Annotated in this window: 89 protein-coding genes and 6 pseudogenes (1 of these 95 only partly in view); 49 read left to right on the top strand and 46 right to left on the bottom strand. The window is 58.1% G+C overall.

Annotated elements, in window-relative coordinates; genetic code table 11:
• Positions 1–155: 155 nt before the first annotated feature.
• Positions 156–1658 carry a ComEC/Rec2 family competence protein gene (locus tag EEQ99_RS28885; protein ID WP_205930900.1) on the top strand — a complete coding sequence of 501 codons (1503 nt, stop codon included), beginning with the start codon at positions 156–158 and terminating at the stop codon, positions 1656–1658.
• Positions 1659–1851: 193 nt separating this feature from the next.
• On the opposite strand, the gene EEQ99_RS28880 is transcribed toward EEQ99_RS28885, so the two are convergent.
• Positions 1852–2184: a hypothetical protein gene (locus tag EEQ99_RS28880; RefSeq protein WP_127431510.1), complete on the bottom strand. Its 333-nt coding sequence runs from the start codon at positions 2182–2184 to the stop codon at positions 1852–1854.
• A 270-nt stretch (positions 2185–2454) separates the two neighbouring features.
• Between EEQ99_RS28880 and EEQ99_RS28875 the strand changes: the two genes are divergently transcribed.
• The 3 genes from EEQ99_RS28875 to EEQ99_RS28865 are packed head-to-tail and all read left to right on the top strand — an operon-like array spanning position 2455 to position 6859.
• A complete protein-coding gene (locus tag EEQ99_RS28875; RefSeq protein WP_127431509.1) occupies positions 2455–3048 on the top strand; it encodes a DUF6088 family protein in 594 nt (197 codons plus the stop codon).
• On the top strand, positions 3041–4054 hold the full coding sequence (locus EEQ99_RS28870; protein ID WP_127431508.1) for a nucleotidyl transferase AbiEii/AbiGii toxin family protein: 1014 nt from the start codon (positions 3041–3043) through the stop codon (positions 4052–4054). Before EEQ99_RS28875 ends, EEQ99_RS28870 begins: the two co-directional genes overlap by 8 nt.
• 60 nt (positions 4055–4114) lie before the next feature.
• The gene (locus EEQ99_RS28865; protein WP_127431507.1) at positions 4115–6859 is read left to right on the top strand and encodes a UvrD-helicase domain-containing protein; all 2745 of its coding nucleotides are present in this window, start codon (positions 4115–4117) and stop codon (positions 6857–6859) included.
• A 295-nt stretch (positions 6860–7154) separates the two neighbouring features.
• Here the strand turns inward: EEQ99_RS28865 and EEQ99_RS28860 are convergent.
• Positions 7155–7480: pseudogene (locus tag EEQ99_RS28860) on the bottom strand (cytochrome P450); the annotation flags it as partial.
• A 249-nt stretch (positions 7481–7729) separates the two neighbouring features.
• Here EEQ99_RS28860 and EEQ99_RS35625 point away from each other — a divergent pair.
• From EEQ99_RS35625 to EEQ99_RS28830, 6 genes are all read left to right on the top strand, one after another.
• Positions 7730–7858, top strand: coding sequence for a YHYH domain-containing protein (locus EEQ99_RS35625; protein ID WP_127431506.1), 129 nt, complete (start codon positions 7730–7732; stop codon positions 7856–7858).
• A complete protein-coding gene (locus EEQ99_RS28850; RefSeq protein ID WP_244604864.1) occupies positions 7849–8124 on the top strand; it encodes a DUF5334 family protein in 276 nt (91 codons plus the stop codon). Before EEQ99_RS35625 ends, EEQ99_RS28850 begins: the two co-directional genes overlap by 10 nt.
• 199 nt (positions 8125–8323) lie before the next feature.
• Complete coding sequence (locus EEQ99_RS28845; protein ID WP_127431505.1) at positions 8324–9949, top strand: DUF4435 domain-containing protein; 1626 nt, start codon at positions 8324–8326, stop codon at positions 9947–9949.
• A 790-nt stretch (positions 9950–10739) separates the two neighbouring features.
• A complete protein-coding gene (locus tag EEQ99_RS34785) occupies positions 10740–10904 on the top strand; it encodes a hypothetical protein (protein ID WP_164735981.1) in 165 nt (54 codons plus the stop codon).
• A gap of 47 nt (positions 10905–10951) precedes the next feature.
• Positions 10952–12844 carry a DNA/RNA non-specific endonuclease gene (locus EEQ99_RS28835; RefSeq protein ID WP_127431504.1) on the top strand — a complete coding sequence of 631 codons (1893 nt, stop codon included), beginning with the start codon at positions 10952–10954 and terminating at the stop codon, positions 12842–12844.
• A 229-nt stretch (positions 12845–13073) separates the two neighbouring features.
• Positions 13074–15269: a patatin-like phospholipase family protein gene (locus EEQ99_RS28830; RefSeq protein WP_164735980.1), complete on the top strand. Its 2196-nt coding sequence runs from the start codon at positions 13074–13076 to the stop codon at positions 15267–15269.
• Positions 15270–16002: 733 nt separating this feature from the next.
• On the opposite strand, the gene EEQ99_RS28825 is transcribed toward EEQ99_RS28830, so the two are convergent.
• The 5 genes from EEQ99_RS28825 to EEQ99_RS28805 all read right to left on the bottom strand — a co-directional run bounded on the left by EEQ99_RS28825 (position 16003) and on the right by EEQ99_RS28805 (position 25157).
• Positions 16003–18060 carry a coiled-coil domain-containing protein gene (locus tag EEQ99_RS28825; RefSeq protein ID WP_127431502.1) on the bottom strand — a complete coding sequence of 686 codons (2058 nt, stop codon included), beginning with the start codon at positions 18058–18060 and terminating at the stop codon, positions 16003–16005.
• Positions 18061–18133: 73 nt separating this feature from the next.
• Positions 18134–19135 (bottom strand): Tle-like phospholipase domain-containing protein, encoded by a 1002-nt coding sequence (locus tag EEQ99_RS28820; protein ID WP_127431501.1) that lies wholly within the window; start codon positions 19133–19135, stop codon positions 18134–18136.
• A gap of 167 nt (positions 19136–19302) precedes the next feature.
• Positions 19303–20862: a DUF2272 domain-containing protein gene (locus EEQ99_RS28815; protein ID WP_127431500.1), complete on the bottom strand. Its 1560-nt coding sequence runs from the start codon at positions 20860–20862 to the stop codon at positions 19303–19305.
• A gap of 112 nt (positions 20863–20974) precedes the next feature.
• Positions 20975–21892 (bottom strand): DUF3616 domain-containing protein, encoded by a 918-nt coding sequence (locus EEQ99_RS28810; RefSeq protein ID WP_127431499.1) that lies wholly within the window; start codon positions 21890–21892, stop codon positions 20975–20977.
• A gap of 409 nt (positions 21893–22301) precedes the next feature.
• A complete protein-coding gene (locus EEQ99_RS28805; protein ID WP_127431498.1) occupies positions 22302–25157 on the bottom strand; it encodes a WD40 domain-containing protein in 2856 nt (951 codons plus the stop codon).
• A 1586-nt stretch (positions 25158–26743) separates the two neighbouring features.
• Between EEQ99_RS28805 and EEQ99_RS28800 the strand changes: the two are divergent.
• The 3 genes and pseudogenes from EEQ99_RS28800 to EEQ99_RS28790 all read left to right on the top strand — a co-directional run.
• Positions 26744–27190: pseudogene (locus EEQ99_RS28800) on the top strand (IS6 family transposase); the annotation flags it as partial.
• A gap of 93 nt (positions 27191–27283) precedes the next feature.
• Complete coding sequence (locus tag EEQ99_RS28795; protein ID WP_127431497.1) at positions 27284–27499, top strand: hypothetical protein; 216 nt, start codon at positions 27284–27286, stop codon at positions 27497–27499.
• Positions 27500–27571: 72 nt separating this feature from the next.
• Positions 27572–28087, top strand: a pseudogene (locus tag EEQ99_RS28790) (transposase); the annotation flags it as partial.
• A 593-nt stretch (positions 28088–28680) separates the two neighbouring features.
• On the opposite strand, the gene EEQ99_RS28785 reads toward EEQ99_RS28790, so the two are convergent.
• The 6 genes from EEQ99_RS28785 to EEQ99_RS28760 form a co-directional block, all read right to left on the bottom strand.
• Positions 28681–29955, bottom strand: a complete 1275-nt coding sequence (locus tag EEQ99_RS28785) for a hypothetical protein (protein ID WP_127431496.1) — start codon at positions 29953–29955, stop codon at positions 28681–28683.
• Between the two features lie 97 nt (positions 29956–30052).
• Positions 30053–31201 carry an ATP-binding domain-containing protein gene (locus tag EEQ99_RS28780; RefSeq protein WP_127431495.1) on the bottom strand — a complete coding sequence of 383 codons (1149 nt, stop codon included), beginning with the start codon at positions 31199–31201 and terminating at the stop codon, positions 30053–30055.
• Complete coding sequence (locus EEQ99_RS28775) at positions 31198–32613, bottom strand: protein kinase domain-containing protein (protein ID WP_127431494.1); 1416 nt, start codon at positions 32611–32613, stop codon at positions 31198–31200. The genes EEQ99_RS28780 and EEQ99_RS28775 overlap by 4 nt, the downstream gene beginning before the upstream one ends.
• Positions 32614–33013: 400 nt before the next feature.
• Positions 33014–34789 carry a UvrD-helicase domain-containing protein gene (locus tag EEQ99_RS28770; protein WP_244604863.1) on the bottom strand — a complete coding sequence of 592 codons (1776 nt, stop codon included), beginning with the start codon at positions 34787–34789 and terminating at the stop codon, positions 33014–33016.
• On the bottom strand, positions 34774–36579 hold the full coding sequence (locus EEQ99_RS28765) for an ATP-dependent nuclease (protein ID WP_127431493.1): 1806 nt from the start codon (positions 36577–36579) through the stop codon (positions 34774–34776). The genes EEQ99_RS28770 and EEQ99_RS28765 overlap by 16 nt, the downstream gene beginning before the upstream one ends.
• A gap of 318 nt (positions 36580–36897) precedes the next feature.
• Positions 36898–38256 carry an anti-phage deoxyguanosine triphosphatase gene (locus tag EEQ99_RS28760; RefSeq protein ID WP_127431492.1) on the bottom strand — a complete coding sequence of 453 codons (1359 nt, stop codon included), beginning with the start codon at positions 38254–38256 and terminating at the stop codon, positions 36898–36900.
• A 227-nt stretch (positions 38257–38483) separates the two neighbouring features.
• Here EEQ99_RS28760 and EEQ99_RS28755 point away from each other — a divergent pair, with 227 nt between their 5' ends.
• Together EEQ99_RS28755 and EEQ99_RS28750 are read left to right on the top strand one after the other, a co-directional pair.
• The gene (locus EEQ99_RS28755; RefSeq protein WP_112849394.1) at positions 38484–39092 is read left to right on the top strand and encodes a hypothetical protein; all 609 of its coding nucleotides are present in this window, start codon (positions 38484–38486) and stop codon (positions 39090–39092) included.
• A 26-nt stretch (positions 39093–39118) separates the two neighbouring features.
• The gene (locus tag EEQ99_RS28750) at positions 39119–40222 is read left to right on the top strand and encodes an XRE family transcriptional regulator (RefSeq protein WP_244604861.1); all 1104 of its coding nucleotides are present in this window, start codon (positions 39119–39121) and stop codon (positions 40220–40222) included.
• 43 nt (positions 40223–40265) lie between these two features.
• Here EEQ99_RS28750 and EEQ99_RS28745 read toward each other — a convergent pair whose 3' ends face one another.
• Positions 40266–41396 (bottom strand): RHE_PE00001 family protein, encoded by a 1131-nt coding sequence (locus EEQ99_RS28745; RefSeq protein ID WP_164735979.1) that lies wholly within the window; start codon positions 41394–41396, stop codon positions 40266–40268.
• Positions 41397–41584: 188 nt separating this feature from the next.
• On the opposite strand from EEQ99_RS28745, the gene EEQ99_RS28740 reads away from it, so the two are divergent.
• Together EEQ99_RS28740 and EEQ99_RS35245 are read left to right on the top strand one after the other, a co-directional pair.
• Positions 41585–42736 (top strand): site-specific integrase, encoded by a 1152-nt coding sequence (locus EEQ99_RS28740; RefSeq protein ID WP_127431490.1) that lies wholly within the window; start codon positions 41585–41587, stop codon positions 42734–42736.
• Positions 42737–42780: 44 nt separating this feature from the next.
• Positions 42781–43743 (top strand): DUF6602 domain-containing protein, encoded by a 963-nt coding sequence (locus EEQ99_RS35245; RefSeq protein ID WP_244604860.1) that lies wholly within the window; start codon positions 42781–42783, stop codon positions 43741–43743.
• A gap of 180 nt (positions 43744–43923) precedes the next feature.
• On the opposite strand, the gene EEQ99_RS28730 is transcribed toward EEQ99_RS35245, so the two are convergent.
• From EEQ99_RS28730 to repA, 6 genes are all read right to left on the bottom strand, one after another.
• On the bottom strand, positions 43924–44139 hold the full coding sequence (locus tag EEQ99_RS28730; RefSeq protein ID WP_127431489.1) for a hypothetical protein: 216 nt from the start codon (positions 44137–44139) through the stop codon (positions 43924–43926).
• Complete coding sequence (locus tag EEQ99_RS28725; protein WP_127431488.1) at positions 44136–44744, bottom strand: hypothetical protein; 609 nt, start codon at positions 44742–44744, stop codon at positions 44136–44138. Before EEQ99_RS28725 ends, EEQ99_RS28730 begins: the two co-directional genes overlap by 4 nt.
• A gap of 178 nt (positions 44745–44922) precedes the next feature.
• Complete coding sequence (locus EEQ99_RS28720) at positions 44923–46251, bottom strand: hypothetical protein (protein WP_244604859.1); 1329 nt, start codon at positions 46249–46251, stop codon at positions 44923–44925.
• 113 nt (positions 46252–46364) lie between these two features.
• A complete protein-coding gene (repC, locus tag EEQ99_RS28715) occupies positions 46365–47609 on the bottom strand; it encodes a plasmid replication protein RepC (RefSeq protein ID WP_127431487.1) in 1245 nt (414 codons plus the stop codon).
• Positions 47610–47765: 156 nt separating this feature from the next.
• Positions 47766–48761, bottom strand: a complete 996-nt coding sequence (gene repB / locus EEQ99_RS28710) for a plasmid partitioning protein RepB (protein ID WP_127431486.1) — start codon at positions 48759–48761, stop codon at positions 47766–47768.
• An 84-nt stretch (positions 48762–48845) separates the two neighbouring features.
• Positions 48846–50036, bottom strand: coding sequence for a plasmid partitioning protein RepA (repA, locus tag EEQ99_RS28705; RefSeq protein WP_087002812.1), 1191 nt, complete (start codon positions 50034–50036; stop codon positions 48846–48848).
• 389 nt (positions 50037–50425) lie between these two features.
• Between repA and traI the strand changes: the two genes are divergently transcribed.
• From traI to EEQ99_RS28640, 13 genes are all read left to right on the top strand, one after another.
• Entirely contained in the window at positions 50426–51064 is a 639-nt protein-coding gene (gene traI, locus EEQ99_RS28700) for an acyl-homoserine-lactone synthase (RefSeq protein ID WP_127431485.1), read from the top strand.
• Positions 51061–52038 carry a P-type conjugative transfer ATPase TrbB gene (gene trbB / locus EEQ99_RS28695; protein WP_127431484.1) on the top strand — a complete coding sequence of 326 codons (978 nt, stop codon included), beginning with the start codon at positions 51061–51063 and terminating at the stop codon, positions 52036–52038. The genes traI and trbB overlap by 4 nt, the downstream gene beginning before the upstream one ends.
• Positions 52028–52411 (top strand): TrbC/VirB2 family protein, encoded by a 384-nt coding sequence (locus EEQ99_RS28690; RefSeq protein ID WP_127431483.1) that lies wholly within the window; start codon positions 52028–52030, stop codon positions 52409–52411. The genes trbB and EEQ99_RS28690 overlap by 11 nt, the downstream gene beginning before the upstream one ends.
• On the top strand, positions 52404–52703 hold the full coding sequence (locus tag EEQ99_RS28685; RefSeq protein ID WP_127431482.1) for a conjugal transfer protein TrbD: 300 nt from the start codon (positions 52404–52406) through the stop codon (positions 52701–52703). Before EEQ99_RS28690 ends, EEQ99_RS28685 begins: the two co-directional genes overlap by 8 nt.
• A gap of 10 nt (positions 52704–52713) precedes the next feature.
• Entirely contained in the window at positions 52714–55164 is a 2451-nt protein-coding gene (locus EEQ99_RS28680; protein ID WP_127431481.1) for a conjugal transfer protein TrbE, read from the top strand.
• The gene (trbJ, locus tag EEQ99_RS28675; RefSeq protein ID WP_087002824.1) at positions 55142–55939 is read left to right on the top strand and encodes a P-type conjugative transfer protein TrbJ; all 798 of its coding nucleotides are present in this window, start codon (positions 55142–55144) and stop codon (positions 55937–55939) included. The genes EEQ99_RS28680 and trbJ overlap by 23 nt, the downstream gene beginning before the upstream one ends.
• Entirely contained in the window at positions 55936–56136 is a 201-nt protein-coding gene (gene trbK, locus EEQ99_RS28670) for an entry exclusion protein TrbK (RefSeq protein WP_087002826.1), read from the top strand. Before trbJ ends, trbK begins: the two co-directional genes overlap by 4 nt.
• The gene (gene trbL, locus EEQ99_RS28665) at positions 56130–57311 is read left to right on the top strand and encodes a P-type conjugative transfer protein TrbL (RefSeq protein ID WP_127431480.1); all 1182 of its coding nucleotides are present in this window, start codon (positions 56130–56132) and stop codon (positions 57309–57311) included. The genes trbK and trbL overlap by 7 nt, the downstream gene beginning before the upstream one ends.
• Before the next feature lie 20 nt (positions 57312–57331).
• A complete protein-coding gene (locus EEQ99_RS28660; protein ID WP_034523051.1) occupies positions 57332–57994 on the top strand; it encodes a conjugal transfer protein TrbF in 663 nt (220 codons plus the stop codon).
• A gap of 17 nt (positions 57995–58011) precedes the next feature.
• Entirely contained in the window at positions 58012–58824 is an 813-nt protein-coding gene (gene trbG / locus EEQ99_RS28655; RefSeq protein WP_127431479.1) for a P-type conjugative transfer protein TrbG, read from the top strand.
• Positions 58825–58827: 3 nt separating this feature from the next.
• A complete protein-coding gene (gene trbH, locus EEQ99_RS28650; protein WP_127431478.1) occupies positions 58828–59268 on the top strand; it encodes a conjugal transfer protein TrbH in 441 nt (146 codons plus the stop codon).
• An 11-nt stretch (positions 59269–59279) separates the two neighbouring features.
• On the top strand, positions 59280–60578 hold the full coding sequence (gene trbI, locus EEQ99_RS28645) for an IncP-type conjugal transfer protein TrbI (RefSeq protein WP_127431477.1): 1299 nt from the start codon (positions 59280–59282) through the stop codon (positions 60576–60578).
• 310 nt (positions 60579–60888) lie between these two features.
• Positions 60889–61593 carry an autoinducer binding domain-containing protein gene (locus tag EEQ99_RS28640; protein ID WP_127431476.1) on the top strand — a complete coding sequence of 235 codons (705 nt, stop codon included), beginning with the start codon at positions 60889–60891 and terminating at the stop codon, positions 61591–61593.
• A gap of 3 nt (positions 61594–61596) precedes the next feature.
• Here EEQ99_RS28640 and EEQ99_RS28635 read toward each other — a convergent pair whose 3' ends face one another.
• Positions 61597–61920 (bottom strand): transcriptional repressor TraM, encoded by a 324-nt coding sequence (locus EEQ99_RS28635; RefSeq protein ID WP_164735978.1) that lies wholly within the window; start codon positions 61918–61920, stop codon positions 61597–61599.
• Between the two features lie 222 nt (positions 61921–62142).
• Between EEQ99_RS28635 and EEQ99_RS28630 the strand changes: the two genes are divergently transcribed.
• The 3 genes from EEQ99_RS28630 (at position 62143) to EEQ99_RS28620 (ending at position 64210) form a co-directional block, all read left to right on the top strand.
• Entirely contained in the window at positions 62143–62385 is a 243-nt protein-coding gene (locus EEQ99_RS28630) for a helix-turn-helix domain-containing protein (protein ID WP_127431474.1), read from the top strand.
• 345 nt (positions 62386–62730) lie between these two features.
• Positions 62731–63348 (top strand): type IV toxin-antitoxin system AbiEi family antitoxin domain-containing protein, encoded by a 618-nt coding sequence (locus EEQ99_RS28625; RefSeq protein WP_127431473.1) that lies wholly within the window; start codon positions 62731–62733, stop codon positions 63346–63348.
• The gene (locus tag EEQ99_RS28620) at positions 63341–64210 is read left to right on the top strand and encodes a nucleotidyl transferase AbiEii/AbiGii toxin family protein (RefSeq protein ID WP_127431472.1); all 870 of its coding nucleotides are present in this window, start codon (positions 63341–63343) and stop codon (positions 64208–64210) included. Before EEQ99_RS28625 ends, EEQ99_RS28620 begins: the two co-directional genes overlap by 8 nt.
• A 227-nt stretch (positions 64211–64437) precedes the next feature.
• Here EEQ99_RS28620 and EEQ99_RS28615 read toward each other — a convergent pair whose 3' ends face one another.
• From EEQ99_RS28615 to traA, 4 genes are read right to left on the bottom strand one after another with little or no spacing between them, the layout of a single operon-like run.
• Positions 64438–65043, bottom strand: a complete 606-nt coding sequence (locus tag EEQ99_RS28615; protein ID WP_127431471.1) for a TraH family protein — start codon at positions 65041–65043, stop codon at positions 64438–64440.
• Positions 65044–65059: 16 nt separating this feature from the next.
• Positions 65060–66223 (bottom strand): conjugal transfer protein TraB, encoded by a 1164-nt coding sequence (locus EEQ99_RS28610; protein WP_127431470.1) that lies wholly within the window; start codon positions 66221–66223, stop codon positions 65060–65062.
• Positions 66213–66776: a conjugative transfer signal peptidase TraF gene (gene traF, locus EEQ99_RS28605; RefSeq protein WP_127431469.1), complete on the bottom strand. Its 564-nt coding sequence runs from the start codon at positions 66774–66776 to the stop codon at positions 66213–66215. Before traF ends, EEQ99_RS28610 begins: the two co-directional genes overlap by 11 nt.
• Entirely contained in the window at positions 66773–70099 is a 3327-nt protein-coding gene (gene traA / locus EEQ99_RS28600) for a Ti-type conjugative transfer relaxase TraA (RefSeq protein WP_127431468.1), read from the bottom strand. The genes traF and traA overlap by 4 nt, the downstream gene beginning before the upstream one ends.
• A gap of 254 nt (positions 70100–70353) precedes the next feature.
• Between traA and traC the strand changes: the two genes are divergently transcribed.
• From traC to EEQ99_RS28580, 4 genes are all read left to right on the top strand, one after another.
• The gene (gene traC / locus EEQ99_RS28595) at positions 70354–70650 is read left to right on the top strand and encodes a conjugal transfer protein TraC (protein ID WP_127431467.1); all 297 of its coding nucleotides are present in this window, start codon (positions 70354–70356) and stop codon (positions 70648–70650) included.
• A 4-nt stretch (positions 70651–70654) separates the two neighbouring features.
• Positions 70655–70870, top strand: coding sequence for a type IV conjugative transfer system coupling protein TraD (gene traD, locus EEQ99_RS28590; RefSeq protein WP_127431466.1), 216 nt, complete (start codon positions 70655–70657; stop codon positions 70868–70870).
• Entirely contained in the window at positions 70857–72788 is a 1932-nt protein-coding gene (gene traG, locus EEQ99_RS28585; protein ID WP_127431465.1) for a Ti-type conjugative transfer system protein TraG, read from the top strand. The genes traD and traG overlap by 14 nt, the downstream gene beginning before the upstream one ends.
• Before the next feature lie 438 nt (positions 72789–73226).
• Positions 73227–73676: a thermonuclease family protein gene (locus EEQ99_RS28580; protein WP_127431464.1), complete on the top strand. Its 450-nt coding sequence runs from the start codon at positions 73227–73229 to the stop codon at positions 73674–73676.
• Positions 73677–73913: 237 nt separating this feature from the next.
• Here the strand turns inward: EEQ99_RS28580 and EEQ99_RS28575 are convergent, their stop codons facing one another.
• Entirely contained in the window at positions 73914–74231 is a 318-nt protein-coding gene (locus EEQ99_RS28575; RefSeq protein ID WP_127431463.1) for a hypothetical protein, read from the bottom strand.
• Positions 74232–74673: 442 nt separating this feature from the next.
• Between EEQ99_RS28575 and EEQ99_RS28565 the strand changes: the two genes are divergently transcribed.
• On the top strand, positions 74674–74982 hold the full coding sequence (locus EEQ99_RS28565; RefSeq protein ID WP_127431462.1) for a WGR domain-containing protein: 309 nt from the start codon (positions 74674–74676) through the stop codon (positions 74980–74982).
• Between the two features lie 531 nt (positions 74983–75513).
• Here the strand turns inward: EEQ99_RS28565 and EEQ99_RS34885 are convergent.
• Both EEQ99_RS34885 and EEQ99_RS28555 read right to left on the bottom strand, forming a co-directional pair.
• Positions 75514–75675 carry a hypothetical protein gene (locus EEQ99_RS34885; protein ID WP_168259652.1) on the bottom strand — a complete coding sequence of 54 codons (162 nt, stop codon included), beginning with the start codon at positions 75673–75675 and terminating at the stop codon, positions 75514–75516.
• 290 nt (positions 75676–75965) lie between these two features.
• Entirely contained in the window at positions 75966–76277 is a 312-nt protein-coding gene (locus EEQ99_RS28555; RefSeq protein WP_127431460.1) for a DUF736 domain-containing protein, read from the bottom strand.
• 460 nt (positions 76278–76737) lie between these two features.
• Here EEQ99_RS28555 and EEQ99_RS34780 point away from each other — a divergent pair, with 460 nt between their 5' ends.
• A complete protein-coding gene (locus EEQ99_RS34780) occupies positions 76738–76914 on the top strand; it encodes a hypothetical protein (protein WP_164735976.1) in 177 nt (58 codons plus the stop codon).
• A gap of 6 nt (positions 76915–76920) precedes the next feature.
• On the opposite strand, the gene EEQ99_RS28545 is transcribed toward EEQ99_RS34780, so the two are convergent.
• The 13 genes and pseudogenes from EEQ99_RS28545 to EEQ99_RS28485 form a co-directional block, all read right to left on the bottom strand.
• Positions 76921–77847, bottom strand: coding sequence for an ArdC family protein (locus EEQ99_RS28545; RefSeq protein WP_127431521.1), 927 nt, complete (start codon positions 77845–77847; stop codon positions 76921–76923).
• Between the two features lie 301 nt (positions 77848–78148).
• Positions 78149–78733 (bottom strand): hypothetical protein, encoded by a 585-nt coding sequence (locus tag EEQ99_RS28540; protein ID WP_127431459.1) that lies wholly within the window; start codon positions 78731–78733, stop codon positions 78149–78151.
• Between the two features lie 389 nt (positions 78734–79122).
• Complete coding sequence (locus tag EEQ99_RS28535) at positions 79123–79452, bottom strand: hypothetical protein (RefSeq protein WP_127431458.1); 330 nt, start codon at positions 79450–79452, stop codon at positions 79123–79125.
• A pseudogene (locus EEQ99_RS28530) lies at positions 79449–80336 on the bottom strand (DUF7007 domain-containing protein). Before EEQ99_RS28530 ends, EEQ99_RS28535 begins: the two are co-directional and overlap by 4 nt.
• Before the next feature lie 15 nt (positions 80337–80351).
• A pseudogene (locus tag EEQ99_RS28525) lies at positions 80352–80675 on the bottom strand (hypothetical protein); the annotation flags it as partial.
• A 90-nt stretch (positions 80676–80765) separates the two neighbouring features.
• A complete protein-coding gene (locus EEQ99_RS28520; RefSeq protein WP_127431457.1) occupies positions 80766–82514 on the bottom strand; it encodes a ParB N-terminal domain-containing protein in 1749 nt (582 codons plus the stop codon).
• Positions 82515–83029: 515 nt separating this feature from the next.
• Positions 83030–88132 (bottom strand): DEAD/DEAH box helicase family protein, encoded by a 5103-nt coding sequence (locus EEQ99_RS28515; protein ID WP_127431456.1) that lies wholly within the window; start codon positions 88130–88132, stop codon positions 83030–83032.
• A 119-nt stretch (positions 88133–88251) separates the two neighbouring features.
• On the bottom strand, positions 88252–88653 hold the full coding sequence (locus EEQ99_RS28510) for a DUF3085 domain-containing protein (RefSeq protein ID WP_127431455.1): 402 nt from the start codon (positions 88651–88653) through the stop codon (positions 88252–88254).
• Between the two features lie 10 nt (positions 88654–88663).
• Complete coding sequence (locus EEQ99_RS28505) at positions 88664–89269, bottom strand: DUF1419 domain-containing protein (protein ID WP_127431454.1); 606 nt, start codon at positions 89267–89269, stop codon at positions 88664–88666.
• 64 nt (positions 89270–89333) lie between these two features.
• Positions 89334–90359, bottom strand: a complete 1026-nt coding sequence (locus EEQ99_RS28500; protein ID WP_127431453.1) for a DUF3991 and toprim domain-containing protein — start codon at positions 90357–90359, stop codon at positions 89334–89336.
• Positions 90360–91057: 698 nt separating this feature from the next.
• On the bottom strand, positions 91058–91258 hold the full coding sequence (locus EEQ99_RS28495) for a hypothetical protein (protein ID WP_127431452.1): 201 nt from the start codon (positions 91256–91258) through the stop codon (positions 91058–91060).
• Between the two features lie 616 nt (positions 91259–91874).
• A complete protein-coding gene (locus EEQ99_RS28490) occupies positions 91875–92639 on the bottom strand; it encodes a GntR family transcriptional regulator (RefSeq protein ID WP_127431451.1) in 765 nt (254 codons plus the stop codon).
• Positions 92636–93517 carry a glucosamine kinase nucleotide-binding domain-containing protein gene (locus EEQ99_RS28485; RefSeq protein ID WP_127431450.1) on the bottom strand — a complete coding sequence of 294 codons (882 nt, stop codon included), beginning with the start codon at positions 93515–93517 and terminating at the stop codon, positions 92636–92638. The genes EEQ99_RS28490 and EEQ99_RS28485 overlap by 4 nt, the downstream gene beginning before the upstream one ends.
• A gap of 514 nt (positions 93518–94031) precedes the next feature.
• On the opposite strand from EEQ99_RS28485, the gene EEQ99_RS28480 reads away from it, so the two are divergent.
• The 3 genes and pseudogenes from EEQ99_RS28480 to EEQ99_RS28470 all read left to right on the top strand — a co-directional run.
• Positions 94032–94754: a Crp/Fnr family transcriptional regulator gene (locus EEQ99_RS28480; protein ID WP_127431449.1), complete on the top strand. Its 723-nt coding sequence runs from the start codon at positions 94032–94034 to the stop codon at positions 94752–94754.
• A 143-nt stretch (positions 94755–94897) separates the two neighbouring features.
• Positions 94898–96109, top strand: coding sequence for an NADP-dependent isocitrate dehydrogenase (locus tag EEQ99_RS28475; RefSeq protein ID WP_127431448.1), 1212 nt, complete (start codon positions 94898–94900; stop codon positions 96107–96109).
• 61 nt (positions 96110–96170) lie between these two features.
• A pseudogene (locus EEQ99_RS28470) lies at positions 96171–96875 on the top strand (transposase); the annotation flags it as partial.
• A gap of 85 nt (positions 96876–96960) precedes the next feature.
• Here the strand turns inward: EEQ99_RS28470 and EEQ99_RS28465 are convergent.
• Genes EEQ99_RS28465 through EEQ99_RS28450 form a run of 4 tightly spaced genes read right to left on the bottom strand, consistent with a single transcriptional unit; the run spans position 96961 to position 101709 of the window.
• On the bottom strand, positions 96961–97926 hold the full coding sequence (locus EEQ99_RS28465) for a sugar phosphate isomerase/epimerase family protein (protein WP_127431447.1): 966 nt from the start codon (positions 97924–97926) through the stop codon (positions 96961–96963).
• 17 nt (positions 97927–97943) lie between these two features.
• Entirely contained in the window at positions 97944–99653 is a 1710-nt protein-coding gene (locus EEQ99_RS28460) for an ABC transporter permease (RefSeq protein ID WP_127431446.1), read from the bottom strand.
• Complete coding sequence (locus EEQ99_RS28455) at positions 99650–100654, bottom strand: ABC transporter ATP-binding protein (protein ID WP_127431445.1); 1005 nt, start codon at positions 100652–100654, stop codon at positions 99650–99652. Before EEQ99_RS28455 ends, EEQ99_RS28460 begins: the two co-directional genes overlap by 4 nt.
• 50 nt (positions 100655–100704) lie before the next feature.
• The gene (locus EEQ99_RS28450; RefSeq protein WP_127431444.1) at positions 100705–101709 is read right to left on the bottom strand and encodes an extracellular solute-binding protein; all 1005 of its coding nucleotides are present in this window, start codon (positions 101707–101709) and stop codon (positions 100705–100707) included.
• A gap of 107 nt (positions 101710–101816) precedes the next feature.
• Here EEQ99_RS28450 and EEQ99_RS28445 point away from each other — a divergent pair, with 107 nt between their 5' ends.
• Positions 101817–103007 carry an ROK family transcriptional regulator gene (locus EEQ99_RS28445; protein WP_244604858.1) on the top strand — a complete coding sequence of 397 codons (1191 nt, stop codon included), beginning with the start codon at positions 101817–101819 and terminating at the stop codon, positions 103005–103007.
• Between the two features lie 119 nt (positions 103008–103126).
• Here the strand turns inward: EEQ99_RS28445 and EEQ99_RS28440 are convergent, their stop codons facing one another.
• Complete coding sequence (locus EEQ99_RS28440) at positions 103127–104386, bottom strand: ROK family transcriptional regulator (protein ID WP_127431443.1); 1260 nt, start codon at positions 104384–104386, stop codon at positions 103127–103129.
• 287 nt (positions 104387–104673) lie between these two features.
• Here EEQ99_RS28440 and EEQ99_RS28435 point away from each other — a divergent pair, with 287 nt between their 5' ends.
• The 6 genes from EEQ99_RS28435 to EEQ99_RS28410 form a co-directional block, all read left to right on the top strand.
• Positions 104674–106128 (top strand): ABC transporter substrate-binding protein, encoded by a 1455-nt coding sequence (locus tag EEQ99_RS28435; RefSeq protein WP_127431442.1) that lies wholly within the window; start codon positions 104674–104676, stop codon positions 106126–106128.
• A 71-nt stretch (positions 106129–106199) separates the two neighbouring features.
• The gene (locus EEQ99_RS28430; protein WP_127431441.1) at positions 106200–107129 is read left to right on the top strand and encodes a carbohydrate ABC transporter permease; all 930 of its coding nucleotides are present in this window, start codon (positions 106200–106202) and stop codon (positions 107127–107129) included.
• A gap of 1 nt (position 107130) precedes the next feature.
• Complete coding sequence (locus EEQ99_RS28425; protein WP_027681768.1) at positions 107131–107964, top strand: carbohydrate ABC transporter permease; 834 nt, start codon at positions 107131–107133, stop codon at positions 107962–107964.
• Positions 107965–107991: 27 nt separating this feature from the next.
• Complete coding sequence (locus EEQ99_RS28420; protein ID WP_127431440.1) at positions 107992–109017, top strand: Gfo/Idh/MocA family protein; 1026 nt, start codon at positions 107992–107994, stop codon at positions 109015–109017.
• Between the two features lie 78 nt (positions 109018–109095).
• On the top strand, positions 109096–110262 hold the full coding sequence (locus EEQ99_RS28415; protein ID WP_127431439.1) for an ABC transporter ATP-binding protein: 1167 nt from the start codon (positions 109096–109098) through the stop codon (positions 110260–110262).
• 182 nt (positions 110263–110444) lie between these two features.
• A protein-coding gene (locus tag EEQ99_RS28410; protein ID WP_127431438.1) for a methyl-accepting chemotaxis protein crosses the window boundary here: on the top strand, positions 110445–111713 show its 5' portion. 663 nt of this gene lie beyond the right edge of the window; only the first 1269 of its 1932 coding nucleotides appear in the window; its start codon is at positions 110445–110447; its stop codon lies off the right edge, out of view.

Raw genomic sequence — 111713 nt, 5'->3', positions numbered from 1 at the left:
CCTGAACGCAACGCCACGCAAATGCCTCGGCTACAAAACGCCGGCAGAAGTCTTCCGCCAGAAACTCCTCGCGCAAATCAGGCGTACCGGTTAGCCTCTCAAAGCCCGCAGGTCGCGGTTCAGCATGAACTCACCCGACATTCCTGGGGGGAAATTTGGCATCCGTGAAGTCTCTATCGCAGGCTGAAGTCAGTGTCATAAAGGGTATGCTGAACCTCAGCCCCCGGCCAACTGATCAGAAAATCCTGGCCTATTTCACCCATCCGGATCGAGACCTCAATCACCGCCTAATCGGGCAGATTCGCAAAGGCCATTGGTTTAGCGCGATCAGACCCGCATCTGAGACAGCGGTGCACGCCTTTATGCTCGCGTGCCAATTTGGCGTTTATCCTGACGCAACACTGTTCGAGCCGCCTGCTGGTGGTCCCTCTCTTGGAGGGCATGGCCCACGATATCTCTTGCTCGATTGGTGGCCCGTAGGCCAGGGCCTTTTCTCCTCAGGTGCAATTTTGGCGGACAACGGCCCCCGCTTCAATTGGGTCTATGACTGCGGAACGACATCAAAGGACAGCCTCTTGGCGGATGCCATTGCGTCCTGCAATTTCAGGCGTTCTGCACTGGGTTTCAACCGGCTCGATCTGGCCGTCCTCTCCCATTTCGACCGCGATCATATCAGCGGCTTTTCGCGCCTCGTGCAGACATCTCGAATTCGGATGATCTTGCTCCCCTATCTCACGCCGCTCCAGCGCCTTGTCTTGGCGCTTCAGCAAGGCGTATCAGCCGACGACGCCGAGTTTGGCTTCTACATTGACCCGGTTGGCTATCTCAGAGCCTTGGACGGTGGCGATATAGGCGAAATCGTGTTTGTACTGGCCTCCGGACCGGATGACGAACTGCCACCTCCGCCTATCGAACCGGGTCCAGATCTTGAGGGACCGGAAGAGCCCCCTATCAAGTTCCCCGAGGACACGCCACCGGAAGGGTCACAGGATGAGCTATTCTGCGCGCAAGACAATGCGAATGTGCGCTATCTGAAGCGAGGCGGAACGATATCAGTACCGTTCGATTGGGAGTTTCTTCCCTATAACGACCCGTCAATGCTGCCAAAAGCCACGAAAAGGTTCCAGTTAGCAGCGTCGAAGTTGGTACAAGATATCCTGACCGTACCGACGACACGCAGCGCCACGCTCGACAAGCTAAAGAAGCTTTACGATGCCCACTTTGGGAAATCATCAAAGAACCGGAATATTATCTCGCTTTTCCTTTATTCCGGCCCCGTCAATCAATCTGCGGTCCTGCTTTGGCACTCCTCCAATCGTCCGCTCGGCTCCCTCGCCGGAAGCACGCGCTTCTCGCAGATGTATACGGGCGACGGAACCCTCGGCGCAGGGAAACAATTCGCCGATTTTGAGAAGCATTATCGACCCGGAAGCCGACTTGCACGTGCTGGCATCCTCCAGGTCATGCATCACGGGGCCGAGGGTAACTGGCACTCAGGTTTGGGATCGCTTCTAAAACCGGAAGCGAGCATTTTCTCATCTGACCCAGACCACAAAGGCTACGCGCATCCGCACGCAGCTGTCCTCCGTGACTTCTGGTCCTTTCATCCGGTGCAGGTCGACGGATCTCAAGGATTGCATTTATTGGGTGCGTTTTAAGACTATGGCCAAAACTCAGTCGCCTGAAGCTATCCTGGAAGCGGTGTGCGCAACACGAACAATTCCCTCGTCCTGACTAGCCACTCTCAGACTACCCGCTCGCTTCACAACAACGTGCTGCTTTCCTCCTCCGCGAGGACTTCTTTCTGACCCAAAGTTCGGCGGTTCGTCCCATCGGGTCATCGACGCCTCATTACTCCTTTTTGCCGTCCGTAGATGGTTCAGGACGGACAAGGTCGTTGACCCACTCGCCAATCAAGACCTTCGATTCCAGAAACATTCCGCTGAATAGGAAAAGGGATGAAAACGGAATTCCTTCGATGCGGAGAAGATGCGTTCGAAAGGTAGCGTCATGAACGCGGCCATTCTGGAGGCTGCCGTCAAACCTCTTTTTCCGGTCCTCGTCCTCATAAACATTAATGGCTAAATCCAGATGCTGCATCTTCACTTCGCCAAGGGGCGTAAACGCTGGATCACGAGAATGCACTAGTTTGGCCAGTTTCTCGAAGTATCCGTCAATATTCATGCTGGGCCACCGAAATTTATATCTCAAATGTCTGTACGCGCTGGATTGTTAGAGCGACACTGTATCGCGATCAACCCAGGAGTATTACTCTGTAAGACAAGCCCACCGCCGCGCAGGGGCCTATCGATGTCGGCCGACCAAAGGAAAGACCACGGCCTTGCGCTTGCCGATCCTTCGAGGTGAGCAATTAGACCTTCGTTGAAGAAAGGCACGGGCCACCACATTGCAAACTGTCAGAAAGCTGCATATATTTCTGACAGGAGAAATAATATGCAACGACTGACAAGTCAGATCATGGCCTATGCCGAACAGCTGCCCGAGGGAACAGCGCTGTCCGCAAAGGCCCTCCTGCATTTGGGAAACCGTGCCGCGGTAGACCAGGCACTGTCGCGCCTATATGAACGCGGCGAGCTCGTCCGGGCCGGTCGTGGGATCTATCTCAAGGCGATCAAGAGCCGTTTCGGGAGCCGACCGCCGACGGTCGAGCAAGCCGTCGAAGCCGTTGCACACCAGCGTGGCGAGGTCATCGTTTCGAATGGTGCTGCGGCTGCAAACTCGCTGGGGCTGTCCACTCAGGTACCGATCCGGTCCGTCTATTTCACATCCGGCCGCAGCCGAACCATTACTGTCGGTAGCCAGACGGTCGAGTTGAAGCACGTGCCGCGCTGGCAGCTCGCCTTGGCGAACAAGCCTGCCGGCCTGGCTGTGCGCGCGCTGGCATGGCTTGGTCCGGAAAAGGCAGAAGAGGCACTTCCGAGCATCAAGCGGAAGCTTTCCGCCGAGGCATTCGGCGAACTCGTTGCCGCCGCCCCTCAGTTTCCCAGCTGGCTTGCCCGCAGTGTAGGAAAGGCCGCCTATGGCTGAGCAGTTTTTGAAGCTGTCCCTGGACGATCGAAGAGACGTTCTTGCGATCGCCGCAGAGAAAGCCGGGCGCCCGATCCATCTCCTGGAAAAGGACACGTGGGTCGTCTGGGCTCTGCAGACCCTTTATGGAACGGCGCTCGGTGACCACCTCGTCTTCAAAGGCGGCACGTCCCTCTCTAAAGCCTACAACGCCATCCGTAGGTTTTCGGAAGATGTCGACCTGACCTACGATATCCGCGAACTCGCTCATGATCTCGTCGGCGAGAACGAGCAGGCGTTGCCGGAAACCAGAAGCGAGGAAAAGCGCTGGTCGAGCGAAGTCCGCAAGCGTTTGCCGACCTGGGTATCGGAGACCGTGAGCCCGCTCATTGTCGATGCGATCGACGCCCAGTCGCTTCCAGCCACCGTCCGTGTCGACGGCGACAAGCTCTTCATCGACTACGAAGCAGTTGCTGGAGGATCCGGCTATGTCGCGCCGAGCGTCATCTTGGAGCTCGGGGCTCGGTCGACCGGAGAACCGGCAAGCGTTCGTGACATTTCATGCGACGCTGCTGGCCTTGTCGATGGTATCCAGTTTCCCACCGCAAGGCCGCGGGTCATGCATGCCGAACGCACGTTCTGGGAAAAGGCGACGGCAATCCACGTTTTCTGTCTGCAGGAACGGCTCCGCGGAGAGCGATTTTCACGACACTGGCACGATATCGTTCGTCTCGACGAAATAGGCATCGCCGACAGCGCAATCGCTGATCGCGAGCTGGCCAAGTCGGTGGCGCAGCACAAATCGATGTTCTTCGCTGAGAAGGCGGCTGACAAAACGCCGATCGACTACGAAGCAGCAGTGGGCGCTGGGCTTCAGCTGACGCCCTCCGGCGCAGGGAGGGCAGAACTCGAACAGGACTACGCCCGAATGCTGGATGACGGCCTCCTTCTCGATCAGGCCGAGACCTTCGACGAACTCCTCGCTCGATGCGCAAAAATCCAAGACAAGGCCAATGCCAGCGGCTGAGAAAAGCGCCCATGATCGCGGGAACCCAACTGAAATGACAATTCGCGCGATGGCCGATCCGTGATTTTCAACCGCTACACCACTTATCGGCCCGGCCTTTTCGCCCGTCTGCTTCCCTCCGGCAGGTGGAAGCTCCGGCTACCGACGGCGACCACGGCGTCCGTCGAGCTCCACACCGGAACGCGGGCCAAGCTACGCTGTCTGGACATTACCGCCATCGGGATCAAAAAGGCCCTGCTTTGGCACACGGTCGAAATCCGCACATGCAGTCATGTCGAAACTCTGTCGTGCCTCGGCGAGGACGCCGCTACTCGGCTCGCGACGGACCTTCACAGGTTCATCAATCGCTACCTGCTCGAACTGATCCGGTCGGATCAAGAGGTTTTGAAAGAGGTCGATGCGAAACTCGAGCCATTGATCGAGGGGAAGCGGCAATACCTCGCACAGGCAGATCTGGCGCAAGCCATCGCGAGTGTTTCTGGTCCGGCCGCCGCAGCACTCTCCCATCCCTTGTTCGACGCCGACGGCTTAACCGCGGCCATGGAAGCCGATCTTCCACGGTCCCTGTTTTTCCTGACCGACCCCGACCGGCGCCATCAGTACAATAATGAATTTGTTGCGACCGAGCTCACCAGATACGCCCCCTTCTTTGACGATCTCGATGGCCGATCATTGTCCGACCAACAGAGGGAGTCCTGTATTCGCCTTGAGGACAGCAATCTCCTCATCGCGTCCGCAGGGTCAGGCAAGTCGGCGACGATGGTCGGCAAGGTCGCTTATGTGCTGGACAAGGGACTGTATCAACCGGAGGAAATCCTTGTCCTCGCCTATAATCGGGCCGCAGCTGAAGAGCTGAGGGAACGAATTGCGCAGCAGCTTGGCGTCCAGCCAGCGGATCTGCAGTGCAAGGTCACGACGTTCCACGCTCTCGGTCGGGGTATCATCGAACTGGTGGAGGCCAGGCCACCGCAATTGGCGAATTGGGTGGACCACCCTACTGGCGAAGCACGGGTCATCGCAAAGATCATCGAAGACTTGATGCAATCGGACGCGGGCTTTGCCAAGGTCTGGATTGACCTTCTCGTGCTATATCCGCAAGCCGATATTCCAGCGTCCGTTTTTGACAGCGATGCGGACTACAACCGCTACATCTCGGCGCGCCGGCGTGGTGGCGACGCGTCTATCGGCGCATTTGGCGGGATCTATGTCAGATCTTTGCAAGAGCAGACGATAGCGAACTGGCTGTGGCTCAACACGGTCGAGTTCCAATACGAGCGCCAAATCGACACGGAAGACGAAGACGGGACGATCAGATATGTGCATCCCGACTTCTATTATCCGGCAAGCAACACCATCCATGAACATCTTGCCATCGATAGCGCCGGATCCTCGCCATTTGCCAACTATGTGGAACATGCCGATAGCAAGCTGGCGGCCTACAACCGCGCAGAGCTTGACGTTTTCACGACGAAATCGGCCCAGGCAAACGACGGAACGCTTCTTCTTCAACTCGAGGCCGAGCTTGCAAAACGAGAAATTCAGTTCCATCAACGCAGCCTTGAGGAAATCCTGAAGGCGGTCGAACCGGTCGTTATCAAACACTTCCAGAAGCTGATCGCCATCTGCATCAAGCATATCCGTGCTGGCGATCTGACATTGGAAATGCTCTTGGTGCGCGCAAATTCCCTTCACGACAAGAAGCGTGCCAAGGCGTTCGCGCAGGCAATCTGGAAGATTACCGAGGCCTACTCGAAAAAACTAATTGATGACAAACGCATCGACTTTGATGCCATGATCGCCAACGCGACCCGTTTGGTGGAAGAGGCCCGCTATAAGAGCCCCTACTCCCTCATCCTCGTCGACGAATTCCAAGATATCTCAGATTCCCGCGCCAATCTGATTAAAGCACTGAAGCACCAGAAGCCATTCTCGAAGATCTTTGCGGTCGGAGACGACTGGCAATCGATTTATCGCTTTGCCGGCTCTGATATCAGCATATTCACGCAATTCGAGGAAAATTTCGGCGCAAGCTGGCAAGGCAGGCTCGAGACGACCTACCGATGCAATCAGGTGATCGCCGATGCTGCCGCAAACTTCATACAGCGAAACCCCGCTCAGCTGAGAAAGGCAGTTCGCTCGGCCAGACCGGCGATTGCGCGATCCATCAGAGCAATTCCGATAACGGGCGAGCAAGGCAAGCCCGACTTCGGTAAGGCCAGCCTGCGGCTCCTGGACCGGCTTGACCGGTTTCTCGGCGGGATCGCAAGCCAATGGCGCACGAGCAGCGCTGCCCGGCTGAAGGTCATGGTGCTTTGGCGGTATAACCTGCTTGATCCGTTTGCCGGCGGGCTCCCCCGGTTTGAAAACATCGAGGTATCGGGTTTGTCATTTCATCGCGCGAAGGGGCTGGAGGCGGATTACACAATCCTGCTAGATGTCAGCGAGGGTGAATATGGTGTTCCCAGCCGAATTGAAGATGACGAGCTTCTAAACCTCGTTATGCCGCAGCCAGAGACCTTCGAATACGCTGAGGAACGGCGTTTGTTTTACGTCGCCCTAACGCGGGCAAGCCGAGGTGTCTTCCTGCTGATGAACGATCGGCAGCCATCACGTTACATTCACGAGTTGGCAAACATCGCCGGTGGCAACTTCCGACTGGAGACAATTGACGGCGAGGCGCTGCCTCAATGTCCAACATGCCATGTCGGGCATGTCACCGAAAGAAAGAGCAAGACCGGAGACCGCTTTATGGGGTGCACGCAGTACCCAGATTGCAGTTACACAGCGCAACTTGGTGTGCGCTGAAGAACATCCGATCATCGTGGACAACCAAAAATGCTAGAACCGGCTCAAGAACTCCCACGGGTACCCTTGGAAACCGTGGACCCGATAGCGCGTAAGTGAATAGTCGTTGCGATTACGATGTCCCCGGGTAACGAGCGTTCGCCGTTTCGTCGCGGCGGTCGGCTGGGACTGGGATGACGGTCGACCGGAGTCGTTCCGGGCTCCGATGACCTCATAGTTGACTGAATTGTCCAGTGCGCGCCAGGCGGGCCGGCAAATTGCGGAAAAGATCACGGATCCCGGTGGTGTCCGCACATCACCAGAGCACCGGGAACTCCTCGAACCCGCCATTGATGATCTCCTTGCGCAACTTGGGTTCTTCCAGCGCCACGACCAGGCGCAGCGTGGGGAACCGCTGAAGATCGTACCGAACACCACCTTGACGGCGCGTCCGATGTGGAATTTCCGGGTCGTCGAAATGGCTTCGATCGAACAACTTCGCCGGTAGCCGATCAGCACCTTGCTCTCCGCGGGAATATGCACGCCCGCGATGGTCGCGGCCGCCCCTTGGATAGCGCACGATGCCATCCCAGCCCGCGCCCCGGCCAACGCCTTGTCCACCAGGGATGGATCGCCGACCAGGGTTCGGCTTAAGAGAGCGCGCGTATTCGTCCGGTCATCGCAGGCGCTCGGGCTGCTTCAGGTTCCGCAACCAGCAATCGGTTAATGATACTAGTGGATATACAACTAAAAGTGCAGAAAAGGTCCGACCCTACTCTCGACTAAGAGACGCATCAGCGGTTAAACATCCATCGGGTGGAAGCAAATTTCGCACGGCAACGCCGCTTTACTTCAGCGGAGTGAACACCTGTTGCCGTTCAGGGGGGTCTTATGAAATTAATCTATTCGCTCTTTCTTGCCTTTACGCTATCAGCAAGTTCGGCTACCGCACACGGCGGCGGAACTGACGGGAACGGGTGCCATACCAATCACAAGACCGGGGGCTACCATTGCCATTGAGAACTCTTGCACTGATTGGAATGTTTTTCGCCTCGAGCAATATTTGCCTTGGCTGGGATGGCGTCGATAACGAAACGGGGGCCTCAGTCGAGATCGGTAAAGGTAATCTTGTTAGATCCGGCCAGACTATTGAGATCTACGACCACGGGTCCGGTGAATACCGCGACGTTGACGTCCAAAGCATTCAACGTTCCGGTGGATCCGTTGAAGTGGAAGTCTACGACAGTGAGAGCGGCGAATATCGCACTCTCGAGATGGATGATTGAAGCCATGAGCAGGCGTCATGGTGGCGCCTGCTTCATATTGTTGCACAGCGTTGAATCAAGTTTTCAAAGGCGCGGTCAGAAATTGACGATCGGCTCCCAACCCCGGTGCAAAAATCGCGGAGATAGTTGCGCTACGTAGCTCCTGCACGCTTGCTTGCGGGGTATGGGTTGCTTGTCACACCGAAAACCAGAGTAATCCATGTCTATTGGTATCCTCACGCCGACTGGTGAATGCAGCATCGAGCCTGCTCCTGGAAGGCCTATCATCCTCCTCGGACCTAACGGTACTGGAAAGAGTCGCCTTGGCATCCACATCGATAATCTTGAGGAGACAGGAGCCTCTTATCGTATCGGGGCACAACGCTCACTTGAGCTCCCGGATGAAGTTTTTTCGGAGAGGTACGAACGAGCCATTGGCTTGCTTCGCCGTGACAGCCGGCGCGTCCAGGCCTCGCCGGGATCAATGGAGCATAATTACGATGAAGTACTTGTCGCCCTCTTTGCCGAACGCCTCCGGGCACTGGAACTTGCGCACGAAAAATCGAAGGGGCGGAAAAATTCCATTCGACCGGTTACCGTGATCGACAGACTTCAAGAGCTTTGGCATGAGTTGATCCCCAGCCAAAGCCTTCTGTTTTCGGAAGCCACCGTCCGGGCGGTCAGGCTCGATGGCGATGGCGAGTCATACGAAGCGTCCGCGATGAGCGATGGAGAGAGGCTTGTTCTCTATATTCTCGGTCAGGTCCTACTGATCGAGACCGATAGCCTTCTGATTGTTGACGAACCCGAACTGCACATGAACCGCTCGCTGCTTGTGCGGTTATGGGACCTTGTCGAGCGCGCCCGACCGGACTGCTCTTTTCTCTATGTGACACATGACATCGATTTCGCGGCGTCCCGTCGCAGCGCTCAACTATATGCCGTTCTAAACTATGTGCCGGCGACCTATAAGGAGGTGCTTGTTCGCACACGAACTCGGCTTGAGGAGGACACGCCGGCAATGTGGACGATCGAGCCCTTGCCCTCGGCGACTGAGCTCCCGCGCGATCTTCTTGTGCGGATGGTCGGAAGCCGCAAACCAATCCTGTTTGTTGAAGGGAAACAAGGCGGCCTGGACGAGACGATCTATAGGGCGATCTATGGCAATTTCACCGTCATCCCGTCCGGATCTTGCGGCCAGGTGATCCAGTTTGTCCGCAGCTTCCGCAAGCAGGAGGAGTTGCATTGGCTGCATTGTGCCGGTTTGGTGGATCGCGACAATCGCGATCCATCGGCGGACGGTGCTCTTGAGGAGGGGATTTTTACACTTCCCGTTCTCGAGGTCGAAAACTTGCTTCTCGCGCCCGAAGTTTTCTTTGCGTTGGCCGAGGAACTCAAGCTCGACAAACGTGAGGCGACGCGCCGCTTTGACACGCTGACGAGTGACGTCTTTGAAGCGGCAGGACGCGACGCGGACCGCGTTAGCCTGAGACACACCAGCAATGTTATCTGGCAATCCGGTAAATCAGTCGGCGCGAAAGCCAAGAACATCAATGAGTTGTCGCGCATTTACGCTGAGCTTACGGCTAAAACCGACCCCTCCTCGATCTATTCTGATTTTCACTCAAAATATCAGGGCGTCTTGGCAGCGCGGGACTTCGAGCAACTTCTCCTTCTATACGACAACAAGAACAAGCTTTTGGACATGCTCGGGAAAGCATTGGACCTGCAAGGCAGAAGCGCGCTCGAAAATCTCGTGTCTCGGCTTCTTGTATCGCCAACCGCGAGCCCACTGACTGGCGCTCTCGTGCAACGACTTCCGGTAATTGATACTGGTACGTACTGACTCGCAGGCAACTTCCGTGAACCCCTCGTACGCGGCTCCTGCTTGCTTCAGAAGCTCGGGGGCCATGACATCTCCATGCTACCCTCGACCTCCGATCGATCTTCGCCTCCGCCCATGCTAACGCCGAAACGCGCAAGAGGTGCGGCAGCGTCGCCGATCGGTTGGTTGCAAAAGCCCTATCCGGTTGACGCTTTGATCGATCTGGGGTGGCATCTGGCTTCATCGTCGTCATCGGACGACCTCCAAAAGGAACGGAAGTTAGCGCGCTCCTATGGGATCCGAACTTTGAAGCCGAAGGGGATTTCGAACGACGAGTTCGACGCCGACCACGTTCTGATCGCTTCCCTTACTTGGTGGCTTCCTGTCGGACGATCGGCGTGCGCAACGCTTCTGGGCAGATCTGCAGAATCTTGTCGATCCAGATGAGGACGTGCTTCTGAATGCGCTCGGCACTTATGACGCTGGCCGCGGTGCCGAGTGATCAGGCTTTTCAGCCCTTGGTGATGCCAACGTCGGTTGCGGCCTTGACTTTCGGTTGCATTCTGGGGAATGCTCGCTCAGAGCTTTTGCAAGAAAAAAGTACGCTAAAATGGCTGGAGCGGCAGGGTAGACTTGGTCGTTCGGCAACGATCTGCGGTCGGGCTACCGCGATTTATAGATAGCCGTCAGATTATACGCCTTCAAGCAGTCTTACCTATGTCTTGTCCGGAGGGGTCATGGCAATTCGGGTTCTGCCTTCACAGATCATCGCGATGCTTGCGCCGCGGCGCCATCGCTTGCGCAACTTCTTGTGGCACGCAGTCCGCGGCGCCTGGAACAATCCACAGCTCACCTGCCCCGCCATGGCAACCGGCAGGACGATACGGATCTTCGCGATATGGAGGCGATCATACAAAAGCTCGGCTCCTACCGGGTCATTCGCAATTCCTACGACCTTCTGCACGACCCGGATTGATGCCGCAGCGCGAATACATCTGCAACCAACACTTTGGGAGGCAAGTCATGGCAAAGGTTACTCGTGGAAGCCGGCAATCAACGGGGGGGATTTCCGAAGAGGCGTTACGCAGACACATCCGCGCCAAAGGCGCTGACTATCTGCAGGATCCCAACGTCACATCGGTAGGGATCGGCCTGAAGAATGGGGACGGCCCGATCTGCATTCAATTCACGGTCGGCACCAAGGGAGATTCTGCGATTGAATCACTCGGCAGCCGCCGCATTCCTGAGGCAATCGAGGTCGAAGGGCAGATGGTCCCGACGGATGTCTTGCAGCGCGCCTTCCGTCCGTCGTTCGAAATTGTTGCAGAGGAACAAATTGATCTGCGCCGCCAGAGGCTCGATCCGATCCGGCCAGGTGTCAGCATCGCGCATACCGCTGAAACTGCTGGGACGCTTGGCTTGATCGTTTTCGATCGCGCGACCGGAGCGCCCTGCGTGCTGTCCAATTGGCATGTTCTCAACGGCAACGTCGGAAAGATCGGAGACACGATCGTTCAGCCCGGGCCCTACGATGACAACAATATCACGCTCAACGTCGCGGGAACCCTGCTCCGCAGCCATTTGGGCGCGGCCGGCGATTGCGCGCTATCAAAAGTTCAGCAACGCGGGTATGACCGCTCGGTTTTCGAACTCAATGTGGTGCCGGCTCGAATGGCGCGCGTCGCACTCGGCGACAAGGTGGTCAAATCCGGGCGGACGACCGCAGTAACCAGAGGCGTCGTTCGTCGCGTCGACGTCATGGCCAAGATCAACTACGGCATCCCCGCGGGCGAACAGGCGATCGGCTGCTTTGAAATCGGTCCCGATCCTCAGGACGTTCCCGCAGACGGCGAGATCAGCAAGGGCGGCGATTCCGGATCGGCGTGGCTCATCTTCGACAAAGGCAAGGCCACCGACATTTTTGCCGGCCTCCATTTTGCTGGGGAGACCAATGGCACGAGCGACGAGCACGCGCTCGCCTGCTACCCAGCCTCCATCCAGAAGAAACTCGATTTCGTCCTGGAGCCACTGACCACGGCGCCCACCGCAGTCCAGATCGAGAGTATCGTGGCTCGACGAGGCTACGATGCGGGTTTTCTTGGAGCAGCCGTCCCGGAGCCAGGCCTGTCTGCCGCGCAGAAGCGTGACGCTGTCAATTTCGGACGAGGCCAAACGATACCCTACACGCATTTTTCGGTCTGCCTGAGCGCAAAGCGCCGGATGGCGCGCTATGTCGCCTGGAACATAGATGGCTCGAGGATGGTGGCACTGCCACGCCGCGGCTTTTCGATCGATCCGAGGATCGATGCCAAATACCAATTCGGAGATGCGCTTTATCTCGAGAACCGCGTCGACCGTGGACATATTGCGCGCCGCGCCGACGTCTGCTGGGGACCCGTTGCGGAAGCGGAACAGGCCAATCGGGATTCGTTCTATTTCACCAATATTGCGCCGCAGCACGAGCGTTTCAACCAGTCATCCAGAAAAGGGCTGTGGGGTGAGCTCGAGAATCTCGTGTTTGACCAGGCCGACCTCAAGGACCTCAAGCTCTCGGTCGTTGGTGGGCCGGTATTCGGAACGGAAGATATTGAGTACAGGGATGCCCTCATTCCTCGATCATTTTGGAAAATGATCGCCTATCTCGGCAAGGATGATCGGTTGCGATGTGCAGCTTTCATCCTGTCTCAGGAAAAGCTGCTCAACGATCTTGAGAGCCTCGATCTCGATCCCTTCCGTATCTATCAGGTGTCGCTTGCCGAGCTTGCCCGGAAAACCGAGCTCAATTTCGATCTGCTTTCGGATGCCGACATCATTAGTCGTCCCGAGCTAGTTACCCGACCGGTCGGCCCTGAATCCCTGGTCGACGCCACCAAGGCTGTGACAGAGATCCGTTCCGAGCGCGACATACGCCTCTGATCTGGTGGACGATGAAATCTCGACCGGGCTCGTCCTTGGACAACCAGGCCGGGCACCGCGGTTGACGCAGCGACTAACCGCGTTAGTCGAGCAAGCGGGAGCTTGGCTTCGGCTTCTCTGGTTCGATGCAATCACTCCCGGACGATTTCTCGTATGGGAGACGGATCGGCTAGATTTCGAGTTAGTCCGTTCGGCCATGATTAAGCTGGAAAGTGCTTTAGGAGAGATCATGGAAATTCTTAGCAAGTTGAAACAGATGCGGCTTCCTACCGGTCATACAATTCGAGAGTTCTTTTGGCCCTGTGTTTTTTGCATTATCGGATTGTTTGCGCCTGTTTTGCTGGGCGACGCGGTTTTTGAGGTCTTACGAAGCGCGGCAGAGGATTTAGACCTGGCGCTCGGCCGGATACTTTTTGCAGGTTTTACGTATTGTATCCTCGGCCTTGCGACCTCCCAATTGCTTTATGCCACAGTTCAGGCTGTTAGAAGGCAACCAGGACGTGGCGCTCGCACGACGCCTTCACAGACGGATTTCCACTCCGTGTGGATTGATTTAAGTATAGCTGTCGCGTCGGCTTTGCCGCTTGTGGGCATCGCTCTTGCAATTGCAAGAGCAACAGCGTCTCCAGAGTTAGGTGATTACGGAAATCCAATTGAGGCGCTGACCAGGCTTGAGCGCTACACATTGTGCCTCGCCCTGGCGTTGGCGGTGGGTATTTTTTGTCTTTCCCGAACTAAAGGTGCGAGACATAGATCGAACATCGTCGTTCCAGCGGTCGTGGCTGTTCTCTTCATATACTATGTCATACCACGCGCGCAGTTTCCCGGCTTCGTGTCGGCGATCTCCGTGTTTGCGGCATGGCTTGCTTGCATCGCGGCAATATCGATGTACCTCCGTCATCTGCGTCGGATATCCGGTATTCCAATTCTGTCTTTGCTTGTTCTATGCGGGCTCGCATTTACCCTTTTGGGCTGGAATAGAAATCATGAAATTCGAAAGGACGGAGGCGGTTCAGCCCCTGACCATCCTCTAGCTGACGGCGCCTTTCTTGAGTGGTTGAGCAATCGACCGGACCTCGAAGCCTATGAGGATCGCCCCTACCCCGTATTCGTTGTGACCGCCGAGGGCGGTGGGCTGTACGCTGCATACTTCACCGCAGCGGTATTGGGAGCTTTACAGGATACGTGCCCGCGCTTTGGACCACATGTATTCGCCATCAGTGGAGTTTCCGGCGGCTCGCTCGGAGCCGCCGTTTATGCGAGTTTGGCGTCGGAAGCTGTCCAACCTCTCAGCGCGTGCAATTTCGACGCCGTCAAGGATCAAGGGCTCAAGGAGCGAGCAACCAAAATTCTTGGACAGGAGATATTGACGCCCCTTATGGCGGGCACTCTCTTTTATGATTTCTTCTCGTCGGTGCTGCCTTTCTCCATCCCTGCACTGGATCGGGGCCGCGTGTTCGATGACGCAATTGAACGTCTTTGGTCAGGGCAACCCTCCGGCGGCCTACTTTCCCTCCCCATGCATAAGGCATGGCGGCCAGATGGAATGGCACCCGCGCTCATTTTGAATACATACGATCTGACGGGTTACGGCCCGGTGAGCGTCGCACCTTTCCGATTGAATCTCGGTGTTGTCGGCGACTTTTACGAGGCGGCCACCGATTATTCTCTGAACGACCTCCACGGAAGCTATCCGAACGAAATTCGCGTCAGCACCGCTGTGGGTCTCAGTGCTCGATTCCCCATCGTAACACCGGAAGGAACGTATGCCAGGTCCGTACTTTACACGAAGCCGGGATCACCTCCAGGTCCCCCTTCTAGCGAAAACCACATTGAGCGAACTGAGGTGCTGCGATTTGTGGATGGCGGTTATTTCGACAACAACGGGGCGGGCGCAATTTACAGCCTCCTGACGTCTTTGCACCAAGCCCGTAGTCGCGATCCTTGCCCTCAGGGTGTCCGCAGCACGGCTGACGTCCCTTGCCTCGCCAAGCCTTTTCAAATTTATGCCATCCAGATTAACGGGCCTGAAGGTAGGACGCGGTCCGAGGTTTATGGCTCACTAGCCACCGTGATCGCAGGCATAACCTCGATCCGAGGATCGTGGAAGCAGAATATGAACGACATTTTGGTCCATGAGATCGGTGAGTCATGGGGCAATTTGCCATGCGGGCTTCCTAGAGCTCCGATTTATCTGGATACAACGGCCTTCCGGGCGTTTGACCCTGATCACGGGATGTTTGATCTACCGCTTTCATGGCAACTGTCGCGAACAACAGAACGGATGCTCGACTCCCTCGTGCCCCATGCTTCCCTTTGTCAAAAGCAGCTCGGGCCAGGAAGCAACAGCAACGACTGCGGTCCGTGGGACGTTAGGTGGGCGTTGGAGAGTCAGGATCCGACGACACAATGCCCTTTTCGATAATTATATAGGGCGAGGCAGGCTGGACAGGGGCTGGACTACCTCGCTGGCCGATACGTACCTCGCACCTTCGCCGGGCGGGGCCGAATTCGCATGTGGAGCTTCTGCGCCGGCCAACGCGGGACACTTCGAGCTCGCCGGACATCGATGAGACCGAATGAAGGGAGTCGATACCCCCTATGCCGTCCATCATCGATTGGAGTGCCTGCGCTTCGGGGCCTGTGGAAAGCGCAACGCGAAACCCGCTTCTGCAGCCAACCGCAAACGAGTTACCCCGAAATGCGGGTGCTGATCCGTCCCAGGCCCAACCCGGCAAGCCGCCGCGCGGTCGAACGCAGATGCGCTTCGTCTGTCGGCCTTTCCGGGAATCGAACTGGTGATCCGGTTACTACATTCTCGATCCGTGGGAGACGTATGACCGGTCCTATGGGGCGGTCGAGGCAACGGCCAACACGGGGCGGAGCGATCGCAGCCAGGCTGCACGCCTGGCTATGCCTGTGGTGAGGCGAGTGTTGTGTCGTCGGCGGAGTCATCCAATCTGCGATCGTGTCATGCTAGCATCTAGGGTGAAGGCGCGTTTAGCGCGACCTTAGTGGCATCAAGCGCGGTAAAATGACACCACTCTTCATCATCGGAACCCCAGTCGCCGATGATTTCTCCGGCAACATAGGCTGTTAGGCCCCGAGCCGACACACGCGGCAGGGCCATGCGCGCCACCTCCAGTGCGTCGGTCGCTTCAGGGCGTTCCCCCGCTCTTGCTCCCGTTCTTGGCTGCGTCTCCCTTGGCGGCCTCCCCCTTCGCCTCCTCCTGAGCCTTGAAGCCGAGGTAAAGCCCGCTCACCAGCCCCATCAACAGGAGCAGCGTGGGGTCGAAGACAGGCAGGCGAAAGTTGCGTGCGACGGTCCACACAAACAGCGCCCCCAGGATCAGAGTCCAGGCGATCGCCTGGATACGCTGCAGTTGCGGCGCGCCATCGACACTCAGGACATCGCTAACGAAGCCGCGAGATGTGCGGCCTTCGGTGGTACCGGCATTGATAAGGACAGACCCGAGACCGGTCGCCCCGCTGATGCCGAGAAGCCACAGGATCTCGTTGCTGAGGAGGCCGTAGTAGAGGTCGAAGCTCATGGCGATGAAGATATAGCCGGCTATCACCAGAAAGAGCCAGAAGGCCATCTGGGTGCGGCCGAGGCTGTAGGGGCCGGTGGCTCGGTCTGCAAATTGCGATGTGGGATAATTCCGCTGGATATCGGCCACCTTGCTGGCCGCTGGGTCGACTGTAAGTTGCGCGTCATCTAGAGCTTTCTCGGCGTCCTTCAATTGCTGCGCGACCTGGTCAATTCCGGCCTGCTTTTGCCTAATACCCGATACAGCTTCCTTGATGTCCGTGCCTGCAGTCTCGAGCTCTGCTTCGGTTGCCTTGATCAGAGTTTCATTGGTCGAGACGATCCGATCTCTTGCGGCTTTGGCGTCGTCGCGTGCCTGCGTCGAGGCACCGGGCGAGGCAGTGAGGGCAGCCTCTGCTTGGTCAAGCGCAGCCTGCGCAGCGGTCAGGCCGCTTACCTCGTCGAAGGTCTTCCCAGCCGCATCGCGGGCTGCCTGCGCCGTGTTCCGTCGGGCCTGCAGCCTCGCGACCTCCTCCTGCGGCTTGATGAGCAGGTCTTCCAGCCTCATTCGCTGCACCCTTGCGTTTCCGTGCGCAGGGTCAACGTCGAGAACCGTCTCTAGTCTGCCATTTTCCGCTCTGGCGGCAACGAGGGCACTCCGTGCGGCGGTGTAGGCGGCGAATTTGTCCGGGTCGCCCGGGGCTGCGGCGAGGTCGGTCTCGGCGAGTCCGAACTCGCGCTGCCGTCGCTTCTCTTCGAGCTTCACTGCCTCGAGCCGATACAATAGATCTCGGCAGGTTAAGCTGTTGTCGCGGAGGAGCGGCGTCCGCGCGGCATATGCGATGAAAGCGGCGGTAAGCAGGGCCAACGCAAGCAATCCGACAAGCACCGGGGTCAGCGAGAAAACGTACATCGTGATCTGGTCAATGGTGCCGTTCCGGGCGGTCTCGGGGATGGAAGCTGTCGATCCGGCGTGCGACAGGCCGATATCGACCTGGCGCTTGCCCAAGGGCTTGGCAAATGCCACCTCGCTCAACAGTTCCTGCCAAAACTTCGCGGCAGGGTCGGTCGCGTCCTCGGGCGTCCACAGGGGGAAGTAGAGCCGCTGCACTGCGTCAGTCGCGTGCGCCTGCACTTTGAGAAACGGGGCGAGCTTGTCGTTGAGAAAGACAGAGAGTGGCACCGGATCGAGCGGCTTCGCGTACCCGGCCTTCGCCGTGCGGAGATCGGTCTTCGCCTTGTCAACAGCGCTTTGGAACTGGGTGATCTCGCTGGCCGGCTTGCCTTCGTCCGTTGCCTGTGTAAGCCTGGCCTGGCTCGCGGTCAGCGCTTCCTGCATTAGTTTGACGTTGTTTGCCCGCTCCTCCACCGTTTCCCTGGAGACGACGCCGGCCACCAGGACGCAGATATTCCGGCCGGGCTCCGTCTCCCCCGGCATCACGCCCACCATGCGCAGGATACCGGCCCGGTCGTTAGCGGCGTCAGCTTCGGTCAGGCTCTGTTTGGCTGTTGTCTCGGCTTGCTCGCATTTCGTGCTGGTGACCTCCCCAACATTCGGTCCGGAGGCGGCCGCGAGGCAAAAGCAAAGAACTAGCGCAGCGAGCCCCAGGAGGACGAGCCATCCGGCGGGCCACGTGGCAGGATCCATCAGCCGACGCGCTGCGGCATTCACGGTGCTTGCTGCCATAATCTCCTCCTCGGTGGGTCCGCGGGTGCACGAGCGTGCCTGCATCACTGCAGAAACCGCATACATTTCAGTGTTATGGTACAGCCGGGCCGCACTGGTCTTCATCGCCCTTCATATCGACCCAACAGATGATATCGCAGGCAAGCTGATTAATACTGTGTTGGCTAAATGGACCCGAACCGGGATTACCCAATCGGAACGTCGAACGAAAATTAAACCGGAGTTCCGTCTCCTTGGGGTTGTTTTTTCCGATCGGTTTTAGTTGCCGCTGTATTGAACGGAGGGGTGCAAGAACCTCGCCCCGTTCATAGATCCTGAAGATCTGGTCGCCTTTTCTGTTGGCGGCACTTACTTTTGGGTCCGCGCTCGTCGAGCCTGTGACAGGTGAGGAATCAAATGCATAAGCGGTGTGTATGCGCGGGGAGGCGTACGCAGCCTGTTGAGCGAGCCCGCCACCCAGCGAGTGCCCAACTGCTATTATCTCAGCATTCGGGCCGAAGTCCTTATCTATACGGCTTGTCAGTGCTTTAACGAGATCACGGGTCTGGGCATACTGGTCGCGTGTGAAGGGGTTTAGCCGCGTCAGCCACCTCAAGTTAGCAATCCAGTCTCCGAAATCACCGAGATCGGTCCCTCGGAAAACAAGCGCTAGCCGTTTTCGGCCAGTTGCCTCCGTATCGCGCCAGAGCTGATAGCCAAGTCCTCTGATCTTAATAGGGCCGCCGGGAGTTTCAACTACTGGGTCGCTCTCCAAATAGTCGGGAAGTTGTTTCCAACGGTGTCGAGGCACCACAACACTTGGACAATAGGCGCCCCCTGCCAGCCTCTCATTATAGGCCGCCGCCGCAAGAAGAGCGTAGTCTGACAGGTGGACAAGAGCTGGATCGCGAGGTTCACGCAGCCAAATGTCAACAGCTTTGCGAGACGGATCAGGATCGCGAACAATGATCCTCGTATCCCGCGGCACCTGACATGCTTGGGTGGCAAGAAGAGCCACTCCGAGCAATATGCTTTGGCTAAAACCGTTCGTCACTGACCTGATCTCCGCATACTGGACCAATCCGATCTGAAACAACCCTCTCCTGATCGGCAATCTGCATAACCCCCACCTCGCAACGCGACAGCTCTCATTATGACAAAGGGACGCAATCATATGATGGTCTAAGGCCCTCGGCGCTGCGCATGCATCCGGCCCGATACCGTCAGGCTTCTTCGGGCGGCCGAAGAGCGCACAGCGTCATCTCACACCGTTGCAGGCTCGATGAACTTTGCGAATACAAACCCATCCTTCACCCGATCGCCCTCGAGATCTACGAGCGCCCATCGACCCCTCGTGTTTTCCTCGAATTCAAGGACATTGAGAGGCGTGCCGTCGAGCAGTTCCTTGATGATCGGAAACTCCGGTCCAGGCCCGCCCCGCAGTTTGAGGTCGGTCCGTACCCGGACGACAAACGCGCCAGGCACCACAGCCTGCGCGCCGGCCGCCAGCAGGTTCTCGACAACGCAGATAAGCTTGGACCGGATCTCCGATTGATCCAGAAAGCCGTTAACGTCCAGCGCGAAGAACTTTTTTCCGACTGTGCCGGTCCCCTGAGGAATGGCCTCGTTTCCGCCGATCGTCACGGCATGCCGCACGCCATTGCGTGTCTCGAAGCCGACGACGATGGCGCTGTGCGAAGGGTAACCAGTGTTCCGCTTGGCAAAGTCGAAACTCAGCGTGGCACCATCCCGATTGTGATGAATAAGGTCTCCCAGCCTCGGCGCATATTCAGTGATACGATGACCGCGGAACACGCCGGTATGCGCGTCACCATTTGCGATGGCGGCGTGAACAAACACGCTGTGACTCAAATTGAACTTAAACTGTTGCGGCGTCGCACCTGATTTCTTGACACAGAAGGATACAAACGCGGCGGACCACGCATTGTCATTGAGCGTGGGATTGAGATCGCGGCTGCCGCCCCCAGCCTCATAATAATCTGCGATGTGTCCTCGCAGCGGCTCGTCGCCTTCATCGATACCGTTGAACCGATCGAATTCCGCCTTGGCAATGCTTACAATCGATGGTTCAGCAACGACCGCGGCGGCGACCATGATATGGCCAGGAGCCTCCCCTGTCGCCGGGTTTGGAATCTCCCGCGCGATCTTGATGAACTGGTCGATGTTCTCGCCATAAAAATGCGTTCCGTCGAAATGCCCTTGCTGAAGACCCTTACTTTTCCTGAAATTGCCAAAGCCCGTATTATAAACGATTGCAGTGAACGCCGACTCCAGATCCGTCAGCGATTGCTTATCGTCAAGGTCAAGTTGGCGGAGAGCATGCTTGAGCTCCGTGACCATTTTGTCAACGCAGGCGTCGATGTTCTGCCAACGCTGCTCGAGGAAGAAATCGGGGTCGGTTTTGAAAAACTGCAAATCATATTGGAAGATGCCATAACCGTGGACGAACTTCTCCGGTCGCCGCGCCACCCTTTGATACGCCTCGATACCGGTGGCTTCGGCCATTTCGCCAAGCAGCCCATGTGCAAAGTCGAACATTTCCCCACCGCGGTTCGCGTCGACAAGTTCTGCCCGGTTCTTTGGAAAGGCGCTACGGTTCGGCGTGTCGAGCGTATCGCCGACAGACAATCTCAATATCTCCTCACGCGACAGGTGCAGTCGGAGTTTGCTCCAGAGTTCACCGGACTCCTGAAACGCAATGGCGCAGATCAAGTCGAAAGACAGGGGCGTTCCGGCCAGCGCCGGGACAATGTCTGACGCGAAATTGGTCTTGAACCACTTGATCTCTTCTTTGATGCTCATCGAACTCTCCTAAAGTAAGGGGCCAGGGTGGCGTGAAGGCAACGGGTTCTCTTCGGCGAAATCTGAGCACAGATCGCCGTTCTTGAATGCAATGCCGTCGAATGCTGCTGCTTCAGTTGCCGAGTTTGATTTCGGTACTCCTGAATGCTCTTTGCGAAAGCGGAGTCTTTTCGTCGTCGCAGGTCTGCGAGCCATCATCGCTGAGGATTTGAACCATCCCTGAGCCAGGGATCTGCATCAACGCCTCCGGCCGCAACGACCCGAGTGCCGGCGCCTTCAACTCCTCAGGCGATGATTTTCCGCCAAGCCAGCGGTACAGCGCGAATGGTCCTTCATCGGAAACTGGTCCGGCAACGATCAGATAGTGGTCATCAACCCGTTCGACACTGCGGATACCCAGCCCTCCGAGATCCAGGCGGAAGGGTTCACCAAGCACGGCACTTCTTTCAGGATGGCTGATAACTTCGGCGGGATTGGTGAATGGAATCACTACAGCTTTGTCGTCGATCGTATCGCGAAGGCCGATCAACAGCGCCCCATCTGGCGCCGTCGCCAGTCCCTCGATATTAAGCTCGGATTTCTTGTCTCCGATCACGCCGAGGATCGCGTCGCGCAGCCGGAGGAAATCCCCCTCCCATTGCAAGGTGGCCGCCTTGCCTACGGCGACGACCTTTGTGGCAAAGAATATCTTGCGCTTGTCTTTGTCCTCGCCGCTGCTGTTAAGCGAATGCGAGCTAATCCAGTAGACGATCTCTCCCTCATCGTCTCGCGCTGCAGCCTCGATATCGGATTTGTCAAATCCACTCGGATGCTCAAAATCGAGCGGCACCCCCTCGGATTTGTCATTTCTCGTATAAAGCCGCAGAATATTTGTTTCGTCGCTAGCAACAACGAAATGATCATTGTCGATGTACGTGGCTGCCGACGCCTCGCACAGGCCCTTATAGTGTATCGGATTAGGGAACTCAGAAGCCTGTGCCGCTCCGAGCAAAACCAACAAACCGCCCAACGACCAGACCTGGAATCGCACATGCCCCTCCGTTTCACCGCCCCCACTGCGGTTGACTTGAGATTATTACTCAGGCGAACGAGGTATCTACCGCGACTAATATGTTCATCGTTATGTTTATTTTCGTTTCTTCGGTGCATATCTAACAAAATATAGTCAAAAGTGCTCAATTATTCATCCTGAAAGAATTCATTTTGTCTCTCGTTCTCCAGTATGCTACATAAGATTGTATCTTATCAAATTTTGTCTCTTACACAAGTAGAGAATCTTAGTTATTCTAATAACAAATATTCTACACTTCCTACAGGTAAATTCTGCCCTTGCCCGGTTGAAATAATCCATTTTGAGAAAGCTCTGGCCCATTGAGAGGACCAGGGATGAAGCGCTTGAAGAACTGCCTTGCGGTTTGTCTGTGCTCCAACACTCAAAGCTACCGATGTTCAAAAAAAAGGTCAGGATCGGTGCTATTCAAGTGTCTCCTAGTGTAGTCGTCGTCGACGATTATTACTTGTTCCGCCGCATCAACAAGCTGAACTTGGCTCAATGCCTCACGACTGCCTAATAAGTCCCCTTTATCATTCAGGGCGATCCAGCTCTCGGGAGACGTGATACGCATATGAATGAATGCACTTCCTGTGTTCGCGTCGATAATCGAAAGACCGAAAGCTCCGAAGACCCTGATCCTGCTCCCATCGGGCGAATATGCGAGCTTCTGAATCTCGCCTATGTTGGGAGAAATGCGTGCCTTGAAGACTCCTTGTAGCGGGTCCCAAAGATCAATGAGACTTCCGTCAGCCACAGCAATCGCATCTCCCTTCGGAGAAAAGGCAAATTCAGGCCACTTGAAACGAGTAATAATGGTGACAAAACTGCCTACTTCTCTCAGGTTCCAAACCTTTACACGTTTCTCATGCGCTTCTGCGGTCGCAAGAAGATTGCCGTCCCACGAATAGCTTACTCGGCCGGCATTCCACGCCTGCAATGGGAGTTCAAAGACCGGGGCGCCTGTATCAGTCACCCAAGTTCGTACGGCGGCTCTATCTGCGCCATCGTGCAGGCTCCGCTCCACGGAGGCGGCAAGGGTCTGGCCGTCAGGAGAAAAGGCTAGACCCCATGCAATAGGCAAGTCATCTCCACCGGGAATCTCCCGCTTTCGCGTACCTTCAGGTACGTTCCAGATATCTATACTATACGCTCCGGTACCCACAGCAACAGATCTCGAGTTGGGTGAAAATCTAACGTCGGCCACTAGTCCGGCAGGCGGGATGACAAATTCTAAGTTTCCATTTTTCGCGTCAAGGATGTGCGTATCGCCACCAATTTTTGCAACAGCAAGCCAAAGTCCATCGGGTGAAATGTCCTCGAGCTTGTCGTATTCTTCAATGCCGCCCAAGACCGATGCAATACGTCCCTTCTCGAGGTCAAAAATGGTTATTGTGCCCGCGCTCGTATCGATCCAGGCCGCAATCGTTGCATAGTCCGTGAACGCGCCCCATTGGACTGTGTAGCCGGTAGCCTTTTGACCCCCGATTTTTGTCCATGATTTCACGTCCCATCGCACAAAACCATCTTTATCGGTTGCCCAAGAAAGTTCGGTGGGCGAAGCGAATTTTATGAACTTAGAGCCATCGAAATCGGCACTAGTAGCTATCGTTTCCAAGCTACCATCGGAAATATCGATCAGGCTTACAGCCGAGTCATTTCCTCCTCCCGGACCGACCGCCACCGTCTTTCCATTTGAAGAGAAAACGACGGGACCAGCTGAACCGTGAAGCTCTGTTGTTGACAGCATTTCCCAAGTTGAAGTGTTCCATACGGAGAGCACATCGGGGTTTGCTGAGTAGTCCGCTGCCAGCAACCCGCCGTCTGGGGAAAAGTCGAGCCCAGCAACAGAGCCGATATTGGTAAGGCTGGTGAGCACATCAAACCGGTCAAAGTTGTTAGTCGACCACACCCTTATTGCGCCTGCCCAGTAGCCGGCCGCCAGTTTCTGATCATTAGGAGAAAATGCAAGGGTAAGCACGTTGTTGCGGATGGACTCGTGTGGCAGCCGGCCAACCATTTTGCCTCGAGTAATGTTCCAGAGATAGACTACCCCATCCTCAGTCCCGGCCGCGATATGTTCGCCGTTATGCGAAAAGGCGATCGATGTAATTGCATCTTGGAGTTCAGTGGCTAAAGTTCTCCGTATGCGACCCGAAACTGCATCCCAAATGATAACCTTTCCGTCGGTTGTTCCGCCTGCGAGGAGTTTTTCATCGGCTGAATAGAGGGCCGTTCCGCCTATCCCAGGATAAAACTGAGGGTACAGAACGATCTCTTCAGCCGCTGCGTTCACCACGAACAGCCTTCCACTGTACGACACCAAGCCCCTCGTACCGTCAGATGACAGGGCCAGCGGAAGCGCGTTGGCAGGTGCGACCATTGATCTCAGCGTTGCTCCCGTCGGAGTTCGGATATTCCTCGACGTTTGACCAACATCGCCGAGCACGGAGAAGAAATGTGTCGATATGGTCGCCACCGCGACCTTATCTATCGGAAAGGTCTGCCTCCTGTTTCTTAGCGATAGGACGCGTTCTCCTGGAATGCCCCACCCTAGCTGAACTGTACCGTTCTTCAGTCCACCATTCCCGACCGCTACAAGCGCCCCAGTAACGTCAAATATGGGAGAACCCGAGTCACCATGCAGTAGTGGACCTTGAACATGAAGGACAGGGAGATCGACTGAAGGAAATCCCAGTGTTTCAAGTTCATCGCGAGCACTTTGGTTCAAGCCCGGCTTCAAGGTCGCTGGCGCAATGTCACTAAGCCAAAGGCGGACAGACCGCAAACCGCTCGTTGCTTCTGGGAAACCAGCCAGCCACATTGGCTCTCCGGGCGAAGGCGTGACTGTTCGATCAAACCAGGCGACCCAATCCGGGGGACTGTCAACTTCCAACAAGGCCAGGTCACCGTCCACATCAACGGACCTAATGCGGGCATTGCGAACAACAATACCAGAATTTTCACTGCCAGCCCCGGAGCCGGCTCCGCCAAATTCCACTAATATGTTGTCCGCACCGGCCACTACGTGAAATGAAGTAATCACTTCCGAAGCACGCTGCCATGTAAATCCACTCGCAATACGCCGAGGGGACAGGTTATTGGAGTTTACGGCAATAATTCTGACAGTACTTTTCTGGATTTGCTCGATGACAGTGATCGGCAGCGCTTGGGCGAGTGCCGAAACTGGCGCGAGCAAAAGAGTTAAGAATACTATTATGGCCTGCCGGTCTCGAAGAACCATACTGGACGCCCTCCGATTACCCAATTCACCTCAGGCAATTTTCACTGCCGAATTCGATATGGAACAGAGCTAATATTCATAGTGTAGCACATCGTCTCAGCAAACAGCAAACTACGCGGTTGAAATCTTTTGCGCTATAGTTAAACGAGACGAGGAAGGTGCCGCGTATAAAATTGGGGATTAACCGATGAAAAGTCTATGGTTACTCGCAGTGAATACGATAGCCGGGGCGGCTCTAGGAAGTTTCTTGGGGTTACTAATTGCGCTGTCTCAGTCCCCAGTCGTCGCACCAACAATCAGTGTTCTGGTGGCTGCTGCGGTTGTGTACCTAACACTAAACGACGCTCTCCCGATCCAGCGTAGTACTTCGATCTCGACGGAACTACATCTGCGAACCCTCGGCTTTTGCGTAGGAGGTATAGCGGCGCTCATTGTAGGTCTCCAGATCCGCAGCACGAACGGACTGAGTGAAAATCAGCTAGTCGCCGACTACCGCTCACTTTTGGAGATTGGAGTTTTGCAAGATGATGCTCGGAAACTTGTTTCCAACTCGTATACCCAGTTGGCGGGCGCACGGAGTGAGGCAGAAAGGCTGGTCGGAATGTCAGTCTTGTTCTCCTCAGATGCCCAACCGGCGAATTGCGACGAAATGCGTCCCAACCGGTTTGCAGATGACACGAGCCTTCGAGCGAAATACATTAATGAAGGCTCACCCTGGACGAAGGCTGTCGCCCTATACGACATAACAAATCGCAGCGATGCCCCGATCAATATTAGAACGTATCTCACCACCGCATATGCAACTATTTGCCAAAATTGATTATCGGGTTCATCCTCAATTTTTGTGATTCAGCGGCAGCATTCTCGTCCTCATCGGTTCCGCACCGGCGCGACTGTACATTGCCCGCTTAGCACCTTAAGGGGGTTGATCTGCCCTTCGGCTTGACCGTTGCTCCACGTTGTGAGCGGTTTGCGCTCCCACCCAAGAATACCAGGCTGTTTCGGCTATCAAGCTGCGAACTTGCTTTTTCCATTGTATCCTTCGCTGCCTCACCCACCGAATACATGAGGTCTATGGCCTAGCTTAGCTAGCGAACCGAATCGCATGAGCTCGACCGTCGTGTTCAGCGCAAACGGCAAACAGCCCGTAGCGCGTCTCGAGCCAGCATGAATTGCTAAGAGATTGGTGATGCCGAACCTTCCCTCGAGATTTTCGAGTAGAAATCCAGCATCCGACTGGTAGCGGATCGGCTTGCGGTTGGCGGATATGATACGCCCGCCGCTCCGAAAAACAGATGACGGCCTTCAGACAGGTGACGGCGTCACGCTTGGCGACAGGCCCTTGTTGATTTCCGCTGAGAGCTGACCCGGCACAGCCAGATATTTCCATTGGGAATTGGCTCTGACTCACATTTGCTGCTGTTTAGGATGATGCTTTTGCTAATTTATCGGAGGATCAGCTATGCCGCGACGATTTCAATGGGCGAGCCTCGCGCCGTCCGGCCTTGCAGTCGACGAAGTGATGGTCGTCGCAGAGGGCATCGTCAACTTAACGGAGTGTGGACATCGGTGTGCGATGCCGGGTCATGACAAACCGTGATCCTCTCTATCGCCGACATCGCTTTCCCGCTGAAGTCATTGCTCAGGCCGTATGGCTCTATTTCCGCTTTCCTCTTAACCTGAGAATGGTCGAGGACATGTTGGCGGCTCGTGGCATCATTGTATCTCATCAAACGATCCGTCAGTGGGCAGAGAAATTCGGGCTGGCTTTTGCAAACGACATCCGCCGGCGCTCAGTTGGCCGGCTCGGTGACAAGTGGCATCTCGATGAGGCCGTCGTTTCAATGCGTGGCAAGAAGCACTGGCTGTGGCGCGCTGTGGATCAGGACGGTTTCGTCCTGGAGGTTCTTGTCCAAAGCCGCCGCAATGCCAAGGCAGCCAAGCGGCTGATGCGTAAGCTCTTGAGGGGCCAAGGACGATCGCCGCGTGTGATGATCACCGACAAGCTTCGTTCCTACGACGCCGCAAAGCGTAACCGATGTTCTGCTCCCACGTTGCTCTGGTAGCCCTGATCTGTGATCGCCTATCCCCCGATGCCGTCTCTGCCAAGTCTGGAAAGCAACAATTTGGACCTCGTGAAGGTCCACACCTGGCAGCTCATGTGTCGACGGCGTCACCGCCCCGTATTCCACCAGGAAACCAATGAACCGGCGCGCGCGATTTACATATTTGGCCGACAGACGATCGGCTTGCCGGCTGCCAGGGCAACGGCATCGGTGCTGCGCAAAGCGGCGAACGACATCGTCGTCAATCTCTGTGATGGCAATCTTCGTGCTCTGTAGCGGTAATCCCCCCGGTAATTAACGGGCTTCAAAAGTAGAATTTTCTCGGGCTTTATGATCGAGTAGATTTTGATGAAGACGAGCAGATTCAGCGAACCCCAAATCCTTGCCATCCTGCGCCAGGCAGAAGGCGGCGTTCCTGTGCCGGAGTTATGCCGGGAACACGGGATGAGCAATGCTAGCTTTTACAAGTGGCGTTCGAAGTATGGCGGCATGGACGCCTCGATGATCAGCCAGATGAAGGCTCTGGAGGATGAGAACCGGCGGCTGAAGAAGATGTATGCCGAGATGAGCATGCAGGCAGAACTGCTGAAGGAAGCCTTGGGAAAAAAATAACACGGCCGTCTCAACGCCGAGAGATGGCCGGGAAAGCAGTGGCGTTGCACGGGGTGAGCATTGCGCTTGCCTGCCGCACCTTCGAGGTCAGCGAGACCTGCTATCGTTACAGCGCCAAGCTGAACGACGAGAACGAGCAGATCGCCGATCTCCTGATCGGACTGGCGCGGGCAAAGAAGACCTGGGGCTTTGGCCTGTGCTTCCTTTACCTGCGGAATGTCCGAGGACATCGCTGGAACCACATCCGCATCAATCCAAGGCTAGCCGCAGGTCTAGACATAGATCCTCACATTCAGAAAAGTCGTATGTCCGAAATATCCCGCTCAGCATCAGCAGCGCCAGATGGGGTCTCCTTGCCGCTTACATTTGTCTGGTGAGAGCCGCAAGCGAGGAAGTCCGCCGGCATTCGACGGCCGCCGCTGGTTAACGAGTTTTATGGTATCCCGAGGCGAGGAAGCTTCAAAATGTCCGCCTCTGGGACACATCGACCTGACGGCCGTCGCTCTCGCGGTCGATCATGAGCTTACTTGTACGGCTGCCGCGGCCTCGCAGGATATCCCTCAACATATTCCTCAAGCAGCCCAAAATGATCAAGGATCCTGAAAGGATTGTTTGCGGCGGCTCGCTAATCGTTGGGGTCATCGATAGAACACCACGGACACAGATCTCGTTTGTCTCTCAGCGGCTCCGAGCATTCAGCACATTCCGCAATCGGAGGGGCTATCTCCCCGTCCGCAAACACTCTGCTGCGGCCTGCGCCTGTGATCATATAAGGTGTCGGATGCCCCAGAGCGCACGCTATAGGGGTTTAATATATAGAAATAAACTCTAGTGGTTCGACATCCTCAGTAATAAGGTTTGCGGTTTCGCCTCGGCTTAGAAGTTTTTTCTAGATTCGGTTTCGACTTAAGGCTGGCCATCGTCTCATTGACGATCGAGGAAATCAGCTGCAGATTTGAGATCACTTCTTCCGGTACCGGGTTATCGAATAGCTCGCTCGACGATGCTGGCTTTGCAGATTGCGTGCGACCAAATCGAAATGCTGCCGTGACCAACGGTAGCAACTCGACTTCGATCTGGTTAGAGTGACCGATCTTGCGGCCAAGGTCGTCCATTCCAAATCGGGAAAGAACCTTAAACTCTTCAAACCCGATATCTGCCTTGGGAGGCATGTCGAAGCTTTCGACATCGTGTATGTCGCGGCTAAGTCGACGCCCGATTCCGCCAAACGCACTCAGCAATGCGAGAGGGCTCTGCAAAGTCGCGAAAAATACGTACCAGAATGCGGCTCCGGGACCGCTTCTTGTCATGAGGATATCGATATGATCAAGGGAGTTCGGTGCCACTTGAGTTGCCAGAAAACCCCGCGCTGCGTCGCGGTCTTCTGTGCTCGCACTTAAACCCTGATCCTGCAAAGACTTCTGCAGCAAGGAGCCTCGCTCCTCCCGTGGAGCTTTTGAAATTCCTTCCAACGAAACATCAATACCGACCTTGGCGGAAATGTCTCTCCAGGCCTGATCGAGTTCGACACGATCCGAACGGACAAGAGCCTCGGTGAGCTTCTGCACCACCGAAGTCGATTGCTTTTCGTGAAAGACGCTTGCCGCCACCCGAAGCACTGCGAGTGCATGCTTCGATACGGAGGGCACCAAATCACCCAGGACGCCACCGTTCAAAACTTCATATATGTCGAGCCATTTGTCTGGAAGCGATGGCAGCTGGCTTTCCGGGGTTCCCGCACTCAGCGCCCGCGCCCAAACATAGCTGAGCGTGCGGCGGCAGGCGGCGGGGCTTGCCTGTCGCAATTTCATTATTCCTTCTGAGTGGAGTTGGACTTCGACGAGTGAAAGCATCGCGACCGCGTCGATGACGACGGACGTCACTAAATGAGAATCGCCGCGTGGTGCATCGAGAAATGCTCTTGCGGCCTCGAACGGGACAAGCCGACAAAAAGCGGAGAAAGGGGAAACGGCGTTTGGATTGGCATTAAGAGCAGCCAGCAAGTCGCTAATCTCGCCTTCGCGTGCAATTGCCAAATTTGGAAACGACATCTGATTCAAGGGCTGTTGCCCCCAGACGACCGTCACACCGCCGGTTTCCTCTTTCAAAACCGCTTTCAAGTCTAAGCGTCTCGATCTCTCAATGACAGCGTCGGAGGTTCCAGAGGCAAAAACCTCCAGAAACTCTCGTCTAGATAAGGACGCTGTCCACATTGTCTCATTCCTTGCCAAAAATACGAGCCTTTGTAACGATCTTACTACGAGGAATTACAACACTGATAGCGCCGTCGAGATAAGCCGGTATTTTTTTATCGTAGTAAAAGCTCAGCGCCGTTTTGGCACGCGTCACGGCTGTATAAGCAAGTCGCTTCTGAACCCCACCCATACGTGAGAGGTTATCGAGCCCGGCAATGTGCACGCATCGAAACTCAAGACCTTTTGCCGCCGACATTGAAGACAGCCAGATCGGAGCTTGCGGATCAAACTCATCACTTTTGCAGATAGTCAGTTGGGACGCAAAACCCAAGCCTGCGAGATGATCCGCGATGAGCAGAACGTCTTCATTCTTAGGGCAAAGAACACCGATCTTCTCCCCCGGATACGCCACCAGCTGATCGGCGATCTGGTCTGCGATGGCTTGTGCCTGTTCCGCAATCGAAAGATCTGACTTGGTGGTGACCTTCACAGGATATGCCAGCTCATCGTACTGCGCATTGGGCCTTAACGGAACGTGTGACGGATAGCCTGCGAGTATGGCGTCTGCGATACTGCAGATATCGCGACCGTTCCGAAAATGATAGTTAAGACCATGCTTTATGGTGGTTGCTGCCTCAAGCTCAGCAAAGCAGCTGTCAACCTCGAACACCTGTTGATGCTCATCAGCTGCCGCAACCAGGACTTTCGTCAACGCAGCGAATATCTTGATCTCTTGAGGCGTATAGTCCTGTGCCTCGTCCAGCAAAAGCGCATCAAATAGCTTCGTGACCTTACCGCTGTTGATCAATGCCTGGACGCCATCAGCTCTCAGCTGACGGGCTTGCTCCAAGTCCATGCCACTTGCATCGAAACCCTTACCGTTCTCGCGCAGGATATCGTTGAACAGCCTCGCATGAGTGGTGATCCTTTCGACAGGAAATTTATATTGTGCGCCGCCGATTTGAATGAAGCTTTTCAATAACGAGCCGAAGACAACGACCTGCAAATTCGGGGATGCACCTAACGCCAGATAATTCGCGCGGAGCAGCAGGAGATTGGTTTTGCCGCTACCTGGTGGGCCCTGAATCAAAATGCTTTCATCGGCGGCGATGTCGAGAATTGCCATTTGCTCGTCGATAAGATCAGTGTCGTCTTTCCACCAAGTGCTCATATGCCGTTCTCTTCCGCTGATAGAAAGTGGATCGCATCGCCAGCAACCGACCCTGTCTCAATTTTGGTGTAATAGCTTTCTAATGTCTCAAGAAGCACAGCCTGAAGCAGTGAGCTGCTGTACAAATCCTCTTCAGAACCTTTAAAAATCGTGCGCTGGTGGTTCAATTCGGATGCTTCGATGGCCCTAGAAGAAAGCGCGTCGCTGTAACGAATGACATACTGCGGAGTGCCTTCATTGTCGTCCAGGTTCGAGATCACAAATTTTAGGGCGAGCGGAAACTCCATACCCTTAGCTTCATCCGCACTGAACGAAAGCATAATTTCACGACTGTCGTTCTCAGCCTCAAAGATATCGGATCTCCGAAGAGGGAAGTATGCAGCTTCCGCAAGGATAGAAGCCAAGCGTGTGTCGAGCTGCTGAGCGAACTGGTCCATCCTCTGCAAGAACAAACGTCGTCTCTCCGCGTCTGCCAAGCTGGCCGTCGACATGTTAGCCCTTGCGAGCTTCTGCCGTTCCAGAATAGACAGTTTGCGTGCCTCGGCGTCGACATTCTCCGGCTTGGCGGCGTCCTCGAAGTCACTCCAACTTAGCATCTCCAGACGAACTTCGGGGTTCTTGACCAAGGCACGGCGAGCTAAGAACATTAGGCGGGGCTCGCCGCCGCTAATGTTAGGCGTCGTTCCGCGGACCGCATCAACCAGCAAAGTAAAGGGTTCGCTCACGTCCGCGAAAATCGGCTTCTTCATCAGCAGATCGTGCAGCACCGCGCCCATCTGATAAAAGGTGACGGCCCGCCAACCCTCTATCGTATCTTTCTCCTTGCGATCCAAGAATTCCGGGGAGCTGTAGCGCAGAGTACCAATGAATGGCCGTTGATCTGCATCAGTCAGGTTGGAGACCCCTATCGGAAGTAGTACACCTAGATCGAGGAGAATGGCGCGACTGAAGTCATCACTGATCGCGATGTTCTCTGGTTTGACATCCCGGTGAGCCAAGCCAAGGTCTTCGAGAAACCGAGCTGCGGAAGCTATCTGTGAGACAAGGGTTCCGTAATTCTCAGGCGGAATTGATGACCCAACCTGATGAAAGTTTTTGAAAGGCAGGCGTTCCATAACGACGAATAGGTGGCCGGTGGCAGCGCACTCCCCACCTTCCAATATCCTGACCAGATGAGGATGCCTTTTGCCAATTAGCTGTCGTTCGCGGTTGATACGCTCCAGCTGAACAGCCCTCCCGTAGCGTTCGATTAGCTCGGGATGAAATATTTTTACGGCGCCTTCGACACCGTCTCTAACACCTGAAAGCACAACGGCAGACTTGCCGTTTCCTAGAATGCCATCGATAGCCCAACCGCCAACGCTGTTCCCAATAAATCCTTCGGCGAAGATTTTCGCCTGTGCACTGTCCATCGGATTACTTCCCCACCCACCGACGCACTAATCAGTGCCTCACGAATCTCAATTTAACGCTCTGCTTGTATCGAACAAATACAGGGTCTCGGCAAGATTATCGCACGCCGAGACTGTAATAAATTTAGTATCCGTCGCTAATCCCTCCTGGACGATCGTTGTCATGAAGGGAGAATCATACCAGCTGTCTCCTGCGGCTGACGAAATCACTCGGATTGAACGATATGGACGAACTTAATATGAACGTCCAGATTACCCGACTGCGACTGCAAAACGAGGGCCGTCAGTTCGTCTTACGCCGACGGGTGGTATAGCGCCTGTTGGAGATAGTCCGTGTGGCTACCTACTTCTAAGAAGCGGCCGACCGCAACCGACAATCAAACCCGTAAGAAGCATAGTCTCATCCAAGGCCAGCCTCCGCGATGAAGGTGGTCGGCTTGTTTCTCCAGTGGGACTGATCGGACGCGACGAGTAGGATGCGCTTAGCACGGGTCAGGCCGACGTAGAACAACCGCCGAGATTCGTCATACGCCTCCTGCGTCGATGTCGAGAAATGCGGGATACTACCATTGTTCATGCAGATCAGGGCAACGCCGTCGAATTCGCGTCCCTTAGAATTGTGCAGCGTCATTAGCTTGAGCGCCTGCTCGGGATTGGCGAACAGGCCCATATCAGAGATTAGCAGATTCGCGAGATCAACCTTGCTGGCCTTCATGTCGGATAGCATTTCCTCGGCGGAATCGATCAGCGGCTGTTTGGCGCTGCCCGGCAACCATTCCTCGTGTTCGAGATAGTCACCAGCCTCACGGGCGATGGCGCGCAGCCAAACGCCGCCGCCGGGATGCTTTTCAGCAAGTGCGCGAGCGAGATAGATCAAGCCAAGCGCCACACGGCGCCCCTGATAGCTGAACATGTCATAGCGCGAGTTACCGGTGAGGTCGCCGATGAGCCGAAACAGCGCCCGCTCGACACCCGGGACTCCGAGATAATTGCCGGCCTCTGCGCAGGCTCCGAGTTGCTCGGCAAGCCCGGCAAGCAGTCGCCGACGTTTATAGGGCCGTGCACCCGGACCGAAGACAGGCACGTCTAATTCTCGGAGGGCGCGGGCAACGGGGATGAGATGCGTCCACCATGGCGCAAGAATTGCGGCCTTGCCGAGCGGGATGCCTGCATCCTGCAGTGCGGGCAGAAAATAGTCGGTGATGGCGTCAATCGGCTGGCCGACATGAACGTAGTTCACTTGCGCCGCTACTTGGGCAGCATCGCCCGCCGAGTGCATCCCCGGGACGGTCGGGATCAGTGTTGATGCCGTGCCGACAATCGCCGGCCCGCATCGGAAGTTACCGGTCAAGGATGTGTCGCGGTGCGCGTCGATCTGATCTCCAAACTGATCGGCGAGTTCCGGACGAGCACCTGCGAAGCGCATGATTGACTGATTCTGGTCACCGACAAGAAAGAAGCGCGTGTGAAGGAAATCCTGGATTGCTCCGAAGATGGCGATCTGGATGTCCGTGGTGTCCTGAAATTCGTCGATAAGCAGCCAAGCAAAGCGGCTCGCGATGCCGCGCCCGACGAACGGATGTTGTTCGAGAATCTTCCATGAATAATAGAGGATCATCGCGAAATCGAGGTATCCGTGGGCGCGGACCCGCTCCCAATAGAGCGCGGCAGATTCGTCAGTGACAATCCCTGTCTCGATCCCTTGGCCGCAGGGGCCGCCGTTCACGTCGATGCGAAGAGATTCATAATCCTCGAACACCTGCCCGACGGGCATGCGACCGAAAGCGTCCTCGACCGACGTTACGATCTGCTCAAACTGACTGTTCTCCCGGGAAAGCACCTGAAACGACGCCGGAACCTCGGGTAACAGCCAGCTATAGGGACGAAGAATGAATTGCAGACAGTAAGCGTGGATCGTGGAGATTTCACAGCGGTCTGCGATCGCGTTATTGCCGTAGGTGCGCAATCTGGTCTCGATCTCGTCGACTGCAGCATTGGTGTAGGTAATACAGCCGATGAACTGTGGCGTACCGATAACCTGATCGGCCAGCGTCAGCAGCTTGGCGAGAATGACCCGCGTCTTGCCGCTTCCCGGGCACGCAGTGAGAAGCAGATTGCCGTCGTATTCGACGGCCTCGCGCTGTTCCGGTGTCAGCCGGATCATTCGGTAAGCCACTCATATGCCTCCTCGATATAGGTCGGCAGATCGGTCGCGAGGTGGGCGTAGCGCGCAGCTATCTGCGCGAAACGCGCCTTACCAAAACGTTTGGCGGTATTGAGCGTGATACGGCCAAGCTCAATGCGTAGCGCTGTCTCGTCGGCGGGGCTCAGTCCCCCGAGCGCAAGCGTTGCGAACCCTTGCTCCATCTGTGCAAGGATCTGCGGCGCGCCGAGAGCGCGGACGGTCTCGATCAGCATTGGCAGGCGCCCGAGCGATACCAACTCGCGTTCGAAGGTGGTGGCGCCCTCAAAAGTGGACACAAAGTCGTTCTCCAGTGCCACCAAATCGGGCGCGTGGGTTTCCGGATCGAAGTCCTCGGCGTCGGACGGCTTCATGTCAGCATCGGCGACGATGGCGCATTTCTTCTCGAGCGATCCCGCGCGGAACAGTTTGGCATAGACGTCGAAGTGGACGCCATGAATCGCAATTACTGAGATGCCGACCCGCTCAAGCTTCACGCCGTACACTTGCTCGATCATCGCCGGGATCAGGAACATCTCGGCTGGACCTTCGACTAGCATGACCTTGCGCGCGTAGAGCAAGGCGCTCTTGGTTGCGTCGAGGTAGCGTTCGAGATCGGCAATTTCTGGCGCGGTCAGCGCGGCATTGAGCGCGAGATTGCCGGCAGCGATAGTCGCGTCCTCGCGCTTGGTGAGAGATACAATGCTGCTCAATGGAACCTGAGAGGTCACCTGGGTGCTGTGACTGGTCAAGATGGTCTGCACGTTGATCGCGCGCAGTGCCGCGATCAACGAGAACTGCAATTGAGGATGAAGATGCGCTTCTGGCTCCTCGATCAGTATCAATTGGCCGGCCGAGCGGTTGAGCGCGATCCGCCGCTGCAGGTATTCCATCAGGATCGCGATATAGAGAATGTTGTTCATCCCAAGACCGTTGCGGCCAGGTTCGAACGAGGTGAGTGAAAGGTCTGATAGAATGATTTTCAGGTTGCGTATGATCGCGCGGAAGGTCGCAGCGGAGAGGCCGAGAGTGGCGTCCATCTCAAACGCGGGGCCAGAGACATCCTTGAACCGTGCGTCAATTGCTCCTGCTATTTCGGCAATAGTCGCCGAGTTCGCGATCGCCTGGTTGGCCTCGTCGAGGATGGCAATTAGGGCATCCTGCTCGGCCGCATCGATCTCGAACGCCTCGATCAGACGGATGAGTGGCGACTGGCGCGGATTACGCAGGTCGCTCTCGACATCGCGGAGCGCAGGCAGATGAACAAGGAGGTAAGATTGCAGATCTGCAAAGCGCACCGACTCGCCGATCCCGTCGTCATCCCAGGCAATCTCCGTTAGGTCGATGGCAGGGTCACCGCCACCGCGGATTTCCCACTGATAATCTTCAAGGGTCAGCGCCCCGGGCAAGATGTCGCCACTTACAAGCTGCTCCCGGACAGCTGGCCGCGGACGGAAGCGGTAGAATATACGCGCGCGGTCCGCAGCCGTCTTCCAGGTACTAACTAGCGCCTCTTCATTCACCCGTCCCTCGAACCCAGCCAGTTCGATTCCTATCAAAACCTGGCTGGGCTGGGCGATATCGATCGCGAAGTGGATGTCCTCTCGCATCAGCGCCCGGAAACTCGACGGCAGCATGTTGTCTAGACAAATTTGGATTGCGCGGAGGATCGCGGTCTTGCCAGTATTGTTTTCTCCGATGATACAGCACAGATCATCCGCGACATTCACGTCGAGTGACGCGAACGTGCGAAAATTCTGGATCACTATTCGAGATACTCGCATGATCCCCCGTCTGAATCTCGGCTGAACTCAACGATTTAAGGTTGCATTAGGGGCACGACGAAGACAAGTGTGTTTATCATGCTCGCACCGGCTCAGAGTTCTGCAGGCGATCCAATTTGCAACACTAAGTTTGATACCGATCGGCGCCGAATATCGCTTTCGATTGGTAGAACGCTTGGCGACTTAACCGGCACCGCTTATCCAAGCACGAATGGGGTAGCGAAGTGGGCTCGGAAACCTCTGTTTTACGTCCTCTCTTAAGCGATGGATAGCTTCGAGGCGAACGCGGCGGGAACGCCGCGTTCGCAAGATTTCGGATTATAGTTTGTCGAAGACGGACCCCATACGTGGGCTGAATAGACGGTCGTAGGTCTTCAGTAGGAAGCTGTCAGTCATACCCGCAACATGATCGCAAATTACCCGGGCACCGTCTTCTGCCCTAACAAAATCGCTATATGCATCAACTGGCAAAAAAGCCCTCGGGTCAGATGCGAACGCTTCGAAAACAGATACGACCATTTTCTGCCCCTTGAACTCTAGATGTTGAACCTCGGCACTCCTGATCACTTTGGTAACGATAAGCGCCTGGAGCGCATCCAGGAAAATGCGTTGCGGAGCGTGCAGTTTTGCGCGGTACCTGATCAACGGCTCTTCGAAATCTTCAAGCTCAGTAATTTCGATATGCGTGACGAAATGATGAACGAGCCGGCCGATGCAGTGCTTCCGCTCTTTCCCGAGACCGAACAGAGCTCTCATGACGGACTCGTAGACGTCATTCGAGTTAGCGAGCGAGTACTTCTCATTCAACGAGTTCAAGAACGGCGCGCACGCGCTTTCGTTAACAGCTTCCCGAAAATCGCGTTCAGACACCAAACCCATTGCTATCGCGTCTTCCAAATCGTGCACGCCATAGGCAATGTCGTCGGCCACATCCATAATGCTGCAATCCAATGACTTATGAAGTGGTTTCCGATGCTTGGCCTTTCCTTTTGCATCAACAAGCTCGGGATCAACACTGATGAATAGATCCCGGTCCTCGTCGCTAAGCGGTTCTAGGATCCAATCTACGACCTCGCGCTCGCTATCAAGATAACATTTCGGTGGTTTCGAGCTTTCTCTGTTGATCACCCTGATCGACTGGGGCGCAGCGTCAATTTTAGGCTTAATTTCTGGATTTGCAGCCTCTTTGAAGCTGACTGGATATTTCAGAATTCCCAGGAGGGCCCGCCTCGTCAGATCCGCGCCATGCTTTTCCGAAAAGTTCTCCAGTCTCGAGAGTATGCGTAGCGTATGGCCATTGCCTTCGAAGCCGCCGTTGTTACGCATGCAAAAATTTAGCGAGACCTCACCCCCGTGACCAAATGGTGGATGACCTAAGTCGTGAGCGAAACCGATAGCTTGGATTAGACTTGTAGGTGGCAGGAAGTCGTGCGCGTTGTGCGTCTTCGCCGCCGCCAATTGCCGTACGATACTGGCGCCGATCTGAGCTACCTCCAAGGAGTGCGTCAGGCGCGTGCGATAAAAATCACTATCGCCGAGATTTAGTGTCTGGGTCTTCCCTTGAAGCCTTCGAAACGAGCCTGAATGCACAATCCTCGCGTAGTCGACATCGAACGGTCCGCGTGCGTCTTCTGGCTGCGGTGTCCATTCGCTTTTTCTGATCTGCCAATGATCCATATACTCCCACCCACCCAAGCTTTTGATACAGCGACCACAATCGGAAGCATATACTTCCAACGACAGCTCGCTCAGCCAGAGACTGCGCTTTTCAATTTGCGTCAAGCCCAACAAGCTTGAAAACGCTGTAGCTGGGGGAGAAAATATGTCCCGGTTTACAAATCCAAGGCTAGTTGACAGAATCACGGAAATGCCCATTATAGGGAACACAGAGAGAGGAGACGGCTTTGACGGAACTCACCCCTTGGGACTATCATCCAGATCTCACTGAGGAGAGGCTCTGCGCCGTCGCGTCCATGATTGTTGATGGGCGACATTCGGCGCTGGAGCGTTATGACGAAGCTGCCGGTGATAATAGCTGGACCCACGGCTGCCGCGCGTTCCAATTTGGCCGTTTCCGCATTCTCAATGCTGCAGATGGTGGAAGTTATCCTTGGCTGTCCGTAATTGACCGGACTCTTCAGTTGGTTTTCAAAATTGGGGAAGTCCCAGTCCGGATTTATAAAGGGATGCCGGATGAACCGACATCTCGAACACTTCGACAGAGTTTTGGCGAACTCAATCAGCTGGGCCTTCTATTCCTTCGGGACGAAAAAGCACAGGATTTGGCCTATCGGTTCGCAGTCGAAACGGACGTTGACGGCGCGGTTCTTGCTGTCAGCTTTGTCGGGTTTCACGGAGAGACTGCCGTACTGAATTGGAATGTCCCGTTTGATAGCACCCTTGGCTTTACGGGCACAGTGGGTAGAGAAGCCTCGGAGATCGTCAAACTGGATCCGCCGTCCGTTGGTGTCCGTTCTGACCGTAAGCGCGATGACGGTGCCACCGGCTCCTGAGCCTGGTAGTCTGACGGAAGACCAAAATGCCTGACCACCTGACTTTCGAAGGGGAGCGCTTGCGCCTAGCACGCGTTGCCCAAGGTTTAACGCTTGATGATCTGGGCGCGCGAGTTGGCGCGACACGTCAGTATTTGAACCAGTTAGAGCAAGGCACAAAACTGCCTACTGGACAGATGACTGACGCGCTGGCCGCCGCGATCGGCGTAACCACGCAGTTTTTTTACATGGCGTTGAAGGGGAGCGTGCGTCCAGAGCAGTGTCATTTCCGCAAACAGCGCACCACGCCAATGTCCGTTGTCAGCCAAGTCATAGCGCGTGGCACCTTGCTCGACAAGTTTGTAGCCTCGTTGGATCGGGAACTCGACCTGCCGCAAGTTTCCTTTCCTGACGTCCAAGCCCATACTGCTTCTGAGATAGAGGAAGCAGCAGACGCTGCTAGAGGCGTATGGAAACTTGGTTCGGGTCCGATCTCTAGCATGATGCGCGTTGTGGAGAATGCTGGGGCCGTGGTCGGCTTCTTCAACGGCGTTTCGGAGAGGGTTGATGCACTTTCAATAGATCGTCCTCGCCCACTTATCATACGAAGTGAGGCCAAACCCGCCGCTGTTAGACTACGTTTTGACTTAGCACATGAGTGCGGACATTTGGTCATGCACCGGGGCATCGAAACGGGCGACAAGGTAACTGAAGGGCAAGCTAATCGCTTCGCGAGTGCTTTTCTGCTGCCTCGGTCATCGTTTATCCATGAGTTCAGTCGAGCGCGAAATCTAAACTGGCAGGCAATATATGATATGAAGTTGCGGTGGAAAGTGTCTGCCGCTGCAATCATACGTCGAGCGTATGATCTCAATATTATTTCTGCGGACCAGTATCGCACGGGCTATATCCACCTCAGTAAAACGGGCCAGAAAAAGTCTGAGCGCTACGACGATAAAATTCCTGCCGAAGAACCCGAATTGCTCCAAACCGCCATGATGGAACTTGAGAAAGCTTTTCCAGGTGCAGTGAGGCGGCTGGCTTACGAGGCGGGTTTAAATGATATGATGTTTGCCAGTGTATCGGGACTACAGTTACCGCCGGTCGCGCATGATGAAAGTGACAATGTGATCCCCTTTGCCATGAGGTAGCTTGGGTCTCATCAAAGACGACAAACAGCAGACAAAAGACTCGTCAGAGAATCCCCCACGCCCGAAACCTCCCCCTCCCCGTCATCTCCCTGAGGCCCAGCTCCAAAACGATCCGCCGCGCCGCCTGCGGCGTGACGTCGAGCGTCTTCGCCACCATGCCGGCCGACACCAATGGTTTCGCCATCACCAGTTCCACCAGCTCCGGCAGTTTCGAAGACGTTCGCCGCCTGTCCAGCTTCCGATCCATCATCGTCTTCGCCAGCGTCAACCGGTCATGTTCTTTCATGCCGATCTCGGCGGCCGCCAGAAATCCGTGGGCGATGGCGAGCAGCCGGGTTTCTCGGTCGCGATGCCGGCGCCGATCGACCGGAATGGTTTTGAGGCCGAGATTGACGGCGGCAAGATGGGCGCCGGTAATGATGCCGGCCTGGCGCAAAATGGATGCGGAAAGCAGCCGGCCGAGCCATGGCGCGTGCTGAAGCACCGAAAGTTCGTTCCAGCCATCCAGGGCAACGATCGCCTGCAGCACGGCCGGCAGATGTTCTAGTTGCCGCAACACTTCACGCCACTCCTCCAGCCGCTCGTCCTCGTCCCAATCGAGATCATAGACCAGCGGATCGGCCGGAGCCCGGCCGGGCTTTTTGGCTCGTTCGATCGCGGCGTCAGAGCGCGCGAGCAGCGCATCGATCGCGGCATAATCGACGCCGGGCAGATCTTTGACGTCGTCACCATCATCCCCCTCCCCTTCCGCGTCGATCGCGACCGCCGCCCGAATAACTCCGGCCGTCGTCGCCTCGTCCCCGCCGCCCGACCCAATCTCCGAGGTCTGTCGGAGCGAGCGGAGGCCGTCCGGCGATAACGCCCAGCCCGGTGGCTGGCCGGCAATGCGCCAGCGGGTGCGCAACACGTCGCGGGCGATGGTGAGCTCATGGGTGGGTGTGCGAATATCGCGGGTGTGGTCGTGGAGGACGAGGTCTTCGAGATGAACGAGTTCGCCGTCGATCCACAGCGAGGCGCAGGCATCGGCGAAATTTTGGCGTTCGATCCACCCCTGGCCGACCGGCGAGCGGGCGATGCGCTCGTCCAGACGCGCCAATTCGATACCGGCGCGAAAAGCCGGTTCCATCAAGGCAGTCATGCTGATTTTCGTAAGATCGTAAGCCATTGAAATCATAGTAAATGATTTCTTATACGAACTCTATATCAATATTGTAGTTCCTCACATGGTATGATGGTAGGTTGGCCTTCTAACCATCGATAAGTACTGGTTATCGATGGTAGATTGATTTCACGGCGCAAATCAGCAAGGATCCCAGCAAAGCAGGCTGTCATGGCCGCCAGAAACGTCCTTTCGGAGCGCCTGTGGCCAAAGCCAAAAAATCACTGACCGCCGTCGAGCGCCGCGCCGAAGAGCTCGACACCATTGCCGCCGTGCTGCCGATCGAGCGCCGCGACGAACTTGCCGAGCTGCTCACCGATCAGGATGTCGAGACGCTGCGCCATCTGGTCAACCAGGGCATGGGCGACAACACGCTGCGGGCGCTGACCTCGGATCTGACCTATCTGGAAGCCTGGGGGATGGCAGCGACCGGATTGTCGCTGCCTTGGCCAGCACCCGAGGCGCTGCTTTTGAAATTCGTCGCGCATCACCTCTGGGATCCGGAAAAGCGTGCTTCCGCACCCGATCACGGTATGCCGGCCGACGTCGACGAAAGCCTCAGGCGCCAAGGGTTTCTCAAATCCGTCGGTCCACATGCGCCGGCCACCGTGCGACGGCGGCTGGCGAACTGGTCGACGCTGACCAAATGGCGCGGTTTTGACGGCGCCTTCGCCTCCCCTGCCCTCAAATCAGCCATTCGGCTGGCGATCCGAGCCGCGCCAAGACAACGTCTTCGCAAGAGCGCCAAGGCGGTCACCGGCGACGTCCTGGCAAGACTGCTGTCGACCTGCGCCACCGACAGTCTGCGCGATCTGCGCGACCGGGCGATCCTGATGGTTGCCTTCGCCTCCGGCGGTCGCCGGCGCAGCGAGATCGCCGGGCTGCGCCGCGAACAGTTGACCGTCGAGCCGCCGATTCCGGTCGAGAATGGCGCCCTCCTCCCCTCTCTCGCCATCCATCTCGGCCGCACCAAGACGACCTCCGGCGAGCAGGACGATATCGTCTATCTGACCGGCCGGCCGGTCGAGGCGCTGAATGCATGGATGGTGGCCGCGAAGATCGACAGCGGCAGCGTGTTTCGGGCGATTGGGCGATGGGGAAATGTGTCGCGGCGGGCGATCGATCCGCAGTCGGTCAATGCGATCATCAAGCAGCGGGCGGCAATGGCGGGATTGGATCCCATAGAACTTTCTGCGCATGGCATGCGATCCGGCTATCTAACCGAAGCCGCTAATCGAGGTATCCCGTTGCAAGAAGCCATGGAACAGTCGCGCCACCGCTCTGTGCAGCAAGCATCCAGCTACTACAACAGCGCAGAAAGGCGGAGCGGGAAGGCTGCTCGGCTTTTGGCATGATTTAAAACGTAAGCTAATAGTTAGCCATCAATCAGGAAGAACTTATGAAAGCCGTACTCAATGCCGTGTTGGATGGAAAGATCAAATCCTTCCGGAATGAATTCCTTGACCACGCACGTGATGTTTTTTTTGAAGATGGCAAGACGTTTCACAGTGGAGAATTTGGTCTACATCGGGAAAAGCTTGTCCGGCGATTCCTGAGATCGTTTGTGCCGCATCGGCTGGCAATCTCGACGGGTTTCGTTGTCAACAGCGAGAATAGCATTGCGACCCAAGCCGACGTGGTTATTTTCGATTCGGCGCAATCCCCATTGATTGAAAGCGATAATGATCAACTCTTCTTTGCTGCCGAAGCCGTCTGTGCGATCGGTGAAGTAAAGTCGTGCCAGACAAAGTCCGAGTTGCCCGAGACCCTTAGGAAATTGGCCGCTCAAAAGCAGATCAAACATCTCGCATGGACTGGGCCAGCGTCGCGCGTCGGCTCTATAGGTAATGAAAAGCAGCTGATTACATTCCTGATCTGCGAAGAGATCCGAAATTCTGACCGCGAAGCCACCGCGCCAGACGAAATCAACAAAGCGATCTTGAAAGCGTACGAGGAGGCAACTCCCCCTGTCCCGGCGGAGCTCAGGCACAATCTGGTTCTTTCGCTCAAGCAGGGGCTAGGCGTCTATTCCCAAGAAGGTTTTTCACCAACGCTGCGAGCAGTTCCTTACTTTGGAGCACCAAACCAGTTCATGTGGGTGGCACCGTCGGAACCCAATGGGACTGATCACATCGCGTTATTCTGCGCTTTGCTATTCGATCTGACCCACAAAGCTGAGACTTTTACGGCCCCCATGCTGAAATACATGGCCACGCCACGCGTCTCTTATTCACACGGCGTGCAGCTTAATGTTTCAGACCCGAGCGAAGAAAGGCCAGCCGAGGTGATCAAACGTCAGTTCGAGTTCAAGGACGGTAATGACGTGGCGATCCTGGGCGCCAAGTCTGACGCGCCTTCATGATCGAGGCTTAGGAGACGAGGGTTGAAGTCAGGTCTGAGGGTTCCAGCGCTTCCGCTCTTCAGGACTTCAGTAGCACCGATCCATACCGTGCTCCTGAATTCACTGCCGCTTGAAGGAGGCGTCAGGAACAACAAAATAACAAAGGTGCGCCAGAAAGCTTTCACCGGTCGGCTCCAGGTCTCACGAGGGAGCCCTCAGTCTGAAATACTGCTGCGCCATCTGCTCCCATTGCGTCAGCTTTTCGGCGGGAAGTCCATGCAGAAGCAGGGTCGAGCGAAGCCAAGCGAAATGCTTGATGAGGTCACCGCACAGAACCTCCTTGAGGACCGTGAGCGGCGGGGCACCGTCCGGATGTTCGAGATCCGGATGCGTCAGCCACCACAACCAGTGGGTCATAAGGAAAGGCGTCGTGCTGGCGGCGCGAAAGAGCGGGCAGATTCATGAACTGCGATACCATAAGGTGGCGCGGCGCCCTCCTCTCTATACGCCTGAATGATTGCCGGCCCGAAAGCGACACGGCTGAGTGCCTCCTTGTGCTTTTCGCGTTTGCCGGCAGCGAGACCCGCAGCGATCGCTTCGCCGCGGTAGACCGGACCGAAGGCGATACCGCCACGAAGAAGGACCTTGTTCTGAGGGTCAGGAGTAGAAATGAATATCGATGAGAGATCGATCATCACCGACCTCACGACCTGTTCAATGTCAGATTTGTGCTGGGAGAGAATGAAAACCCCGTCGTTGATTGGTAGCGTCTCGATGGATGTCTTCTTTGCTATTGCATGCTCCACCGCCATGTGGAGTCTAACCAGCGCGTTGGCGGGCTTTTCCAGAGAAACAGACATAAGGTGTCCCGCTCCCATGAGGTCGATCCAGGCCACGTAGACATTTTCCGCGCGGGCGATCTTGCTGGAGTCGAAACGGTACCGTTCACGCTGACGTCGAGCGTAAATGCGCGCTTGCTCTTCGGGGCTGGGTCCGCTCCTCGGCGGCTTTTCAACAGTCATGGGTGCCTTCGATCCTCCGTGCGGTTCCAATTGACGTCGATTTATACACGCTGCCCGAAAATCCGCCCCTGGGCATGATCACAACAACTGGCATAGGCGGTCAGGTTTAGGCTCTTCGCAGGCGGGATCCGGCTTCGTGACATTCGGGCAGAAGCAGCGATCGGACAAACACCATCGGCTATTCATGAGTGAGGAATAGCCGCGCCTGGTTCTCCTCAACAACATCCGCGTTGGAGCTTGAAGGCAATCGAGCCTCCATCAGCCGAATTCCCTCAGCGACCAAGGCGTCTGCCGGGAGTTCGATTTCAACCAACGCAGGCGCGGCCTGCGCCGGCGGCTTCACCGATATCCGCGAAAAGTGGCTCAAGTCTTCCTCCCGACCGAGAACGGCAAAGCCGTCCGGAAAGATTGCGCCTCCGGAACGCTTCGCTGCCTCGATGAGATCCGCAGGGAACTCCGGAAGCTCTCCCATGAGATCCAAATCCCCTTCGCTCGACTCGATCAAAGCAAAGACACGCCGAGCAACTTCCATGTCCAGCGCCATACCATTCACAAATCGCAGCGCCCCCGATTTGAAAATCAGGTGCTCTTCCCCAGTGACGACCAACGTCTCCCACTCGGCGTCTTCTCCGACGATCCACGTCCGGTCAAGCCAGTCAACGGTGGTGAAGGTCTGCTCGGAAGGTCTCCAGCGGCGATCGCGCGCTGCCTCTCCGATGTCAGGCCCAAACAGGAGAGTCAGGACGCCGCAATAGCTGCCGAACCGCACGCTCCGCGGATCAGAATTTTCGGAAGGGTCCTCCCCGTTACCGGATGACGAACCTGAACTCACCGTGTGGTCGATGAATATCTCGGCCTTCTTCACCGACTTCATCCAGCTGCCGACGGCATAGCCATGCGACGCGATCCAGGTGCCGATCTTGCGGCCCAGATAGGGCTCGACTTGTCCGTGATATCCGTCCCTAACAGTTTTTGTGAAAGCGGCCCTGGAAGCTCCCTTGGTCGCTTTGGACTCTGCAAGGGCGACGAATAGATCTCCTGTGCGACTGAAGACATAGTCCGGCGACCGGGTGGTTGGCGGCTTGCCATGGACGGCGTGGTTTTCGAAATGATCTACCCAACGGTATCCATCTCGAACCATCTGAAGATAGGCGATGCCGTCACCAACGAGGCCGGTCATGGCTTTTCCGACATAGTCCTTCAGGGTCCGAGCAGTATCCAACAAAGCGAATCGATCATTCTTGTCATCGACGTGCCTAGCGATGAGATGGCGGCACATCTGAACCTGAGCTCTCGCCGCATGCTGATCCATCTTCGCTCTGCTGGAGCACTGCGCCATAGCACCGTAAAGTTCGGCTGCCGTGAACAGCATTTCGGTGTTCTCGGGTGCTCGACCGACGATCAAGCGGTTCCTCTTCGCAACATGACCATTGATCTGCTCAACACTCAGTTGCTTTTCCTTCGCCTTCCACATCACCCCGGTCCCCGCTGGAAATTTGTTCTTCAACGCGAATAACTCACTGTATCAGAAGAGGAAATCATGAAAAAAAACGGCTGACAAGTTATGCCTGTTCCGATGAAACAAACAGAATCGGTTTCTACGAAGCTTCTAACGTCCGACTAAGCGGTTCTTCGCTTTCCTTCGTCATTGACCTTCATAAGAGCCATCAGCATCGGCCCGAGGGAAAACTCCCCGCGCTGAGAGCGCTTGGTGAGATCCCGAAGATAACCACCAGCAGAAGTTATCAAAGTCGATCGTTCGAGAATGCACGCCATTGCCACCGCAGCATTTTCCGGCCCCATCGCGTTGCAGGCCTCCTCGTAAGCTGACGGACTCACACCCAGCATGGAACGCACCACGACGGCCGCCTTCATGAGCTCACGCCATTGTTCTATGCGCCCGCCGGGACCATAATCGGCAATCTGCGGGCAGGCACGAAGAACCATACCGAGCGGAAAGGCCTTGATCGGCTCAGGCCTCGCCTTCGGACGTCCTTCCGTCTCACTCTCGGTCTGAGCTCTTTCCGCCGGGCTTTCAGCCAGCTTTTTTCGAGAGCTAGGTTCAAGTTCATAGATGGATTCGGGTTTTGAATTCTGTATGTGGCGGTCATTTTGAATGGCATTGCCCAGCAAATCTTCAGTATTTAGCTGAGTTGCCAGAATGTTGAGCGCCTCTTCGCGCAGAAGCTCCATTTCATCGAGAGCCAATTCGACCTGTACTCTGTTTGGATAGCGAGGAAGTCGCGCGAGGATATCGATATACGCCGTTTCCACCTTACCCCAGTTACCCGACGCACCCTCCTCGACCGCAGCCGAGATTAGCTTGCGGACATCGCGTCGGCATATCGTGAGAGTTTCTTTTGCTCTCCGAAAGCGCATGCGTTCTGCGGCGACGTCCTGTGCCAAGATTGCTAGCTCGCTGGCGCGAACCAAGAGCGGGGTTAGATCAAAACCGTATGCCTGCTCGATTTCCCCCTCTCGATTGCGATGTGCGTAACGTTTGCCGTTCGGACTATCTCGGCGATGGATAAGCCCGGCATCGACAAGCGCCCCGAGCTGCCGGCGGAGTGTCGATTCCGTAATCCCGTGAGCTCGTACGGATAGCTGCGCATTGGACGGAAACACGACGAGTCCATGTTCAGCGTCGAGCTCTCCATTGGGATAAAACGTCAAAAGCGCATCGAGAACGGCAAGCGCTCTGTCTTGCAGGCCAAAGCGTTCCCTCGCTTCGCACACATCGCGAAATACTTTCCACTTTTCGACACGCGTGCCTGGTGTTGAAGCCGCGATCGCCAATTGCCCTTTCACCAAGGCAAGCGTCGCCGGCCGCCGCCCAAAGGGCGTCGTTACATGTCTCGTTTGCATTTTTCTTTCACCTTTCTTCAGGCAAAGGAAATCCGCTCACCAAATCGGTGCCAAAACTCTTGACTGTGATTCCGGGAAATGCGATTCTCGATCTTGCTAAGGATAACGAGAGAGGCTTCCGCGGTTTACCGTTTGGGGGCCTTTTTCTTTTGCGGTCTAATCTCCGTTGCATTCAGGTTTGGACTGCCTGTATTCGTCGTACAGATGATCCATGCGGCTAGAAAGCCAATCGCTGAAGGGTTTGGCTTCCGCATTCGAAAGCTCGATCGCGACCTTCTTTGACCTGGCATTCATTGTGAGACTCAGCGAACTATCGCTCGACGTCCATTCTTTCGACGATCTCGGGCTTTTCGGATTCTTGGCCGCTGACTTGTTCTTGTACCGGGTGAGATACCCGTGCAGGTTATCGAACCTCGCCTCTTCCTCGAGCTTCAGAAACTCAGCCGTTTCCACATAGCCCGTGGCGATCTTCAGAAGGGCAGGGGTCAGCAGCAGCTGGCGCAAGCTCAACCACTTGTCGCGGCCGATTTTCTTGGCCGCGCCGAGAGCCTTGATGACCGGGGCAGGGACCACATCGACCACGCCTAGCATTTTGGAGAGCATTGCCTCATCAACCGCCAGCGAAGATCTGACCACGTCCTTCGTCATTCCGGACGCGAGCAGGTTCTGTGCAAAATACGCACGCTCGATGAACGACAGGTTTGATCGAGCGGAATTTTCCTGCCCCTGTGCGATAGCGGACGTGATGTCGTCCAGTTTTTTGACAACTGCCTTGACCGGAACTCCGAGCTCTTTCGCGACCCTTAAACGCCGATGACCGAAGACAACCATAAAGCGTTGACTATCTGACGAACTGGGTCGAACCAGAATAGGCGTCGTCTGGCCGGACTCGCTAATCGCCTGCTTAAGCTCCTGGTACTCCTCGCCATCGTCGGAAAGACGATCGGCGACAAAGGAAACGTCAATCACCCGTGGATCCAGGTCCACGATCACCTCGCCTTCCATAAGCTTCTTGGTATTCTCGGCCAAGTCCTCGATCGACCGAACGACAGTCTTAGCTGCACCCGTCATACCGTAGCCAGGCTTCGTCGGTGTCTGGTTAGACGCGATTGAAGCCATGTCCAGTTTTGCAAATGGATTTTCACGTGCCATAGCCAGCCTCCAAACTCGCTTTCAACGTCGACAAAGGTTTGAAATGTCTTACAAAACTCTGCAAAAAAACGGCTGACAAGTGCGTCATTTCCGCCCCCATGCGCCGTGGATTAGTTCCATGATTTCGCCGTTGGCTGCGTTCAGGCTTTCCATGGCCCGGTCGTAGGTGGAACGAACGAAATCGCCCCGCTCGACCTCATACAAGGTCTGCTTCTTTATCGAAGCATCGGAGATTGCAGTCGACTTCAGGACGTGATTTCGCAGCATTTGTTGGGCAAACATGGATTGCATGAACCCGACCATCTGCGCTTGCGGGATGTCGGTCGGCTCGAAGCGCGTAACAAGATAGCGGAACCATTCGACACGCATCTCGGCGCCAGCCTCTGCGACCGGCCCCATTATGCCGCCCAACATCATCAGGAACTGGCTCATCGACATGATGTCCAGCATCTGGGGATGGATAGTGATCAGGATGCCTGTGGAGGCCATAAGCGCCGTGATCGTCAGGTATCCCAGTTGTGGTGGGCAATCGATGACCACGACATCGTACCTGTCGTCCACCTGCTTCAGGGCGTTGAAAATGCGCATATAGAACAGTCGGCCGTCCTCACCCTTCTTGGAGGAGATTGCCAGGGGAACATCATACTCATACTCCTGCAGGACCAGATTTGCAGGAACCACGTCCAGGCCAGGAATGTTCGTTGGCTGGATGACTTCCGCGATCGACCTCCGTTCATCATCGAAACGAAGCGCCTCGTAAAGGGAGGCCGTATCATCGAGTTCAGGTTGGATTCCAAACAGGGAAGTCAGCGATGCCTGCGGATCCAGGTCGACCGCCAGTACGCGATGGCCGGTGAGAGCGAGATATTGAGCAAGGTGCGCGGCGGTCGTCGTCTTCCCGCTCCCGCCCTTGAAATTCACGACCGATACGACCTGCATCGGCTCGCCTTCACGACGACGGGGAACGTAGTATCTCTTATCAGATTTTTTATTGGCCTCCAGATAATCACGAAGCTCGAGCATCTGGTCAGCCGTGTAGTAGCGCCGCCCACTGACCGATTCTATCTCGGGACCCTTACCTTCCGAATGAATCTGTCGAAGATGGCTTTGGGTGACCCCGATGAAGTCAGCGACCTCTCCCAATTGGAACTTGCGCAGTCCCTTGCGAGCATCTGGCGGATACTGTTGGCTGCGCAGCATATGCAACGCGTTTGAGATCTTTGCCCCTTGCTGGGCAATCTCGATATCAAAACGATTAGGCTGCTGATGGCTCATTTTGCAAACTATTTCCCGGGAGGCTGAACTTTCGAAAAAATGGCCCCATAGCCATAATTTTCGCAACTATCTCCCGATTCTCAGATAGCCGCAAGAGAATTAAGGTTAACAAAGGGTTAAGGCAAAATCGACGGGTTGCACACCCATAGCTTCTTTTCCTTGCGTTTTCACGGATTTAGCTAGGGGGGTGGCCCGCCGCGTTCATGGTCCGTTTTACTGTGAATCCTACAATGCGCCCCGCGTTTATGTGGCTGCGCAAGGCCCCCTCGATCACCCCTTATCGCTTTTCCTTGCCGACTCGCGTGAGTGCGACTTGTAGGATCCTACAACTGCCTCTCGATTCAATTCTGTGCTGATTTCGCCGCCACCAACAACGACGGAGAAAGTTCATGCAGGTTCTCGCGTTTTCAGCACCCCGGACGATTCAAGAGGCTCACCTCCTTCACCTCCACTACCAGCTACGTGCGCGGGTTTTTTCCGACCGCCTCGGTTGGGAGGTGGACGTAACGGCGGGGTACGAGTCCGATGGCTTTGACGCACTTCGACCGACCTATGTTCTCGCCATCGCCGAGACCGGCCAATTGGCTGGGTGCGCGAGACTTCTTCCGGCGCTTGGTCCGACGATGGTAGCCGATGTTTTCCCCTCGCTTCTCCCCGACGGTCAGCTCAACGGTCATGCCGCGATGATCGAGAGTTCCCGGTTCTGCGTCGATACGGCTCTCACGGAGGGGAGGGCGGACGGCTCGGTCCATGAAGCGACGCTCACCATGTTCGCTGGCATCATCGAATGGTGCATGGCGAATGCGTACACTGAGATTGTTACGGTGACCGATCTTCGGTTTGAGCGGATCCTCGCTCGCGTTGGGTGGCAGTTGCATCGTTTAGGCGAACCCAAGAAGATCGGCGTGACGATGGCCGTAGCAGGCACGCTATCCGCCGACGCAGATACGTTCCTCAGGCTTCGCCCCTCCAACTACCGTTCTGAACTCGCCCCCTGTCAGCCTGGCAGCCTAAGGAGAAATACGTGAACCAGCTTCGCTCTCACCCTCGGCTCGTCCGCAAACTTCAGGATGCGCTCGGCGATCAGCTTTGTGTTGCCCTGGATGACGTGAATGTCGTCGAGATTATGCTCAATCCAGACGGAAAGCTGTTCATCGAACGGTTAGGTCACGGCGTTGCGCCCGCCGGCGAGATGTCATCCGCTGCCGCCGAGATGGTCATTGGTACAGTGGCGCACGCGCTGCAGTCAGAGGTCGACACGGAACAGCCCATCATCTCCGGCGAGCTGCCAATCGGTGGCCATCGCTTTGAGGGACTGTTGCCCCCCGTTGTCACCAAGCCTGCCTTCGCGATTCGTCGCCGGGCATCACGCCTCATTCCGCTCGAAGACTATATTTGCGCCGGCGTGATGACAGAATACCAAGCCGCAACGATCCGCAGTGCCATTTCCACGAGGCTGAACATCATCATTTCCGGGGGAACGGGCTCGGGCAAGACGACGCTTGCGAACGCTGTGATCCGAGAGATCGTCAAATCCGCCCCAGACGATCGCCTCGTCATTCTCGAAGACACCGCCGAAATCCAGTGCGCAGCCGAGAACGCCGTTCTCCTCCATACCAGCGATACGATCGACATGGCGCGGCTCCTCAAGAGCACGATGCGGCTGCGCCCCGACAGGATCGTCGTTGGCGAAGTTCGCGACGGCGCGGCCCTGACGTTGCTCAAGGCCTGGAACACCGGCCACCCGGGCGGCGTGGCGACCATCCACTCGAACACCGCCATGTCGGCGCTGCGTCGGCTTGAACAGCTGACGGCCGAGGCAAGCCAGCAGCCGATGCACGAGGTGATCGGAGAGGCGGTCGACCTGGTCATTTCGATCGAGCGGACACCGCGGGGGCGGCTGGTTCGCGACATCATTCAAGTCGAGCGGTTCATCAACGGACAGTATGAGATCGAATCCGATCAGCCCACTGAAGAACAGGAGGCGCGCCATGTCGCGTAAGCATACCCTCATCGCGGCCGCGCTCGCGGCGGCGCCAATCGTTCTTGCCTCTGTCGCGCCGGCGCTCGCCAGTTCCGGCGGCAGCCTCCCATGGGAAGGGCCACTGCAGCAGATTCAGGAATCGATAACCGGCCCGGTCGCGGGTGCGATCGCGCTTGCAGCCGTGGCCATCGCCGGCGGCATGCTCATCTTCGGCGGCGAGCTCAACGATTTCTCGCGGCGACTTGTGTACGTCGTTCTTGTCGCCGGCATCCTGCTCGGCGCCACCAACATTGTCGGCCTGTTCGGTGCGACCGGCGCTTCGATCGGGCTGACCGACGAGCAGATCACGTCAATTGGTTCGAACAGAGGAGGGGAGGGAGATCATGGCTGAGTCCCTGTCCGGCCTGCGGCGTAACCGCATCCATCGCGCGCTCTCTCGCCCGAACCTGCTCATGGGCGCCGACCGGGAGCTGGTCCTGATCACCGGTCTTGCAGCAGTGATCCTGATCTTCGTCGTGCTTACGGCCTATTCGGCTATCTTCGGCGTCACTGTCTGGGTCGTGATCGTCGGGCTGCTCAGGATGATGGCGAAGTCCGACCCACTGATGCGGCAAGTCTATATCAGACACATTTCCTACAAGCCCTACTACAAGGCAACCACTACGCCGTGGCGACGGTACTGAGGAGGCGGCCATGGTAGCTCTCAAACGCTTCCGGGTGACCGGCCCTTCCTTCGCCGATCTCGTTCCCTATGCCGGCCTGGTCGACAATGGTGTCCTCCTCTTGAAGGACGGAAGCCTGATGGCCGGCTGGTATTTCGCTGGCCCGGACTCCGAAAGCGCGACTGACCTCGAGCGTAACGAGCTGTCGAGGCAGATCAATGCCGTTCTGTCGCGGCTCGGAAGCGGCTGGATGATCCAGGTGGAGGCCATCCGTATTCCAACGGTCGACTATCCATCAGAAGATCGATGCCATTTCCCCGACCCGGTAACCCGCGCAATCGATGCCGAGCGTCGGGCGCATTTCGCGCGCGAGCAGGGCCATTTCGAGAGCAAGCATGCGCTGATCCTGACCCACCGGCCGCTCGAATCCAAAAAGACTGCTCTCAGCAAATACATCTATTCGGATGAGGAAAGCCGGAAAAAATCCTACGCGGACACGGTGCTCTTCGTGTTCAAGAACGCGGTGCGAGAGCTTGAGCAGTATTTGGCCAACACGCTTTCGATCCGGCGAATGGAAACCCGTGAAACGGTCGAAAGGGGAGGCGAGCGAATTGCCAGATACGACGAGCTGCTGCAGTTCGCGCGGTTCTGCACTACCGGGGAAAGCCATCCAATCCGGCTACCCGACGTTCCCATGTATCTCGACTGGATCGCCACCGCGGAGCTTGAGCATGGACTGACGCCAAAGGTCGAAAACCTTTTTCTCGGCGTCGTTGCGATCGACGGTCTGCCGGCCGAGAGCTGGCCCGGTATTCTCAACAGCCTAGACCTGATGCCGCTGACTTATCGGTGGTCATCGCGCTTCATTTTCCTTGATGCCGAGGAGGCCCGGCAAAAGCTCGAACGGACGCGGAAGAAATGGCAGCAGAAGGTCCGGCCGTTCTTTGACCAGATATTCCAGACACAAAGTCGATCCGTCGACCAGGACGCGATGACGATGGTAGTCGAGACTGAGGATGCGATCGCGCAGGCCTCGTCGCAACTGGTTGCCTATGGCTATTACACACCGGTCGTTGTGTTGTTCGACAGCGATCGCGAAGCACTCCAGGAGAAGGCCGAAGCGATCCGGCGGCTGATCCAGGCGGAAGGTTTCGGGGCACGGATCGAAATGCTCAACGCCACCGACGCCTATCTCGGTAGCTTGCCAGGCAACTGGTATTGCAACATCCGTGAGCCGCTGATCAACACCAGCAATCTCGCCGACTTGATTCCGCTGAACTCGGTCTGGTCCGGAAACCCCGTCGCGCCATGCCCCTTTTACCCACCGAATTCGCCGCCCTTGATGCAGGTTGCGAGCGGCTCGACAGCGTTTCGTCTGAACCTGCACGTCGATGATGTCGGCCACACGCTGATCTTCGGTCCGACCGGTTCTGGCAAGTCGACGTTGCTCGCCCTGATCGCCGCGCAGTTTCGTCGCTACGAAAATGCGCAGATCTTCGCCTTTGACAAAGGCAGTTCACTTCTGCCCCTGACGCTCGCAGCCGGCGGCGATCATTATGAAATCGGCGGCGACAGTGTGGAAGAGGGGAGGGCATTGGCCTTCTGCCCACTCTCCGAACTCAAAAGTGTTGCCGACCGGGCTTGGGCGGCGGAGTGGATTGAGATGCTGGTCGGTCTGCAGGGTGTCACCATCACACCCGATCATCGCAACGCCATCTCTCGGCAGATCGGCCTGATGGCGAGCGCCTCTGGTCGCTCACTCTCGGATTTCGTCAGCGGCGTGCAGCTGCGCGAGATCAAGGACGCACTGCATCACTACACCGTCGACGGCCCGATGGGGCAGCTTCTCGATGCGGAAGAGGACGGCCTCACGCTCGGCGCCTTCCAGACCTTCGAGATCGAGCAACTAATGAATATGGGCGAGCGCAATCTCGTGCCAGTGCTGACCTACCTGTTCCGCCGGATCGAGAAGCGTTTGGATGGGTCGCCAAGTCTGATCGTCCTCGACGAGGCGTGGCTCATGCTCAGCCACCCTGTGTTCCGCGACAAGATACGCGAGTGGCTTAAGGTGCTGCGCAAGGCAAATTGCGCCGTCGTTCTTGCGACCCAATCGATCTCGGATGCCGAACGATCCGGGATTATCGACGTGCTGAAGGAATCCTGCCCGACCAAGATTTGCCTTCCGAATGGCGCCGCTCGTGAGTCGGGCACGCGAGAATTCTATGAGCGAATAGGGTTCAACGAGCGTCAGATCGAGATCGTCTCGAGCTCGATCCCCAAGCGCGAATACTACGTCGCTACCCCCGACGGCCGGCGGCTCTTCGACATGTCGCTTGGGCCAATCGCACTGAGCTTTGTCGGCGCGTCGGGCAAAGAGGACCTCAAGCGCATTCGCGCACTGAAATCCGAACATGGCCACGAATGGCCGATCCACTGGCTTGAAACGAGAGGAGTTCACGATGCCGCATCGCTACTCAAGTAGATGGCTCGTCTGCTTAACAGCCGCCGCTCTCACGATTGGAGGCTCAGGCACGGTGCAAGCTGGGACAGCCACCGGCGCTGCGACCGAATGGACGCAGCTCGCCAACAATGCGCAGCTTGTCGATCTCATGAAAAGCTCCGGCATCCAGGTCGACAATCAGCTGACGCAGATCAGCCAGCTTGCAGAGCAGATCCAGAACCAGCTGAAGATCTACGAGAACATGTTGCAAAACACCGCGCAGCTTCCTGATCATATCTGGGGGCAGGTCGAAAGCGATCTCAACCAGCTGCGCAGTATCGTCGACCAGGGACAGGGCATCGCCTTTTCCATGGGGAATGCGGACGACGTTCTTCAGCAGCGCTTTCAGAGCTACGCCGATCTCAAGACGAATTTGCCGAGCAACGCAACCTTCTCCTCGACTTACCAGTCCTGGTCGGACACCAACCGTGACACGATCACCAGCTCGCTGAAGGCCGCGAGCCTGACGGCCGACCAGTTCGACAGCGAGGAAGACACGATGTCCTCATTGCGGTCGATGTCCGAGACGGCTGACGGGCAGATGAAGGCTTTGCAGGTCGGGCACGAGATCGCCGCTCAGCAAGTCGCGCAAATGCAGAAGCTTCGCGGCCTCGTCTCCCAACAGATGACAATGATGGGAACATGGCTTCAGACGGAACAGACCGACAAGGACCTGGCGCAGGCGCGGCGGGAAAAGTTCTTCAACGCCGAGGTCAAGAGCGTTCCGGAGGGCCAGAAAATGGAGCCGCGCTGGTGAGCCGCCCCGTCCTGATTGCCTTGCTGTTGGCTGTCGCCGCTGCATCGTCTGCAATGACAGTGCTGATCATCAATTCCCGAAACACAGGAATACCTGCGCTCACCGAGGAGCAGCGCGCCGTCCGGGAAAAATTCTTCGGCTCCGACAAGGAGCTGCCGCCGATCAAGGAAGGCCAGGAGATGCGCCCGAGATGGTAAAGGTGACTGTTGCGCGTTCTCTCCTGATTACAGGTCTCTTTTCCCTCGCCTATGCTGTTCCCGCATTCGCGCAGGAGGGACAGGTCCTCACGGAACTGGAAAACCAGGTCTCGTCTGCTGCGAGGGGGTGGGAGACCACCATCATGGAGGCGGCGAAATCCCTATTCTGGATTCTCGCAACGATCGAGATCGGCATTGCGGCCGTCTGGCTGGCGATCCAGTCAGCCTCGCTGGACAGCTGGTTCGCCGAACTGGTGCGGCGGATTATGTTCATTGGGTTCTTCGCATTCGTTCTGACCCAAGGTCCGACCTTTGCGCGAGCGGTGGTTGACAGTCTTTTCCAGATTGGCGCCGGCGCTGGTTCAGCGTCGCCCGCGGAAGTGTTCGATGCAGGCATCCGCGTCGCCTCGCAGATGTCGGAGCAGGCACAGTTCGGGGTGTTCGAAGACAATGCGCTTGCGATCGCGGCGGTGCTGGCGATGGGCATCGTCGTTATCTGCTTCTCGCTTGTCGCAGCGATCTTCGTGTCGGTCATGGTCGAGATGTATGTCGGCCTGCTCGCCGGCATGATCATGCTCGGGCTGGGTGGTTCGTCCTTCACGAAAGACTTTGCTGTTCGCTACCTCGTCTATGCCTTCGGCGTCGGCATGAAGCTCATGGCCTTGGTGATGATCGCCAAGATCGGATCGAACGTCCTGCTTGGCCTTGCGCAAGCTCCGACTGCCTCATCGGACCAGTTCGTTACGACCTTGGCGATCGCCGGTATTTCCGTCGTAGTCTTCATCATCGCCATGTATGTCCCGAACATCATCCAGGGCGTTGTCCAGGGCGCATCGGTGTCCGGAGGAATGGAAGCGATCCGCCACGGCGGGCAAGCGGCGTCTTTCGCCGCAGGCGCTGGCTTCCTCGCCGCCGGCGCCGCCGGCGCAGGCTTTGCGGCCGCGCAAGCCGCACGAGCTGCTGGTTCATCCGTTGCAGGCGCCGCTCTTCGCGGCATGGGCGCGAGCTTCAGTTCCGGCGCGCAAGCAGCCGGATCAGCCGCGAAGGAAAAGGCAATCGGCTCTCCGGGCGCTTATGCGGGGTCCATTCTCGGACTGGCCAATGCGAAGCTCGATGAACAGCGCGGCGGTCATAGCGGACCGAAGCCTCCTCCCGAACGCAACGACAAACCGTAATCGAGACAAGGGAAAAATAAATGGCAGCGAACCGCGCCCCGGAAAACCCATACCTTGCCGCCCGCCAGGAATGGAGCGAACGCTATGGTTCCTATGTGAAGGCAGCCGCCGCATGGCGGATTGTTGGTGTCCTCGGTCTGGTAATGGCCGTCATCGGCTTCAGCTACGCGATGTATCTCAGCACGCAAGTGAGGCTCGTGCCTTACATCGTCGAGGTCGACAAGCTCGGAACTGCGGTCACCGCAGGCTTCCCCGAGCAGATCGAGTATGCCGATGTCCGCGTGGTGCGCGCCACACTCGGCAACTTCGTCACGAGCTTTCGCTCGATCACGCCGGATGCGGTGGTGCAGAAGCAATATATCGACCGCACCTACGCTCTTCTTCGCACCTCCGATCCGTCGACGGAGAAGGTCAACGCCTGGTTCCGAGGCAATTCTCCGTTCGAGAAGGCAAAGTCCTCGACCGTTGCCATCGAGGTCAACAACATCGTGGCGCTCTCGAACCAGACCTATCAGATCGACTGGACGGAATACGAGCGGGACCGCAAGGGCAAGGAAACCGGCACGCGGCGGTTCCGCGGGATCGCAACGGTGACGCTCACCGCGCCACAGGATGAGGCGACGATCCGCCTCAATCCGATCGGCCTCTACGTCCGGGATTTCGACTGGACGGCACAGCTTTAAGGGTAGGGATTCTTTCAATGAAAAAAACGGGATTGATCGCGGCCGCCGGCTGCATGGCCGGACTCTTGCTTGCGGCGGGCGCGCAGGCGCAAAGTATGACGAGCAACGAGGTGAAAGGAACAAATCTTTCCAAAAAGTGGCGCGGCACGCCGGGATTGGTGACGACGGGACCGGACGGAAAGGTGATCTTCCTGTTCGGCGAAACGCAACCTTCCGTCGTCTGCTCGCCGCTGCAGGTCTGCGACATCGAACTTCAGGGTGGCGAGATCGCTCGCGATGTTATGGTCGGCGACACCGTGCGCTGGAAGGTAGAGCCGGCCACTTCGGGGGCCACAGGCGGACAGGCGATCCATCTCATCGTCAAACCGTCGGAGCCAGGCCTTCTCACCTCAATGGTCGTGACGACATCGCGGCGCACCTATCACATCCAGCTCAAGTCCCATCCGAGCCAATACATGGCGCGCGTTGGTTTCGAATATCCGGAAGACGTGTCCACCAAGCTCGCCGACATCAACACCCGTCTCGAAACGGGCGGCATTCCGGGCACCGCGCCGGACAAGCTGAACTTCTCCTATTCAATCAGCGGCGGTGCTTCGTGGAAACCGAAGCGGGTCTATTCGGACGGGGCGAAGACCTACATCCAGTTCCCGAAGTCGATCTCCGGCCAGGATGCGCCTGTGCTTTTCGTCGTCTCCGGCGGTCAAAATCGCATCGTCAACTATCGCATGAAGAACGACATGATGACCGTCGACTATGCGATCGACAAGGCGATCCTCGTTTCCGGTGTCGGTTGGCGGCAGCAGAAGATCACCATCCGGCGGGGAGGCTGAACCATGCGCAAGCTTCTCACATATTTCGTCGTCGGCGCGCTGCTCTCCGGTTGCCAAACGGCGGACGACGCACTGACCACCAGTTCCACACCTGTGGCCGTCACCGGACCGGCTGCAAGCGCCATCGCCGGCGACATGGCAAGTCGTCTGGCCGAACAGATCGGCCCGGCCGGTGCTACGACCACGATCAAAATGGAGACGGACGCATCGGAGTTCGCATCCGCCCTCGAGGCGGCCCTGAAGGGGCGGGGTTATACGGTCGTCAGGGACGGCAAAGTCGCCAAAGACATCAAGCCGGTCGAGCTTGCCTATGCAATTGAGGGATTCGACGGGCAGCTGCTCGCGCGGGTTTCGACGCCTTCGATCGCTCTCGGACGTGCTTATACACCAACGGCGGCAGGCGCCACGCCGGCTAGTCCGCTTTCGATCATGCAGGGTAACTGACGGAGAGCAATATGGTCCAGTCGCTCCAACTTGGCGCGTCAGCCCAGGCCGACGATCAGAATGGCATGCGCCGGCTCAACCGCCTGCCGATCATCGTCGCCATCATCGTCATCGTGCTGTTCGTCGGCGTGGTCGTGATTGGTCTGTCACTGCGCGGGCTTTCCTTCAATCATGGCGACATCGAGGGTGCTTCCAACAGCCCTGCGACCAGTTTCGGTGATCAGCTTAAGCGGGGTGTCACCGACGGCATTATCGGTGACCCAGAAAAGCAGGAGGTGTTTCAACCGATGCCAGTCGTCGCGGAGAAAAAGGAAAAGCAGGAACCGGTCTTCGAGCGCCAACCAACAGATCGACAAGATCGCCGACAAAGGCTCGAAGCCGAAGAGGAGTGGAAGGCACGCCTGAAGCGAGAGCAGGATGAACAATATATGCGCGAAGCCCAGCGGCAACGGATGGCGCGTCTCCAGGCCCGTTCCACGGCGCTCGATTCGCCGCTAAAGGTAGACATCTCCGATGTCGAGAAGGCTGCAATCTCCACCAATGACACCGTCCGCCAGCCGACAAATGCCGTGACGAGCAGCGCCTCAGACCTTTATGGCGCGGCCATGAAATCAGGCTTGATGGAGCAGAACGTCGATCAGAACGGGCAGACGTCGAAGGAGGACTTCTTTAATCAGGACATCAAGGATCTCGGCTACCTGCCGAACCAGGTCGTGCCGCAGATGTCACCCAACGAATTGAAGCGCGGTTCAGTCATCCCGGCGACATTGATCACCGGCCTCAATTCCGACCTGCCGGGGCGCATTACCGCTCAGATCAGCCAAAATGTCTACGACAGCGCAACCGGTTATCGCCTTCTCATCCCGCAAGGCGCAAAGCTCTTCGGTCGCTACGATTCCAAGGTGTCTTTCGGCCAGGAACGGGTACTCGTCGTCTGGACGGACCTCATTTTTCCGAACGGGTCTACCCTGCAGATCGGTGGTATGGCGGGCACTGACGCTGAAGGTTATGGCGGCTTCCAGGACAAGGTCGACCGACATCTCTGGAGAACATTCGGTTCTGCAGCCCTGGTGGCAATCATCGGGGCGGGTACCGATATGTCGATGCCTGAGAGTTCGACGCTCGCGACGCAGGACACGGCTTCGGATGCAGCAAGACGGAATTTTGCCGCGTCATTTGGCCGCGTAGCAGAAGAGACGATCTCGAAGAATCTGAACGTTCAGCCGACGATTCGCATCCGGCCGGGCTACAAGTTCAATGTGTTGGTCGATCAGGATGTTATTTTTCATTCTGTCTATAGCGGCCGCTAAACAGCTAACGGACGCTCAGATTTTCGCTTGTCGCTGAACGTCGCAAGTACATTCCGCGCGGGGCGCAGGTGTGACTAAAAATCTCTATAAAAATCATCGTCTTTAGATCAGAAAGAGTTGAATACCCGGCAGAGGTCAATAGACCTAAGCGATGCAACGAACGTGGATCTGCTTCGCGTAGAAGCAACTGCCGTATCGTCCAATGTCCCATGTGGTTCCGGCTAGCCGAACGGTGGCAACCGGTACCTCGCGGCGTCAGAACGGCGCGACGAGTGGGAGGCTTGCACCGTCGAAAAAAGGAGAAAAGTTAGTGGACGGTGACCTTCGCTCTCTCATCGATATGACAGAAGCCGCGCATGATGAACGTATGATCAAAAGTGCTTTGAAAACATTTGCGCACGCATGCGGCTTCGACCGTTTTGCTTATCTGCAGACTGAGGGGCTGGAAATCCGCACATTCAACTCCTATCCGGAGGAATGGCAGGGTGTTTATCTCGAAGGCCATTACTCCCGCATCGACCCGGTCGTTACTGAAGCCAAGCGTCGCATGGAAATGTTTTCCTGGACGGCCGACGATTGGCCCGCTCGTGGAACCTCCGAACTCAGGCGTTTTCGGGACCAGGCGATCGAGTACGGAATTCGGAGTGGGGTGACGATCCCCGTCGAAGGAAGTTTCGGGTCGACGATGATGCTGACGTTTGCATCTTCGGCGCCGACGGCTGACGTTTCAAAACTGCGGGATGCGCAACAAGCGATCCGAGCGGTGCTGGTGATCCATTACTGCCTGAAGATTATCGCTGCGACGACCATTGTCGCTCCGAGACGGTTGCTTTCACCAAGAGAAGCAATGTGCCTCATGTGGGCGGCAAAGGGTAAAAGCGCTCCGGAAACCGCAATGCTAACGGGGATCAACCCGAGGACAGTGCAGCACTACCTTGATAAAGCGCGCGAAAAACTTGAGGCTGCGACCGTCCCACAGCTCGTCGCAATTGCTAAAGATCACGGGTTGGTTTGACCGTCATTCATGTTTATCGAGTGGAACCTCGGGGACGTAGCCTAACGCATCGATGATTTCCGAAAGTTCTTCTTGCTGGACTTCAGATTTCTTTTGGCGCGCGACATACTCCTCCTGCAGGCTCTTGAGCACGGCGGCGGAAATTGATGGGTCTGCGGTCGCGCGAGCCCATTCCTCATAGACAGCTTCGTCGGCGGCGATCAGGAGGCGGTGTTCGAGAATTGCCGAGACGGCCAACGCCTCAAGCTTCGACTGTTGCATCGAGCTGAAGCGCGATTCTCTTTCCTTTTCTCGACCATTTGCATCGGATGAGCTCGCTTTGTTCACCCGCTTCTCCCAAACTTTCATTCTCTCACCAAGCGGCCCGAAGGTTCGCCTACATCAAATGGGACACCGTTACATCCGAAATCTCTGAGTTGCAGACAATGTGCTGATGCTTATATCGACAACTAAACCCATTACCCGCCCGCATTGGCGGGATTTACGGGAAGGAGCTTTACATACTTTAGTTGATAAACTCCGAGTGTGTAAACGGCGATCTTTCGGCGCATGGACATGCGCAAACTGGTCGGCTCGAATTTTGCCCGCCTGCGTCGGGAGAAAGGCCTGACACAGGAAGAGGTCGAGGCGCGTTCTGGTTTCAGCCAGCAATATCTCAGTAGCCTGGAGCGAGGTCGTCGCAACCCAACTTTGATTACGATTTATGAACTGGCTCAAGCCTTAGATGTCAGCCACGTCGAATTAGTGCGACCGATTGGTGAGACCCAAGTGAGTACGCAAACAGGCGCATAATCTGGGATCTCAGCAGCTTCAATCCGGCCGGCGACAACGAGAAATCGTCGAAGCAAGCCAAATGGAATTGAGATTTGTGCTCCTCTCGAGTCCGAACAATCGCTGCGATGAAATTGCAAGGCGCTGCCGCAGACGAGATCGTCGAGGGTTATCCGGCTCTCACTGCGCGCATAGTGGACCTCGCCGCAAGCTACATCTTTACTCCAGGCGACCACTAGAATTGTCAACTTTGTCCATCGAGTAATTAGCGTGGTGAAGAATTCATAATGCGAGGGCTTTCTCGGCCCCAGGGATTGTGATACAAATCCTAGGATAATAGATCCTATTCTCCGAGCTTTTATATCAATGCCCAGTTCAGTCACGCAACGCCAAATCGCTCGGACCGTGCTAACCGAGCGCGGAATAGCACGTTTCGTCGAACTGCGGAACGCAGGAGTCACGGCTGCCACCATGAGCCGAATGGAACGAGATGGTGAAGTGCTGCGGCTTGCCCGCGGTCTCTATCAACTTCCTGATGCGCAGCTCGACGCCAGCCACAGCCTGGCGGAGGTTGCCAAACGCGCGCCCAAAGCCGTTATCTGCCTCGTTTCGGCATTGGCATTTCACAGCCTGACAGATCAGCTCCCCGGACAAATCTGGCTTGCCATAGGCCGTAAGGACTGGCCGCCGAAACTGGAAGCCCCCGCTGTGCGCATCGTGCGCTTCACAGACAGCCTTCTCAACGACAGCGTCGAAACCCATATCATTGAAGGCGTTCCTGTGAGGGTCTTTGGAATCGCCAAGACAATTGCCGATTGCTTTCGATATCGCAACAAGATCGGCCTTTCGGTAGCGATAGAAGGGCTGCAGGAGGCGCTGCGGCAACGAAGGGCTACTCCTGGCGAAATCGCCAACCAGGCCGAACGCGGTGGCGTTGGCTCTGTGATCCGGCCGTATCTCGAGGCGCTGACCGCCAATGGCTAAAGAAATCAGAAACGTCGGCGCCTCGGTGCGCGCCCGCCTGTTGCAACTCGCCAAGGCAAGCGGGCAAAGCTTCGATCTCGTCCTGACGCGTTTCGCCCTTGAACGGTTATTGTTCCGGCTTAGCCAGTCGCCCCACGCCGATCGCTTTGTTCTAAAAGGGGCGATGTTGATGATGAGTTGGTTCGACAATCCGCACCGAGGCACGCGCGACCTGGATCTTTTGGGTTTCGGTGATCCGAGTCCGGACCCGATGCTTGAGACATTTCGGGAAATTCTGGCGCAAGAGGCCGACGATGGCGTTACGTTCGACGCTGATACGCTGCATGTGGATCGTATTCGCGAGGCACTGGATTATGGTGGGCTCAGGCTGCGGGTGATCACTTCGATCAGCGGAGCCCGGATCAACCTGACCATCGACATCGGTTTTGGCGATGCGCTTGAGCCTGGGGTGGAGGTTTTGGATTATCCTTCCATGCTCGATTTTCCGATGCCGCGGCTTCGGGCCTATGCGCGAGAAACGGTCATTGCCGAGAAGTTCCAGGCAATGGTGATGCTGGGGCGAGTAAACAGCCGCATGAAGGATTTCTACGACATCTGGATCCTCAGCAGGTCTTTCGACTTCAGCGATGATCGGCTGGCGCGCGCAATAGCCGCTACCTTTGATCGCCGCGAGACACCGATCCCCATTGACCTGCCGGACGCCCTAACGGACGCCTTTGCCAAGGACCAGCAAAAGCAGCGACAATGGCGTGCTTTCATTGAAGGCGTTGCACACAATCCTGGCGATCTGATCGACGTCATCGCGCAGATTGCCACATTCCTGATGCCGCACGCGGTTGCGGCTGCGAGGCTGGACGAATGAGCGGTTTGGTCGCAACCACGCGAGTTCATGGCTCAGCGAGCAGAATTCAGATCCTGTCGGGTTTTTGTCGGGCAACTTCATAGCTGGAACCCGTCAGTACGGCGGGTTTTACTGGCTCGCCGCCATTACAACCGCGGACGAGGCATCTGGAAGGGCATTAATTTCATGCTTTGGAGTCGCCTAAACTTTGGCTTGGCCGGAACATGCCTCGCCAATGCGAGGTGAACTCAACGCTGTTGTTGACCAATGCGGGAAAGATCGATCCGTATCCCCGCATGCCTAACATCCTGCATCGTCTCTGGTTGTAAGTCTTTCGGCGTCGCTTCCTCGCCATCCACTTCCTTATCGCTTTGCTGCGGCGCTTCGATGGGTATGCCAGGATCCTCCGCCTGAAACACGCCGACACCCCCGAACTCGCCGGTCTTCCATGCGTAGACCGCGTCCTCGAAGATTTTCGGGAAGACGTCTTTGCTCGTGGGGTTGCCATACCATTTTGCAACGATCCTCAATACCTTGGCGAACATCGCAGTGCCTTTCCGGAGGTTCTGGCAAGGATCGACGAGATCGGGCTTCAGATCCGCCGGTTCCTTGACTCCCACGCCAGCGGGGAACTGGGTGAGCCCTACGCGGACGACCGCTTGACCAGCATATTGGCGCGCGATCGCAATCGCCTCCTCGGCCGATGCCGCTTTCGGAACGAGGATCAATCGGTCGCCTGATTTGACGGTGACGGCGAAGGTATCAGCCGAGCCCGCCGCCATCACGAACTGCTCGACGATCGTCGGCTTGAGAGAAGGGTCTGCGCATTCATTTATCAGGGCTGCGTCGATCATGGTGTCTCCTGAGCACTCAGGTGTTGAAGGCAATAACAATCGGCTTTGCGAAGAGCTTTGACCACGCTGTAGTGGCAGTTCGCTGGATAGCAACGATTGATGTCCCTTCGGTCCACCACCCGTTTCCGACAGCAACAATGAGGTCCGGATCGTGCAGCATCGACTGAAGCACCGGCCAAACAATCAATTGCTCGTAGCAGATCAGCGGTGCCGCGCGGCTGGCGCCGATGGAGACGACCGGGTTCGCGAAGAAATCCGCCCGAGCACCACCACTCTCCCCAAACCAGGATCGCCACGGCTGCCACATCGAACCGGGAACCGGCATACGTTCGCGATAGAGGATGTGGCCGCCCCTCCCGTCGACCGCGACCAGAACATTGTCGTAGCCCCCAGCATCGACCATCGCCGCACCGGCGATCACCGTCCCATCATCATCCCTGAAGGCGTTCGTCCAAAGCCGCGCCACGGTCGGTGTCCAGAAACCGAGCGCAGTTTCCGGCAGCACCACAAAACGGGCCCCATCGCTGGCCGCGCCACGCACCGTTGCGATCATGTCACGCTGGCGTTGAAGCCCGGGCTCCCGACCGAGCGAAGCCCCCATATCAAGATCGACGCCGCGCCAGCCTTCCGGTAGTTTCGGGTCGGTCCAGATTGCGGCGGACCACAGCCAAGGGCCTGCGAAGGCGATGGCGACAGCTGGCCAAATGCGGGTTACGAGACCCGCAAGGCCGGCTGTCATGACGCCAAGTCCCCACCATCCCCATCCCGGAAACAGAACACCCGCGGCGGTGACAGGATGCGCCCAGCCCGTGATGCCGAACGGCGGAACGGCCATGACGGCTGCCGCAAGGAGGTAGCGAAATGGACGCGCGCGTCCGTTCATCGTCCAGACGAGCGTATGCACGGCAACGAAACTCATAGACGCACCCAGCCAGAGCAGGAGGCCTGGCCAGATATCCGACGAATAAAAGGCGGCAACGCCTTGTGGCAGACCCCGGGACGCGGCCAGGAAGTATCCGCTGGAGACAAGTGCCGCGACCGATCTCGTTTGCGAGATCGACCAAAGAACCGGAAACCCGAGCGCGACGGGTAGGAGCAACACATGGCCGCTCCAGCCCACCACGCCGATCGCGATCGAAGCGAATATCAGCAGCGCCGGCTGAAGGTAATCACGGCACATAGGTGAACACCTCCTGCGCCAGCCCGAGAATGCCGGAGATCGGCACCGGGCCAAAATATCGGGAGTCATAGGAGCCGGGGAAGGCGGAATGCAGGAAGACATATCCTGGCGGTATGATGCCGCTCGGAAACGGCGTCAACGGCCGGCCTTTTCCATCACGTAGTGCGAGACTGGATGAGGAAACCACCCGCCCATCCACTCTCACGTTGACGCCGATTTCGACACGCTGTCCTACAACGGCGATCACTGTCTTGATCAACGGTGCGACGTCGCCCGGGCAGGAACCAGAACGGAAATAGCCTCGTGCCCTGGCTGCCCGCATCGCCGCCGTTTCCAGCGGGCAGATGAACAGGAGGTCGTCGACTGCCACCGGTCGATGAAGCGGGATAATGCGCCATAGGCCCAGTGGCTCGCTCGGCGTCAGATTGATGCGGTAGCCGCCGGCGACGGCAGTCACCACCAGCAGAATGGTGGCCGCGGCCGCTATCGACAGAACCGCAGTGGCACGTCGTTGTTGCGTGGTCATCGACCGGGTGGTTGCTGCCCGGGTCATTTCAGCGAGAGCCCTTGACTCTTGGTTTGCCGCAGCGTCTCTGCCTGCTTGAGCGCTTCGGTCGTGCGTTCATGAGCGCCAAGCTGCTGGACCGTCCGCATAGATTTCCACGCGGACTGGACCTCAGCCTTCTGGACGACCGTCATTCCTGCTGTGACGGTCTCGAAAGTCTTGCCATCAGTGTCTTTGGCAGCCAAAGGCAGGAAGGTCCGTTCCCCGAAACGCTCCGACACAGCCTTGGCAAAACCTTCGAGTTCTGCCTTCACGTTTCTGTCCGCCAGCGCATATTCGAGGCCAGCCGGGAGATCGTTGCGATCGATGGCATCTCGCACGCGTTCGAGCGTTTGCTTGGCAGATGGGGAGAGCGCCGGGATATCGACTGAAACCTTGAGTCGGACCGCGCGCTCCTCCGTCTCATGTTTGAATTCGGCCTCGGCCCGCTCACGAAGGTAGCGTTCAAGATTTCGGGCAAGCGCCGGCACATTGGCGATGGCTTTTTCCCGGTCCTGCTTGTCGGCACGGCTGGCGAGAAGACCGGTTTTGCCCTTCAGCGCGCCAAAGCTCTCTGGCTCGCCGGTAATCCTTGCCAGGGTCGACTGCTCGACCGACTGGTCCTTCAACATGGTATCGACATTGATGGCCTTGAAGGCCACTTCCGGCTTCGCGTAGACGAGCTGGAAGCGGGTCGAGACGTCCTCCCATTGCTTCTTGAGCCCGGGATCGCCGGCGAGCTTGTCTTCGACAGCCTGGTCGAGCGATTTCGGGAAGGTGGCGATACCTGACACCATGGGCTTGGCCTCCTTGATTGTGTCCGGGATGGAGTGTTTGTGGCTGCCGTGGACCAGTCCGAGTGCCGCGCCGATGGCGGCAAGACGGGCGCCGAGATTGTCGAGCTTCTGTTTCTGCCGGACGGCCCATTGGAGGCGATCGTGTGCGATCGTGCGGGCGACGTTGACAAGATGAAGGCCGCGGGCTTCCGCGAAGCGCAGCGCCTGGCGATAGAACGACGCCTTCTCGTAATCGAGGGTCGTCTCCTTGGCGTTTCGGCGCGACAGGATCGGGATGAGCCCGCCGGATTTCGCAAAGGAACGACTGCCGTAGTAGATCGCGAGATCCTCACGATGGCGCGTCATGGCCACATAGGTGAGATGCCGGTCCAATGAAAGGGAAGCAAGCACCTTCACCCGGTCGACGGTCGCGCCCTGGCTCTTGTGGATGGTCGTGGCATAGCCGTGACCGAGATTGTTGTAGAAGCGCTGCTCGATCGTGACCTGGCGCCGATGTTCCCTTTCGCCGATCTCAGCGACGATCCGGCCGGGTGCGGCCTCAACCACCTTTGCGAGCATGCCGTTCTTGACGCCAAGGCTGCCCTCGTTCTTGAGGAACACGATCTGGTCGCCGGCCGCGAACATGCGGGTTCCGTCCTCTGTCTTGAACGCAAATCCGTCTGCGACGACGCCACGCTCGACCAGCTTGGCGCGGGCCATATCGTTGAGCTTTCGGGCGTCGCGGCGAAGGTGTGCGAGGATCAGGCTGGTCTTCGAAGGGTCGTAGTCGCGGTCCCACGCTGCGATCAGGCTTTCGACCGCCTCGTCCTTCAGTCTCAAACCAATCATTCGACCATGGGCGGTGTAGGCATCGACAGCCTTGCGGATATTGCCACGCGCGAGATCGAGCGAGGCGTCGCGCATCCATTGCTGGCGCTGACGATAGATCGTCTCGAGTTCGGCATAGCCGATGCGAGCCGCAATCGCCCGAAAGGCCGCACCCGCTTCGATCGGTTGAAGCTGTTCCGGATCGCCGACAAGGACGAGTTTGGCGCCGGCCTTGGTGACTGCTTCGACCAACAGCGCCATCTGCCGTGACGAAACCATGCCGGCCTCGTCGAGGACGAAGACGGTCTTATCATCGAGCTGGTTGCGGCCCTGGTTCCAGCGAAGCTCCCACGACGACAGAGTGCGGGAAACGATGCCAGCTTCCTTCTCCAAACCTTCGGCCGCTTTGCCAGCCAACGCTCCGCCGACCACACGATAGCCGGCCGTTTCCCACGCCTCGCGCGCAGCCTTCATCATCGTCGTCTTGCCGGCGCCGGCGCGGCCGATGACAGCGGCAATCCGCGTGGCCCCGGCGAGATGCTCGATTGCCGTTCGCTGCTCATCCGACAGACTGGAATGGCGCGCAAAGGTTGCCTGCAGCACCGCCTCACGGACACCATGGGAGGCGCGACCGGAGAGCCAGGTCGCGCGATCGGCCATCTCGGCTTCAAGCCGGATCATCTCGCGCGTGGTGTACTTCGCGGGTGTCCGAATACCTGTTGCAAAGTTGATCCGCTCGCGTTCGAGCCGGAGCGCTTCCGGACTTTGCAGAATGCGGATCATCAGACTTTGGAACAAAGCGACCTCGTCGACATAGCGATACAACACCTTGGCAACATCGCGTTCGTCGAAGACGCTCCTCTCCCGCGTGATCAGGTCGAGCACAATCTCCGGACGGCGCTGGATGCGGCGGGCGTTCTCGCCGCGGCGCTCCTCCTGAAGCTCGATGCGTTCGAGTTTGGGAGTCGAGGTCTCCGACTTGTGGTGGGATTGCTCGGCCTTGCGCTCGATGGCTTTGGCGCCGACGCCGAGGTGAATGGTTGGCTCGAGGTCGATACCCCGCTTTTCGAAGGAACTGCCATCGATGCGGATATCGAGGCCGGCAAGCGCCAGATGTTTGTTCTGGCAGGCAAACCAACCGTCGCGAAACGCATTGAAATCCTCAGTGCTGCCGGCCCATAGCTGATAGATGATCTTGCCGGCGTCATTGCGGAGCGGCTTGCCGTCCGGGGCGAGAACCGCGACTTTCTTCGAGCCGAACCCGTCTTCGGTGAGCGGCCGCAATGTCGTCATCAGATGCACATGCGGATTGCCTGGGGCGTCGTGATAGACCCAGTCGGCGACCATTCCCTTCGACGTGATGTGCCGCTCCACGAAATCCCGGACGAGCACAATGTTCTGCGCGGCCGTCAGCTCTATTGGCAGGGCTATGGTAACGTCCTTGGCAAGCTGCGCGTCGGACCGCTTTTCGAAGCCCTCCACCTTGTTCCAGAAGCCCTCGGATGCGCCGGCGACCGAGCGATCGGCAATCATGCTGCGCACCCATTCCGGCGCGTCGGCAGGGATCACGAACTCCTCATGCAGGAGCCCCTGCTTTCGCGTGTAGTCGATCGTCCGGGCTTCCCGCTCGAACTCCATCTTGGCGCAGTGCCGGTAGGCCGCCGACAGCACGGCGCTGCGGCCGGAGCCACGGGCGACGACGCTGACGGAGAAGTGAGGGACGGCCACGGCGGAGTTCTTTCCCGGTTGCGAACGAAATCGAAGGGTTCGTCGGGAGCGGCGGGCCCACCAGGCTCTCTCAGCAACACGTCGCGGCAGCGACGTATAATTGCGCCCTTGGAAGCCGCTCCTTCGGAACGGCCGGGATGATCCACCAAAGGATCGTCGTTGGCGATTGTAGGATTCACAGTAGTGCGTTCGCTACTTAAGTTCTGGAAACTGGCTTCGAAAGACAAGCTTTCTCAGCCAGGGAGACAATCGGAATGAAGAAGCCATCCGCGAAAATCCGCGACGAAATTGCCAAACTGCAGGACCAGCTCAAGCTCGCCGAGACACGGGAAGCGGAACGCATTGGCCGGATCGCGCTCAAGGCAGGCCTTGGCGACATCGAGATCGACGAGGCGGAGCTTCAGGCAGCGTTTGACCAACTGAGCAGGCGAGTTCGCGGAGGGCAGGGGGGTACGACCGGAGGGAAAAAGGGGGCAGGCGATAGCCGCGGTCCAACGTCGAATACGGCGCACGCGTCTGGCGCGGCTGCGGGCAGCGGTGGCGAGGCTTGAACGTATGGCGAGAACGATGAGATCCGACGCCCGCAAGAAGGATACGCGGGAGAAGATCGAGCTCGGCGGCCTGATCGTCAAGGCCGGTCTGCGCTACGAGAAGCGAGCGCTGTTGCTGGGCGCGCTGATCGATGCAGCGCGCCGCCTCAAGGGTGACGATGGCGAGCGCTCCAGGCTCACCGCACTCGGCGTGGAGGCGTTCGGCAATGACGATCAATAGGATTGCGCTCGTCGTCGTGCCGGCGGCGTTGATGATCCTGGTCGTCATCGGAATGACCGGCATCGAACAGTGGCTTTCCGGCTTCGGAAAGACCGAGGCCGCGCGCCTTGCATGGGGGCGGGCAGGGATCGCGCTTCCCTATCTCGCAAGTGCCGCAGTCGGAATCTTGTTCCTGTTCGCGACCGCCGGCGCGATCAATATCAAGCAGGCAGGTTGGGGCGTCGTTGCGGGATGCAGCGAGATGATCCTGATCGCGGCACTTCGCGAGACAATACGCCTTTCCGCTTTCATGAAGACGGTACCAGCCGACAAGACGGTCTTGGCCTTTCTTGATCCGGCAACGTCGATCGGAGCGAGTGCGGCGCTCTTATGTGCCTGCTTCGCACTCCGCGTCGCGCTCATCGGCAATGCGGCATTCGCAAGCGCCGAGCCGAAGCGCATTCAGGGCAAGCGGGCGCTTCATGGCGAGGCAGATTGGATGAAGCTCACAGAGGCGGCAAAGTTGTTTCCCGATGCTGGTGGCATTGTCATCGGCGAGCGCTATCGGGTCGACAAAGACAATGTCGGCGCCCGAGCGTTTCGCGCCGACAGCGCCGAGACCTGGGGCGCCGGTGGCAAGTCGCCGTTGCTGTGCTTCGATGGCTCGTTCGGCTCGTCGCACGGGATCGTCTTTGCCGGTTCCGGCGGTTTCAAGACAACGTCGGTGACGATCCCAACGGCGCTCAAATGGGTCGGCACGCTGATCGTTCTCGATCCATCGAACGAGGTCGCACCGATGGTCTCCGCGCATCGCGGCGGAGCGGGCAGGGACGTATTCGTTCTCGATCCGAGGAAGCCGGACATCGGCTTCAACGTCCTGGACTGGGTCGGACGTTTCGGCGGAACCAAGGAAGAGGATATCGCCTCGGTCGCATCATGGATCATGAGCGACAGCGGCGGCGCGCGCGGTGTCCGTGACGACTTCTTTCGCGCATCTGCGCTGCAGCTGCTGACAGCGCTGATCGCCGATGTCTGCCTGTCCGGTCACACGGGCGAGCGGGACCAGACGCTTCGCCAGGTGCGCATGAATCTCTCGGAGCCGGAGCCCACATTGCGCAAGCGGCTGCAAGACATCTACGACAATTCGGGTTCGGATTTCGTGAAGGAGAACGTCGCAGCCTTCGTCAACATGACACCGGAGACCTTCTCCGGCGTCTACGCCAATGCGATCAAGGAAACGCACTGGCTTTCCTATCGAAACTACGCAGCTCTCGTGTCTGGGAAGAAGTTCTCGACCAGCGACATCGCGGCCGGGAATACGGACGTCTTCATCAACATCGATCTCAAGACATTGGAGACCCATTCGGGTCTTGCGCGTGTCATTATCGGTTCGTTTCTGAATGCGATTTACAATCGCGACGGACAGATCAAGGGGCGCGCCCTGTTTCTCCTCGATGAGGTCGCCCGCCTCGGCTACATGCGGATCATCGAGACCGCGCGCGACGCCGGACGCAAATACGGCATCACGCTGACGATGATCTACCAGTCGATCGGCCAGATGCGCGAAACCTATGGCGGCCGCGATGCTGCAAGCAAATGGTTCGAGAGCGCCAGCTGGATTTCGTTCGCCGCGATCAACGATCCCGAGACCGCCGATTACATTTCTCGACGTTGCGGCATGACCACGGTCGAGATCGACCAGGTGAGCCGCAGTTTCCAAGCGAGGGGATCATCGCGGACGCGCTCGAAGCAGCTCGCTGCCAGACCACTCATCCAGCTCCACGAAGTCCTGCGCATGCGTGCCGACGAACAGATCGTGTTCACCGCAGGAAACGCGCCGCTCCGATGCGGACGAGCTATCTGGTTCCGGCGCGGCGACATGAAGGCATGCGTCGGCACGAACAGGTTTCACATGATCGGCGATACGCCAACTGCATGATCCAAGCCGGCGCGCAGTGCAAACAAGCAAGGCTGATCCAGGAAAATGAAGAGTATCGGAGAAATCAGCATAGCGACGCCCGACGGGCGGGATTTCGGGAATTCTCGTCGTGCGACGGGCGGGAAACAGAGCAGCCGCGGGAGCCTCAACATAGTGGCCCCAAAGGGGAGGCGGGATCGACTGCTCCCCGACCCTCGCACACCATTTTGGCGGCCACGCCGCAGCCCGAAGACAAGCTCCTCCGTAAACGCAGATGAAACCGGGTCCGACATAGGGTGAGGCGAAACGAGGAATCGGATAGTGGCGAAACCGAATATAGTTCCGATCAGAAAGCCGCCGAAGGCCGGACGCGGTCGCGATCGGCAGCGCGCGGGCGGAGGACTGGTAAGATCTGAGCGCATCAGACGGCGTAAACGCGCGGCGGCAGTTCTATGCACGGTGATCATTGCCGTTGGAGGTTGGCTTGCCTATGGCGGCAACGAAGCTCTCCCCGGTTTCGTCACTTTGGCCAAGACACCCACGACGGATTCATTGTCGGCGGCATTTTCGATCTGCGGCGACAGCCACCGGACGAACTGCGTCGTCGATGGCGACACCTTCTGGTTCGAGGGCGAGAAAATCCGCATCGCCGACATCGATACGCCTGAACTCAGCCCGCCCCGCTGCGAGGCCGAAAGGATCAAAGGTGAAGCGGCAAAATCCCGGCTGCTGGCGCTGCTCAACGCTGGGAAGTTCTCTCTGGCGGCCGGGTTCCGTGACGAAGACAAGTACGGTCGCAAACTTCGCACCGTGTCTCGCGCAGGCAATTCGCTGGGCGACGTCTTGATCGGCGAAGGGCTCGCCCGATCATGGGATGGTGCCCGACACGGCTGGTGCCAGGGCGGGTGACAGCGAACCATCGCTTCCCCGGCACGGGAGAAGGATAGGGGTTTGGGGAAAGGGAGGAGGGAACCGTCCCCTTTCCCCATGGGAGGAAGTTTGAAGGAGGGCTTTGCCCTTCCTTCATGGGGTGAGGTTGAGAGGGGCGGCAGGCCACCCTTTCAAAGCCGCACCGGCCGGTCGTGGGCTTGAATGGCTCACGCGAAGTCAAGGACCAGAGGCGGTAAGCCGCCTCTGGTCTGGATCTCAATCAGCGGGATCGAAGAAGGGCTCTTTGTCGTCCAGGCCGATATGCCATCGTTTGTCGGACCACCGCGACGGAAGGTAGATCTCATCGCCGCCAGAATGCGCAATGATGATCTTGCCGGGTTCGTGAAACAATCCGAAATCGACCTTGTTGTCGATTGCCCAAAGCAGCGCCGCTGACAGAAACTCGCGCGAGATATCGGCGGGAAGATGCACCTCCGCATCGAAATTTCCGCGCAAGCGTTCAAGCCAATCCGGCTGTTGATCCGACCGCTTCTGGTCGTCTCCAATCTGGTGAGTGATTTGATGCTTTGTCATCAGGGTCTCCTTTTCGTTTCTGACGAAAGGTGTCCGCACCGTAGTCCGTGAGGGGTCCGGGACCGCGGAACGCGGCCGCCGTGCGGCGAGCGGAGGAACCGATTTTCTCTGTGCCGCTTGCGGCGCTGGGAAAATTGGAGGGGCCGCGATGTCCTTGACGCCGGAACGACGGGTGCAAAATGGGATGTCAGAGAGAGATTAAACCGCGTCCTGAAAGGACGCGACCGCTTGCCAGCACCGCTGGCCATGGGACGTTCCGGCCATATCCCATTACGATAGCAGGCACAGGAATGCGTCTTGCCGCGAGAGGATCGTAACCCGCCAGGGCGCAGACCGCGTGCGGGCTCGGGTCGCAGCGCGACTAGAGCCGTGCGCCGTCGGCGCCTCGCCCGACACGCCATTCTTCACGAAAATGAATCGGTCGCACTTGTAAGATTCACATATGTCGTTGGACGTGGCGGCGACGTGTGGCGATCATGCCGGCATGATTTCGCAACCCTACCAGCTCTATGTCGAACGATCGGATCCAGCCAAGAACATGGCGCGGTATTATGCCATGGAGATCGAGCAGACGATGTTCGGAGAGGCTTGCCTGATCCGGCGATGGGGACGGATCGGCAAGCGTGGCCAGGAGAAACGGCATGTGTTCGAACGGGAAGAGGAAGCGGTTCACTTATTCCTTGAACTGTTGAAGCAAAAACGTACTCGCGGCTATCGGCCCAGAACAACTCTGCGATATTTGCAGAGCTGACCCCAATCGTCTCCGATCTCTCAAATGGCGAAACAGGGGCCGCCGAAGCGGCCCCTGTTGGCGCGTTATTCTCGCCGGTTCCAGTCGGTCTCGAACGACGCCTCGATCTCGACCAGGAACGGGATCTTGATTGTGAGCTCGAGACCGAGTTTCCCTTGCGGAAGAAGTGACAGATCACGTTGCCGAGGACGCGGAGCCTGCGGCCGGTGGCGATGAGGAATTGAGCGAGTTGTTGCACGGTATATTCTCCTTTCGAAAAGCGGATATCGCGGGGATAGGCCGCATGACGGGCAAGGAGGGAGCACCTGAAAGGCCGAAATGAGAGTGGAGGACCTGCCGGCGCCTGAATTTTGGCCTGCGAGGAGCCGCAACGCGGTGGGGAAAATTCTGGCGCCGGCAGCTTGCGGCGCGACGGACGGGATGCAACATCCCCGATGTCGATGACAGAGATCGAAAGGAGAGCGGCAGTGGATCGCTCATCTCCGTGCTGTGGATGCCGGCGGACTGGCAGTGTTGGTGATTATGCCGCCCTCAGAAGGGCGGCTCGGCATTGATGGAACCGTCCTGTTCGGCAAGTATCATGGTCAGCTCGGCCTGGGCGATTTCGAGTTCGGCTTCGATCTGGCGGCGCTCGGCGGGCTCAACGCAGGCGTTCAGCTCAGCGCGCAGTTCTTGGATTTGTTGTTCGATCATCGTCATCTCCTTGATGTTTGAGAAAGATGACGCCCACCGTCGTGGCGGTGGGTCAGGGTCAAGGATCGCGCATGCGACCGTCAGCGGCGGCGAGTGGGGGAGCCGAAATGCGCCAAGCATTTTGGGGGGACCGCTCGTCCTTGAGGCTGGCCCGGCTCCACGGCACGATTGGCTTGATATGAGCAGACCCCACTTCCCCGTATGGCACCCAAAAAGCTGGAAACGGGCTCGACGCCCGTTGCCTGCTTTCTCAAAGCGGCCCGTTGGCCCGGCGGGGCCTTGGTGGGATCTCAATCCCGGTTGGGGCGGGACCAGATCAGCTGGTAGCCGTCCTCGCCTTCGACCTCGGTGAGCGTTGCGTAGATCGGCGCCGGGAAGCTCGGGTCGTCCAGCTTGACCGAGAGGTAGTCGCGGTCGGTCTCGCTGGAGCGCTTCTGCCAGGCCGCACCCAGCTCGACATTGCCGGCGTAGATACGGAAGTGCGGACCCTTGTCGGAGGGGTTTTCGATGCGGGCGATGCGGGCCTTGACGTTGAGTGCGAGGGTGCGGATCGAGCCGGTGAAGCCGCTTTCGGTGGAGGTGAAGGTGCCGATGGTAGCCATTGTCTGTTCCTTTCTTTCGGTTGTTTCGGGCCGCGCCCTTCGCGGCCTCGATGGCTGTCGCAAGGATCGGGGACGATCGGACCGCACCCCGAAGGGGCCGAAACGACGTGGAGGGCGGCGGGGAGCGGCTTTGTTGCCCCGCGAGGAATGCGAACGCAGTTCGCAGGGGAAGAAAGTTGCGGACGGCCGTTGCGGGAGAACGATCGAGGCTAAGCCGGTCTTCGATCAGACATGCCTCATCGAGCCCGCGCGGGACGTGGCTATCACAGCGATGGGAGGAGCAAGGCAATGGCGGCCCTCGTCATGGCGTTACCGTGCCGAGACACCGCAGCCGCTAAACCGTTACCCTGTCTCCAAGTCATAGCGTCGAATTCGGATGCGACAAACTCGGCCGGCCGGGCAGTTGCCTCCTGCCATTAACGCGGTATCGTGCGCTTGCGATTCGTCGCCTGGAGGATCTATGCGTCAGCAGACAAAGCCGTTTATCGTCGAAATCAAGCAGTCCCGAAAACTGAAAGCCACCGATCCAAGACCATCGATCTGGGTGAAACTGGACCTCACGTCCGATCAGCACACGCCGGCGGAGAAAGAGCCTAGAAACCTGTCGGCCGTTGCGGGTGACAACGACCGACCTTGACGTCTCCTACGCAGCCGCTCTGTTGTCGGCCTGGATGGACTGGAGTCCGTGCAGAAAGTTGACAGAACGCTGGGCATGTGCCGCGGCTTGGAAGATGGCCCGCCTGTCGTCGGATAGAACCTTCAGCCACGAGCCGAGGTAAGACGCATGGTCCGGCCGTGGCTCCAGCTCCGGTGCGATCCCGAGATCAGCGCAAAGGAAGCAGCTTCCAAGTTCGGCGATCAGTTCCTCGCGAGCCCGCTCGCTCTTGTCTTTGGCATATCGGCTGAGATCGCGCCCAACGCGATCGGCGCGCGCCGTCCAATGGCAACTTTCGTGACTCAGGGTTGCCACGTAAGACGCGGCGTCGCGGAACGTCTCGAACGGCGGCATCTGGATGTGGTCCGTGACTGGCGAATAATAGGCCTGCACCCCACCATGGCGGATGACTGCGCCGGTGTTGCGGAAAAAGCGATCGGCGTGCTCCATGCGCTCGTCAGGATCGAGCACCGGACCGGGTTTGTGATGGTACGGCTCCGGCAGCCTGTCGATCTGTTCGATGTTGAACACTGTATATGCTTTCAGAAACGGGATTTCCCGGTCGACTTCTCCACCATTGCCGTCCGCCTCGGACTTGGTGAAGCGGCTGGCGAAGACGACCGTCGAACCGGTCTCGCCCTTGCGCACCGCCGCTCCCAGTTCGAGCGCCTGCTTGAACGTCATCCACATGGGTGAGGTGAAGCCGCGCGCCATTCCCTCCGACCATAACAACAGAATGTTCATGCCCGAATAGGGCTGACCGTTGTAGCGTAGCGGCCGGGTAATCCGGCCATTGGTGTTGGCCGCGTGCCAGGGTTTCATCCAGGGTTTTACACCTTTTTCCAGATCGGCAACGATCCGGGCCGTGATCCGTGCATAGATGTCGGCGCGTTCGCCCTCGGCTTTCCTGCTCATGTCATTATCCTCCGTTTTGGAGGCCGCGCCCACCGCGGCCCCGTCGCGGAGGTCCGAAGGCAGGAGCGATCGGGTGGCATGCCGCACCGGAACTGCCGGAACGGAGAGAAGGACGGCGAAGCCGTTGCGGCGGACAACCGGCTCCTGCAGGACCGCCGACCGGGACGGGGTCGCGTGGCGAGCGGGGTCCATGTTTCTCTTCCTTCTGATGACCTGGAAAAAGGCCGGTCCCAAAGGAACCGGCCTAATGATCAGGGAGAGGGAAGAAAGGGCGGAGCCGAAGCTCCGCGCGAAAAACGGCTCAACCGAGTGCCGCCATCTGCGCCTCCGCCGCCTTGCGGTCGAGCGACTGGCCCGGGTTTTCGACCGGGCGGTCGAAAGGCTTCCAGGCTTCGCCGATGACGTGGCTGTAAGCAGCGACTGCGCCCTCGGCGGCCATCCGCAACGCGTGGGACTGTATGCCCATGTCGGCGGCGAATTCGCGTTTGCGCTGGGCGGCGCTGTCGTAACCGACCGGGCCATCGAGATCCTCGTCGCGGGCATCGTTTGCCGATTTGGCGGTGGCGTCTCGGGCCTCGGTGACGGCGCGGCTGTAGAACTGGCCGGCTCCGTGCGCCGAGCCGACATAGGCCCCGACGATGCGCTGGAGATGGATCTGCATCGCCTTCTCGCCGAGGCCGTCCGAGAGGCTGTCGGCGGTCTCAATGATCAGGCGCTCATGGAGCTCACGGACGCCGTCACTGTCGACCACCGCCGTTCCAAAACTCTCGGCAATCAGCATTGCCTGGACGGTGTCCGGGCATGTGAGCCTGACCATCTCGAGGGTCGCGCCCTTGCGGAGCGGCACGACGCGGGGGGAGGGTCGATTGGTTGCGGGCTTGGCCATGGGATCTTCCTTTCGTGGTTTCCACCGAAGCGGCTCCGGCCCCTGCCGGTCTGCCCTTCGATGCGATCGACAGGAACCGGCTGAGGACGGGCGCTTTCACAGGTCCGGGACGGCCGGACGAGCGAAACGGGTTTGCGGACAAGCGGGGTAAAGCCCTGCGAAGGACGCGGAGCCGTTTTGCGAGGGAGGCTGCACCGGCCGCTCCGCGGCGCCGCCAGCGACCTTGAAACGACCGGCCGCCGGTTCAGACCGCAGCGAAAACGAAGGGCAGACCGGCGGGGCGGGCTAAGGCTCCGAAACCCCGGAGGAGAGAGCCCCTCGCGACCGACAGCCCGCATCCCTTCCTCCAGCGCGGATCAGCCGCCACGAAAGCCCCCATACGGTCTGACTCACGCCGCCGCATTACCCGCATCATCGCCGAGCATCAGACGCATGGTAGTGATCGCCCGCTCCTGATGTTGGAGTTTGCGAGCTAGGGCAGCGATTTCCGTTCGCCGTTCGAAGCTGAGCCGCTCGACGTGATCCTGAAACAGCTGTTCGTCGGAGCGCGTCCACCGCGACCCGCCCCGGCGGTGCGAGCGGGCTTTCGCCTTCTCGGTGGCCGCTCTGCGTTCGGCCCGGCCCGTGATCTGCCGGTGAATGCGATCGAGATGGTGGCGGGTCTCTCGCCGCGCCGCCTCCATGCGGAACAGAAGAACGCAGGGACTAACCGGTTTCATGGACTGGTCACCCGCGCCTGCCAATTGATGAAAGACGACGGTCCGTCATAGGCAGCGTGGCGCGCCGGATCGATGACGAAGCCAAATCGGCCAACCTCGTACTCGTCTCTTGGCACGAGATAGCGGCGTTCTTCATCGGTTGCCCGCAGCCCGCCGATCGTGGCGATGACTTCGGCTATCCCGGCATGCTGCTCCGAGCGTAGCGCGGAGATGACGATCCAGTCGCCGGCATGCTCCCGCTCGAAGGCGCGGCGATCCTTCTCATGGGATTCACCGGGCGCAAGGGGGCGACCGAAGATCGCTTCCCAGGCATCGGGCCACTAATCCCGGATCGTCCGATCGGCGCACTTGCGCTCGTATCCGGTAAAGAGATTCGGATAGGCGAGGGCAATCGCGGCCCACGCGGTATCTTCTTCGTACCAGCCGCCTGCGCAACGAAGCATCGGATGAATCTTGACGTTGCACTCGTTGCACAACTTGAACCCGCCATGCCCGGCCGTGGTGTGAGAGACGATACCCTCCGCGTAGACGGTGGCGCCCTGCGAAGGTCCCCACGGGGTGGAGCAGTTCATCCGAACCGTTGGCCGGGCGAGCGCCCGGAGCTCGCGGCTGTGTTCGGCCTGTTCGAACATCCGTGCTTGAAATTCCGCCTCATCCGCAACGGCGCCATGATGCGAATAGAAGTCGTCGCGTTTGAGTTCGGAAAGCGGCCGTGCCACACGCCAGGCGCTCACGAGAAAATGCTGGCCATCGCGTCCCGACACCATGGCGAAAACGAGATCGCCGACACGGGCGACAGGCAGGTCATCGGCGCTGCGGCTGAACTCCGGCCCTGGCAAATCACGGGCGGAAGCTGCTTTGGCTTGGAGAGCAGGCGTGTTCATGCCGCGACCCTCCCCTCGACGTGATGCCCTGACGTGGCCGAGCTGCGGGCGCTCGATCACCTTGAATGTCAGGCTGCTGTCGAGCGAGAACGTCCTGTGGATACGGATCGTGATGACGCCATTGCCGCCGAAATCGCCCTCATGCAGCGTGAAATCCGGCGACAGGTTGGCATTGCCGATGCCGCGCTTGCCCTGTTTGCGGATCGGCCTGCCCTTGCTGTTGCGGTTTTCCCAGGCGGCGAGCTTCTTCCTGTGGCGCTCGGGCGGGCGGGGCGTGCCGTCGGACCAGACGACAATCGAGCCGATCGGGGCGAGGTCATAAATCAAAGACGCAGACATCTTCGTTTTCCTATTTTGAGGTGTGGAAACAAAGCAGCCGCCGGTGATGGCCGGCGGCGGTATCGATCAGTATGACGTTGTGGGAGAGGGTTACTCGGCCGCAATTCCGTAAGCGGTATCGGGATCCTCAGTGCTGGTGTCAGCGTCGGCTTCATCCAGTTCTTCGAGCCCGGTGTCGGCTGCGTTGCCGCCGTCCTCGATGCTGCCCATCGGCCCGTCGGCGGGTGCATCGTCGTCCTCGCCCCCTTGCTCCATGTTCTTGGCCAGCCACTCGCCCAGCTTCACGTCATCGGGTGCGAAGAGGCCGGACGGATGCACGAAACGCTCTTCCTTGAAGTGCTCGACAAGGGCAGCCCGGGTGTCCCTGACGCGCGGGCGGGGAGCGACACTCCTACCGCCGCAGGACGCTTCCAGTGCCGGACGCGATAGGCACGCGAGGAATTGCTCCGTGCCCATGTTCGGAAGATAGGTGTCGGCGCCGATGGCATCCCCGGCGATCCGGGCGACAATACCACTGTCCGTGCGGTTGGTCCGCGCCGACAGTGCGTCGATCAGGGTCAACCTCGCCACGACACGAAGCGTGTCCGTGGCGAACTCCAGTTTACCGCTTTCACCGATCAGCCGGACAGCGTGCCGGGCGAAACGCCTGGAGCCGTAGAGATGGTTGGAGGTTTCGGAGCCGGAGTCGACCGAGACGTTCTGCCCGGCGAATGCGAGGACGAGCAGCGCCATGAGGATATCGTCCTCGATCGGCGCTCGTGCCAATGCCTCGTGCAGAGCGTCTGTGCGGAAATCGCCGATCATGTCGAGGCCGTTTCGGGTCACGTCGGGACGGGTCTTGGCTGCAACATCGATGGCCTCGTTTCCGTCCTCACCGCCGGGCGCGGTCGGATCGGCCTTGCCGTTCGCCTTCTTCGCCTCCGGCATCCGGAAGTGGGCGGACTGCACCTTGCCCTCTCGATCGAGATACATGGCGGTGCAATCGCCCTTGCCGGGCTTGCCGTAGACACGCTCCGCCTTCGGCGGCAACTGCGGCTGGCCCCAATTGTTGAGCTCGACGATGGAACCCTTCTTCGGGAGATTGCTGCTCATCCATTCCTGCTGCGCACCGAGGAACGCTTCGACGTTCGTCGTGAAGCGATTGTCCTCGTCAGCCGGTCCGAACAGGTCTTCCGCCCATTCGATGCCATAGGCCTGGCGAAGATCGTCGCCAAAGCTCGCATCGCGCGCGAACATGCGGGTCTTGGTGAGGCCGGTGGCGATCGCCCACCAGTATGCCGTGTCACCCTTCTTCGGCTTGTGGGCCTTCCAGACTTCCTTCTGCTCGTCGAGCGACGCCGCGGAAATCGTGCGAAGCTGCTGCTCGTTTGGCATGTCGCCCCTGGCCATGTGATCGAGCATCGCCGGCAGCACATTGGCGAGCAGTCGGAGCTTCCGGATCTGTCTGACCGGCAACGCCAGCGCAATCGCGATCGCTTCCTCGGTCCAGCCGAGAGCAACGAGGCGCTCGATGCCGCGCCATTGGTCGACCGGATTGAGCGGTTCGCGCGCGATGTTTTCGATCATCGAACGCATCGCGCCATTGTCGTTGGCCGCCTCGACGACGATAACATCGATTTCCTCGATGCCGGCGGCGATCGCCATGCGGGTGCGCCGGTGACCGGCTTCGATGACATAGCCGTTGCCGCCGGCTTCGGCGAAAATGACGGGCGGCTGGATGATGCCGACGGCCTTGATGGTCGCAAGCAGCAGCGCGTCGGCCTGGGGCGTCGACTTCGACTGGCGCGTATTGTCGGGATTGTCCTTCAGCGCACGCGGATCGACCTTCATGAGTTGCATGGGAGTGTTCCTTTCCGGGGGATGCGGACCTGGCCCTCTGCCGGTCCTTCCTGTCTTCATTTTTTTCCTGAAGACATCTTCCGGACCGCAAAGCGGCCCGACCGGCGCAACAGCGGTCGAGCAGCCCTGCCGCGAAGGACAAGCGGGGCTAACAGCCCTGCGAAGGACGAGTGGCCGGGATGCGGAGGCGGCGGTTGAGCGACAGCGGCGGCGGGAGGACCGATCTGCGATCGGTTCTCCTTCCCTTTCCCCTTCTCCCTTTCCCAACTTCTTCTGATAAGCGCTCTGCTACAGAGCTCGAAATCTGGTTGCGAGGGAACAAAAAAATGGGCCGTCGGAGAACCGAGGCCCATGAAGTGTGAAGGTCAAAAACCTCCAGAGGGGAACAGCTGTTGCGGCGGCACTGGGAGGAGACCGCCATGTGCATCAGCTGTGTGCACTATGATCATTTTTTGATCAGATGGAAAACATTTATTGTGCAATGCACCTATGCGCATGCGGCACTGCTTCCAAGATCAAGCTGATTGCCTGGCAGAGGTACCTGCCTCGCGCGCCTCGGCTGCGAATTCCGCCTCAACGTCCCGGAGCTGGCGACGCTTTTCGCCCAGTTCCGCGGCAAAGGCGAATTCGCCACCGTCACGGGTTTGGTATGAGGCAAGACGTCTGCGCGCCTCCTCCAGCCGCTGGCGATAGCGTTCCCGCTCCCCGTCGAAGTCGTCGAGCGCGTGCTCAAGGCGGGAGACCGCGCCGAGCGGCGTCACCGTGACAGCGAGATCGATCTCGTAATCCGCGCCCGTGCGCTGAAGCAGGGTCGTGTAGCGATAGCCGTCAGACCTGCCGAACCGCTCGCCATCATAGACGAGATCGAAGCCACCAATGGAGGCGATGACGATCTCACCCTCCTGTTGAAGCTGGACGAGGGTAAGGATTTCCTTCATCAGCGCGCGGCCGGCTTCCTTTCGCTCATCGTATGAAACGCCCGTGACGGTCATCGTGAAGGCATCTCCCGCAGTCGGAACCAGCCGTCGGATATCCCTGCCGATCTCGTCGATACGCCGGGTCGATACCTCGATGTCGCGTTCGGCGTCCCGGACTTGCCGACGCACCGCGAACAGATCATCATCATGGGCGGCGCGTAACCGCTCGAGACGAGCGATTTCCGCTTCGAGCCCGGCCTTCTGCATCAGGCGCTCGTCGCCCGATGCAATCGCCTTGGCCATGGCGAACTGGTTGGCCTGGCCTTCCCCAAGGTCGTCCAGCCGGCGGATCGAGGTGTCGCCAGAAAGGGCGGCGGCGATAAAGCGGGCCTTGCGCTCATTGTTCTGCCACATCGCAGCATCGAGTGACCCTTGCGTAGCATAGGCGAAGATATCGACGACATCGTGCTGATTGCCTTGGCGGACGATTCGACCCTCGCGCTGCTCGATCTGGGATGGAAGCCACGGCACATCGAGGTGATGCAGCGCCTTCAATCTGAGCTGGGCGTTAACGCCGGTGCCCATCATTTCCGAGGAGCCGATCAGGAAGCGAACCTTGCCCGAACGGACGTCGCCGAACAGGCGTTGCTTTGCCTCGGTCTTCTTGAAGTCCTGAATACAGGCGATTTCCGATGGCGGGACACCGAGACGGACCAGTTCGTCGCGAATCCAGCGATAGGCGCTGAAGCCGCGCGTCTTCTCGACATTGATGGTGCCGAGATCGGAGAAGATCATCTGCGCGGCGCCCGGCAGTTCATAGGGCTTGCCGTCCGGGCGATGGTAGGTGTTTTCGCCCGTTTCCTCCCAGATGTGAAAAGCGTTCTCGATGAGCAGATTGAGCTTGTTGTCCGGCTCGTCGTCGTTTGCCGGAATGACCAGCCGCAGGTCGATCGCCGCGTGGCGGCCGTCGGTGATGACGGATAACAGTATGTCGTCGCCGGGCTGGGCCGGGCCCTCGCGCATCTCGATCGCCTTGATGCGGCTGTCGAGGATCTGCTGATAAAGTTTGAAGGCCGGCGTCGGCCTGGCCGTGAGAATCTGCCGCCGGCCGGTCGAGAGTGCGGGGACCTTCACATATTGTTTCAGGTCCTCCGGCATCACCACGTCGGCGAAGGAGCGGAACATGGCGATCAGCTCGGGCACGTTGACGAAGCTCGCAAACCGGCTGACCGGCTTGTATTTACCGGACGGCTGGATTTCGAGTTCGGTCGTCGTGTCGCCGAAGGTCGAGGCCCAGGCGTCGAATTCGTGAAGCCCGCGTTCGCGGAGCGCCTCGTGGCCGAGCAGGCGCTGGATCGAGAACATCTCACCGAGCGTGTTGGTGATTGGCGTGCCGGAGGCCAGCACGAGCGCGCGGCCTGGATTTTTGGTCTCGATATAGCGAGACTTGACATAGAGGTCCCAGGCCCGCTGCGATCCGTTCGGGTCGATGCCTTTCAGCGTCGACATATTGGTCGCAAAAGAGAGTTTGCGGAATTCCTGCGCCTCGTCAACGATGATCTGATCAACGCCGATTTCCGAGATCGTGAGAAGGTCGTCCTTGCGCGTTGAGAGCGCTTCCAACCGCTCTTGCAAACCTTCCTTCAGGCGCTCGAGCCGCTTTCGCGACACCCGATCCTCGCTGTCCACCTTCGTGAGCAGATCCTCGTAGAGCTCGAGCTCGTCCTGGATCATCTGGCTCTCGAAAGCCGACGGCACGGCGATGAACCTGAAGGCAGAATGGGTAATGATGATTGCATCCCAGGCTGCCGTGGCGGCGCGCGACAGGAAACGTGCTCGTTTGTCCTTGGTGAAGTTTGTCTCGTCGGCGACGAGGATGCGGGCATTCGGATAGAGGGCGAGGAACTCGCGCGCTGCCTGTGCCAGGCAATGGCCAGGCACGACCAGCATCGCCTTGGCGATCAGGCCGAGACGGCGCTGCTCCATGATTGCGGCGGCCATCGTCATCGTCTTGCCGGCGCCGACGGCGTGAGCGAGGTAGGTCGAGCCGGAGGAGATTATCCTCCAGATACCACGCTTCTGGTGCCCATACAGAACAAAGGCGCCGGAGGCGCCGGGCAGTTTCAGATGCGAGCCGTCGAACTTCCGCGGCGCGATATCGTTGAACCGGTCATTGTAGGCTCGCGCCACCCGGTCGGTGCGGTCGGGGTCAGTCCAGACCCAGTTCTGAAAAGCTTCCTTGATCTTTTGTAGCTTGTCGCGGGCTGCTTCGGTATCGACGACGTTCAGAACGCGGCGTTCACCCCCAACATCCCTATACACGTCGAAGATCTGTGGAACCCGGCTGTTCAGCGCATCGGCCAGCAGTTCGCCGGCGTGACGGCGCGCCGTGCCCCATTCGGAGGTCCCCGCGGCACTATAGCCAAGCTGCCGTGCCTCGACGGTCCATGACCCGAGCTCCGGCATATGGTGGATCCTGATGTCCACATCCATCGTTTCCTTGACGAAGGCGACGACATCGGCAGCCGGAATCCAAGGTGCGCCGAGACGTGCGGTGATATCCGACGGCCGGAGGTCGGCAGGCTGGACGTCCTGCAGCGCTCGGACATTGCGCTCGTATATTGGATCGAGTGCAGCCGCCGCTTCGGCGACGGTGAGCTTCGTGCGGACCGGGCCTGAGAGATAGGCGTCAGAGGTCTGCCAGGAGCCATCGGCGGGATCGCGGAAGATGGCGTCACCGAGTTCGTCGATGACAGCGTTGGGGTCGCGATGCAGCAACTCGGCAATATGCTCGGGATCAACGCGGCCGCGTTCGTTGAGGACGACAGCCAGCGCATCGGCCGCACTGGTGATGACGGGTGGTGCCGGAGGCGAAATGACCCGCTCGGAGAAGATCGGACCGGGCTTTGCCGTGTCTGTTTCGAGGTCGTAGTCCTCGATCGAGGCCACCAGCCAGCAATCCGGGTCGTCCAGGAACGGCTGGAGATTGGACCGGCGATGGGTTTCGCGGACCTCGCCCGTCTCATCATCCTCCGAGATCGAGACCGTCGTGTGGTTGATTGGCCCGAAGTCTCGGACGAAACTCGACCAGGCAATACGCAGCCGAACCTGCAGATCCCACCACGGCTGGTCGCGTTCCTGCGCTTTCAGCACCTCGCGCACGGCATCGCGGATCGGAACCAGCTTCTTGATAATCCGGACATGCTTTTCGGACAGGCCGTCGCCTGACCGGCCTTTCCGCACCGAAACCGCGAGCGGCACTCCGTCGATCATCTGCATGAGGCCGTGGCGGTTATTGATGAAGAAGCTGCCCTCGCGGACCTTGTCGTTGCCGGAGCGGAGATCGACGATCTCGCCCAGTTCCTCTTCCAGATCGATGTCGATCTGCGTCGGCTCGCCGTCATACAGATTCTCCGGAAGAAGAGCGATCACGGCCTTCAGTGCCGTTTCCAGGTCTTCACCGGCGCGTGGCCGGCACGTATAGGTCTCGCCGAACGGGCCAGACGTTAGGGCGTGCTCGCCGAGCACGAGATCCGGGTGCTCTGCGAACCAGCGGTTCACGCGGATTGCACCGTCGTCGGATGTGGCCGGGTGCACCTCCTCCAGATCGAGCCACGACAGATCGCCCTCCGGCTCGGCGATCCGGCGCTTGCGGAAGAACAGGATGTCCACCACTACGTCCGTGCCGGCATCTGCCTGGAAGCTGCCCTCGGGCAGGCGGACAGCGGCGATCAGATCGGCGGATCTGACGATATGCTCGCGGGCCGTCGCGTCCGCCTTGTCCATCGTGCCGGCGCTGGTCACGAACGCCGCGAGTGCACCAGGCTTCAAGAGATCGATCGACCGGGCGATGAAGTAGTCGTGCAGTTGGAGACCGAGCGGACGGTACTGCCGATCCGAGCGAACCGTTCGATCGGAGAAGGGCGGGTTGCCGATGGCGAGATCATAGATCGCATTGAGATCGGTGCGCGCAAAGTCGGCGTTGATGACGCGCGCCTTCGGCTGAAGCAGCCGGGCGATCCGTGCCGTGACCGGATCGAGTTCGATTCCGGTGACTCGAGCGTTATCCCTGAACGCGGTTGGCATCAGCGCCGGAAACAGGCCCGTGCCGATCCCCGGCTCCAGCACCCGGCCTCCACGCCAGCCGAGACGCTGAAGTCCCGCCCAGACCGCGCGGACGATGTATTCCGGCGTGAAGTGTGCATACTGAGTGCAGCGGGCGAGCGAGGCGTAGTCGGTCTCGGTGACGGCACTTTCGAGCGAACCGCCGAGATCGTCCCAGCCCTTGCGGAATGCAGTTTCGCCGGGCCGGCGAAAAATCCCATTCGCAAGATCCGAGGCGCCAAAACCGGTGAAGCGGATCAGCTTCGCCTGTTCGTCACGGGTGGCGGGTCGATCCTGTTTTTCGATTTCGGTGGCAGTCAGGATGGCCGCAAGATTTGCCTTCGCCCGCTCCTTCCAGGTCGCGGCCAAGCCGCGGTCGTCGCCGTCGTTGAGATAGAAGTTGGTTCGCTCGCCGTGTCTCCGCGTCGCCGGCCGCTTCGTAGCTGGCAGAGGCAATGCCGGCGTGGGGGAGGGCGGCGGTGGATCGGGATCGTCTTCATTGGCGGCGAAACCGCCAAACGCGGTGACACCCAGGCCGAAGCCGGACGACAATGCGCTGCTGCCTGATATATCGAGGGTGAAGGGATCGTGGGACATGAAAGCTCCTTTTCGAGGATGTGCGCCATCGCCCACGGGACAGGTCCCGTGGCTGCGAAGGCGGATGAAAATGAGTTGTGGGAATTGGACCTGGTTCGTCCGGCGGCAGCGATCGCGAGCTACGAGCGCGTGATTACGGAGAGCTGCGTTGTTTCCGTCGCAAACTCCGCCCGCAGATACGTGGCTTCCGGGTTTGTGGAAAGCATGGCTTCCAGGCTCTCAGCGTCGATGAAGACGATGCCGTCGTCTCCCCCGAAATACCGGCGCTTGTAGTGCCAATGGTCCGGATTGGTCTTCGGATCGCACTCGTCGGCATAGACCGCGAGTGCCCTTTGACCCTCTGCCAATTTTCCGTTGGAAAGCACATAGACGCCTTCATCGCCGACGATCCACAGGCCGTGCCGTTCGTCGTTGTCCGGGAGAAGTCCATAGTGAGGATTGCGGAAACCGCCATTGGCTGCCGCGTCGGTGCGTCCGCGCGCGATCACCGCACGGACATCGACCGCGCTAAAAGTGAACATGGCGTCCTCCTCACGCGGCGATCGGGGAGGGAAGGTGGCGAAGATGCACCGGCAGCTTCACAGCGATCTCCCCGTCGGTGAGTTCCTCGAGTAGCTTCAGGAAAGTGCCCTCGTTGCCGCCATAGAGCACGACGGTGCGCTTGCCGCGAGCGGACTGCGGCCACTTGTCTCCGGCATAGCCGCGGTAATCGTCGGCAGTCGTGCTCCAGATATGCTCGAGCCGCTCTTGCCGCGTCATGGCCCGGACCGGACGGCTTTCGCGCTCGATGATGGCGACGCGCATCGTTTCGACGGATGCCTTGTCGGAAAGATCGCAATAGCCATGGAAATACCGAATCGCCTCGTCGATCCTGAGCGCGAAGAACACTGATGTCACCGAGCCTGTCATGTATTCGCGCATCGCAAACATGGACCCTCGGATCCACAATGGCGGTAGGATCTCGAACATGTAATCATGCTCGGTCTCGCCGATCTCGAACCATTCGTCTGCGTAGAATGGCGCGGCATCACCATCCCAACGGTTTGGGCGCTGCGCGTGGCGATCGAACATGCGGAACATCTGCTGGCGGCTTGCGACGCCCTGAAAAACCTTGGCGATTGCGGGAGAGGGGATCATCTGCGGCTCCTTGCGCGTTTTCGGACCGAAGTGCGGCGCCGTCCTCTCGACCTCGCCATCCTCTTCAATCCTTCATGACCCCTTCCGAGCTGCCGGCATCGCGACCGGCCGGGTCAAGGGCCGGCTCCGCCGGGCGAAGCCTCCCTTGATGCGGGCGGTGCGAATGCGGCACGCCTCTTTCCTTTTCCCGTTTTTCCTTTTTCCCAATCTTCAGGGTCTCGTTCCAGTCCTCCTCGGGCGGGCGCAGCCGCGTCCAGTCGCACCCGGTATCCTCGGCGAGCGCCCGTAATCGCTCGGCAAACAGATCGCCTTGTGCATTGGCGTCCGTTGCGGCGACGAGTTGGGCGCCGGGCCGGAAGGTCAGTTCCCACAGCGCGGCTTGCGTGGCCGGCGACCATCCGCCGCCGGTGCTCAGATAGAGCGTGCCGTCGCGCAAACCCTCGATCGCCGCGAGACTCATGGCGTCAATCGCAGCTTCGGTGACGGCCAGGCGCCACGCAGTAGGCGGCCCGAGACGGAAAAGAACCTTGTTCCCTCCAGAGGCGAACCCTCGGTATTGCGGACCTCGCGCCTCCCAGCCAGTCACAACGCCGACACCGTCCGTATGAGCTGCCCACATGCTCCCGTATGGCCCTTCCCGCAGAAGGTCGCCTTTGATCGCCACGCGGAGCAACGGCACCGGCAGGCAACGATCGCCATGGAGATAATGCCATGTCGGTGATCCGTGCCATGGGCGCCGGCGCGCCTGCCAGCGCTCGGGAAGAGAGAGGTTGTATCCTCCTTCACGCCTCGCGGGCTGCCACTCCGGATCTGTGATCCTGACACCGACGAGATCCGCGACCCTTTCGGCGCCTTCGAGAAAACCGACATGGTCGAGATGCTCGACAAGCCCGAATACGTCGCCTTTCGCATCGCTGAGCGGATCGAACCATCCGCGCCCCTCATGCGTGACGATGATGATTTCACCGTCACGGCGAAACTTGATCGCCCGCCGGGTGCTTTCCTTGATGTCGATGGCGAAGCTCGCCCTTTCGAGAACGGCCGCGCAACTGACCCGTTCGCGCAGCGCTTCTATGTCTCTTCTCTTCATTTTATTTCCGATCGCCCGGCGATCGGCCCTCGTTGCCTTCTTTGCCCGTCGTTTCGCGGGCACCCTTCGGCCAGCCGCGAAGAGCAAAGGCGGCAAGGGCGCGGCTGACAAGTGTCGGATCATGCTATGCTCGACCGCGGCGAAGCCTCCCTTGCGGCTTGCAGTTCGCAAGCGGCACGCCAGAGGCAGGGGCAGGTTCAATGAGCCGGCCAGGGAAAGAATTCGTGAACGATCGCAAGATCGTTGTCGGGGTCGATTCCGTCAGAGGGTAGAACGCCGTACTCGCCATCGGCTTCGACGCGGGAGAGCTGGAAGGCGTTGGACCGTGCGAAGGAAAGATCGCGCGACTTTAAGGAGGTTCAATGGGAGCTGGCCAATTCCCGCTCAATGGCTCCTCAAAGGCAGGGGACGGACGCGATCAGCCCGACGCGGAGCGGCAGCGGCCACAACTTCCTAGCGGACCTTCAGCGGGTTGACGGTAGAATCCGGAGCTCGGCTAGGATCTATCACAAACACGCGGATCGGCCTGCTTTCGTGCCACCTCTCAGCGGCGTGCCGCACCGACCTCAGGAGCCAGTGTCTCCGTACTTTCAAAACCGATGGCGCGATCTTGCTGCGGGCTGACGTTGCCAAGACGACGCATTTAAAAGCAGCATGCAAAGCAAGGTGAAAGCGTCCGGCGCCAGCGACCGTGGCGATCAATCTGACCGCGTGATCTTCATTTTCTCGAGCGCCTGTTCCACTGAGTCGGCGTTGAGTGAAATAACCGCACGCTCCACGCACACCTCAATTTCAGCGGTATCCTTTCCCTCGATCAACGCGATATCAGTCACCGCCCAGCCTCTAGATATCCAATGGAGGCAGGTTCGTTCAAGCGGCGAGAGTATCGCAATCTTCATGGCGTGCTGGTTCCACTCAGCCAAAGCCAGCAGGTTTCCGAGCGGAAAGCATCGACCATGAGATTGGAGAACCTGTGCAAATTTGATCCAAGATCACCATGATCGCTTGTCTCGAAACCCTTTGGCCTACCTGTCCAGCTCGACTTCAACTCAAACTTGGGGTCAACACCAAGAGATCTGCGTCGTCTTCAGGCACAAGCCGACCTTTGTGCTCAGCATGCTCATGGCGTTGGTGGGTCCCGCAAGCGGGAAGCGTATTTGTCAGAGCAATCCAAGCGGCGACGGCGCGCGTGGCTGCCTTGGGAAGGCGGCCCGCGACCAAGTTGGGCTCGAGACCGTAGTTTGATGCGAGTGACAGCCGAATCGAAGCGACTGCAATTTCGCGCTTAGCTCGATTGAATATTTCAGGGATATGGCGGCGTGGTCGGACAAGCCTCGAGCGACTGTGACGACGAATTCGGAGTCCAGGGCGCGCAAACCGCATCGAAGGCAGCCAAGTCATTCGCTAAGCGACCGAGCAATCTGGCCGCAGCTTCTGAACTTCGTCGATCTCTCGGCGCATGTTCGTTTGCAATGGTGGCGTGCATGATAGGATCCTGTCTTGTAAGAAGAGGGGTCAGTTTTCGAGAAAGGTGAGCTCGCTGACGAAACCTTCGGCATTGCCTCGGAAAAGAGAGCGGGTGAATTCGATCGCGCGGCCCGAAGCAAGATAGGCAACGCGTTTTGTCAAAAGCCCAGCCGTTCCGACCGCGACGCCAAGCGTTGTGGCGTCCGGATCTTCGATGTTAAGTGCGAAAGTGCGTTGGATCGCACGAACGGGTCTAAAGTTTGCGTCCGCGAGTGTGTTGCAGATGGAACAGGTAACGGTACGAGCGTCGGGCAGGAACTCGGAGGAAATGCATATGCGTTCAATCGCAATCGGCTGGCCCGCCGAGCTCCGCAAATGGGTGATGCGCACGACGCGACTGTCGCTTGACAGGCCGAGTGTCATCATCTCCTCTGGTGCGGGCTGGGACGTGCTGCGCTCGATGCACTCGACTTTCGTGCCCGATCCAAGCCAGGAAATGCCACCTGTCAAAAGATACGCGCGTGACGGAGGCTGATCTGCGCGGACCGCCGATCCGGCTACGAAGGTTCCTGAGCCGCGCCGGCGAACCAGAAATCCGTCTTGCACGAGATGGTCGATTGCTTTGCGGACCGTTACACGGCTAACGCGGACATGTTCAGCGAGGTCTCGTTCGGGATAAAGAACGTCGCCCACTTTGAGTTTACCCGACAGGATCGCCTTTTCAAGCGCCAGGCGAAGCCTTTGATAGAGCGGACCGGCGCCGTTGATGTCTGTGCCCCATCCTGGAAGCATAGCCGCAAGCGTGTCGCTCATTCGATCGCTTTCAGATGGCCGAAGCGCGACACAGCCAGGGCCACGGCCCCGCTCAGTGCATCGCCTTCGGGCGTTACCAGTAGACTTTGATGCCGTGCAGCGATCGAGGACGAATACAGCGGCCCCAATCCCCCGAGCAGGCAAATCTTCTGCGTTCCTCGAGCGACTAGACGATCAAGTGCTTCGTCAACTGAAACAGCGGCTTCTTGCAACAGGCGCGCGGCGACAGCATCGCCCCGTTTCATGTGCTCGAATACGCGCGGCGCATAGCGGCCGAAGGCGCCGGGCTTTGCATGCCGCGCAAACTCGACGATATTGCGCGGGTCATTTTTGAATTCCGCAAGGACGGAGGCGGTCATCGCGGACATGTCGTGGATGCCGTCATATGCGAGCAGCGTTTCTTGCAAAAGCGCATGTCCAATACGAGCACCGCTGCCGAGGTCGCCCACAGTAAAGCCCCATCCGCCGACGTAGGTCACCGTTTCGCAGTGGCGGGAAATGTAGATCGTGCCTGTTCCTAAAATGGCGACGGCTCCGTCTTTGTCACCTAGCGCGCCTTGTAGCGCGATCAGCCCGTCTGACTCGATGTCCGCCTGGGCGAAGGGTAGCCTGTTTTTCACGTAGTGAACGGCCTCGCCGACATTATTGCCTGCGACCCCAAGTACTGCACGCGCCGAGGCGATGCTACGCGCATTGATGCCAGCTGCGTAGAAAGCCGCGCGGGTCGCACTGGCAATGTTGTCGACGGCCGTATCCGGATCGGAGAGAATGTTAGCTGGCCCGGCTTGAGCCCGCGCAAGGATACTCCCGTTCGCACCGGCGACTGCAGCTCGGCAGCTGGTGCCACCGCCGTCGATTCCGATTAGGTAGACAGTCATCCGCCCGTTCCTTCAGGATGTCATCTGACACAACGTCGATCGCGTTCAGGCCGCACCAGCCGCGCGCACCGCCTTAGTACGTACGTCGCACAAACATACTGGGCTGTCAATTCGAAATCGGCTTGGGAGAGTATGGGCGACCCAGCTGAAGCAACCCGTAATGCCTTTCGACCTGAACCCTTTCCCCGTCGCGAGTAACCGTCATACAATTTGGGATATGCTCGTGCGCAAACACGTCGGCAGCTTCGTCGCCCAGGGTTGGAAGATCTTTGCTTCGTCGTTCAAGTTTGAAGGATTCTGCGGGTCGGCCTCGTGTCGAGGCAGGCGCTTCCAAAAACAGCATGGCACGGAAACTTTGATCTGGATCAACTCGCGGTCCCGGCGAAATTGGTAATCATCAAGCCGCGCCGGAGGAAATCGGGATAGCCGAACCCGCAATCGCGACGTAAGCGTCTGAGTATGCCCAGCATGCGCAGCCACATCCGGCACACGCGGATTTTGAAGGGATCAGGACATGGACGTTGCACGCAGTAAGGGTTCCGACGCCGGCACTCCCGTCGCTTGCGCTTCCTGCCAGGCGCGGCACGGCGTCGTCTGCGGCGTACTGTCGAGCGGTCAGTTAAAGGACCTCGGCCGCCACTCGCTGCGCCGCAAGGTCGATGCCGGCAGCGAGATCGTCGCTCAAGGGTCGGAAAGCTCTTTCTATTCGAACATAATGCGCGGGGTGGTGAAACTCTGTAAGGTGATGCCGGACGGGCGCCAGCAGATCGTCGACCTGCAATTCGCCCCCGATTTCGTCGGCAGGCCCTTCGTGCGCGAAAGTACGCTGTCGGCTGAGGCTGCGACCGATGTCGAAATCTGCGTCTTTCCCCGCGACCTGCTCGACCGCATGATATCGGAGACGCCGGAACTGCGGCGCAGCCTGCACGATCAGGCGCTGAAGGAGCTGGACGCCGCGCGCGAATGGATGCTGACGCTCGGCCGGCGCACCGCCGAGGAGAAGGTCGCAAGCCTGCTCCACCTCATCGCCACCCACGCCGAACCGCAGACCGCCACGACCACCGTTTTCGACCTGCCGTTGTCCCGCGCCGAGATCGCCGATTTTCTCGGTCTGACCATTGAAACCGTCAGCCGCCAGATAACCAGGCTGCGCAAGAGCGGCGTCATTCGCATCGAGAAGTTTCGACATATCATCGTCCCCAACATGGATGAGATGGAGCGGATGATCAGCGCATAGAACGGGATCAGCTGCCGAATTCGGGATCAGCGCGTGATTACGACGCGGTTGTTGGCGAGGCCAGCCTGTGGCGCCAGCAGCGCTCCTCATCACATCACCCACCCGGGACCCCGTCCCCATTCAAGCTCGAACGAGGCAGATACATGAACAAGATCAAGGTCGCCAATCCCGTCGCCGATCTCGACGGCGATGAAATGACGCGCATCATCTGGCAGCTCATCAAGGATAAGCTGATCCATCCGTATCTTGACCTCGACATCGACTATTTCGACCTCTCGGTCGAAAACCGCGACGCCACCAACGACCAGGTCACTGTCGACGCCGCCAACGCCATCAAGAAGTACGGCGTCGGCATCAAGTGCGCGACGATCACGCCGGATGAAGCCCGCGTCAAGGAATTCAACCTCAAGGAAATGTGGAAGAGCCCGAACGGCACGATCCGCAACATCCTCGGCGGCGTCATCTTCCGCGAGCCGATCATCTGCAAGAACGTGCCGCGCCTCGTTCCCGGCTGGACCAAGCCGATCGTCGTCGGCCGCCACGCCTTCGGCGACCAGTACCGCGCCACCGATTTCAAGTTCCCCGGCAAGGGCAAGCTGACGATCAAGTTCGTCGGCGAAGACGGCACCGTCATCGAGAAGGAAGTCTTCAACGCACCGGGCGCCGGCGTTGCCATGGCGATGTACAACCTCGATGAATCGATCCGCGAATTTGCCCGCGCCTCGATGATGTATGGCCTGATGCGCAAGTGGCCGGTCTACCTGTCGACCAAAAACACCATCCTCAAGGCCTATGACGGCCGCTTCAAGGACATCTTCGAGGAAGTCTACGAGACCGAATTCAAGGATCAGTTCAAGGAAGCAAACATCACCTACGAACACCGTCTGATCGACGACATGGTCGCCTCGGCGCTCAAGTGGTCTGGCGGCTACGTCTGGGCCTGCAAGAACTATGACGGCGACGTCCAGTCCGATACCGTTGCCCAGGGCTTCGGCTCTCTCGGCCTGATGACCTCGGTTCTGCTCACGCCGGACGGCAAGACGGTCGAAGCCGAAGCCGCCCACGGCACGGTGACGCGTCACTATCGCCAGCACCAAAAGGGCCAGGAAACCTCGACGAACTCGATCGCCTCGATCTTCGCCTGGACCCGCGGCCTCGCGCATCGCGCCAAGCTCGACGACAATGCCGAACTCGCCCGCTTCGCCGCGACGCTCGAAAAGGTCTGCGTCGACACCGTCGAATCCGGTTTCATGACCAAGGATCTGGCGCGGCTGATCGGCCCCGACCAGCCGTGGCTCTCGACCACCGCCTTCCTCGACAAGATCGATCAAAACCTGCAGAAGGCCATGGCGTGAGCCGGCCTTTCCAAAATAACATCGAAGCGGCGGGGATTTCCCCGCCGTCAGATTGCTGCGAGTGTTCGACGCCCCGACGCTCAGCCCAGAACCGCCGCGGTTACAACGATAAATCGGTTGCCGGGACATCTTCGATTACATCGTCGAACAGGCGATCGGCCACGGGCTGGTCGGCACGGTGGCGTTACACGGATTCGACCCATCTGAAGGCCAATGCCAACAAGGGCGAATACGATCTTGCAATGGTCGAGAAGTCGCGCGCCGACTACTTGGCCGATCTGGATGCGGCGATCGAGGCCGAACGCAAGCTGCACGGCCAGAAGCCCTTGAAGGACAAGGAACGCCGGCCGGAGGTGACGACGACTAAGGTTACGCGCAGCGTTCAGACAGCGGCTATATGGTGCGCGACGGCAGGCCGAAGGGCTTCTTCTCTCTCGATCATCGCACGATGGACGGCAAGCTCGCCATCATCACCGATACTTATGTCACGCCAGCCAATGTCCACGACTCGATCGTCTATCTCTCAAGGCTCGACCGGCAGCAGACCCGTTTCGGCTTCGATGTCGGCGCGGACGGGCTGGATGCCGGCTATGCTACGCCGGGCATCGCCAAGGGCCTGGAAGACCGGCAGATCCTTGGCGTCACAGGCTATCGCAATCCCACTCCGCCCAAGCCCGTCATGATGCGCAAGTCGACGTTCGTCTTCGAACCCGAGACCGATGGCTATCGCTGCCCCGAAGGCCATTTGCTGACCCATTCGACGACACCGACGAAGCCGACAGATTCTTTGGTCTAAACTGTCCATCCATCTGGACCGCGGAACGGTTCAAACGTCAACGCTGCTACCTTTGTCACGACGTAGTGAAGAATTGTCGAGGGCAGGCGCATTCGCCATCACTGCTTTTCCTCTCGCGCGCCTCGGCTACCATCTCCTCAAGCCTAACAGCAACACCGTGAGCGCGGCGATAGTAGGCGGATTCTGGTATCCCATACCGGTCAATTGGCGTCTCGAAGTTGAGCGGAGTCTGATAAGGAGTTGAGGCGATCGCCGAGGCGATCGTGTGCCAATCTAATCGTCCGTCGAATGGCAAGAGATGGTCATCCACTGCTCCGAAGTTGTCGTGAATGTGAGTAGCAATGACGCGATCCGCGAAACGCTCAAGCACGCTGAGCTTGCCTGGCTCGATCAGTTCCCAGTGGCCACAATCGAAGCAGACGCCGATGAACTCCTTGCCGTATCGAGCGAACAGCCGATCATAGAGGTTGAGGAAATTCTGGGCGTTGGCGCAGAGGAGAGTTTCCGCGGCAATCTGGACGCCCTTTTCGACGCAGTAAGGCCTGATTTCGTCGAGAGACTGGAAAAGGGGGTCGAAGAACGCTCGTTCGGCGGCTTCGCTGCCGAAGACGTTGTCGTTGATATCGATGTGCAGAACGATATTGGGGGACTGGAACGCGGCCGCCAGGTCGACACGGTTACGCAACAGCTCGACTCCGCTGCGGCGCTGCCATTCATGCGGCGACAGGAAGTCCTTGCGCGTCTCCATCGCGAAAGGGCCAGGGTTTTTGTAGCCGATCTCAGTGATAGGATTGCGGCCATTGCTGGCATGAACCGAGTGCACTTTCAGCCCAGCATCGGCCACGATCCTGCTTGTAAACTCGATCTCGGCGTCGGCCAGCCAGTACGAACTGCCGGAGTCGGGATTCCAGTTGATGTGTGTGAAGCCAGCTTCCTTAATGAGGGTGAGCGAGTTGCGAATGCCTTCGTCGTACCAACGCTCCTGGTGCGGCCAATGCCAGACGGTGATGCAGGTATCCAATGGATCAGTCTCCTGTTCTACAATGTTGTGGTTTCTGGACCTTTGCCAAGGCCGATCCGCTCAGCCAACAGAATGATCGCCATTGAAAACACCATGATCAGATTGACGTAGACGAGGTTGAGGGCCGCCTGCTCAGGATCGACAGACAGCGAGCTGTCTACGATTGCAATCGGCAGCGGCTTGTTATTGACGTTGTATAGAAAGGCCGACAAGGGGTATTCCGACAGGAGATCGTTGAAGGCCATCCCGGCGACGAGGATTACAGTCGGCGCCACTATCGGCAGAATGATGCGGCGATAGCGATAAAGACCGGTGGCGCCCATCGAGCGGGCGGCCTCGTTATAGGCCGGATCAATTCCTACGAAGGCGGCCCTCAGGAACCTCACCATCAGCGGCAAGGCGACGATGGCGTAGCCAATCGGCAGGAGCCAGTAGCCGCCGAGGAGGACTGCGTTTCCAACGAGCGGGTTTGGCGAGTCAAAGGTGACGATCAGCCCGACAGCGAGCAGAATACTAGGAACTACCCATGGCAGGAAGAAAGTGATGTCCAGAAGGCGCGTCAGCCAACTGCGGCGGCCAAGAATAACCGGGACGGCAAACAGTGTAACGACGAGCGCCGCCGATACCGCGACAAGGCTCATCACTATGGAGTTGAAAAACGGAAGAAAGGCGCTGCCTTCGGTGAAGACGCGGGTATAGTTCTTCAGTGTCAGGCTGGATGGGATCACTTCGATGCCGATGCTCGCGGCAGGGGCGAAGGAGAAGAGTACGACAAGCGCGATCGGCACCGTATAGATAGCCACGAGAAGATAGGCAAACAAATGTAGCACTGCATTGCCGATGGGGCTGCAAATTTTGCGTAGCTGGATGGGCGCAGTCGCTTTCGCGCCGCCGACATAGGAGCCGCGCGCTTCGAAATATTGAGACAGCAGTATAAGCGCCATGAGACATAGTCCCATCATAAGCGCGAGTAAGGCGGCCATGTCGGGACGGCGCAGGCTGTTCAAGGTCAGCACCATCTGGCTCAGCATGTGGAAATCGCGACCGCCCAGCACCTGAGGGGCGGCGAAAGAGCTGATTGCGGTGTAAAGGGTGAGAAGGGTGACGGCGAGGAACGTCGGCATGATCGCGGGCAGTACCACACGCCACAGGATCGTATATTCCGAGGCACCCATACTGCGCGCAGCTTCGATTGTTGCGTAGTCGACGCGGCGCATCGCAGCGCGCAGAAAAAGATAGTAAAAGTTGGTCATCAGAAAGGTATGCGTGAAAAGCACGCCAAACCAGCCGATGAACCAGGCTTGCGGGAGGCTGGAGACGGCGGCCTTCACCAGATGTGTCACCGCACCGCTGGGACCATAGGTGAAGTTGTAGCCCGCCGCCGCAACGACACCGCCGAAGACCAGGGGCGTTGCATAGGCGATTTTCAAGAGTGCGCGACCGCGTACGTGAAAATATTCAAGGACGACGACCTGGAACATCCCGACAATGGTCACCGTAACCATGGTCGCTGACGTCATCCAAAGCGTGTTCCAAAGGGCAGCGCGCACTCTTCGTGATCTTGAAAGTTCGCTTGCGATCTGGCCGACCACCAGGCTGCCGTCCTTGAAAAAGGCCGCATGAAGTGACGCGACTAGCGGCAGGATCAGGAAGGTGATGACGATCCAGATCAGGGCCGCCACTCCGATCCAATAGACTACGCGCTCGACGGGCGCCGCGCGGTTCATCTGCCCGCTTCCTCGAAGATATGCGCCGAGCCCGGCCGGACCGTCCAGGACACGGTCTCACCGATTTCAGGTAACTCGTGCCCCATCCTGGCGGCCGAAATTAAGTGTCCGCCGGCATCCAGGTCGATGCGGCTGTGGGCGCCAAGAAATTCCACATGGCGGACGGTCGCCGGCAACCCGGCTTCTACCGCTTTCCCGACGAACACATCTTCGTGGCGGACAAAGATGCGTCCCTGAACGTCGCGGCCCAGAATTTGCGCGACAACCGGTGCGAGCAGTTCGTTGGCGGTGCCGATAAACTCGCAGATGAACGGCGTCGCGGGCTTTCGATAAAGAGTACGTCCGTCACCGATCTGTTCAACGCCACCGTTCGCCAGCACGACGATCGTGTCGGACATGGTGAGTGCATCTTCCTGATCATGCGTGACAAAGACCGCCGTGAAGCCAAATTCCTGCTGGAGCCTCTTGATCTCGCGGCGCATCGTCACTCGCACCTTGGCGTCGAGATTGGACAATGGTTCGTCGAACAAAAGCACCTTGGAGCCCGCGACGAGCGCGCGCGCAATCGCGACCCGCTGTTGTTGCCCACCTGACATGGTCGCGGGCTTCTTGTGCAGTTGCTCCGTAATCCCGGATGTTTCGGCGATCTGGGTGACACGCTTGACAATCTCGCCCTGCGGGATCTTCGCCACACGCAAAGCAAAGGCGATATTCTCGAAAGCCGTCATCGTTGGAAACAGCGCATAGTTCTGGAATACCATGCCGACGTTGCGCCGCTCCGGAGGCTCGATGGTAATATCTTTTCCTTCAAGAATAATCCGACCGCTCATGACCGGATGAAAGCCAGCCAGGGTCCTTAGGACGCTGGATTTGCCGCTGCCGGAAGCCCCGAGCAGAGCAACGAACTCGCCTTCGTGAATCTCAAGCGAGAGGTCGCTGATGACAACCTTGTCGCCATAGCCAATATGCAGTTTATCGATGATGAGGATCGGGGTCGGCATAAACATACTCCTGAGAAGCCTGGCGATCTGCGTCGCCCGGCCCTACATCCTCACCGGATTTCTAGCTCGATCTTCTGCAACCAGCCGTCCAGTTTGGGCGCGACGGCATCCCAATCGATCGGCTGCGCCTTGACTAGTTTCGCATTCGCCTGCACCTCTGGCGGTGATTTGGCCAACGCCGCCGGCAGCACCGGAACCTGACCGAATTTCTTGGCGTAGCCGGCCATGACATCGGCAGAGCCGAACCAGTCGACGAATGCCTTTGCCTGCTCCAGCTGATCGGTTCCCGCCATGATCGCCACGCCTTCAGAGATGACGGGCGTGCCACCTTCCGGGTCAATGACCTTGACTTGCATGCCGAGCTCCTTGGCGTCCTTGATGACGCCGCCGAACCAGGTTAGATTGATGATCGCACCGCCCGACTTGAAGGCTTCCTTGCGCGCATCGGCGTCATCGACAACGATCGCGTTCGCATAGAATGCGCCAAGAAAATCCCATCCAGCCTGAGTGACTTCGCCCTTGTCGTCGAGGAACCGGGCCAAGATGCCGGCAAGATAGACCCTTGTCGTCTGCCAGGCGGTGTTGCCGATGACGTATTTGCCTTTGTATTCGCCCCTTGTCAGGTCCAGCCAGCTTTTCGGCGCCCGCTCAGCGGCAAGCTTGTCAGACTCATAGGCGATGACGACCGGTGTGCTCCAGAATTTGTAGACAATGCCTTCCTTGTCCTTGTAGTGCGCAGGCAGGTCCGCCGCCCAGGCTGGTGTGTATGGCTGGAACAGGCCATTCTTTTTGAGCAGAGCCATAGACGCGTCGACCATGCCAAGTACGACGTCGGCCTGGGGGTTGTTCTTCTCGGCGACCAGCCGATCAAAAAGTTCTCCTCCGGGTGCGCGCAGAAACTGCACGTCGTGACCGGCGGCTTTAGCCTGGTCGATTATCCATTGAACGTTCTCTTCCCCCTGAGGTGAATAAACGACGAGACTCTTTGCCAAGGCCGGAGAGGCGATCGCGATCAGCACGGCGGCGAGGCTCAACAATCGTTTGATCTGGTGCATGGTGTTCTCCCATTTCATTTTGGCGGTCATTCCGGTTTGGCTTTCTTAAAGGATCCTCATGACAGATTAATTACATTGCGTAATTTAATATATATTGCAATAGCTGTTTGGCTGCTGACAATTTGACACTCTTGGAACCAATGGACCTTTCACGGAACGAACGACGACTGGTCGAACTGATTTTCGTAGGCAAGCAGATTGCGCGGGTCGACCTAGCGGAACGGTCCGGCATGACAGGTGCTTCTGTCACTCGGCTGATAGGTCGCTTAATTGAGATCGGACTTCTGATCGAGGTGGTCGAGCGGACCGGCGCCCAAGGCCAGCCTCGGCGCTTGCTGAGCTTGCGGGCTGATCGATATCTTTCCGCGGGAATAACATTCTCGGTCTCCCGAATGGAGGTAGCAATTGCTGATCTAGCGGGTAAGATTCTTACCTCCCGATCTGTAGACATCGAGACCAGCACAGCTTTGTCTGTGGCAGAGGCGGCGCAGGCTGCTATCGCAGCGATGCTGACCGATCTTGGCACGCCTAAAGATCGCCTTCTCGGGGTCGGCTGCTCGGTGCCCGGCAATTTCGGCACGATGTCGCACATCCTCAAGGCCCACAGCTTCTTCCCGGCTTTCGATGATGGTGAGGCGGACCAAGCTTTTAAAGCGACTTTCGAAGCGCCCTATTACATCGAGAATGATGGAACAGCTGCATCGCTCGGAGAGTATGTGTTCGGCGGACGCATCCCGCAGCCTGATCCGATGTTCTTCATTCACATCGGACACGGTGTCGGGGGAGGGGCGGTTATCGACGGGCGGCCGTACCGCGGTGTCAATGGAAACGCCTGCCTGCCCGGAGTTCTCTACCCGTACGACCAGCCGCGCCCATCCGGCCAAGACCTTTTTGCCACCCTCAACAGTGCCGGCTTCGCCATCCACGACTTCATCGACCTCGATCGGTTGCCAGATAGCGCCGAAGCGGCGTTAGAAATCTGGATTGAACGCGCCGGAAAGCAGCTCAGCGAGACGGTGCGTGTAGCTACGGCGATGTTCGACCCCGCGCTGATTGTCCTTGGGGGACGGCTGCCAGAACTAGTGACAGACAGGCTGGTACGCGCAATTTCCAGTCAGCCAATCCTTGGCCCGTCGCGCGGCTTGGAGGCTGCCGCAGTTGAGGCCTCTCGACTTGGCCCTCGCGCCGGCGCGATCGGGGCGGCCTGCATTCCGTTCTTTGCCTCTCTCTTTTCCGCCGCCGTCGCAGACGATGGCAGTCCTTACCTTAACGGTCGCAAGCCCAAATCCCGACCTTAGAAAATTCGATAGCGCGCCTGAGTCTCTTTAAGAAGCCTACCGGACAGGCCTTGCCCGGCGCGAATCGACACAACAGGTCCGCAAGCCCCTTCGTTGCATATCGGTGTCGCTACAAAGCCTCAAATGACCAGCTTGAGGTGGCTGGATAAAACCAAACCGGCGGCGCCGCGCAGAGCCGTATGGCCTTCGCCGATACCATTCACCGTGATCGATATCTCCTGACCAGGTCTCTTCACCACTAGCTGCTCTACATGCTGCCTGATCAGCTCTGCTGCCTTCATTCCGCCTCCGGCGACGTCTCCATGAAGGACGTAGGAGTTGAGGGAGAGTGTTTGCTGCAGATTGACGATGCCGAAAGCCACGTTCCGTGTGTAACGGACGAGAAGCTCCTCTGCCGCATTCGAGCCTTCGTCTGCTTCCTTGACAAGCCTGGCACAGGTGATGCTCTTGGGATGCGGCAAGCCCATTCGGGCGGCTTCCTTTCGTAACCACGGAAGAGCAGCGACCGTCTCCCAGCAGCCGTGCTTTCCGCAGTTGCAAGGGGCACCATCGATCTGCACCACGGTGTGCCCGAGCTCGCCGCCGGATCCGGCGAGTCCACGATAGACCTTGCCGTCGATGAAGAAGGCGCCGCCGAGAACCTCGCCAGTATAGACCGCTGCGAAATTTTGTTGACCGCGACCGGGTCCGAACCATCTGTCCCCAACAAGCAAGGCACGGGGGTGGTGATCGATGGCAACCGGAAGAGAGAAGCGTTCTTGTAGTATTGCTACGAGGGGAAGTCCCGTTAGAACGGGAGCAAGATTGACGGTGAGAATGGTTCCATTGTCACTGTCGATCATTCCAGCAGAGGCCACGCCAATGCCAAACGGCGCCTGCTGGGCCTGAGACAGTGTGGCAGTAAGCGTCTCCGTCATGACCGCGATGAATGCTTCTGTGTCGCCATGCGTATCAAATTCAGCTTTCGCAACGGCCTTGATCTCACCGGTTAACGCCACGAGGCATGTTTGTATCGTGCCGGGCAGAAGGAGGACCGCGCCAAGCATCGGTGCATCGGGGTTAAAATAAAGCGGACGAGCCGGCTTGCCGCCTTTGACGTCGGAAGGCGACGCATCTCCCTCAATAAGAAGCTGGTCTTCGATCATCGGCTGCACAATACCGGTTATCGTGGTCCGGTTGACACCTGCAAGTCGAGCGAGATCTGCCCGGCTTTTGGGTCCGTTGTCATATAAGGCTTGAAGGACGCGACCGCGGTTTATCGCTCCAAGCGCCGATTGGGAGACAAGTGTCACGTTACCGCCGTTCTCGCCGACGGCGACTTCTCTGCTGGCAGGGGTGCGCTGGCCCAACGAATAGGACGGCTGGCTCTCAAACTTCAATTCTCTTCTCCAATCTACCGGATCCTTTTAGCCCGTACATTATCGAACGGCCATACAACATAAGGCCCTTTCCGGTGATGCAAGCAGGACCTCGATGACAACCGCAGTACCGCGCCGGAATTTTCGCCGCGACAACTTCTTGACACTAACATAAGTTTGTGCGAGGTACAAACTAACTGCTTACAAAAAGCACATTAGGGGTAACAATCTCAGTATCGACAAGCGGAAGCCCAGGGGCTGCGCTGAAGGGCCGGGGTTGGGATACGAAGCAACTGAGGAGGCTGTTTATGACAATCGATATCGGAAATATGTCGCGACGTGACCTGCTGAAAAGCGCTTCCGTCGCAGCTCTTGTGGCTGGCGCGGGATCATTGGCCATTCCACGGAGGGGTGCCGCGCAGGATGCGAACACCGTGCGCGTCCTGTCCGTTGAAGACCCATTTTTTTTCTCAATGAAGGCGCTGGTGCCAGAATACGAGAAGGAAACCGGCATCAAAGTCGAACTGGAGAGTCTCTCCTATGACGCCCTTCAATCGCGCCTCGTGTCTGCCTTTGTCGCCAAGACCTCCGACGCCGATGTCATCGTCGTCGACCAGATGTGGCTCGGGCAATATCTCGACAACGGCTGGATCATCTCGCTGAACGATTTTATTGCCAAGGACAGCGAATTCGACCTCTCCGACTTCATCCCCGAGGTCCTTTACTCCTCGAATATGTGGCGCGGCCAAGTTGGCACACTGCCGGTTGCCGCCTATGCGCAGGGGGTCATGTATCGCAAGGACGTCTTTGACGAACTCGGCATTGCAGCGCCGCCGACCGAGACATCGGAAGACTGGACCTGGACGAAATACATCGACACACTGAAGTCGATGGAAGGCAAATCATTCGCCGGTAAGCCGCTCTTTCCAACCGTCGTTTGCGGTTCCCAGCCGTCGCCGATCGTCCACATGTTTACGCAGGTGTCGGCAAGCCACGGCGCGAATTGGTTCAAATCTTTCCCGGCCGCTCCGTGGGATTTCTCCCCGCAACTGACGAGCCCCGCCTGGATCAAGTCTGTCGAAGTCTATAGGCAGCTCTACAAGTTGTCTCCGCCTGAAGCGATCAACTATGTTTGGTTCGATGCCGGCACCCGTTTCGCCAAGGGCGATATCGGCATGTTCTACTGGTGGACCCCGTACTTCTATCTAATCAAGAACTCGGGCTACATGACCGGCAAAAAGTCGGACATCATGGATAAGTACGTAACGGCGGCCTTGCCGAAGGCCGAGGGCGTGCCTCAAACGGTTAGTCTCGGCGGCTGGAGCCTTGGCATTCCATCGAGTTCCGAAAGGCAAGAAGCAGGCTACGCCTTTATCAAATGGGCGACCTCGAAAGCCACGCAGAAGAAAATGGCCCTTTGGCCGGACCTCAACTACCAGTTCTCCGACTTTGCGCGCATTTCGCTCTATCAAGACGAGGAAGTCAAGGCGATCTATCCTTACCTCGATGTGCAGTATGCGATGATGAAGCAGGGCAACGGCAAGATCACACGCCCGCCTGTCCCTGGTTACACAGCCATCGAAAGCGTGTTGGGTCTCACATTGAACCAGCTTCTGACCGGTAGCGAAGAGCCGAAGACCGGCCTCGAGCGCGCCAACAGCCTGTTCGAGAGCATCCTGAAGGGCAATCTCATGATCCCTTATCAGAAGGATAGCTACACAGATACTCTTGATGGGGCCAAAGCCCTGATCGCCAAGAACTAATTAGAGTTCTCCTCGGGCCGGCGCGAGAGCGATCGCGCCGGCAGCCAAGTGAAGAAGAACTGGATCTGGCAATGCACACGACTACTGTTTGCTCTCCGCGAGCCCTCGGGCCCGCCCGGAAGAGCTTTATCCGACGAAACCTGCCCTACTTGCTGATTGCGCCTTCGGTGGTGATGCTGCTCGCTCTGATCGCCTACCCCTTGCTGTTTGCCCTAAGATCGAGCTTCTATTTCTGGAACCTGCAAATCGGCCCGGAGCCGCTCCAGTTCATTGGGTTCGAGAATTATGTGCAGGCCTTCAACGCTTTCGACTTTCGCGCCGCGCTCACCAATACCCTGATCCTGTCGATCCTTGGCACGGCACTTGAGTTCACGTTTGGCCTGGCGATCGCGCTCATTCTGCTCAAGGCACTGCCTGGCATGAACATCGTGCGGGCCCTGCTGATCCTGCCAACAACGATCGCGCCCATCGTCGTCGGCTTTTTGTTCCGCTACCTCTATGATCCCGGCGGTGGCCTGTTGAGTTGGGTGTTGCAGTCGCTCTGGCTCCCCGTTCCCGCAGAAGGAATTCTTGGCTCGCCATCGACAGCACTCGCGGCGATCCTCTTCGTCGACATCTGGCAGTGGACACCGTTCTTTGCAATCGTTCTCTATGCGAGCCTTTTGGCCGTGCCGGACGAGATTTTGGAGGCCGCACGCCTGGATCGCGCGTCTGCATGGACGATCCTGATGCGGATCAAGCTACCGCTGATCAAACGCACCGCAATCATTATCGTCATGCTGCGCTTCATGCAGATCTTCAACACCTTCGACACGGTGCTTGTGCTCACGCGCGGCGGACCGGGCACGTCTACACGCACCCTTGGATACTCACTCTACGAACAGGGCCTTGTGAACTTCAACATCGGACTGGTCAGTGCCATGACCTGGATCACCGTGCTGATCGTCAACGTCATCGTTGCACTGTACGTCTTCTTCGCGTTCCGAAACGAGGAGTGGTAAAATGTCGCGCCGACACACGAGCTTCAACACGGCACTCACCTACGCCGCCGGCCTCCTCTTCCTGGCAATCTTCGTCGGTCCGATCCTGTGGTTCATCGCCCTTGCGATCCGGCCGGCCGAGACGGCGTTCACCATGCCGCCGCAACTCACATTCGAGCCCAATCTCGACGCATTCCGGCACATCCTCGTCGATCCTGGCACCAACGCGCCGCAACTGGTCAACAGCCTCATCGTCGCGATCGGTGCTGTGCTACTCAATCTGCCTTTTTCGGTTCCCGCAGCCTACGCGTTGTCCCGTTTCAAGCTCCGCGGCAAGAAGAACATCATGTTGTGGTATCTCGGGCTGTTGATGGCCCCGCCGGTCGCGTTTCTGATCCCATATTTCATCCTCATCACGCGCATTGGCCTCCAGGGTTCCTACTTTTCGATGATCCTGGTCCTACAGACGCTGACGATCCCGTTTTCCGTCTGGTTGATGAAGAGCTTTATCGATGAGGTGCCAGTGGAACTGGAGGAAGCTGCCCGGGTGGACGGCGCCCGTTGGTACACGATCATGTTGCGGATCACGCTACCGATCGTTCGTCCTGGGATCATTGTTACCTCGATGTTCGCCTTCGTGTTCGCGTGGAACAACGCCGCTTTTCCGCTGGTGCTGAGCTCACGCTCGACCGCCACCCTTCCGATCGGAACACTTGGGTATTTCGCAACGAGCGGAGTGACCTGGAACTACATCGCCGCCGCCGCAGTGCTCGCGATGATACCTCCGATGATCATCTTCCTTGTTTTCGATCGATACGTCGTACGAGGCCTCACCTTTGGTTCGGTGAAGGGCTGAGCTTTCCTTTATGAATGGAGTAATGAAATGAATAGACTGCGAATGGGCGTCATCGGCGCCGGTCTCTGGGGCGGCAATCATGCCCATACCTTTAATGTCTTGCCGGAGACCGATCTGGTCGGCGTCTGCGATCTTGATGAGGGCCGGGCGCTGAAGATGAAGGAAAGCTACAGCGCAATGCAGGCCTTCACCGACTACCAGAAGCTGATCTCAAGCGATCAGATCGACGCCATCTCGGTCGCAACGCCTGACTTTACCCACACGCCGATCATTCTAGCGGCTCTGAAAGCCGATAAACACGTGTTGAGCGAAAAGCCGCTTGCGACGACGGTGCGTGAAGCCGAGGAAATCGCTGCGGCTGCCGCTAAGTCCAAGGGCAAGCTGATGATTGATTTCCACAACCGTGTGAATCCGATCCTCGCCCAGGTTCGTGACATGATCCAAAACGGTCAGATCGGCTTGGCCAAACACGGGACCGCGCGTCTTTCGAATACGACATTCGTTCCGCTCGAAATGCTGAGCTGGGCTGCAAAGTCTTCGGCACTCTGGTTCCTGGGCAGCCACCTCGTCGATGTCCTACGTTTCATTCTCGCAGACGAAGTCGTGCGTGTTTATTCGGTTGCCCGCTCGGGTACCCTATTTGCCGCCGGCGTGGATACGAAAGACTTCCATGTGTCGGTGCTTGAATTTTCCAAGGGCACGGTCGTGACCATGGAGAACAGCTGGATCCTGTCGCGTGACAATCCTTCGCTTGTTGATTTCAAGATCGAGTTCGTTGGTGAAAAGGGCCAGGTCCAGGCGGACCCCACCCATAATGGCGGCCTGCGCAAGATCGTCGACGGCGGACTGAAATACAATGACTACATCGGCATAACACCAACCGGCGCGACACGGATCGGCGGTTTTGTCTTGGAATCCATTGCCCGCTTTGTCGATAGCGTCGTGCGAGACGCTCCGCTGCTGGCAGATGCGCAGGACGGTCTGGCAAACACAAAGATCCTGGCGGCGATCGAGGAATCCGTCGCGACCGGCAAGGCTGTGAACATCGGCTAAAGCCGGAACCAAAGGCGAGGGGCATGTCCGCACAAACGGTGCGGCTTGCCTCCTTGAAAAATGCGGGAGTACATAAAAATGGCGTCCATGACCTTCGACGGGATCGGCAAGACCTTTCCGGACGGGACCGTTGCCGTTGCGAATGTAAGTTTTTCGGTCGCGGACGGAGAATTCGTCGTGTTGGTCGGCCCGTCGGGTTGTGGCAAGTCGACACTATTGCGGATGGCAGCGGGTCTTGAAGCGCTCAACAGCGGCCGGCTGCTCATGGATGACGCTGACGTGACGGAGACAGAACCCCAGGACCGGGATATTGCGATGGTTTTTCAGAACTACGCGCTTTACCCCCATATGACCGTTTACGACAACATGGCCTTCGGTCTGCAGCAGCGAAAAATGCCCAAGGACAAGATCGACAAGCTGGTTCGCGACGCAGCGGAAATGCTTGATCTTACCCGTTATTTAGAGCGCAAGCCCGGGGCATTGTCCGGCGGTCAGCGCCAACGCGTGGCGATGGGCCGGGCGATCGTTCGCCATCCCATGGCGTTCCTGATGGATGAGCCTCTTTCCAACCTGGATGCCAAACTCCGCGTGCAGATGCGCGGCGAACTGAAGCTCCTTAATCAGCGGCTCGGCGTCACAACCCTTTATGTGACCCACGATCAGGTCGAGGCTATGACCATGGGCGATCGTGTGGCTGTGCTGAAGCCGGTGTTTAATGGACAGGAGAGTAATCTTCAGCAGATCGATACGCCGCAGATGCTTTACGACAAGCCGTCCAATCTGTTCGTCGCGGGGTTCATCGGTTCGCCCGCCATGAATTTTGTTCGGGTCGAGCTGACGGCGGAAGGCGGGTCGCTAAAAGCTGCGGTAACTGGAACGAAAATATCCTTCTCGGTCCCAGCCCAGGGGGCACTGTCGGCCTTCGCCGGGCGACAAGTCATTGTTGGAATTCGCCCAGAGATGTTTAAGGTTTGTCCCGAGGCCGAGGCGTTGTTCAACGAGCAGATCCCGGTTGCCGAAGCGCTTGGAGCCGACACCTTCGTGTTCTTCGACATCGCGTCACCGTCGGTCAATATCAACGATGCTGAAGATACCGAAGACTTTCTCAATAAGGGTAAGAACCGGCTCGTGGCGCGTATACCACCGGCGCTGACGCCTCGACCCAATCAGGTGCTGCCATTGACTGTCGACCTGGAGAAATTGCACTGGTTCGATCCAGTAACCGGGACTGCGATCCGCGACTGACAGAAAGTGCACTTACTATCGCCATCTGGGGTTTCAACTCTTTTCTCCTGCCCTCCCAGGCAACTTGGCTGTCGTCGATTACGAGGTCGGCGGCAGCCATTTTTTTAAAACCCGAGACATCAAACCATCAGAATCTGAACATCCATCTGCCGTAAGTGATCCCGAGCTTAGAGGAGTGGCCTGTGAAACACGTTTCCATTGTCGGTAAGTTCTTTATCATCGTGGCTGTCTTCGGCATCCTGGCACTCGGTCTGACGTTCTATCAGAACCGGCAAATGCTGAAGGTTAACGACAGATATCAGGAGCTTCTCGATAGAGATGCATCTGCAGCACTACGCTTGACCCAGTCGAACCGAAGTCTGGAAACAGCGCGTGCCAGCATCAGCGACATGGTGATGACACGGTCGAAAGAGGCGAGGGCGCGCGCTGAAGCTGGCTTGAATGACGCACGAGAAAACTTCGTCAGGTTCATGGATCTGGCGATCGCTGCAGTTCCTGAGCAGAGCGAACTGCCGAAGTTGAAGGCGGATGGATTCTCCGTCCTGACCGATACGTGTGGTGCAGCCATCGCAGTTGGTCGCGGCGCAACTAGTGAAGCCGAGCTTGCCATGGTGCAGCAACTCTATCTCACTCTTTGCCAACCCGCCTTTGCTGCTGTCTCACCGAGATTCACATCCGTCACGGAAAAACTCGCTTCGGACGCAGAGCAAAAGCGTGGTGACGTTTCAAGCGTTGTCCGTGACACGTCCGTGCTGAGTTTGGGAACAGCTATTGTGGCACTCTTCGCTGTCTCGTGCTTCGGCTTTCTCGCAATTCGCTCCTGGTTGGTCAAACCTATCAAGCAGATGGTTACGACAATGGAGGTCATAGCCGACGGCGATCTCATTTCGACTGTTAAGGGAACGATTCGCCGCGACGAGATCGGATCGATGGCCCGGGCAGTACAGTTATTCAAGGACAACGAGTTACGGGCGCGCGATTTCGAAAAGGATGCAGAGACAAGCCGTGAAGCAAATGAGATTGAACGTGCGCGTCTCGCCGAGACCGAGCATCGGCGAGCGCAGGATATGGCGGAGGCAACGTCCGGGCTTGCAGAAGGCCTAAGGCATCTCGCCGACGGGAACCTCCTGTTCAGCCTCGACGACAAATTCGCCGACGACTTCGAACCGTTACGGGCGAATTTCAATGCTGCCGTTGCCCAACTCGCTGAGAGCTTGAGAGCTGTGTCGTACGCAACTGAATCGATCGATGGCGGGGCGCAGGAAATCAGTTTGAGCGCGCAGGACCTGTCACGCCGCACAGAGCATCAGGCTGCTTCACTGGAGCAAACCGCCGCCGCTTTGGATCAGATTACCCAGAACGTCGCCAGTTCCTCAAAGCGCACAGCGGAGGCGCGACATGTTGCGATCGAGGCAAACAAGTCGGCGCGCCACTCCGGCGAAGTGGTCTCA

Source organism: Rhizobium anhuiense, from assembly GCF_003985145.1.
Lineage (GTDB): Bacteria > Pseudomonadota > Alphaproteobacteria > Rhizobiales > Rhizobiaceae > Rhizobium > Rhizobium anhuiense.
This window is presented reverse-complemented; position numbering and strand designations above follow the sequence as displayed.

Excerpts from the sequence above, each read along its gene's own strand:
- EEQ99_RS28880 (WP_127431510.1), bottom strand. The coding sequence starts at position 2,184 with ATGAATATTGACGGATACTTCGAGAAACTGGCCAAACTAGTGCATTCT.
- EEQ99_RS28875 (WP_127431509.1), top strand. The coding sequence starts at position 2,455 with ATGCAACGACTGACAAGTCAGATCATGGCCTATGCCGAACAGCTGCCC.
- EEQ99_RS28870 (WP_127431508.1), top strand. The coding sequence starts at position 3,041 with ATGGCTGAGCAGTTTTTGAAGCTGTCCCTGGACGATCGAAGAGACGTT.
- EEQ99_RS35625 (WP_127431506.1), top strand. The coding sequence starts at position 7,730 with ATGAAATTAATCTATTCGCTCTTTCTTGCCTTTACGCTATCAGCAAGT.
- EEQ99_RS28845 (WP_127431505.1), top strand. The coding sequence starts at position 8,324 with ATGTCTATTGGTATCCTCACGCCGACTGGTGAATGCAGCATCGAGCCT.
- EEQ99_RS28835 (WP_127431504.1), top strand. The coding sequence starts at position 10,952 with ATGGCAAAGGTTACTCGTGGAAGCCGGCAATCAACGGGGGGGATTTCC.
- EEQ99_RS28830 (WP_164735980.1), top strand. The coding sequence starts at position 13,074 with ATGGAAATTCTTAGCAAGTTGAAACAGATGCGGCTTCCTACCGGTCAT.
- EEQ99_RS28825 (WP_127431502.1), bottom strand. The coding sequence starts at position 18,060 with ATGGCAGCAAGCACCGTGAATGCCGCAGCGCGTCGGCTGATGGATCCT.
- EEQ99_RS28815 (WP_127431500.1), bottom strand. The coding sequence starts at position 20,862 with ATGAGCATCAAAGAAGAGATCAAGTGGTTCAAGACCAATTTCGCGTCA.
- EEQ99_RS28805 (WP_127431498.1), bottom strand. The coding sequence starts at position 25,157 with ATGGTTCTTCGAGACCGGCAGGCCATAATAGTATTCTTAACTCTTTTG.
- EEQ99_RS28780 (WP_127431495.1), bottom strand. The coding sequence starts at position 31,201 with ATGAGCACTTGGTGGAAAGACGACACTGATCTTATCGACGAGCAAATG.
- EEQ99_RS28775 (WP_127431494.1), bottom strand. The coding sequence starts at position 32,613 with ATGGACAGTGCACAGGCGAAAATCTTCGCCGAAGGATTTATTGGGAAC.
- EEQ99_RS28765 (WP_127431493.1), bottom strand. The coding sequence starts at position 36,579 with ATGCGAGTATCTCGAATAGTGATCCAGAATTTTCGCACGTTCGCGTCA.
- EEQ99_RS28760 (WP_127431492.1), bottom strand. The coding sequence starts at position 38,256 with ATGGATCATTGGCAGATCAGAAAAAGCGAATGGACACCGCAGCCAGAA.
- EEQ99_RS28750 (WP_244604861.1), top strand. The coding sequence starts at position 39,119 with ATGCCTGACCACCTGACTTTCGAAGGGGAGCGCTTGCGCCTAGCACGC.
- EEQ99_RS28745 (WP_164735979.1), bottom strand. The coding sequence starts at position 41,396 with ATGATTTCAATGGCTTACGATCTTACGAAAATCAGCATGACTGCCTTG.
- EEQ99_RS35245 (WP_244604860.1), top strand. The coding sequence starts at position 42,781 with ATGAAAGCCGTACTCAATGCCGTGTTGGATGGAAAGATCAAATCCTTC.
- EEQ99_RS28730 (WP_127431489.1), bottom strand. The coding sequence starts at position 44,139 with ATGACCCACTGGTTGTGGTGGCTGACGCATCCGGATCTCGAACATCCG.
- EEQ99_RS28725 (WP_127431488.1), bottom strand. The coding sequence starts at position 44,744 with ATGACTGTTGAAAAGCCGCCGAGGAGCGGACCCAGCCCCGAAGAGCAA.
- repC (WP_127431487.1), bottom strand. The coding sequence starts at position 47,609 with ATGCAAACGAGACATGTAACGACGCCCTTTGGGCGGCGGCCGGCGACG.
- repB (WP_127431486.1), bottom strand. The coding sequence starts at position 48,761 with ATGGCACGTGAAAATCCATTTGCAAAACTGGACATGGCTTCAATCGCG.
- repA (WP_087002812.1), bottom strand. The coding sequence starts at position 50,036 with ATGAGCCATCAGCAGCCTAATCGTTTTGATATCGAGATTGCCCAGCAA.
- traI (WP_127431485.1), top strand. The coding sequence starts at position 50,426 with ATGCAGGTTCTCGCGTTTTCAGCACCCCGGACGATTCAAGAGGCTCAC.
- EEQ99_RS28690 (WP_127431483.1), top strand. The coding sequence starts at position 52,028 with ATGTCGCGTAAGCATACCCTCATCGCGGCCGCGCTCGCGGCGGCGCCA.
- EEQ99_RS28685 (WP_127431482.1), top strand. The coding sequence starts at position 52,404 with ATGGCTGAGTCCCTGTCCGGCCTGCGGCGTAACCGCATCCATCGCGCG.
- EEQ99_RS28680 (WP_127431481.1), top strand. The coding sequence starts at position 52,714 with ATGGTAGCTCTCAAACGCTTCCGGGTGACCGGCCCTTCCTTCGCCGAT.
- trbJ (WP_087002824.1), top strand. The coding sequence starts at position 55,142 with ATGCCGCATCGCTACTCAAGTAGATGGCTCGTCTGCTTAACAGCCGCC.
- trbL (WP_127431480.1), top strand. The coding sequence starts at position 56,130 with ATGGTAAAGGTGACTGTTGCGCGTTCTCTCCTGATTACAGGTCTCTTT.
- EEQ99_RS28660 (WP_034523051.1), top strand. The coding sequence starts at position 57,332 with ATGGCAGCGAACCGCGCCCCGGAAAACCCATACCTTGCCGCCCGCCAG.
- trbG (WP_127431479.1), top strand. The coding sequence starts at position 58,012 with ATGAAAAAAACGGGATTGATCGCGGCCGCCGGCTGCATGGCCGGACTC.
- trbH (WP_127431478.1), top strand. The coding sequence starts at position 58,828 with ATGCGCAAGCTTCTCACATATTTCGTCGTCGGCGCGCTGCTCTCCGGT.
- trbI (WP_127431477.1), top strand. The coding sequence starts at position 59,280 with ATGGTCCAGTCGCTCCAACTTGGCGCGTCAGCCCAGGCCGACGATCAG.
- EEQ99_RS28630 (WP_127431474.1), top strand. The coding sequence starts at position 62,143 with ATGGACATGCGCAAACTGGTCGGCTCGAATTTTGCCCGCCTGCGTCGG.
- EEQ99_RS28625 (WP_127431473.1), top strand. The coding sequence starts at position 62,731 with ATGCCCAGTTCAGTCACGCAACGCCAAATCGCTCGGACCGTGCTAACC.
- EEQ99_RS28620 (WP_127431472.1), top strand. The coding sequence starts at position 63,341 with ATGGCTAAAGAAATCAGAAACGTCGGCGCCTCGGTGCGCGCCCGCCTG.
- EEQ99_RS28615 (WP_127431471.1), bottom strand. The coding sequence starts at position 65,043 with ATGATCGACGCAGCCCTGATAAATGAATGCGCAGACCCTTCTCTCAAG.
- EEQ99_RS28610 (WP_127431470.1), bottom strand. The coding sequence starts at position 66,223 with ATGTGCCGTGATTACCTTCAGCCGGCGCTGCTGATATTCGCTTCGATC.
- traF (WP_127431469.1), bottom strand. The coding sequence starts at position 66,776 with ATGACCCGGGCAGCAACCACCCGGTCGATGACCACGCAACAACGACGT.
- traC (WP_127431467.1), top strand. The coding sequence starts at position 70,354 with ATGAAGAAGCCATCCGCGAAAATCCGCGACGAAATTGCCAAACTGCAG.
- traD (WP_127431466.1), top strand. The coding sequence starts at position 70,655 with ATGGCGAGAACGATGAGATCCGACGCCCGCAAGAAGGATACGCGGGAG.
- traG (WP_127431465.1), top strand. The coding sequence starts at position 70,857 with ATGACGATCAATAGGATTGCGCTCGTCGTCGTGCCGGCGGCGTTGATG.
- EEQ99_RS28575 (WP_127431463.1), bottom strand. The coding sequence starts at position 74,231 with ATGACAAAGCATCAAATCACTCACCAGATTGGAGACGACCAGAAGCGG.
- EEQ99_RS28565 (WP_127431462.1), top strand. The coding sequence starts at position 74,674 with ATGTCGTTGGACGTGGCGGCGACGTGTGGCGATCATGCCGGCATGATT.
- EEQ99_RS34885 (WP_168259652.1), bottom strand. The coding sequence starts at position 75,675 with ATGATCGAACAACAAATCCAAGAACTGCGCGCTGAGCTGAACGCCTGC.
- EEQ99_RS28555 (WP_127431460.1), bottom strand. The coding sequence starts at position 76,277 with ATGGCTACCATCGGCACCTTCACCTCCACCGAAAGCGGCTTCACCGGC.
- EEQ99_RS34780 (WP_164735976.1), top strand. The coding sequence starts at position 76,738 with ATGCGTCAGCAGACAAAGCCGTTTATCGTCGAAATCAAGCAGTCCCGA.
- EEQ99_RS28545 (WP_127431521.1), bottom strand. The coding sequence starts at position 77,847 with ATGAGCAGGAAAGCCGAGGGCGAACGCGCCGACATCTATGCACGGATC.
- EEQ99_RS28540 (WP_127431459.1), bottom strand. The coding sequence starts at position 78,733 with ATGGCCAAGCCCGCAACCAATCGACCCTCCCCCCGCGTCGTGCCGCTC.
- EEQ99_RS28535 (WP_127431458.1), bottom strand. The coding sequence starts at position 79,452 with ATGAAACCGGTTAGTCCCTGCGTTCTTCTGTTCCGCATGGAGGCGGCG.
- EEQ99_RS28520 (WP_127431457.1), bottom strand. The coding sequence starts at position 82,514 with ATGCAACTCATGAAGGTCGATCCGCGTGCGCTGAAGGACAATCCCGAC.
- EEQ99_RS28515 (WP_127431456.1), bottom strand. The coding sequence starts at position 88,132 with ATGTCCCACGATCCCTTCACCCTCGATATATCAGGCAGCAGCGCATTG.
- EEQ99_RS28510 (WP_127431455.1), bottom strand. The coding sequence starts at position 88,653 with ATGTTCACTTTTAGCGCGGTCGATGTCCGTGCGGTGATCGCGCGCGGA.
- EEQ99_RS28505 (WP_127431454.1), bottom strand. The coding sequence starts at position 89,269 with ATGATCCCCTCTCCCGCAATCGCCAAGGTTTTTCAGGGCGTCGCAAGC.
- EEQ99_RS28500 (WP_127431453.1), bottom strand. The coding sequence starts at position 90,359 with ATGAAGAGAAGAGACATAGAAGCGCTGCGCGAACGGGTCAGTTGCGCG.
- EEQ99_RS28495 (WP_127431452.1), bottom strand. The coding sequence starts at position 91,258 with ATGAAGATTGCGATACTCTCGCCGCTTGAACGAACCTGCCTCCATTGG.
- EEQ99_RS28490 (WP_127431451.1), bottom strand. The coding sequence starts at position 92,639 with ATGAGCGACACGCTTGCGGCTATGCTTCCAGGATGGGGCACAGACATC.
- EEQ99_RS28485 (WP_127431450.1), bottom strand. The coding sequence starts at position 93,517 with ATGACTGTCTACCTAATCGGAATCGACGGCGGTGGCACCAGCTGCCGA.
- EEQ99_RS28480 (WP_127431449.1), top strand. The coding sequence starts at position 94,032 with ATGGACGTTGCACGCAGTAAGGGTTCCGACGCCGGCACTCCCGTCGCT.
- EEQ99_RS28475 (WP_127431448.1), top strand. The coding sequence starts at position 94,898 with ATGAACAAGATCAAGGTCGCCAATCCCGTCGCCGATCTCGACGGCGAT.
- EEQ99_RS28460 (WP_127431446.1), bottom strand. The coding sequence starts at position 99,653 with ATGAACCGCGCGGCGCCCGTCGAGCGCGTAGTCTATTGGATCGGAGTG.
- EEQ99_RS28455 (WP_127431445.1), bottom strand. The coding sequence starts at position 100,654 with ATGCCGACCCCGATCCTCATCATCGATAAACTGCATATTGGCTATGGC.
- EEQ99_RS28450 (WP_127431444.1), bottom strand. The coding sequence starts at position 101,709 with ATGCACCAGATCAAACGATTGTTGAGCCTCGCCGCCGTGCTGATCGCG.
- EEQ99_RS28435 (WP_127431442.1), top strand. The coding sequence starts at position 104,674 with ATGACAATCGATATCGGAAATATGTCGCGACGTGACCTGCTGAAAAGC.
- EEQ99_RS28430 (WP_127431441.1), top strand. The coding sequence starts at position 106,200 with ATGCACACGACTACTGTTTGCTCTCCGCGAGCCCTCGGGCCCGCCCGG.
- EEQ99_RS28425 (WP_027681768.1), top strand. The coding sequence starts at position 107,131 with ATGTCGCGCCGACACACGAGCTTCAACACGGCACTCACCTACGCCGCC.
- EEQ99_RS28420 (WP_127431440.1), top strand. The coding sequence starts at position 107,992 with ATGAATAGACTGCGAATGGGCGTCATCGGCGCCGGTCTCTGGGGCGGC.
- EEQ99_RS28415 (WP_127431439.1), top strand. The coding sequence starts at position 109,096 with ATGGCGTCCATGACCTTCGACGGGATCGGCAAGACCTTTCCGGACGGG.